This is a genomic window from Clostridium sp. AM42-4, assembly GCF_003480105.1.
Classification (GTDB): domain Bacteria; phylum Bacillota; class Clostridia; order Lachnospirales; family Lachnospiraceae; genus Brotaphodocola.
This window is the reverse complement of sequence record NZ_QUIK01000012.1, coordinates 1-110,066: the sequence shown is the minus strand read 5'-3', so window position 1 is coordinate 110,066 and position 110,066 is coordinate 1. Positions and strand designations below refer to the sequence as shown.

The 110,066-nt window shown below is 49.2% G+C and carries 105 protein-coding genes, 2 pseudogenes and 2 other annotated features; of the genes and pseudogenes, 10 read left to right on the top strand and 97 right to left on the bottom strand.

Annotated features, from left to right (window positions below):
* Positions 1–40: 40 nt before the first annotated feature.
* The 16 genes and pseudogenes from DW922_RS11155 to DW922_RS11080 form a co-directional block, all read right to left on the bottom strand.
* The gene (locus tag DW922_RS11155) at positions 41–712 is read right to left on the bottom strand and encodes a UDP-N-acetylglucosamine pyrophosphorylase (RefSeq protein ID WP_118726575.1); all 672 of its coding nucleotides are present in this window, start codon (positions 710–712) and stop codon (positions 41–43) included.
* Positions 713–748: 36 nt separating this feature from the next.
* Entirely contained in the window at positions 749–2,800 is a 2,052-nt protein-coding gene (locus DW922_RS11150) for a DNA topoisomerase (protein ID WP_118726574.1), read from the bottom strand.
* 139 nt (positions 2,801–2,939) lie between these two features.
* Positions 2,940–3,791 (bottom strand): tyrosine recombinase, encoded by an 852-nt coding sequence (locus DW922_RS11145; RefSeq protein ID WP_118720066.1) that lies wholly within the window; start codon positions 3,789–3,791, stop codon positions 2,940–2,942.
* Between the two features lie 235 nt (positions 3,792–4,026).
* Positions 4,027–4,605, bottom strand: coding sequence for a hypothetical protein (locus DW922_RS11140; RefSeq protein WP_118720064.1), 579 nt, complete (start codon positions 4,603–4,605; stop codon positions 4,027–4,029).
* Between the two features lie 74 nt (positions 4,606–4,679).
* The gene (locus DW922_RS11135) at positions 4,680–5,264 is read right to left on the bottom strand and encodes an NUDIX hydrolase (RefSeq protein WP_118720134.1); all 585 of its coding nucleotides are present in this window, start codon (positions 5,262–5,264) and stop codon (positions 4,680–4,682) included.
* 163 nt (positions 5,265–5,427) lie between these two features.
* A complete protein-coding gene (proC, locus tag DW922_RS11130; protein ID WP_118726573.1) occupies positions 5,428–6,225 on the bottom strand; it encodes a pyrroline-5-carboxylate reductase in 798 nt (265 codons plus the stop codon).
* A gap of 108 nt (positions 6,226–6,333) precedes the next feature.
* A complete protein-coding gene (locus DW922_RS11125) occupies positions 6,334–8,025 on the bottom strand; it encodes a DEAD/DEAH box helicase (RefSeq protein ID WP_118720058.1) in 1,692 nt (563 codons plus the stop codon).
* Between the two features lie 237 nt (positions 8,026–8,262).
* Positions 8,263–9,195 carry a L,D-transpeptidase family protein gene (locus DW922_RS11120; protein ID WP_118726572.1) on the bottom strand — a complete coding sequence of 311 codons (933 nt, stop codon included), beginning with the start codon at positions 9,193–9,195 and terminating at the stop codon, positions 8,263–8,265.
* Between the two features lie 30 nt (positions 9,196–9,225).
* Complete coding sequence (locus tag DW922_RS11115; RefSeq protein ID WP_118540845.1) at positions 9,226–9,918, bottom strand: response regulator transcription factor; 693 nt, start codon at positions 9,916–9,918, stop codon at positions 9,226–9,228.
* Positions 9,893–10,915: pseudogene (locus DW922_RS11110) on the bottom strand (HAMP domain-containing sensor histidine kinase); the annotation flags it as partial. The gene DW922_RS11115 and the pseudogene DW922_RS11110, both read right to left, overlap by 26 nt.
* 238 nt (positions 10,916–11,153) lie before the next feature.
* Positions 11,154–11,927 (bottom strand): ATP-binding cassette domain-containing protein, encoded by a 774-nt coding sequence (locus DW922_RS11105; RefSeq protein ID WP_118540849.1) that lies wholly within the window; start codon positions 11,925–11,927, stop codon positions 11,154–11,156.
* Positions 11,920–12,804, bottom strand: coding sequence for an ABC transporter permease (locus DW922_RS11100; protein WP_118720050.1), 885 nt, complete (start codon positions 12,802–12,804; stop codon positions 11,920–11,922). Before DW922_RS11100 ends, DW922_RS11105 begins: the two co-directional genes overlap by 8 nt.
* A gap of 84 nt (positions 12,805–12,888) precedes the next feature.
* Positions 12,889–13,980 carry an ABC transporter substrate-binding protein gene (locus DW922_RS11095; protein WP_118726571.1) on the bottom strand — a complete coding sequence of 364 codons (1,092 nt, stop codon included), beginning with the start codon at positions 13,978–13,980 and terminating at the stop codon, positions 12,889–12,891.
* A 168-nt stretch (positions 13,981–14,148) separates the two neighbouring features.
* Positions 14,149–14,411 (bottom strand) — a binding site (T-box leader).
* A gap of 145 nt (positions 14,412–14,556) precedes the next feature.
* Entirely contained in the window at positions 14,557–16,629 is a 2,073-nt protein-coding gene (recG, locus tag DW922_RS11090) for an ATP-dependent DNA helicase RecG (protein WP_118726581.1), read from the bottom strand.
* Positions 16,630–16,660: 31 nt separating this feature from the next.
* Positions 16,661–18,358 (bottom strand): DAK2 domain-containing protein, encoded by a 1,698-nt coding sequence (locus DW922_RS11085; RefSeq protein ID WP_118720046.1) that lies wholly within the window; start codon positions 18,356–18,358, stop codon positions 16,661–16,663.
* 13 nt (positions 18,359–18,371) lie between these two features.
* Positions 18,372–18,728 carry an Asp23/Gls24 family envelope stress response protein gene (locus DW922_RS11080; protein ID WP_118540859.1) on the bottom strand — a complete coding sequence of 119 codons (357 nt, stop codon included), beginning with the start codon at positions 18,726–18,728 and terminating at the stop codon, positions 18,372–18,374.
* A gap of 278 nt (positions 18,729–19,006) precedes the next feature.
* On the opposite strand from DW922_RS11080, the gene rpmB reads away from it, so the two are divergent.
* Positions 19,007–19,192 carry a 50S ribosomal protein L28 gene (rpmB, locus tag DW922_RS11075; protein ID WP_118533668.1) on the top strand — a complete coding sequence of 62 codons (186 nt, stop codon included), beginning with the start codon at positions 19,007–19,009 and terminating at the stop codon, positions 19,190–19,192.
* Between the two features lie 147 nt (positions 19,193–19,339).
* Here the strand turns inward: rpmB and DW922_RS17680 are convergent, their stop codons facing one another.
* The 14 genes and pseudogenes from DW922_RS17680 to DW922_RS11005 form a co-directional block, all read right to left on the bottom strand.
* The gene (locus DW922_RS17680; RefSeq protein WP_182436865.1) at positions 19,340–19,477 is read right to left on the bottom strand and encodes a hypothetical protein; all 138 of its coding nucleotides are present in this window, start codon (positions 19,475–19,477) and stop codon (positions 19,340–19,342) included.
* 164 nt (positions 19,478–19,641) lie between these two features.
* Positions 19,642–20,088 carry a GerW family sporulation protein gene (locus DW922_RS11070; RefSeq protein ID WP_118726570.1) on the bottom strand — a complete coding sequence of 149 codons (447 nt, stop codon included), beginning with the start codon at positions 20,086–20,088 and terminating at the stop codon, positions 19,642–19,644.
* 36 nt (positions 20,089–20,124) lie between these two features.
* Positions 20,125–21,138, bottom strand: a complete 1,014-nt coding sequence (locus DW922_RS11065) for a DUF2953 domain-containing protein (protein ID WP_118726569.1) — start codon at positions 21,136–21,138, stop codon at positions 20,125–20,127.
* On the bottom strand, positions 21,132–21,458 hold the full coding sequence (locus DW922_RS11060; RefSeq protein WP_243032184.1) for a hypothetical protein: 327 nt from the start codon (positions 21,456–21,458) through the stop codon (positions 21,132–21,134). The genes DW922_RS11065 and DW922_RS11060 overlap by 7 nt, the downstream gene beginning before the upstream one ends.
* Before the next feature lie 20 nt (positions 21,459–21,478).
* On the bottom strand, positions 21,479–22,726 hold the full coding sequence (locus DW922_RS11055) for a competence/damage-inducible protein A (protein WP_118726568.1): 1,248 nt from the start codon (positions 22,724–22,726) through the stop codon (positions 21,479–21,481).
* Positions 22,727–23,269 (bottom strand): CDP-diacylglycerol--glycerol-3-phosphate 3-phosphatidyltransferase, encoded by a 543-nt coding sequence (pgsA, locus tag DW922_RS11050; RefSeq protein ID WP_118540867.1) that lies wholly within the window; start codon positions 23,267–23,269, stop codon positions 22,727–22,729.
* The gene (gene rimO, locus DW922_RS11045; RefSeq protein ID WP_118726567.1) at positions 23,253–24,593 is read right to left on the bottom strand and encodes a 30S ribosomal protein S12 methylthiotransferase RimO; all 1,341 of its coding nucleotides are present in this window, start codon (positions 24,591–24,593) and stop codon (positions 23,253–23,255) included. Before rimO ends, pgsA begins: the two co-directional genes overlap by 17 nt.
* Positions 24,594–24,746: 153 nt before the next feature.
* Positions 24,747–25,058: a DNA-directed RNA polymerase subunit omega gene (gene rpoZ / locus DW922_RS11040; RefSeq protein WP_118726566.1), complete on the bottom strand. Its 312-nt coding sequence runs from the start codon at positions 25,056–25,058 to the stop codon at positions 24,747–24,749.
* A gap of 94 nt (positions 25,059–25,152) precedes the next feature.
* Positions 25,153–25,776: a guanylate kinase gene (gmk, locus tag DW922_RS11035; RefSeq protein ID WP_118540873.1), complete on the bottom strand. Its 624-nt coding sequence runs from the start codon at positions 25,774–25,776 to the stop codon at positions 25,153–25,155.
* 89 nt (positions 25,777–25,865) lie between these two features.
* Positions 25,866–26,744, bottom strand: a complete 879-nt coding sequence (locus DW922_RS11030; protein ID WP_118720042.1) for a YicC/YloC family endoribonuclease — start codon at positions 26,742–26,744, stop codon at positions 25,866–25,868.
* A 241-nt stretch (positions 26,745–26,985) separates the two neighbouring features.
* Positions 26,986–27,291, bottom strand: a complete 306-nt coding sequence (locus tag DW922_RS11025) for a DUF4491 family protein (protein WP_118540877.1) — start codon at positions 27,289–27,291, stop codon at positions 26,986–26,988.
* Between the two features lie 72 nt (positions 27,292–27,363).
* A pseudogene (locus DW922_RS18075) lies at positions 27,364–28,220 on the bottom strand (cation:dicarboxylase symporter family transporter).
* Entirely contained in the window at positions 28,208–28,657 is a 450-nt protein-coding gene (locus DW922_RS11010; RefSeq protein ID WP_118726563.1) for an AraC family transcriptional regulator, read from the bottom strand. Before DW922_RS11010 ends, DW922_RS18075 begins: the two are co-directional and overlap by 13 nt.
* Positions 28,658–28,660: 3 nt before the next feature.
* Positions 28,661–29,020 (bottom strand): cupin domain-containing protein, encoded by a 360-nt coding sequence (locus tag DW922_RS11005; RefSeq protein WP_118726562.1) that lies wholly within the window; start codon positions 29,018–29,020, stop codon positions 28,661–28,663.
* 319 nt (positions 29,021–29,339) lie between these two features.
* Here DW922_RS11005 and DW922_RS11000 point away from each other — a divergent pair, with 319 nt between their 5' ends.
* Positions 29,340–31,085, top strand: coding sequence for an NFACT RNA binding domain-containing protein (locus DW922_RS11000; RefSeq protein WP_118720036.1), 1,746 nt, complete (start codon positions 29,340–29,342; stop codon positions 31,083–31,085).
* 41 nt (positions 31,086–31,126) lie between these two features.
* A complete protein-coding gene (locus DW922_RS10995) occupies positions 31,127–31,612 on the top strand; it encodes an HD domain-containing protein (RefSeq protein WP_118726561.1) in 486 nt (161 codons plus the stop codon).
* Between the two features lie 150 nt (positions 31,613–31,762).
* Here DW922_RS10995 and DW922_RS10990 read toward each other — a convergent pair whose 3' ends face one another.
* The 7 genes from DW922_RS10990 to DW922_RS10960 form a co-directional block, all read right to left on the bottom strand.
* Complete coding sequence (locus DW922_RS10990; RefSeq protein ID WP_118726560.1) at positions 31,763–32,341, bottom strand: NUDIX hydrolase; 579 nt, start codon at positions 32,339–32,341, stop codon at positions 31,763–31,765.
* A 16-nt stretch (positions 32,342–32,357) separates the two neighbouring features.
* Positions 32,358–33,293, bottom strand: a complete 936-nt coding sequence (locus DW922_RS10985) for a DUF1848 domain-containing protein (protein ID WP_118726559.1) — start codon at positions 33,291–33,293, stop codon at positions 32,358–32,360.
* A gap of 159 nt (positions 33,294–33,452) precedes the next feature.
* Entirely contained in the window at positions 33,453–33,974 is a 522-nt protein-coding gene (locus DW922_RS10980; protein WP_118726558.1) for a hypothetical protein, read from the bottom strand.
* Positions 33,961–34,590, bottom strand: a complete 630-nt coding sequence (locus DW922_RS10975) for a hypothetical protein (protein ID WP_118720028.1) — start codon at positions 34,588–34,590, stop codon at positions 33,961–33,963. Before DW922_RS10975 ends, DW922_RS10980 begins: the two co-directional genes overlap by 14 nt.
* 5 nt (positions 34,591–34,595) lie before the next feature.
* Positions 34,596–35,207 (bottom strand): sugar O-acetyltransferase, encoded by a 612-nt coding sequence (locus tag DW922_RS10970; protein ID WP_118726557.1) that lies wholly within the window; start codon positions 35,205–35,207, stop codon positions 34,596–34,598.
* 12 nt (positions 35,208–35,219) lie between these two features.
* Entirely contained in the window at positions 35,220–35,912 is a 693-nt protein-coding gene (locus DW922_RS10965; RefSeq protein ID WP_118726556.1) for a chloramphenicol acetyltransferase, read from the bottom strand.
* A gap of 28 nt (positions 35,913–35,940) precedes the next feature.
* Positions 35,941–36,270 (bottom strand): helix-turn-helix domain-containing protein, encoded by a 330-nt coding sequence (locus DW922_RS10960; RefSeq protein WP_118541219.1) that lies wholly within the window; start codon positions 36,268–36,270, stop codon positions 35,941–35,943.
* A gap of 136 nt (positions 36,271–36,406) precedes the next feature.
* Here DW922_RS10960 and DW922_RS10955 point away from each other — a divergent pair, with 136 nt between their 5' ends.
* Positions 36,407–36,979 carry a flavin reductase family protein gene (locus DW922_RS10955; protein WP_118707920.1) on the top strand — a complete coding sequence of 191 codons (573 nt, stop codon included), beginning with the start codon at positions 36,407–36,409 and terminating at the stop codon, positions 36,977–36,979.
* 56 nt (positions 36,980–37,035) lie between these two features.
* Here the strand turns inward: DW922_RS10955 and DW922_RS10950 are convergent, their stop codons facing one another.
* The 42 genes from DW922_RS10950 to DW922_RS10755 all read right to left on the bottom strand — a co-directional run bounded on the left by DW922_RS10950 (position 37,036) and on the right by DW922_RS10755 (position 80,806).
* Entirely contained in the window at positions 37,036–38,433 is a 1,398-nt protein-coding gene (locus DW922_RS10950) for an AAA family ATPase (protein WP_118726555.1), read from the bottom strand.
* Positions 38,434–38,537: 104 nt separating this feature from the next.
* Positions 38,538–39,449, bottom strand: a complete 912-nt coding sequence (locus DW922_RS10945) for a hypothetical protein (RefSeq protein WP_118726554.1) — start codon at positions 39,447–39,449, stop codon at positions 38,538–38,540.
* Positions 39,450–39,490: 41 nt separating this feature from the next.
* Entirely contained in the window at positions 39,491–39,928 is a 438-nt protein-coding gene (locus DW922_RS10940) for a phenylalanine--tRNA ligase beta subunit-related protein (RefSeq protein WP_118726553.1), read from the bottom strand.
* A 32-nt stretch (positions 39,929–39,960) separates the two neighbouring features.
* Positions 39,961–40,452 carry an NUDIX domain-containing protein gene (locus DW922_RS10935; RefSeq protein ID WP_118726552.1) on the bottom strand — a complete coding sequence of 164 codons (492 nt, stop codon included), beginning with the start codon at positions 40,450–40,452 and terminating at the stop codon, positions 39,961–39,963.
* Between the two features lie 67 nt (positions 40,453–40,519).
* Positions 40,520–40,615, bottom strand: coding sequence for a hypothetical protein (locus DW922_RS18070; protein WP_243032182.1), 96 nt, complete (start codon positions 40,613–40,615; stop codon positions 40,520–40,522).
* Positions 40,612–40,803 carry a hypothetical protein gene (locus DW922_RS18065; RefSeq protein ID WP_243032178.1) on the bottom strand — a complete coding sequence of 64 codons (192 nt, stop codon included), beginning with the start codon at positions 40,801–40,803 and terminating at the stop codon, positions 40,612–40,614. The genes DW922_RS18070 and DW922_RS18065 overlap by 4 nt, the downstream gene beginning before the upstream one ends.
* Before the next feature lie 13 nt (positions 40,804–40,816).
* A complete protein-coding gene (locus DW922_RS10925; RefSeq protein ID WP_347560308.1) occupies positions 40,817–41,317 on the bottom strand; it encodes a YbaK/EbsC family protein in 501 nt (166 codons plus the stop codon).
* Between the two features lie 63 nt (positions 41,318–41,380).
* Positions 41,381–41,794: an EamA family transporter gene (locus DW922_RS10920; protein WP_118540916.1), complete on the bottom strand. Its 414-nt coding sequence runs from the start codon at positions 41,792–41,794 to the stop codon at positions 41,381–41,383.
* Positions 41,795–41,884: 90 nt separating this feature from the next.
* Entirely contained in the window at positions 41,885–43,174 is a 1,290-nt protein-coding gene (gene serS / locus DW922_RS10915; RefSeq protein ID WP_118540918.1) for a serine--tRNA ligase, read from the bottom strand.
* A 149-nt stretch (positions 43,175–43,323) separates the two neighbouring features.
* Positions 43,324–44,424 (bottom strand): BMP family ABC transporter substrate-binding protein, encoded by a 1,101-nt coding sequence (locus tag DW922_RS10910; RefSeq protein WP_118540920.1) that lies wholly within the window; start codon positions 44,422–44,424, stop codon positions 43,324–43,326.
* Positions 44,425–44,555: 131 nt separating this feature from the next.
* A complete protein-coding gene (locus tag DW922_RS18310; RefSeq protein ID WP_279220622.1) occupies positions 44,556–44,681 on the bottom strand; it encodes a hypothetical protein in 126 nt (41 codons plus the stop codon).
* Between the two features lie 58 nt (positions 44,682–44,739).
* Positions 44,740–45,009, bottom strand: coding sequence for a TIGR04076 family protein (locus tag DW922_RS10905; RefSeq protein ID WP_118540922.1), 270 nt, complete (start codon positions 45,007–45,009; stop codon positions 44,740–44,742).
* A complete protein-coding gene (locus DW922_RS10900; protein WP_347560038.1) occupies positions 45,009–45,836 on the bottom strand; it encodes a pyridoxamine kinase in 828 nt (275 codons plus the stop codon). Before DW922_RS10900 ends, DW922_RS10905 begins: the two co-directional genes overlap by 1 nt.
* A 200-nt stretch (positions 45,837–46,036) precedes the next feature.
* The gene (locus tag DW922_RS10895) at positions 46,037–47,227 is read right to left on the bottom strand and encodes a phosphopentomutase (protein ID WP_118726550.1); all 1,191 of its coding nucleotides are present in this window, start codon (positions 47,225–47,227) and stop codon (positions 46,037–46,039) included.
* Positions 47,228–47,243: 16 nt separating this feature from the next.
* On the bottom strand, positions 47,244–47,672 hold the full coding sequence (locus tag DW922_RS10890) for a cytidine deaminase (RefSeq protein WP_347560039.1): 429 nt from the start codon (positions 47,670–47,672) through the stop codon (positions 47,244–47,246).
* Positions 47,673–47,759: 87 nt separating this feature from the next.
* On the bottom strand, positions 47,760–48,425 hold the full coding sequence (deoC, locus tag DW922_RS10885; RefSeq protein WP_118726549.1) for a deoxyribose-phosphate aldolase: 666 nt from the start codon (positions 48,423–48,425) through the stop codon (positions 47,760–47,762).
* Between the two features lie 111 nt (positions 48,426–48,536).
* Positions 48,537–49,247 carry a purine-nucleoside phosphorylase gene (gene deoD, locus DW922_RS10880; protein WP_118726548.1) on the bottom strand — a complete coding sequence of 237 codons (711 nt, stop codon included), beginning with the start codon at positions 49,245–49,247 and terminating at the stop codon, positions 48,537–48,539.
* A gap of 147 nt (positions 49,248–49,394) precedes the next feature.
* Positions 49,395–50,330, bottom strand: coding sequence for an ABC transporter permease (locus tag DW922_RS10875; RefSeq protein WP_118540939.1), 936 nt, complete (start codon positions 50,328–50,330; stop codon positions 49,395–49,397).
* 1 nt (position 50,331) lies between these two features.
* The gene (locus DW922_RS10870; protein WP_118726547.1) at positions 50,332–51,399 is read right to left on the bottom strand and encodes an ABC transporter permease; all 1,068 of its coding nucleotides are present in this window, start codon (positions 51,397–51,399) and stop codon (positions 50,332–50,334) included.
* Positions 51,392–52,939: an ABC transporter ATP-binding protein gene (locus DW922_RS10865; protein ID WP_347560307.1), complete on the bottom strand. Its 1,548-nt coding sequence runs from the start codon at positions 52,937–52,939 to the stop codon at positions 51,392–51,394. Before DW922_RS10865 ends, DW922_RS10870 begins: the two co-directional genes overlap by 8 nt.
* Positions 52,940–53,007: 68 nt before the next feature.
* On the bottom strand, positions 53,008–53,850 hold the full coding sequence (locus DW922_RS10860; protein WP_118720600.1) for a YjjW family glycine radical enzyme activase: 843 nt from the start codon (positions 53,848–53,850) through the stop codon (positions 53,008–53,010).
* Positions 53,851–55,380, bottom strand: coding sequence for a YjjI family glycine radical enzyme (locus tag DW922_RS10855; protein ID WP_347560309.1), 1,530 nt, complete (start codon positions 55,378–55,380; stop codon positions 53,851–53,853).
* Between the two features lie 73 nt (positions 55,381–55,453).
* Positions 55,454–56,230, bottom strand: a complete 777-nt coding sequence (gene udp / locus DW922_RS10850; protein WP_118726545.1) for a uridine phosphorylase — start codon at positions 56,228–56,230, stop codon at positions 55,454–55,456.
* A 3-nt stretch (positions 56,231–56,233) separates the two neighbouring features.
* Positions 56,234–56,953: a Crp/Fnr family transcriptional regulator gene (locus tag DW922_RS10845; protein WP_195715048.1), complete on the bottom strand. Its 720-nt coding sequence runs from the start codon at positions 56,951–56,953 to the stop codon at positions 56,234–56,236.
* A gap of 251 nt (positions 56,954–57,204) precedes the next feature.
* The gene (locus DW922_RS10840) at positions 57,205–58,308 is read right to left on the bottom strand and encodes a BMP family ABC transporter substrate-binding protein (RefSeq protein ID WP_118720594.1); all 1,104 of its coding nucleotides are present in this window, start codon (positions 58,306–58,308) and stop codon (positions 57,205–57,207) included.
* 218 nt (positions 58,309–58,526) lie between these two features.
* A complete protein-coding gene (locus DW922_RS10835; protein ID WP_118720592.1) occupies positions 58,527–59,123 on the bottom strand; it encodes an ECF transporter S component in 597 nt (198 codons plus the stop codon).
* A gap of 168 nt (positions 59,124–59,291) precedes the next feature.
* A complete protein-coding gene (locus DW922_RS10830) occupies positions 59,292–59,948 on the bottom strand; it encodes a thiamine diphosphokinase (RefSeq protein ID WP_118726543.1) in 657 nt (218 codons plus the stop codon).
* On the bottom strand, positions 59,949–60,611 hold the full coding sequence (gene rpe / locus DW922_RS10825) for a ribulose-phosphate 3-epimerase (RefSeq protein WP_118720588.1): 663 nt from the start codon (positions 60,609–60,611) through the stop codon (positions 59,949–59,951).
* 92 nt (positions 60,612–60,703) lie between these two features.
* Entirely contained in the window at positions 60,704–61,585 is an 882-nt protein-coding gene (gene rsgA, locus DW922_RS10820; RefSeq protein WP_118726542.1) for a ribosome small subunit-dependent GTPase A, read from the bottom strand.
* Between the two features lie 17 nt (positions 61,586–61,602).
* Entirely contained in the window at positions 61,603–63,834 is a 2,232-nt protein-coding gene (gene pknB / locus DW922_RS10815) for a Stk1 family PASTA domain-containing Ser/Thr kinase (protein WP_118726541.1), read from the bottom strand.
* A complete protein-coding gene (locus DW922_RS10810) occupies positions 63,831–64,574 on the bottom strand; it encodes a Stp1/IreP family PP2C-type Ser/Thr phosphatase (RefSeq protein WP_118720580.1) in 744 nt (247 codons plus the stop codon). The genes pknB and DW922_RS10810 overlap by 4 nt, the downstream gene beginning before the upstream one ends.
* Before the next feature lie 4 nt (positions 64,575–64,578).
* Positions 64,579–65,631: a 23S rRNA (adenine(2503)-C(2))-methyltransferase RlmN gene (rlmN, locus tag DW922_RS10805; RefSeq protein WP_118720578.1), complete on the bottom strand. Its 1,053-nt coding sequence runs from the start codon at positions 65,629–65,631 to the stop codon at positions 64,579–64,581.
* 221 nt (positions 65,632–65,852) lie between these two features.
* Positions 65,853–67,205 (bottom strand): 16S rRNA (cytosine(967)-C(5))-methyltransferase RsmB, encoded by a 1,353-nt coding sequence (gene rsmB, locus DW922_RS10800; RefSeq protein ID WP_118726540.1) that lies wholly within the window; start codon positions 67,203–67,205, stop codon positions 65,853–65,855.
* On the bottom strand, positions 67,198–67,914 hold the full coding sequence (locus DW922_RS10795) for a zinc metallopeptidase (RefSeq protein WP_118707875.1): 717 nt from the start codon (positions 67,912–67,914) through the stop codon (positions 67,198–67,200). The genes rsmB and DW922_RS10795 overlap by 8 nt, the downstream gene beginning before the upstream one ends.
* A gap of 2 nt (positions 67,915–67,916) precedes the next feature.
* Positions 67,917–68,858, bottom strand: coding sequence for a methionyl-tRNA formyltransferase (fmt, locus tag DW922_RS10790; protein ID WP_118726539.1), 942 nt, complete (start codon positions 68,856–68,858; stop codon positions 67,917–67,919).
* Positions 68,859–68,862: 4 nt separating this feature from the next.
* Positions 68,863–69,342 carry a peptide deformylase gene (gene def, locus DW922_RS10785; RefSeq protein ID WP_118726538.1) on the bottom strand — a complete coding sequence of 160 codons (480 nt, stop codon included), beginning with the start codon at positions 69,340–69,342 and terminating at the stop codon, positions 68,863–68,865.
* A 97-nt stretch (positions 69,343–69,439) separates the two neighbouring features.
* Positions 69,440–71,554 carry a primosomal protein N' gene (gene priA, locus DW922_RS10780; RefSeq protein ID WP_118726537.1) on the bottom strand — a complete coding sequence of 705 codons (2,115 nt, stop codon included), beginning with the start codon at positions 71,552–71,554 and terminating at the stop codon, positions 69,440–69,442.
* A gap of 132 nt (positions 71,555–71,686) precedes the next feature.
* The gene (murF, locus tag DW922_RS10775) at positions 71,687–73,063 is read right to left on the bottom strand and encodes a UDP-N-acetylmuramoyl-tripeptide--D-alanyl-D-alanine ligase (RefSeq protein WP_118726536.1); all 1,377 of its coding nucleotides are present in this window, start codon (positions 73,061–73,063) and stop codon (positions 71,687–71,689) included.
* A 124-nt stretch (positions 73,064–73,187) separates the two neighbouring features.
* Positions 73,188–74,648 carry a UDP-N-acetylmuramoyl-L-alanyl-D-glutamate--2,6-diaminopimelate ligase gene (locus tag DW922_RS10770; RefSeq protein WP_118726535.1) on the bottom strand — a complete coding sequence of 487 codons (1,461 nt, stop codon included), beginning with the start codon at positions 74,646–74,648 and terminating at the stop codon, positions 73,188–73,190.
* A gap of 117 nt (positions 74,649–74,765) precedes the next feature.
* The gene (locus DW922_RS10765) at positions 74,766–76,436 is read right to left on the bottom strand and encodes a formate--tetrahydrofolate ligase (RefSeq protein WP_118726534.1); all 1,671 of its coding nucleotides are present in this window, start codon (positions 76,434–76,436) and stop codon (positions 74,766–74,768) included.
* 107 nt (positions 76,437–76,543) lie between these two features.
* Positions 76,544–79,891, bottom strand: a complete 3,348-nt coding sequence (locus tag DW922_RS10760; RefSeq protein ID WP_347560306.1) for a DNA translocase FtsK — start codon at positions 79,889–79,891, stop codon at positions 76,544–76,546.
* A 48-nt stretch (positions 79,892–79,939) separates the two neighbouring features.
* On the bottom strand, positions 79,940–80,806 hold the full coding sequence (locus DW922_RS10755; protein WP_347560305.1) for an ATP-dependent Clp protease proteolytic subunit: 867 nt from the start codon (positions 80,804–80,806) through the stop codon (positions 79,940–79,942).
* A 260-nt stretch (positions 80,807–81,066) separates the two neighbouring features.
* Between DW922_RS10755 and DW922_RS10750 the strand changes: the two genes are divergently transcribed.
* Positions 81,067–82,212, top strand: a complete 1,146-nt coding sequence (locus DW922_RS10750) for an adenylyltransferase/cytidyltransferase family protein (RefSeq protein ID WP_118726532.1) — start codon at positions 81,067–81,069, stop codon at positions 82,210–82,212.
* A 47-nt stretch (positions 82,213–82,259) separates the two neighbouring features.
* Here DW922_RS10750 and cls read toward each other — a convergent pair whose 3' ends face one another.
* Together cls and DW922_RS10740 are read right to left on the bottom strand one after the other, a co-directional pair.
* Positions 82,260–83,849 (bottom strand): cardiolipin synthase, encoded by a 1,590-nt coding sequence (gene cls, locus DW922_RS10745; protein WP_118726531.1) that lies wholly within the window; start codon positions 83,847–83,849, stop codon positions 82,260–82,262.
* On the bottom strand, positions 83,846–85,756 hold the full coding sequence (locus DW922_RS10740) for an alkaline phosphatase family protein (RefSeq protein WP_118726530.1): 1,911 nt from the start codon (positions 85,754–85,756) through the stop codon (positions 83,846–83,848). Before DW922_RS10740 ends, cls begins: the two co-directional genes overlap by 4 nt.
* Before the next feature lie 278 nt (positions 85,757–86,034).
* On the opposite strand from DW922_RS10740, the gene DW922_RS10735 reads away from it, so the two are divergent.
* Positions 86,035–86,544, top strand: a complete 510-nt coding sequence (locus DW922_RS10735; protein WP_118720562.1) for a small multi-drug export protein — start codon at positions 86,035–86,037, stop codon at positions 86,542–86,544.
* Between the two features lie 214 nt (positions 86,545–86,758).
* On the opposite strand, the gene nifJ is transcribed toward DW922_RS10735, so the two are convergent.
* Together nifJ and DW922_RS10725 are read right to left on the bottom strand one after the other, a co-directional pair.
* Entirely contained in the window at positions 86,759–90,298 is a 3,540-nt protein-coding gene (gene nifJ, locus DW922_RS10730) for a pyruvate:ferredoxin (flavodoxin) oxidoreductase (RefSeq protein WP_118726529.1), read from the bottom strand.
* A 316-nt stretch (positions 90,299–90,614) separates the two neighbouring features.
* Positions 90,615–92,576 (bottom strand): VanW family protein, encoded by a 1,962-nt coding sequence (locus DW922_RS10725; RefSeq protein WP_118726528.1) that lies wholly within the window; start codon positions 92,574–92,576, stop codon positions 90,615–90,617.
* A 300-nt stretch (positions 92,577–92,876) separates the two neighbouring features.
* Between DW922_RS10725 and DW922_RS10715 the strand changes: the two genes are divergently transcribed.
* Both DW922_RS10715 and DW922_RS10710 read left to right on the top strand, forming a co-directional pair.
* Complete coding sequence (locus DW922_RS10715; RefSeq protein WP_118720554.1) at positions 92,877–93,113, top strand: polya polymerase; 237 nt, start codon at positions 92,877–92,879, stop codon at positions 93,111–93,113.
* Between the two features lie 143 nt (positions 93,114–93,256).
* Positions 93,257–93,481, top strand: a complete 225-nt coding sequence (locus DW922_RS10710; protein WP_118720553.1) for a chorion class high-cysteine HCB protein 13 — start codon at positions 93,257–93,259, stop codon at positions 93,479–93,481.
* Positions 93,482–93,648: 167 nt separating this feature from the next.
* Here the strand turns inward: DW922_RS10710 and DW922_RS17675 are convergent, their stop codons facing one another.
* Positions 93,649–93,801, bottom strand: a complete 153-nt coding sequence (locus tag DW922_RS17675; RefSeq protein ID WP_182436895.1) for a hypothetical protein — start codon at positions 93,799–93,801, stop codon at positions 93,649–93,651.
* A 217-nt stretch (positions 93,802–94,018) separates the two neighbouring features.
* Here DW922_RS17675 and DW922_RS10705 point away from each other — a divergent pair, with 217 nt between their 5' ends.
* Together DW922_RS10705 and DW922_RS10700 are read left to right on the top strand one after the other, a co-directional pair.
* The gene (locus tag DW922_RS10705) at positions 94,019–94,348 is read left to right on the top strand and encodes a hypothetical protein (protein WP_118726526.1); all 330 of its coding nucleotides are present in this window, start codon (positions 94,019–94,021) and stop codon (positions 94,346–94,348) included.
* Positions 94,345–94,632: a hypothetical protein gene (locus DW922_RS10700; RefSeq protein WP_118726525.1), complete on the top strand. Its 288-nt coding sequence runs from the start codon at positions 94,345–94,347 to the stop codon at positions 94,630–94,632. Before DW922_RS10705 ends, DW922_RS10700 begins: the two co-directional genes overlap by 4 nt.
* Positions 94,633–94,650: 18 nt before the next feature.
* Here the strand turns inward: DW922_RS10700 and leuS are convergent, their stop codons facing one another.
* The 13 genes from leuS to DW922_RS17815 all read right to left on the bottom strand — a co-directional run.
* Positions 94,651–97,062, bottom strand: coding sequence for a leucine--tRNA ligase (gene leuS / locus DW922_RS10695; protein ID WP_118726524.1), 2,412 nt, complete (start codon positions 97,060–97,062; stop codon positions 94,651–94,653).
* Between the two features lie 64 nt (positions 97,063–97,126).
* Positions 97,127–97,402, bottom strand: a binding site (T-box leader).
* A gap of 147 nt (positions 97,403–97,549) precedes the next feature.
* Positions 97,550–98,365, bottom strand: coding sequence for a diaminopimelate epimerase (dapF, locus tag DW922_RS10690; RefSeq protein WP_118726523.1), 816 nt, complete (start codon positions 98,363–98,365; stop codon positions 97,550–97,552).
* Between the two features lie 93 nt (positions 98,366–98,458).
* Positions 98,459–99,001: an ANTAR domain-containing protein gene (locus DW922_RS10685; RefSeq protein ID WP_118726522.1), complete on the bottom strand. Its 543-nt coding sequence runs from the start codon at positions 98,999–99,001 to the stop codon at positions 98,459–98,461.
* 68 nt (positions 99,002–99,069) lie between these two features.
* Positions 99,070–100,407 (bottom strand): type I glutamate--ammonia ligase, encoded by a 1,338-nt coding sequence (gene glnA / locus DW922_RS10680; RefSeq protein ID WP_118726521.1) that lies wholly within the window; start codon positions 100,405–100,407, stop codon positions 99,070–99,072.
* Between the two features lie 364 nt (positions 100,408–100,771).
* Complete coding sequence (locus tag DW922_RS10675) at positions 100,772–102,634, bottom strand: heavy metal translocating P-type ATPase (protein ID WP_118726520.1); 1,863 nt, start codon at positions 102,632–102,634, stop codon at positions 100,772–100,774.
* A gap of 36 nt (positions 102,635–102,670) precedes the next feature.
* Positions 102,671–102,895 (bottom strand): cation transporter, encoded by a 225-nt coding sequence (locus tag DW922_RS10670; protein WP_118720539.1) that lies wholly within the window; start codon positions 102,893–102,895, stop codon positions 102,671–102,673.
* Positions 102,896–102,959: 64 nt separating this feature from the next.
* Complete coding sequence (locus tag DW922_RS10665; protein WP_118541015.1) at positions 102,960–103,346, bottom strand: metalloregulator ArsR/SmtB family transcription factor; 387 nt, start codon at positions 103,344–103,346, stop codon at positions 102,960–102,962.
* A 170-nt stretch (positions 103,347–103,516) separates the two neighbouring features.
* Positions 103,517–104,674 carry an FprA family A-type flavoprotein gene (locus DW922_RS10660; protein WP_118726519.1) on the bottom strand — a complete coding sequence of 386 codons (1,158 nt, stop codon included), beginning with the start codon at positions 104,672–104,674 and terminating at the stop codon, positions 103,517–103,519.
* Positions 104,675–104,752: 78 nt separating this feature from the next.
* Positions 104,753–105,142: a response regulator gene (locus tag DW922_RS10655; RefSeq protein WP_118726577.1), complete on the bottom strand. Its 390-nt coding sequence runs from the start codon at positions 105,140–105,142 to the stop codon at positions 104,753–104,755.
* Positions 105,143–105,265: 123 nt separating this feature from the next.
* Positions 105,266–106,258: a tRNA-dihydrouridine synthase family protein gene (locus DW922_RS10650; RefSeq protein ID WP_118726518.1), complete on the bottom strand. Its 993-nt coding sequence runs from the start codon at positions 106,256–106,258 to the stop codon at positions 105,266–105,268.
* A gap of 47 nt (positions 106,259–106,305) precedes the next feature.
* A complete protein-coding gene (locus tag DW922_RS10645; RefSeq protein WP_243032175.1) occupies positions 106,306–107,688 on the bottom strand; it encodes a DNA polymerase IV in 1,383 nt (460 codons plus the stop codon).
* Positions 107,672–109,717: a DNA helicase RecQ gene (gene recQ / locus DW922_RS10640; RefSeq protein ID WP_243032174.1), complete on the bottom strand. Its 2,046-nt coding sequence runs from the start codon at positions 109,715–109,717 to the stop codon at positions 107,672–107,674. The genes DW922_RS10645 and recQ overlap by 17 nt, the downstream gene beginning before the upstream one ends.
* 82 nt (positions 109,718–109,799) lie before the next feature.
* A partial coding sequence (locus tag DW922_RS17815; RefSeq protein WP_207666301.1) for a hypothetical protein occupies positions 109,800–110,066 on the bottom strand: 267 nt, incomplete at its 5' end.

The following is a 110,066-nucleotide window of genomic DNA, read 5'->3' as shown; positions in this document are numbered from 1 at the left end:
GGCAACTCACACGGCCCTTGTCATATACTTAAATTGTTACTTACTGTCGTGCAGCAATCTCTCCCTGCTGCTTGTAGATGGAGTCTGCATCAACTGCGGTGCGGACACTAGAAAGCGGATATACGATCGTATTCTTTCCGATCACGGTTCCCGGGTTCAGCACAGAACCACATCCAACCTCTACGCCATCGCCGATCATGGCACCAAATTTCTTTAAGCCAGTATCGATATCGCCGTCTGCTGCATGAACCTTTACCAGAGCCTTGTCAGAGCGGACATTGGAGGTGATGGAGCCTGCGCCCATATGAGCCTTGTACCCCAAAATGGAATCACCCACATAGTTGTAATGCGGAACCTGCACGCCATCAAATAAAATTACATTTTTCAGCTCGGTGGAGTTTCCTACCACTACGCCCTTACCAACAATCACTTTGCCACGGATAAATGCACAGTGACGTACCTCTGCCTCCGGTCCGATGATAGCCGGTGCGATGATGCCTGCAGTCGGTGCGATGTGGGCAGACTTGTGGATCCAGATTCCCTCTGCCGGGTTTGCGTATTCTTCCTTCGGCAGGGTTGCGCCCAGACGTTCTACAAAATCACCAATGTGAGCCAGGGCTTCCCACGGGTAGGTAAACTGCTCTAACAGTTCCTTCGCCATGGTATTCTCCAGTGTATACAGGCTGCTAATCTTCATTTCTTCTTTTTTCATGACCATTTCCTCTTTTCTTTCATTTGAAATATATGTTTACTTCTTTTTGTAATTCTGCCCAGCTGCCTCAAAGTATTCCCGCAGCTGGTACTGGTTGTTTAAGCGTAAAACCCCATAGGTCCGGCCAGCCACAAAGCGCTCCAGCTTTTCCATATATTCGTCCGGGGTAATGGAGCCCTCTGCTACGTAAGTCAGACCCTTTTCCCAGCTGGCAGTCAGTTCCGGGTTTAAAAGCTGGCGGATGGATGCACCAACCACATCAAAAACCAGCTCTCCGAGAAGTGTCGGCGTGATGATCTGGGTTTTTCCGTTCAAGGTCAGGTATTTGATATTGACCAGCTTTTTCAGGATCTCTGCACGGGTCGCACTGGTTCCGATGCCGCTTCCTTTGATCTGTGCACGGAGATCTTCATCCTCAATGAGTTGTCCGGCATTTTCCATAGCAAGGATCATGGAACCGGAGGAATAGCGCTTTGGCGGGGATGTCTCCCCCTCCTTGATGGCAAAGCCATCTGCCGGAAGCGTCATCCCCTTCTTTAAGGATGCCAGCATGGCAATGAAGGCCGGGTTTTCCAGATCCTTTTTGTTGGTCTCCGATTCTTCCTTATCGTCCCCGTCCGCATCCGGAGTCTGCGCGGCAGGAGCGGATGTGTCGTCTATCTTTTTCCGCTTTGCTACTTCTGCTACCTTTAAATACCCCGGCTCTGTGAGTACCCGGAAGCTGGTGAAAAAATGTTCCTGTCCGCAGGCCAGCTCCAGGGCATATTTCTGGTAAACCGCTGCCGGATAAAAGATACTTAAAAATCTTCTTGCGATCACTTCATAAATTTTTAAAGACAACGGGGACAGGCTTCGCATGGCGCCAAAGCCCTGTCCGGTCGGGACGATCGCATAATGGTCTGTGATCTGCTTATCATTGACATAACGCGTCTTTGCAATTCCCTGATAGGCATTCTGCTCCAGAATTTCCTGGGCAAAAGCCTTTACCGGCTCAAAATTGCGTAATCCTCCGATATTTTTTGCGATTTCCTTTGCCACTGCAGTGGAAAGGACACGGGCATCGGTTCGTGGATACGTCACCAGCTTTTTCTCGTACAGCTCCTGCACAACCTTTAAGGTTTCATCCGGGCTGATCTTAAACATTTTAGAACAGTCATTCTGAAGCTCGGCGAGGTTATAAAGAAGCGGCGGGTTTTTTGTTTCCTTTTTCCGCTCCACCTTGCTTAGAACACCCACCAGTGGATCATTTTCTTTTAGCTGGCTGATGAGGCATTCCGCATCCTCCCGTTTTTTGAATCCATTTTCCTTATAAAGCTTCGGCGACTGGAAATAGCGGGAACCCTCCACACTTCTCCACTCTGCGTCAAACTTCATATCCTGGGACAGAAACGTGCCGATAACACGGTAGAATGGAGTTTTCACAAAGTCCCGTATTTCCCGTTCCCGGCGCACCACCATACCAAGTACACAGGTCATAACACGGCCAACCGAAAGCACGGTCCGGTCAGCTTTTAAGAAGGCCGAAATCGTGGGGCCATATTTTAAAGTCAGCAGACGGGAAAAATTAATTCCCATCAGATAATCTTCTTTCGCCCTGAGGTAGGCAGAAGCTGCCAGATTGTCGTATTCGCTCCAGTCCTTCGCCTCGCGGATGCCGCGCAGGATTTCCTCCTCTGTCTGGGAGTCGATCCAGACGCGCTTGCGTGTTTTTCCTTTGACACCAGCCATCTGGTCTACCAGACGGTAAATATACTCTCCCTCACGTCCGGAGTCTGTGCAGATATAGATGGTGTCAATGTCCGGCCGGTTCAACAGGCGGCTGACAATGGAAAACTGCTTTGACACGCCATCGATCACCTGGTATTTAAACTCCTTTGGCAAAAATGGCAGCGTCTGCAGGCTCCATCGTTTGAGTGCCGGATCGTAAGCCTCCGGATAACTCATCGTAACCAGATGTCCCACACACCAGGTCACTACGGCAGTATCGGACTCGATGTAGCCGTCCGACCGTCTTGCAGAAATCTTTAACGCATCGGCAAACTGCTGTGCTACGCTGGGTTTTTCTGCGATATATAATGATTTTCCCATAAAATCAGGATTCCTTTCTATTTCAGTTGCCCTACAGGGGAACATGCCCGCTGATCAGCGGACGCGCCACTGGCACCTCCTCAATATGTAATGCAACAACAACAGGCGTACGCAGTCCGCGCCGCCTGTAACTTTTTTTTTAATGCTGTTTCTGGATATAATTCTGGTAAGCCAGCGTAGTTGCCAGATCTGCATGCCCGAGCATCGTCTGGACTGCCTGGATATCTGCACCACTGCTGATCAGATGTGCTGCAAAGGAATGACGCAGGGTATGCGGGGTGATATCCACCTGAATGCCAGCCTTATCGCCATAATATTTAACTATTTTCCAAAAGCCCTGTCTGGACATCTGCCTGCCGCTGCAGTTTGTAAACAGCCAGACTGACTCATTTTCCTTTATCAGCTCCGGCCTTGCCTGATCCAGATAGGTTTTCAGATACTGGTTCACCTTTTTACCGAAGGGGATCATGCGCTCCTTTTCCCCATCCCGGCAGATAAGAAAACCGACAGACAGATTGACATCCTGAAGCTTTAAGCCGATCAGCTCAGAAACTCGGATCCCGGTAGCATAAAGAAGCTCCAGCATCGCCTTGTCGCGGATTTCCTTTGCACTGGTTCCATCCGGCTGTTCCAGAAAGCGGTTTACTTCTTCCACAGAAAGGATCAGCGGAATCTTTTTTTCGATTTTCGGTGTTTTCAGAAGCTCGGCCGGGTCTCTGTGGATGTTTCCCTCCATAAATTCGTAATGGAAGAATGCCTTTGTGGATGCCAGAATGCGGGAAATGGTTGTGGTTGCCTTTCCTTTTCTCTGCAGATAAGAAATATACGCATTCAAACTGGTCTTTGTCACCCTGGACGGCTCTTCAATTCCCTGACGTTCCAGATACTCTTTCAGCTGTCTTAAGTCTCTCTGGTAAGATACCACCGTATTTCTGGATGACTGTTTTACATCCTCAAGATAATGAATAAAAGCCTCAATCTCTGTCGTCATGTTCTTAAAACCCCAATTTCCCAAAAATGATGAATACCATTATATCCGCATTTTTCAATAAAATCAAACACATATTTCCATTATTTTTGCCCATTTTCCGATGATTGACATAAAAATACAACATGTTGGAGACAGCGTTTCTTTCCGCTCAACATGTTGTAAATTCAGAATTGTATTTTTTTAGAACAATTCATGGATGCACCGATACTCCATGCGTCCTAATGCTGTCAGACTCTCACAGGCATTTCAGAAGCAGCGGATTCACATAAAGCTCCAGCCAGATTCCTGCCGCCAAAAGAAACAGTGTAATACAGATAAGGCGGTCCTTTTGTACTGGCCGCTCGGATCCGCCAGCAAACAAAAGCAAAAACAGACAGGACAGGTAGGCAAGATCCTGCGGAAAACCTGCCACCAGAAACAGAACGCCACCCATGATCCCGCGGCCCCAGACAAAAAGGCTCAGATTGCTTCCTATATAAAAACCTGTCAGAATCCCCAGAAGCAGACTTCCTGTTTTCCGGAAGCGGCACCGGGTTACTGCAAAAACAGCCGCCATCTCCAGAAAGCGGGCCACAAGCAGAAACACCCTGTCTGCCCGGCCTCGCAAGGACACACGGCTCCAGTAGTCTGCCATTTCTCCGTACAGCACCTCATAATTTACAATGTCTTTATAAAACACTCCGTTGCATAACAGCACGGCAAACAGCCATCCAGCAAAAACAGCTGCAGCAAGTGTTATTATAAAACGATCTGTCCGCATCAGCAGCACCACCATTTTTTGCAGCTTATCTGCTATAGGAAATCCCGGCTGCATCGTTTTTCTATCTTATGCAGCCGGAGGGAAAAAATATTCGCTTCTGTTCCTGCTTGTGTATCCAGCAAATCTTTTTACTTTCCGTATTTTGCTGCATACGCCATAATGGCTGCCACAGTCTTGGCATCCGTCATCTTGCCTGTATAGATCAGCTCCTGCAGATTCTCCAGCTTCCAGCGCTCTACATTGATTGATTCATCCTCATCCAGTTGCTGCTTCGACGGGATCAGGTTTCTTGCTACAAACACATCGATCGCCTCATCGCAAAATGCAACCGTTGTGTTTAAACTCATCAGATATTCTAGCTTTTCACAACGGTAACCGGTCTCTTCTTCCAATTCCCGGTAAGCACACTCAATCTTTGGCTCGCCAGGAGCATCCAGCTTGCCTGCCGGAATCTCCAGAGTTTCGCGGTCCAGAGCATTACGGTACTGACGGACCATAAGAAGCCGTCCATCGTCCGCTACAGCAACTACAGCAGCCGCACCATCATGATGGATAAAGTCCCAGTGCGCCTCATGCCCATTCGCGATCACGGTATCTTCATAAATTTTCAGGATCGTACCTGTGTATTTGAGCTGTCGGTCTTTGCGGATGACCGGCTCAACTTTTCTCTGATTTTCTGACTGTTCTGTGCCCTGACTCTTTTTTTCCTCCATGCTCATACTGATTTCCTCCATTCCGTTTCGGTATCTGATTTCCTTTTCTGATTCTGTTTTCTTTTTCTGATTCTATTTTCTAGTTTCTTTTTTGATTCTGTTTTCAGCCTTTCCATGCCATTCTCCGGCAGGTCCTGCCATCGTTTTTCTTTTATCTTCCCGCTTACTGGATCCCCTTGCATTTTGCATAACAGGCATCGGTTGCCTTGATCAGGGCATTTCGAAGACCATATTCTTCCAGCGCAGCCACACCTGCAATGGTGGTACCACCCGGTGAACATACCTTATCTTTTAACATTCCCGGATGTTCGCCCGTTTCCAGCACCATTTTCGCGCTGCCAAGCACCGTCTGGGCCACCAGCTTATATGCATCAGCACGCGGGATCCCATACTTTACGGCACTGTCTGCCAGCGCCTCAATGAACATGTATACATAAGCCGGAGAACTGCCACTGGCGCAGACTACAGCATCCATCAGTTTTTCATCCACAACCGTCATGCGCCCAAAGGAGGTAAACAGGGTCTCGATCATCTGCTGCTCCTCTTCAGAAAACAATGCTTTATCATAGCAGACTCCCGTCATGCCTTCCCCAACTAACGCCGGAGTGTTCGGCATGGCACGAACGATCCGGCACGCTTTTCCAAACCGCTCCTGGAGATTTGCGATAGAAATGCCCGGTGCGATTGAAATGATGATCTGATTTTCGGTAACCGCATTACGGATTTCCCCGATCACGGTATCGAACTGCTGCGGTTTTACCGCCATGATCAGGCAGGTGCTTTCTTTTGCACAGCTTACGTTATCTGCTGCATAAGAAACTCCGGTTTCCGCAGAAACATGCTCCATATGCTCCTTGTTCCGCGCGGAAAAGATAAGCTGATCCGGCTCCACTGTCTTTAAAAGTCCCTTTAAGATTGCGTATCCCATGTTGCCCATACCGATAAATCCAAACTGCTTCATGTCCGTTCCTCCTGTCTCTTATCTCAATCTAATAATACCACAAAAGGCGCGTACTTTCCATACGCGCCTTTGCCAATATCCGGTTTCTATATTCTATACAAGAAATTTCTATCTGCCGTTTGCCGGCTCCATGTGAATGTTTTTTCCTTTGATGCGGGCATTCTTCATGCACTCCAGCACTTCCTCTGCGCAGTCCTGCGGAACTTCTACGAAGGTGTACTTGTCATACATATCGATGCTGCCTACCAGACGTCCGGAAATACCGGATTCGCCTGCAATGGCACCCAGAATGTCGCCCGGTTTTACTTTCTGATCCTTACCAATGTTGATAAACAGACGGGCCATATCGGCATCCTGATTCTTTCCTCTGCCGCCACGGCTGTTTCTTCCATCTTTGCCCTTACCATCTCTTCTGCCGCGTCCGTTTCCACGGTCACCGCGGTCACGTCTGGAATCCAGATCATCTAAGGATCTTGCCGGACGGTTATCGAAAATGATGTCTTCATTTTCTTCGCCCATGTTCATACGCAGCAGTGCTGCAGCCAGCTCTAACGAGGTGTAATCCTCCTCCAGCAGCTTTTTCTCCAGAATATGGGAAATACGGCTTAAATCCATATCGGTCAGGACTTCCTTTGCCTGATCCAGGATCTTTTCTGCCTTGATCTCGGTGATATCATCCAGAGACGGGATTGCCTGTGGAATGATCTTGGTCTTGCAGTAACGCTGGATATCGCGCAGCTTATACACCTCGCGGCCTACCACAAAGTTAAACGCGATACCCTCGCGACCTGCACGTCCGGTACGTCCGATACGATGTACATAGTACTCGTCATCCTGCGGGATATCGTAGTTGAATACCGCCTCAACATCATCGACATCGATACCGCGGGCAGCCACATCGGTTGCAACCAGGATCTCGGTGCGTCCGTTGCGGAAACTGTTCATAACGCGGTCACGCTGTACCTGCTTTAAGTCTCCATGCAGTCCCTCTGCAAAATAACCACGTCCCTGCAGCTCAGTCACCAGCTCATCGACCTGCTTCTTCGTATTGCAGAATGCCACAGAAAGCTTCGGAGCGTACATATCGAGCAGACGGCACATAACCTCAACTTTGGTCTTCGGTTTTACTTCATAATAATACTGAGTTACCTTCGGCACGGTAAGCTCCTTCTTTACCACCTTGACAATCTGCGGATCCTTCTGGAAATTCTCCGCGATCTTCTGGATGGCTGCCGGCATGGTAGCGGAAAACATAACCGTCTGGCGCTCCTCCGGAAGCTGGCTTAAGATGGTCTCCATGTCCTCTAAGAAGCCCATGTTCAGCATCTCATCTGCCTCATCCAGAACAACGGTATGTACCTGGTCAAATTTCACGGTCTTGCGGCGCATATGGTCCATCACACGGCCCGGAGTACCGATGATAATCTGGGTACCGTCTTTTAAACCGCGGATCTGACGCACGATATCCTGTCCTCCATAAATTGGAAGAATCTTGATTCCATGCATGTATTTTGCAAGATTACGGATCTCATCTGCCACCTGGATGGCAAGCTCACGGGTCGGGCAAAGGGCGATCGCCTGCAGTTTTTTCTTTTTCGGGTCGATCTTCTGCAGAAGCGGGATACCAAACGCAGCTGTCTTACCGGTTCCTGTCTGTGCCTGTCCGATGATATCGTGGCCTTCCATCTCTACCGGGATGGCTTTTGCCTGAATCGGGGAAGCCTCCTCAAATCCCATATCGGTCACTGCACGCAGGATGCGGTCGTCTAACTGTAACTCTTCAAATTTTACTGTTTCCATTCATTTTCCTCATTCTATTCTAATCTGTTTTCAAGGGAACACGCAGGTCAATTCCTGTGGGAGAATCCTGCGTTCTCAGGCATGCAACCACCTGCCTCCGACAGATTTTTGCATACGATTTCCATAAAAAAAGAAGATTCAGGATGGTTTCTGAATCTTCTTCAGCACAATTTTGTATTCTAACATACGGAAATTGGAATGTCAATTTTCTTTTCGCGTGCAATCTGGAAGTCTAATCTAGAAGTTTCCGTCCGGCGAAAGTCCCTGATTCACTCCGTATGTATTATAAATCTGCCCAAACGTTCCTTTCGGTGCCTGTGCAATGAACGATGCCCCACTGCCGTACTTTCCATAAAGCTGCATGATCTGCTTCATCTGCTCCCGGTCAATGGCCACACAGCCGGAGGTGTAATCCTTGAATTCTCCGGAGCAATGTAAAAACAAAGCGGAACCCTGGTTTTTGATTCCATTTGGATTAAAGCCTGCGTCAATGACATAATCATAATATCCGGCATAACCGGAGGTTCCGACCTGTTCGCCCTCTCTCGTACTTCCTTTTACCAGACGGTTGGAATCATCTTCCCATACATAGGAGGTATCCACCTGAATGTAGTCGGACGGAAAGCCTGCTTCCGTCTTTGCCTGGCCAAACGGCGTGTTCATTTTGAACACACCGATCGGCGTGGTTTTATCGCCGGACTGGCGGTGATTGCTCATTCCGTTCATACCAAGATGACCGGTGGTCTCCACCCGTTTTTCCCAGTTCGCAGCTGTGCTGCTCCGCTCAAATGCGTAGACATCGCAATTGGAAGCACCGGTTCCTTCCACGACGACCAGTACCCGGGCTTCTTCCGGGAGTACGAAGCGGGATACATCCGCTGTTCCTGCCATGGCAGAAGCTGCTGCCTGCGCACCCACAGAAACAGAAGCTTCTACGGTCACTGCTTTTCTACCTGTCTCATTTTCCATCTGATTTCCTGCCTCCCCGCTTTCTTTTCCGCCCGGTGCGTCAAAACTTACCTGCACGGATTTCGTTGCTTCATGATCAGTCTGTTCTGCCATTTCCGAAGTCTGCATAGTGCCTGTTGCTGCGTTTGCTCCGCTTCCTGCCGTTAAAACCGGCGCAGACAAAATGGCTGCAGCCATATAAATTCCTGCATGGATTCCCATGTTTCTTCCTCCATCTGTACTTTATGTGCCTTATACTTTAAACCGATACCCGACGCCCCAGATCGTCTCAATGTACTGCGGCTTCGCGGTATTGAACTCAATCTTCTCGCGGATCTTCTTAATGTGCACGGTCACCGTAGCAATGTCACCGATGGAATCCATATCCCAGATTTCCCGGAACAGCTCTTCCTTCGTATATACATGATTTGGATTCTGCGCAAGGAAGGTTAAAAGATCAAATTCCTTTGTAGTAAAGTTTTTCTCTTCTCCGTTCACCCAGACTCTGCGGGCGGTCTTATCGATCTTTAATCCACGGATCTCAATGATCTCATTTCCCGGGTTGCCACTTCCGATCAGGCGCTCATAGCGAGCCAGATGCGCCTTTACACGCGCTACCATCTCACTCGGGCTAAATGGCTTGGTCATGTAATCATCGGCTCCAAGTCCAAGTCCACGGATCTTGTCGATGTCGTCTTTTTTTGCGGAGATCATGATAATCGGCGTATTTTTCACCTGGCGGAACCGTCTGCAGATTTCAAATCCGTCCATGCCCGGAAGCATCAGATCCAGGATCAGAAGATCAAAATCTTCGTTTAAGGCACGCTCCAGTCCTACATCTCCCTGCTCCTCCAGTTCTACTTCAAATCCGCTTAACTCCAGATAGTCCTTCTCAAGTTCTGCGATGCTGGTTTCATCTTCAATGATCAGAATTCTGCTGCTCATTCTGTATTACCTCCTGATATTTTCTCAGCACAAAATGCATCTCTGTGCCGATTCCTTCTTTGCTGGTCGCCCAGATGCGGCCGCCATGATCTTCAATGATCTTTTTGACAATGGAAAGTCCGATCCCGCTTCCACCCTTGGACGAATTCCGGGATGAATCCGTGCGGTAAAACCGGTCGAAAATATACGGCAGATCCTTTGCCGCAATCCCCTTACCATTATCTTCGATTTCAACCTGGATAAAATCACCCACATCCTTGATGCGGATATTGATGATTCCCTTTGGTTTATCTAAATATTTCACCGAATTGCTGATGATGTTATTGATGACGCGCTTCATCTGCTCCGCATCCGCGATCACCTCTACGTCTTCATTTACATAGTTGAAATATCCCAGCTCAATCCCCCGGGATTCCATATCCAGCCCGACTTCTTCCGCGCAGTCACGAAAATAGCCATTTACATTGATCCGGGAAAAGGTGTACGGGATCTTATTGGTATCGATCTTGGAATAAAAGGTCAGCTCATCGATCAAACGGTCCATATCATTGGCCTTGTTGTAGATGGTCCGAATGTATTTGTCCAGCTTTTCCGGTGACGAAGCCACACCATCTAAAATGCCTTCCACGTACCCCTTGATCGCTGTGATCGGCGTCTTCAGATCATGGGAAATGTTACTGATCAGCTCTTTATTTTCATTGTCATACTGGATTTTCTGCTCGGCACTCTCCTTTAACCGGATGCGCATCTCCTCAAAATCCTGGCAAAGCTCGCCAATTTCATCATCTTCCTCGATATCCAGGGTAAAGTCCAGATTGCCGTCCCGGATTTTCCGGGTCGCTTCCTGCAATTTACTTAACGGACGCAGGACAGAACGGTAAACCCAGATTGTCAGGGAACCGCAGATAAACATCAGCATGAGTACCGCTGTGATCATAAGCTGGGCGATCATACTCTTGACCTCCGGACCAAACTGATCCATCCGGTAAACCATGAAGATCCGTCCCACAGACAGCATCAGCCCCACAAACAAAATAGGCAGTACACTGAACGTGACAAATGCAATGGCAAGACGCGTTTTTAATTTCATAAAAATACACCTCTTTCTACTGGTATCAGTATACCATAAAGAGGTGTATTCCGTTTATAAAACTATTCTAAATTTTCCAACAATTATTTATGATCGTTTACGCAACGCATGGACCGCAACATTGCAGCTTCCACAACACATCCAGTTAGTTTCCGCATTCAATGCTGATCTCGTTAAACTTCTCCAGAATGTGATCGATCTGAATCTGTTTCTTTTCTTCTCCTGCCTTGTCGATGATCACATGTCCCTGATGCATCATCAGCAGGCGGTTGCCGTACTCAACCGCATAGCGCAGGTTGTGGGTGACCATGATGGTTGTCAGATGCTTTTCTTTTACGACCTTGTCTGTCAGTTCCATAATGATGTCTGCGGTTTTCGGATCCAGCGCTGCCGTGTGCTCATCCAAAATCAGAAACTCGATCGGTGTCATGGTGGACATTAAAAGTGCCATAGCCTGACGCTGGCCGCCGGAAAGCACTCCGACCTTCACATCCATCTTATCTTCCAGGCCAAGTCCCAGCATGTGGAGCTGTTCCCGGTAAAATTCAATGCGCTGGCGGTTCGTGCCGGGGCGTAAGTTAAACGGTTTTCCCTTGTTGTCAGCCAGTGCCATATTTTCCAGGATCGTCATGGACGGGCAGGTTCCCATTGCCGGGTTCTGGTACACACGGCCGATCCGTCTCTGCCGCTTAAACTCCGGCATATTGGTGATGTCCTGACCGCCGATCCTGATCTGACCATCATCCAATGGGATGCTGCCGCAGATCAGGTTCAGCATGGAAGTCTTGCCGGATCCATTGGAACCCACCACCGACACAAACTGTCCATCCTCGATGGAGAGGGAAAAATCATGGAAAAGGCACATCTCGTTGACCGTGCCCGCGTTATAGTATTTGTGGATATGGCTTAACTCAAGCATGTGCCTTTACCTTCCTTTCTTTCCGGTTGCTCGCAACCAGAATGATCAAAAATAGAACTGCCGTGATCAGCTTTAAATCCGACGCTGCCATGCCCAGGGCGATTGCCAGGGATACGCAGGCTTTGTACACGATAGAACCGAAAATAACTGCCGTCGTTGCTTTCACGCTGCGGAAGCGCTTCAGCAGCTTCGTACCGATGATCACACTCGCCAGGCCGATGACCATGGTTCCGGTACCGGTGCTGACCTCAAAAAAGCCTTTCTGCTGGCAGTATACACAACCAGCCAGGGCAACAAAGCCATTTGCAAGGGCCAGGCCAAGAATCTTGACCATTCCCTTATCTTTCGCAAGAGAAGTAACCAGCACCTCATTATCGCCGACCGCCCGGAGCAGATACCCGGCACGGGTTTTTAAAAACAGATCCAGTAAAACCTTGCAGACCAGAACGATCACAAACAGGATAATGCAGACCAGATACGGATCCAGTGCTTTCGGAACAACCGCTTCCAGAAATGCATTTTCAAAAATCGTTTCCTTGCTGAAGATCGGCAGGTTTGCCTTTCCCGCGATCCTTAAGTTGATGGAATACAGTGCCGTCATCATAATGATGCCTGAGAGAAGATCCCGCACCTTCAGCTTTACATGGATCAGGCCGGTGATGCATCCGGCTAAGAGTCCTGCCGCAAAGCTGATCAAAAGTGTAAGCACCGGATGCACGCCCTTTAGGATCAGCATCGCTGTGACAGCCGCTCCCATCGGGAAAGTTCCGTCCACAGACAGATCCGGAAAATCCAGGATTTTATAAGTAATGTATAAGCCGAGTGCCATGATCGCGTAGATCAGACCCTCCTCAATGACGCCAATGATGATAGACATGTGTTTCCTCCGAATTTCTAAACGCACAGGACGGGGCAGCCCTGCTTTGTGTGATGATGAGTCTGCCCCGTTATGTTCTGCATCCTAGTTTGTTGTGATTTCATCGAACAGTGCTGCCGCATTATCAGAAAGCTCTGCCGGAATGGTGATGCCAAGGTTTTCAGCCACCTTGTTGTTGCCGTAGAAAGCAGCCTCTTCAATGACTTCAAAGTTCATCTCGCTTGCTTTCTTCTCGCCCTTTAATACCTTTGCTGCCATCTTGCCGGTCTGCTCGCCAAGGCTGACGTAATCCAGTCCGACGGCTGCCAGACAGCCAATCTTAACCTGCTCGATCTCGCTTCCGAATACCGGGATGTTCTTCTTTGCAGCCTTATCCAGGATGACCGGAAGGGAGCTGACTACGGTGTTATCGGTTAAGTTGTTGATGCAGTCAACCTTCTCAACCAGTGCATCTGCTGCCAGCGGAATGTCTGCCGTGGAAGAAATGCCGCTCTCTACGATCTCAAAGCCATACTCCGGAGCTGCTTTCTTGTATTCCTCAATTGCGGAAACGGAATTGATCTCGCTGGTGCTGTACATGATACCGATGGTCTTTGCATCCGGAAGCATGGTGCGGATCATCTTTAACTGGCTCTCTACCGGAAGTTTATCGCTGGTACCGGTGATCTCACCAACCGGGGTTCCATCTGCATTGGCAAGCTCTGCCAGTACCGGATCCGTTACTGCGGTATAGATAACCGGGATGTCGGCATCTTTTGCTGCGCTGTATGCACTCTGCGCGATCGGGGTTGCAATGGCACAGATCAGGTCGGCTTTCTTGGAAATAAAGTTGTTCATGATCTGGCTTGCGGTTCCGCCGTCTGCCTGTGCGTTTTCATACAGGACAGTCAGGTTCTTACCCTCTACGATACCCTCATCTGCAAGGCCCTGTAAAAATCCGGTGCGGCAGTTATCCAGGGAACCATGCTCTGCGAACTGTCCGATACCTACGGTATACTCACCCTCTGCAACTTCCGGTGCCTCTGCTGCATCTGCACTGCTTTCCTCTGCTGCCTGTGTCGTGGTTTCTGCTGCCTTGGTATCTGCTGCAGTTGTCTCTGCGGTCTTGCTGCCACATCCTGCCAGTGCCATCATTGCTGCCATTGCTGCTGCCATAACTTTCACACTTTTTCTCATAATCAAATCCTCCTTGCCTGTTCTGGTTTTTCATTGTTTTCTACAAGGACAACCCTTAGGCCGGATGCCTGTTCCTGCTAAGTGTTTTCCCGGATCGTATTTCCTGAAAGTTTCATAGGACGCACTTTCCGGAAAATAAAAAAGTCCCAAATACAGATTTCATTCTGTATTTGAGACGAATTCACTTAATCCGCGGTACCACTCAAATTGGTTTGCACCCACTCACCCGTATACTAACATATACGCCGCCAGGTAACGGTTGCGGTTTCCGTCAGTCCCTACTCCCATGTCTTACGAATGTTTTCGTTTTCCCTGGTTTCAGATCTGCCCTCGAAAGTCCATTCAGCAATCCCTTCCATACTGCAATCCCACCGCCTGCAGCTCTCTGTGATATCAGCGAAGTGCTTACTCCTCTTTCTCATCGGTTTGTCTTTGTTGGTACATATCATAATGCGCGAATTTGGATTTGTCAACTACTTTTTTTCTGACAATATGGCGGCTCACAAAACGGTCAATATTTTCTAACGGTTGGGAGAGACTGTTGCAGGCTGGTTCCCGTCTACGCTACTGGCTACGCTATAGATTTAGTTTGTCGTAGCTCTTACTCAGATAAATATCCAACCGTTCTTTCAGTGGCTGATATTCTTCGCTCTCCAGATTTGGATCCTGTTTCAGGATGTGATTCACTTCTTCGGATACGGTTTTTAATAAATTTGCATCCGTAAAGATATCCGCAATTTTAAATTCCATGTCACCGCTCTGACGCACGCCAAAAAAATCGCCGGGACCGCGCAGCTTTAGATCCTCGGAAGCGATATAAAAGCCGTCGTTGGAGCGGTTTAAAATATCCAGGCGTTCCTGCGTTCCGTCCTGGTCCGAGCAGTTGACCATGATACAGTAAGACTGGTGGGCGCCCCGGCCCACGCGTCCGCGCAGCTGGTGAAGCTGTGCCAGTCCAAAACGTTCCGCATTTTCAATCATCATGACCGTTGCGTTTGGCACGTTCACACCGACCTCCACAACCGTGGTGGAAACCAGCACCTGAATCTCACCGGACGCAAACCGCTCCATGATCTGATTCTTTTCTTTGCCTTTCATTTTGCCGTGCAGATACTCTACGGTAATGCCAGCCGGAAGCTTTTCCCGCAAAATTTTTGTGTAATCTAGTACATTTTCCGCCTCGATCAGTTCGCTCTCCTCTACCATCGGACAGATCACATACGCCTGGCGTCCGGCTGCCACCTCGCGGGCAATAAACTTATAAGCTTTGTCACGGTAACCGGTATCTACCACACAGTTTTTAATGGGCAGACGCTCCGCAGGCATCTCATCGATGATGGAAATGTCCAGATCTCCATAAAGAATGATGGCAAGTGTCCGTGGAATCGGAGTCGCACTCATGACCAGCACATGAGGTGTCAGCTCCGAGTCCGTTTCACTTCCCTTGTTTCCCAAAGCTTCCCGCTGGCCCACACCAAACCGGTGCTGCTCGTCGGTAATGACCAGGGCAAGACGGTCGTAATGAACTTTCTCCTGGATCAGTGCATGGGTTCCCACGATGATATCCGCCTCATGAGACGCTATTTTCTCGTAGGCCAGACGTTTTTCCTTTGCCGTCATGGACCCGGTGACCAGAACCACCTGTTTCTCAATACCATACGTTTCAAACAGTTCCGTGATTGATTCGTAATGCTGCTTTGCCAGTACCTCAGTCGGTGCCATCATGGCTCCCTGGCATTCGTTCATGGCAGTCTCTAATAATGCCAGCACCGCCACAATGGTCTTGCCGGATCCCACATCGCCCTGCACCAGCCGGTTCATGACCAGACCGCTCTCCAGATCCTTCCTCACTTCCTCCAGCACTTTTTTCTGGGCGCCGGTCAGTTCATAAGGCAGGGATGCCAAAAGCCGGTCAATCTCAGACGATCTTGAGATGATATAGCGGCTCCTTAGATCCTGACGTTTTTCCTTTAACCGGCGCACCGAAAGCAGGAAGAACAAAAACTCATCAAACACCAGGCGCTTTCTGGCAAACAGCAATTCTTTTTTATCTGCCGGAAAATGAATATGCTCAATGGCATAATTATATTCCGCCAGTTCATAGCGGCTGCGAAGTTCTTCCGGAAGATACTCACGCTCCATCTGCCGCTGCAAAAGAGCCTGCTGCACCGCACGGGTGATTGCCTTATTGCCCAGCCCTTTTGTCTGTCCATACACCGGCTGCATGGAATGCATGACACCCCGGTACTGCTCCGGTGTGAACACTTCCGGCTGTTCCATGGTCAGCCGCCCGCTTTTTTTGACCACACGGCCACGGAATACCAGGATCTGGCCCATCTGCAGGACATTATGCAGATACGCCATGTTATACCAGGTCAGCTGCAGGGTTCCCGTCATATCCCGCACATCCGTAATGATGACCTGAATATTTTTAAAACGGCGCACGGATGGTGTTTTCATCAACTGCCCAGATACCGCAAACACGCCTTTTTCCCGGAGATTTCCGATTGGAACCGGCTCTTCATAGGCATCATAGGCACGCGGATAGTCGTGCAAAAGTTCTTCTACTGTTTCTACACCCAGTTTGGAAAATAATTTTGCTGTTTTTTCTCCGATTCCCTTGAGACTTGTGATTGGCTGCTGATTCATCGTTTTTCCTTCTGGTTTTCCGTCGTTTTTACTACTCAACGGAAATCAGATAATAATAGATCGGCTGACCGCCCTCCTGAAGCTCAATCTCCACATCCGGGCAGCTTGCCTGAAGTTTTTCGATCAGAGCCTCTGCGTCCTCTGCAGTGACATCGCTTCCGTAGTAAACGGTCACCAGCTCAGAATCCTCATCCAGCATCGCCTTTAAGGTATCCCCGGTAGTCTTCTCCAGATCGGTACCGACCGCCAGCATGCCATGATCACCGATTCCCATGATGTCACCCTCGTGGATCTCCATATCATCGATCACGGTATTGCGTACGGCGTAGGTGATCTGACCGGTCTTCACACGTCCCATCTCCTCTACCATAGTCTCCAGGTTTTCCTCCGGAGTCTGGTCCGGGATGAAGTTGATGAGGGCAGTGATTCCCTGCGGAACCGTCTTGGACGGAACAACAATGATCTGCTTGTCCTCTACCAGATATTTTGCCTGCTCTGCAGCCAGAATGATGTTTTTATTATTCGGCAGAATATAAACCGTATCAGCATTCACATGCTCGATGGCATTCACCATGTCCTCGGTACTCGGGTTCATGGTCTGACCGCCCTCGATCAGATAATCTGCACCAATGCCTTTAAAGATCTCGCCCAGTCCTTCGCCTACAGATACGGCAATGAAACCATACGGTTTTCTCGGCTCGTCTTTTGCAGTCTCTTTCTGATCTTCCTCCGCTTTCTGCTCTGCTGCCTTGCGCTCAGCATCCTGGATGACACGCTCCTGGTGCTCCTCGCGCATGTTGTCGATCTTCATGCGGGAAAGGGAACCAAAGGTCAGTGCTTTCTGGATCGCAAGACCCGGATCGTTCGTGTGAACATGAACTTTTACGATATCATCGTCAGAAACGACTACGATGGAGTCACCAATGGATTCCAGATATGCCTTGAACTCATGCTCGCTGTTTTCGTCGTAATGTTTTTCCAGATTGATGATAAACTCCGTACAATAGCCATACTTAATGTGTGCGGTATCGATATCAGTTGCTGCTGCGCCTTTTGCCTCAGTCTGCACGTTCACAGCTGCCTTTGCGTCCGGAACGGTGATATCAACCTCTTTGCCGCTGACGCCATCAAATGCGCCCTTTAACACCTGCATCAGGCCCTGTCCACCGGAATCCACCACGCCAGCCTGCTTTAATACCGGAAGCATCTCCGGAGTCTGGCTGAGTACATAGTCACCATGCTCGATGACCTTCTCACCAAATTCCAGAACATCTTCTGTCTCTTCTGCTACTTCCACAGCCTTATCTGCCATACCCTTGGCCACCGTAAGGATGGTACCCTCTTTCGGCTTCATAACTGCCTTATAGGCAGTTTCTGTTGCATGGACAAATGCCTGGGCCAGTGTTTTTACATCGACTACATCTTTTCCTTTGATCTCTTTGGTAAATCCACGGAACAGCTGGGATAAGATAACACCAGAGTTTCCTCTCGCACCACGCAGGGAACCGGAAGAAATCGCTTTTGCCAGGGAATCCATGGTCGGCTCCTGCACGGCTGCCACTTCCCTTGCGGCAGACATGATCGTCATGGTCATGTTGGTTCCGGTGTCACCGTCCGGTACCGGAAATACGTTTAACTCGTTGATCCACTCTTTTTTTGCTTCTAATCCCTTTGCTCCGGCTAAAAATGCCTTCTGCATCAGACGGGCGTCAATTACCTTTACACTCACCGTCAGGTCCTCCTTAATCGATAACTCGTACACCTTCTACATAAATGTTGATCTTGTCAACCTCCATGCCGGTGAATTCTTCTACTTTGTATTTTACGCTTGCGATCAGATTGTCAGATACTGCACAGATGCTGACACCATAGGCCACAATCACGTGGAAATCGATGGAAATATGGTTGTCCTTCACCTCTACGGTAATTCCGTGAGTCAGACTCTCGCGCTTTAACAGCTTAACCAGACCATCTTTCATGCTGACAGCTGCCATACCAACAATACCAAAACACTCTACCGCCGTCATGCCTGCATACATGGCGATCACATCGGAGCTAATCTGAATCTCGCCCAGTTTGTTGTTGATGCGTCCTTTCATAGAAACCCCTCCATATCTATCTGAATTTAGGTTACTGCTCACACATGCGTGGCCAGCAACATAGTTTTCTGGATGCCCGGATAAAAGGGCATAATTTAACTAATCAATCATACCATATATCTTTCCTGCTGTCCATGACGAGTTTTCTCGAAAACAAGAAACAAAAATATTTTCTCAAAAAAATGTAAAATTTCACTTGCCAAAACCATGACTTTCTGCTATCATACTTTATGTTGTGGTTCCTTACGGGACCAAGTACCGGTTAAGGAGGTGCAATCATGGCTAAATGTGCAATCTGTGAAAAGGCTGCTCACTTCGGAAATAACGTGAGCCACTCCCATAGAAGATCCAACGCGATCTGGAAAGCAAACGTTAAATCCGTTAAGGTTAAAGTTAATGGAGGAGCTAAGAAGATGTATGTATGTACTTCTTGCTTACGTTCTGGCTTAGTTGAAAGAGCATAATTGGAACTGAATGCAGAGGACATGTCGTTTGACATGTCCTCTTTTTCGTTACCCATTCTTATCCGCTTGTTTTCTTTTCATCTTTTCATCATCTTCTACACATGCATTTAACAAAAAACTGCTCTTTTTGCAATTTTCGTTTGCAGTCTAGCAGCAGAACAGATAATATCCCAACGTCAGACACCCAATGATAAAGATCAGGGTCGACAATGTCTCCGGAATGAACAAAAGAAGCGTCATTCCGATCCCAAAACAAAAAAGCATAAGCCCCAGAACACGCCTCATGGCAGCCTCCTGATATGATATGGCTGTCGTCTGCGCAGCCTCTATTCCTTATTAGTATATGCCAGATTCCATAAGGTATGAACCAGGGCTTATGATGTTGTCTTTTTCGCGATATTCCGCCAGATGATTTCATGCAGTACAGCGCAGCGTCTCCCGCCTGATTTCTAATCTGCCTGCACTTCGTTTTTGCTTTTTTCTTCCTGTGCAGGGACTTCCTGTGCAGCTGCCATCTCATTGGCCGTCTCCATCGCCTTTTCTGACACCTCCGGTGTCTCCTGTTTTCCGCCAACAAATTTATTTACAAAATCCGGTACCATGTCCAAAACCTTGGTTACCGCATCCTGCTGTTTGATGTTGACCAGCTTGGTCACACCGTTCTGGATCACAAGGACAGCACTTGGGCTCATCTTGGCACTCATACCGCCTCCGCCATTGTGCTTGGCATTCTCCGCAAAAGAACCCGCTGCCATGCCGCAGGTCACATCCACCAGCGGCAAAATGATGGCATCGTCCACCTTTACGGCATCTCCCACCACCGTCTTGGTCGTCACAAACTGATCCATTCCCTTAAACAGGGCTTCTACTGTTGAAACAAATTGATTCTCAGCCATCGTATTGTCCTCCTTTTTGGAACGCGCGCTGACACCTTACGCCTCCCGCCATTTTTTTATCCATAAACGGATATTTTTATTCTGAAGCACCCGGAATATAAAAAGCAAAAGTGTCGCAAGCCGGATGCGCCCTTTCAGTTTCAGTTCTCCCTCCAGACAGGTTTCCAGGAAATCTGGAATCACCTGAACGCTCCGGCCATAGAGAGGATAAAACGGACTAATCCAGGTGAGAACCTGCCCGGTCCTATACGGATCTCCTAAGCCGAACCGAAGTTTTCCTGCCATCTTCTGCGGCGAAATATGCCGGATGATTCCAAAGATCTGTTTCTTTGCCAGCCGAAACGCCGCTTTGTTTTCTTCATCCTGAAGAAAGTGCCAGATAGTATCCCACTGTTGTTTTCCTTGTTTCAACTTTTTCGCAAGTCTTTTCAGTTTTTTGGGAATGCTGCAAATCCGTTTTTTCCAGCCAGTCCAGAAGCGGCGCAAACGTTCTGTCAGAATGGACAGACGAGACTTATGCTCTTTTGGTTTCTGTCCGGCTTCCGTTGTTTTCCCAGCATTTTCCGCAGATTGTGCCGTTTCGCTTTTCTTTGAGGCATCTGGCAGATCCGATTCCGGTTTTGCCACTTCAGCAGTCTCCATCCGTTCTTTCAGTTCCTGACCAGATTCACTTTTTTGTTCTTCCGGATTCCCATTCGCACAAGCCACGTTCTCTTCCAGAGCTTTTTCTGAATTTCCTTCTGGAATTTCAGGGGAGTTTTCCTCCGGCGTTTCTCCCGCCGCTTTCCCGTCTGACTTTTCCCATCCGGGATGAAACCAGAGGATCCGGAAATCCACATGCAGTTCTCCGTCATAGAAAGCTTTTAATGAGATGAGGTGAAAGAACCAGCTTACCGAAGCCTTGCCTTTGAAGGATTCATAACAGCTTCCCTCTGCCCGGTACCGCACCGGCACAAACAGCACGCTGAAGATGACCGCCAGAACCAGTCCCAGCACGATCAGGATCAGAATGCCGATCAGTTTTAAGATTCCCAGTACAATCGCTACCATACATCATTTCCTGTAAAGCGGGCAAAGGATGCCGCCGATACCTCTCCTGTTTTCTGATACAGATCATCTACCATCCTGCGGACCACCTCCAGCGCTTCCCAGTATGTAACGGCAATGCCCAGGATCATGCGTTCTTTTTTCTTTTCTGCCGGAGTCAGAAGCATCACGGAAGGGTAGATATCACAGAGATTCTCTCCATTTTGCGGGGATGTAATCACATAAACCTCCGGCTGCAGCTTTTCCTCCCGGATTCCCTGGATGATCGCATAGCGGTGCCGGCGTGCCTTCTTCCCCATGTATAAATGATCGTACCACTGCATAGCATCTCCCTCTTGCACGATTACCGGTAATTATCGAGAATGGAACGGCGCAAAAGATCCAGTCCCTTTACAACGGCCTGTTCCCGGATCTTATCCCGGTTGCCCTTAAACTGGTATTTCTCGACGCTGACCTTGTCCTTCATATAGGTGGCAATGTAAACCAGACCGACCGGCTTTTCCTCGGTTCCGCCATCCGGACCAGCCAGACCAGTCACGGCTACGCAGGCATCGGAATCGGTTGCAAACACGCCGCCGGTTGCCATCTCCCGGGCTGTCTGCTCGCTGACTGCGCCATATTTTTTGAGCGTGCTCTTGCTGACATCCAGGTATTTGCGTTTTGCTTTATTTGAATAAGTGATAAAGCCTTCGTTATACACCTCAGATGCGCCCGGCACATTGATGATGCGGCCTGCAAGCAGTCCACCGGTGCAGGACTCTGCAGTCGTTACGGTCAGCTCGTACTTCTTCAGTAATTTTACAACAGCCTGTTCCAGCGTTTCCTCTTCCTTGGTTGAGTAAACGCAATCGCCAAAACGGTTCTTGATCTCTTTTACAACTGGTTTTACCAGCTTCTTGGCTTCTTCCTCATTTGCAGCCTTTGCAGTAACGCGGATATGAACCTCTCCGGTCTTTGCGTAGGTTGCAATGGTCGGATTCTGCTGCTTATCGATCAGATCCAGCAGCTTATCCTCCACCTGGCTCTCGCCAACTCCGCAGATCTTCACCATCTGGGAACGGATCACCTCCGGCTGAAGCTTCTGCAGATATGGGAATACCTGATTCATAAACAGCGGGTACAATTCATTCGGCGGTCCCGGAAGCAGGATCGCAGACTTGCCGTATTTCTCCAGGATCAGACCCGGAGCAGTTCCATTGTCATTGTCCAGGACAATGCATCCCGCCGGGATGATCGCCTGTTTCCAGTTATTCTCTGAAATGACTTTATAAATATTATTCTTGAAATATTCCTCGATCCGCTCTCTGGTGTGCGGATCCTCCACTAATGGAAATCCCATAACCTCCGCGCAGACCTCTTTAGTCAGGTCATCTTCCGTTGGTCCAAGGCCTCCGGTCAGGATGATGACATCCGAGCGCTTTAACGCAGTCCGGATCACCTCCGCCAGACGGTCATGGTTATCTCCCACCGTCACCTGATGGTACATGGTCAGGCCAAGAAGCGCACATTTTTCTGCCAGAAACTGGGTATTGGTATTTACAATGTTTCCAAGTAAAAGCTCTGTACCGACTGAAATCAGTTCCACTACCATTTAGATTGCCCCCTCTGTAAGCACTTTATGATTCTTTGCAATATAATCAACCAGCGACACGACAGTCAGCACCAGTGCAACCCAGGTGCAGATCACCGTTAAGAAATACAGGACCGGAAGATTCACGATCATCAAAATGACTGCGATCATCTGGAATGTGGTCTTAAACTTGCCCCAGTAGCTGGCAGCGATCACAATGCCCTGCTCTGCCGCGATCAGGCGGAACCCGCTGATGATAAATTCACGGCTGACGATGATGATGACCATCCACGCCGGAAGCTGTCCCAGTTCAATGAGACAGATCAGTGCAGAGCAGACCAGAAGCTTATCCGCTAACGGATCCATAAATTTTCCAAAGTTCGTAACAAGATTGTACTTGCGGGCAATTTTTCCGTCCAGCATATCTGTCAGACTCGCAACGATAAAAATCGCCGCTGCAAGATTGCGGAGCAAACGCACTTCCCCATGAAAGGCAAGAAGGCTGATCACAAAAAACGGGATCATGATCACCCGCATGACCGTCAGTTTATTCGGCAGATTCATCATATACCTCCCCGATCAGATCGTAATCGTTGGAACCAATTACCTTCACCCGTACAAAATCGCCGGACATGAAAAGTTCACCGCTGTTAACAAAGATATATCCATCTACATTCGGGGCATCCATGTAGGTTCTTCCCACATAAGCAGCTTCATCGGCTACCTTGCCCTCGATCATGACATCCAGGACACGTCCAACCATGGACTCAGACTTTTCAAAAGCGATCTCCTGCTGCAGCTCCATGATCTCGTCACGGCGCTCCTCTTTCACTTCCTCCGGGATCTGGTCCGGGAAGGTAGCTGCCGGAGTATCCTCTTCCGCAGAATAGGTAAATACACCCAGACGCTCAAACTCCATCTCATCGACAAATCGCATAACCTCTTCATGGTCTTCCTGGGTCTCACCCGGGAAACCAGCGATCATCGTGGTGCGGAGTGCGATATCCGGAACTGCCGCGCGAAGCTTTCCAATGATTTCGCGAAGCTGTGCCTGGTTGGTGCGGCGTCCCATGCGCTTTAAGATGCGGTCGCTCGCATGCTGGATCGGGACATCCAGGTAATGGCAGACCTTTTCTTCGGTGCGGATCGCCTCGATCAGCTCATCGGTGATCTCCTCCGGATAGCAGTACTGAATGCGGATCCAGTAGATGCCCGGAATCTCTGCCAGCTTGTGAAGCAGCTCCGGAAGCATTTTCTTTCCATAAAGATCAACACCGTAAAGAGTTGTCTCCTGAGCCACCAGGATCAGTTCCCGTACGCCCTGGTCAGCCAGCTGGTTTGCCTCTTTTAACAGACGTTCCATCGGCACACTGCGATAATTGCCGCGCAGGCTCGGGATGATGCAGTAAGTGCAGTGCTTGTCGCAGCCCTCTGCGATCTTTAAGAACGCATAATATCCGCCAGTCGTAATGACACGCTCGGTCTCAACCTCCGGAAGTGCGTTTAAATCGTGGAAACAGCTTATATGCTCTTCTCCGCCAAGTGCCTGCTTTAATACGTTTGAAATTTCATCGTAAGTAGAAGTACCAAGGATACCATCCACCTCCGGGATCTCATCGAGAATTTCCTGTTTGTAACGCTGCGCCATGCATCCCGTCACGATCAGTGCCTTGCACTTTCCAGTCTTTTTCAGCTCTGCCATCTCCAGAATGGTATTGACACTCTCTTCCTTCGCATCATTGATGAAGCAGCAGGTATTGACCACAATGATATCTGCCTCGTTTTCATCATCCGTGAAGGTATGGCCATCCCGGTTTAAAAGACCGAGCATCATCTCGGTATCGACCAGGTTTTTGTCACAGCCAAGGGAAACACATAATATTTTCATAAATTCATAACTCCTGTTTTTATGGAAAAAGCCATCTCCATGTGCGATGAGACGGCTTTCTCCTTTCTTTTTGTGTATTACGCGGCAAAATTCGTTTTCCGTTTTCTGCCATTGTTTCTGCTTTCCGGAGGAAAATGTCTCCAGACAAAATTCTTACTCTTCGGTATTTTCTGCAGCTTCTACTGCCTCTGCCGGTGCAGCTTCTACTGCTTTTACCTCATCTTCATCCTCGTCGTTCTCACCAAGGATCTTTACCTTACCCTCGTAAAGCTCCTGCACAGCGATGGAAAGCGGCTTCTTGCCTGCGGATTTTGCGATCAGCGGCTCAGCGCCTCCGATGATCTGTCTTGCACGCTTGGAAGTTGCCAGCACGATAGAATAACGGCTCTGTACCACTGGCTGCTCGCCCGGCTCAACCTCGCTGTTTACTGCATTGATCAAATCTGTATAAGATGGATGTAACATAATAAAACTCCTTTCTGGGGGATATCTTGTTTTCTTTTAAAATTTTTACCGGATAGAAACGGTAAAACTCTATGATAAAAACAGTTTTCACTGATTAAAACTGCTTTAAATCCTCTTTCATTTCTGCGATGAACTCCTGATTCTGGGAGGTTTTGTGACGCTGCGCCTGGATCAGCTCATGCATTTCTTTTACGCAGGTTTCCAGATCGTCATTTACCAGAATGTAATCGTAACGGTCCATGTACTCAGCTTCTTCCACGGCACGTTTTAAGCGGTTTTTAATCACCTCTTCGGTCTCAGTTCCGCGGCCGCGCAGTCTGTGCTCCAGTTCCGCAGCACTTGGCGGAGTCACAAACAAAAGCAGAGTGTCCGGGAATTTCTCTTTGACTGCAAGCGCACCCTGGATTTCAATCTCCAAAATAACATTTTTACCGGCTTCCAGCTGCTCCATGACATAGCTCTTCGGGGTTCCGTAGTAGTTTCCCACATAGCAGGCATGTTCGATCAGCGCGTCTTCTGCGATCATCTGCTCAAACTGCTCTTTTGTCTTGAAGAAATACTCTCTGCCGTCCACTTCGCCCTCACGCGGTCCGCGTGTGGTCGCGGAAATGGATAAAGCATACTGGTCTGCATACCCTGAAAGCAGTGCTTTCATCAAAGTTCCTTTTCCTGCTCCCGAAAAGCCGGAAACAACCGCTAAAATTCCCTTACGGCTCATACTCAATCCTCGATTCTTATCTTATTCCATGATGGATGATACCAGATTGTTTCACACTGCATGCTCTCACAATCCTTTTGGTCCTGATATCATTCAATATTCTGAATCTGCTCTCTGACTTTTTCAATCTCTGTCTTTAAGGCGATTGCCTTGTCACAGATTTCCAGATCACTCGATTTGGAAAGTGTGGTATTGGCCTCACGGTTCATCTCCTGGGCGATAAAGTCCAGTTTTCTTCCCACGCTTCCGCCTGCTTCCAGTTCCTTTCTGGTCGCATCGATGTGGCTGTGAAGACGGACCATCTCCTCATCGACACAGATCTTGTCCGCGTAGATGGTAACCTCTGTTGCAATGCGTCCCTCATCAAGCGGGGTGCTGCCAAGAAGCTCCTTCACCTTGTCTTCCAGTTTCTGGCGGTACTCTGTTAAAATAACCGGAGAACGCTCCTCGATAAAAGCAACAAGGCTGCCCATGTAATCAAGTTTGCCAAGCAGGTCAGTCTTTAACTTTTCGCCTTCCTGAACACGGGAATCTACAAATTTCTTTGCAGCCTCCTCCACAGCCTCGGAAAGTTCCTGCCAGATCTTGTTCTCATCTTCCGCAACCTGATCCATAACCAGAACCTCCGGCATGTGGGCAAGTCCGGACACGGTGATGTCGTTTTTGATGCCAAACTGCTCTTCCATCTGTTTGAAGCAGTTCATATATTCCGCAGCAAGGGAACTGTTGTACTTTAAGCACATTTTCTCTTCTGTGTAGTCTTCGTAGTTGATAAATACATCCACTTTTCCACGCTGAATGTAAGTCTTCAGCAGATTGCGGATGCCTGCCTCAAAATAGTTGAACTTTTTCGGCAGCTTGATGCTTAAGTCAAGATAACGGTGGTTGACTGCCTTGATCTCTACGGAGATTTTATATTCCGCGGTAACGATCTCGCAGCGACCAAATCCGGTCATGCTTTTTATCATGATGTGGTCTGCTCCTTTGCCATAGATAACTTACATTATAATTCAAATGGAAAAACAAGTCAACGGCTTCGCATTTCAAATTCGGAAATTCGTTTTGACATCCTTTTGACCGCACGGAACATCAAAAAATGCCTTCAAGCCAGATATCTGTTCCATATCTGGTCAGAAGACATTTTTCTTTTTTCCTGTTATGCTGCCAGGTTCAAAAACCTTTTTCCTATGATACTGATACCGGAATCTCTCAAAACGCATCGGTATCTTTCTGTTTCCGTTTCGGATTTGCCGGGAACCATCCTTTCTTCACCCGCTCCTCCTGCTCGAAAAGCTCCTTAATACTCCAGAGAAACGTCACGCCAAGTACTGCCACAATACTTCCTGCTGCTGTATTTGCAATCCGCAGAGAAAGTACCAGAAAAAAGATTCCAAGTATCAGAAAAACCGGCCATACCCGCTTACTGAAATAATATTCCGTCTTCACGACAACTCCGTGAAACGCTCCAATGATCAGAAATGTAAAAATTCCAACGAGCAATCCTCCGATATGCATGCTGACTTCCTCTTTCTTCCTAGTAATTGATTCATCTTACTAAAACAAAAATCCTATTTAGAATACCATACATCATTCCTGTTTTCCAGATAAATTTTGTTCCAACCAGTCTTTTCCGTACAGCAGTCTGGTAACCACCATGGAAGCTGCTGTATCTCCACTGGAGTTTACCAGTGTGGTTGCCGCATCGCACAGCTGTGACAGCATGATACAGATCGGTAACCCTTCTACCGGAAATCCAAACAGGGAAATGATTATGGTTTCCGCAATGGCTCCGCCTCCCGGTACGGAAGACATGGCTACGGAACTGCATACTGCCACAAAAAATGCAAATGCAATATCTGAAATTCCATTCAGTGGACGGTTAAACACATAGCACATTACCGTAATTTTGAAAATACTGCTCATGCAGGAACCATCCATATGGCAGGTTGCCCCATCGGGATCACAACCAAGCTGACTTCCCGCGGAACTCCGATCCGGTCGCATGCCTCCATCTGCCCCGGAATCGCTGCTGCAGAACTTCTGGTTCCCAGTGCAGTTAAAGCCGGAGTCAGAATGTTTTTAAAATACGCTTTTCCCCCCTTCGTTCCACCTGCAAAAAACGTATACAGCGTAAAGAACACCAGCATATACAAAAACAACATCGGGTAATACATGATGATCGCATGGAAATAGGTTCCCATAAGAGAAGATCCATAGGTACCGGTTAAATCTGCAAAATACGCAGCCAAACCAATCGGAGCTGCTTTCATCAGAATGCCGATCATTTTGTAAAATACGGATGCAATCTTAGTAAGACCTTCCGCAATTGGCTTTCCCTCATCCCCCATTGCGGAAACCGTACTTCCAAGAAATACCGCAAAGATGATCAGCGGGAGCACATGACTTCTGGAGAGAAGATCCGGAAAGTCGCTTACGGTAAACATTCCAACGATATGATCTCCAAAATTGATTTCTGACATGGCAGCATCACTGCTGTTTCCCAGAACGCAAGTGCAATCTCAAGAATGGTCTTTTTCTGTTCTTCCAGAAGCGGAATTGCTTTTTGAAGCCGCATTTGTTTCACATAATCAGACAGCCGGAAGCCGAACCATTGCCGAAACTGTCCGCTGAGATATGTTTTGTTATATCCCACATGTGCAGCCAGCTGGGTCAACGAAATGTTTTCCGTCAGATGTTCCCGGATATAGGCATCGATCTGGGGCATATACTGATTCCTGTTTCCGCCTCCCACATCTGCTGCTTTTTCTGTTTCCAGCCGTCCGTGTCGCTCCAAAAGATCAACAAATAAAAGGCACGCCAGGGATTCTGCCATTTTATACCGGACAGGAGTTTGTTTTTTGAAACATTCATAGATGTCCACGATCTACTCCCGGTACCTCATAAGGCAGTCTGATGTTTCTGCCGGTATATAAATAGCCTGCGTTTCTGATGTACCGTAAACGCCCCACTCCGTAAGCACTCTGGGATGAAGTTTCAGACTGAGCGTCCGGTTTTCCGCTTCCCTGGAAATGATAGAATGTCCGCAATCGGAAGGAAAAAAGAGCATGTCACCAGCCTTTAAATGGTATGATTTCTGACTGGCAAAATATTCCAGTTCACCGGAAAGGACCGCCATAAGTTCCAATTCTTCATGCCACAGATAACGATAAGAACTGCCTTTTATTACGCTGAGCTGTATACGTGTCTGCCCATTCGTTTCATATTTGAAATCGTATTTTTCCATTATCCTTCCTCCATACTCACAAATATATCATAAATCCAGATTTTTGTATTTTTCGGATCTTTTCTTTCATTTTTTCGATTATATCATGCTGCCTGAAATACCTCAATTTGTAATTTTTCACCCCACTTCCACGTTCTTGTAAAGCTGGTGTTCCCGCATGTGTGCCCAGAAATTTGGGGTTCTGAATTGAAAATCTCTGTCTTTGAACGCTAACTTGTAAATTTCGTTTTCTTCCTGTATAATTGGAAGAATCGTAACTGCCCCTGTTTTCGGCACGGGGCAAGTTCCATTTTATATGGAAAGGAGTTTTATATTTAATATGGCATTTGATGGAATCGTAATCGCGAACCTGGTTCATGATATCCGCAACAAACTGGAGGGCGGCAAGATCAACAAGATCGCCCAGCCGGAAAAAGATGAGCTTTTGTTCACGGTAAAAAATAATAAGGAAACCCTGCGTCTCTCTATTTCCGCCAGTGCAAGTCTGCCGCTGGTCTATTTTACAGAGACGAACAAGCCAAGTCCCCTGACCGCACCGAACTTCTGCATGCTGCTGCGCAAGCACATCGGAACCGGCCGCATCGTTGAGGTCTCCCAGCCGGGACTGGAGCGTATCATCGAACTGAAGATTGAGCACTTAGATGAGCTTGGCGACCTTCAGCGAAAACGCCTCATAGTGGAACTGATGGGCAAGCACAGCAATATCATCTTCTGCAAGGAAGACGGCACGATTTTAGACAGCATCAAACACGTTTCTGCGCAGGTCAGCTCTGTGCGCGAGGTACTGCCGGGCCGGATGTATTTCATCCCGCACACTACAGATAAAGAAGACCCGCTTACCATCTCTGAGGAAAGCTTTGTCCGTGTGATCGGTTCTACCCCTGCTCCGGTGCAGAAAGCCTTGTACCAGAAGCTCACCGGCATCAGCCCGATCATCGGCACGGAAATCTGCCACATGGCTTCTGTGGACGGCGACCGCTCTGCTAACGAGCTGACTCCGGCAGAACTGACCCATTTGTACCACATGTTCACACTGCTGATGGACGATGTCAAAACCGGAACCTTCACGCCAAACATCATCTACCGCGGCGAGGAGCCGGTGGAATTTGCCTCTGTCCCGCTGACCTGCTACGAATCCGGTGATTACCAGGAAAAGAAGTTTGACTCGATCAGCCATCTGTTAGACTGCTACTATTCCGAGAAAAACGCCGTTACCCGCATCCGCCAGAAATCGGTCGATCTCCGTAAGATCGTCCAGACTGCCTTAGAGCGGAACTACAAGAAATATGACCTGCAGGAAAAGCAGTTAAAGGATACGGAAAAGCGTGACAAATATAAGGTATACGGTGAACTGTTAAACACCTACGGATACGAATTAAAAGGCGGGGAAAAAGAACTGAAATGCCTGAATTACTACACCAATGAGGAAGTCAAAATTCCGTTGGACCCGCAGCTTTCCGCCCAGGAGAACTCCCAGAAATTCTTCGCCAAGTACAATAAATTAAAGCGTACTTACGAAGCGTTAAGCGACCTGACTTTGGAAACAAAACAGGAAATCGATCACCTGGAATCCATCAGCACGGCTCTGGATATCGCATTGAAAGAAGACGATCTGGTGCAGATCAAGGAAGAGCTGATGGAATTTGGCTTTGTGAAAAAGCGCCCGTACGGAGCGAAAAAGCCGAAGATCACCAGCCGCCCGTACCACTACCGCTCCACCGACGGCTTCGATATTTATGTTGGAAAAAACAACTACCAGAATGAGGAAGTTACCTTCAAGATTGCAAACGGCAACGACTGGTGGTTTCACGCCAAAGGCATTCCAGGATCCCATGTTGTGGTCCGCACCGAAGGAAAAGAGCTGCCGGACCGCACCTTTGAAGAAGCTGCTGCACTGGCTGCCTGGTACTCCAAAGGCCGGGACAACGATAAGGTCGAGATCGACTATATCCAGCGAAAACACGTGAAAAAAGCCGCCGGAGGCGCTCCTGGATTTGTCATTTACCATACCAATTACTCCCTGATGGCAGAGCCGAAGCTGGTGCTGCCAGAAGTGACCGGATAAAAACAGTTGCCAAAACCAATTTACGAGGTGATCCGCACCACATGAAAACAGGAAATTCTTTATCCCCAAGACGGCAAAAGCTGCTGGCCGACACCATCCGGGAGCTTGCGCACGAGGGAAGATTTTACGAAGAAAAAGCAGCCATGCAGCATGGCTGCACGACCATCTACCAGCATAGCATTCACGTTGCGTATGTCAGCCTCTTCCTCATGGAAAAATGGCACATTCCGCTGGATGAAATTTCCCTCGTAAAGGGCGCTCTGCTGCATGATTATTTTTTGTACGACTGGCACGAAAACGATGCATCGCACCGTCTCCACGGCTTTCATCATCCGAACACAGCGCTGCGAAATGCGCTTCGTGACTACAAGCTCAATAAGCGGGAGGAAAACATGATTGCACGCCACATGTTTCCGCTTACTCCCATTCCCCCAGGATGCAGGGAAGCCTGGCTGGTCTGCCTGGCAGACAAATGGTGCGCTATGAAAGAAACCCTGCGCCCGGCTTTCCACAAACTGCTTCGCTGATAGCAAAGTCAAAGCCCCATCTTTTTCATTTCTCAAAAGATGGGGTTTTCGTACGTCAATATTCCAGATAGGCACCTTTCATCGGGCTTGCCGCATGCTTGATGACTGCGCCTTCCGGTGCAAGCTTTCTCATTTCCTGACGGATCAGTTTCATAGCGCTCCTCCTGTTTTCATCTTTTCCACAAGCTTCCCATATACATGTTCTACAAACCATGGCTCTGTGGATTTTTTCAGAGCTTCTCCTGGTGCAAACCATGCCACACCACTGTTCTCATCCGCCTTTACCGAAACAGCTTCTTCAGAATCTGCTTCCAGCAGATAGGTTACATTCAGGTGCAGATGGCTGGATACATAACGTCCCTTTTTTACGTGTCCGTCTACCGTAAGGGACTCCAGGGAAAAAATTTCATCGGACACAGGGCGGACATTCGTGATTCCGGCTTCTTCCTTTACTTCCCGGACTGCAACGGCAAGCAGATCTGTCTCGCCATCTGCATGCCCGCCCAACCAGGACCAGGAGTTGTAAATATTGTGGTAGACCATCAGGACCTTATTCCGTTCTTTGTTCACCACCCAGGCCGAAGCCGTCATGTGCGCCACCGTATTTTCCCTTGAGAATGCATTTTCCTGTGTTTCAATCCAATTCAATATGAGCGCCTTATCCATCTCTTCCTGCTCATTGAAGGGTTGATATTTCTTTATTTTGCTAATCAATTCCTTTCGATCCATTCTTCAAACCTCTCCTCTACCATTCCAGTTTCAACTGCCGGTCGATCCAGCTTCTTTGTTCTGCCTCATGAATCACATCTCCCGGCATCGCATGTCCGATCAGAAACGGGGAGTTCGGATCATGTTTTTTCCTGTTTTCCCGTACCAGTGCCAGATTGGAATTGGCATAACAGTAACGGCACAGATGTGCACAGGTATCATAAGCTCCAATATCCGCGGTGATCATGCATCCGCAGTTCCGGTTTTTCAGGCTCTGATATTTCTTCGGCACATCCAGACTGGCATGCAACGCCGTCTCAAAGGTCTGGATCGTCATACAGCCCGAACAGTCAGCCCCATACGTTGTCAGTTCCGTTCCCTCAGCACAGGGTCTGACCGTCATTCCGTACTGCGCCGCAATCCGGATCAGTTCTTTTCCGATCGCGATCCGGTCTTTTTGGGGGACATTCCTGGCTTCCGGGAAATTCCGCTCTACTTTCCGGTAAAGATCAAGGAAGCTGATCACACAGGTTTTTGTGTAACCAGCCAGTGTCCTTGCCATCTTTTCGAATTCAGAGATATGCCATGCCACCGTGTGTTCCTCATCGAGAAAAACAGGATCGTACCGCCAGCCGATGCTGTCCACGCCCACGCATTCTGACAGTCGTTTGAAATCTTCCATCACGGCCTCTTTGCACGGTACATGCGGTTCAATGTCAGTTCCATAAGCCGTGATCGTTACAAACCAGTATTGCCCATATGGTTTTAATGCATCCATGTGCGGCAGCATCGGCGCCGGATTCTTTGTGCAGAACGCGATCAGATCGACCACATCCGGCGACAGGCTGTATCTTGTCACCTGGTTCTCGTTGTATGGGTTTCGTACCAGAACATATCCAGCGTTTAGCCGGTTGAAAAACCATTCGCTGTAAAATGCCGGAATGTCTGTTCTCATTCCAGTTTGTATAATCATAAGATGCCTCACAATTTCTCATATTTTTCAAACAAAATCTGGATATCCCGGATGCCGGACCACACGGAAAACAGCAGGATCCCGAATCCACCTGTATATAACCGGCTCTGCAAACGGCGCATTTTCTGACCTGTATCCACGGCTTGTCACCTTCTTTTCTTAAGTATCCTGACTCAGGGTTTCTATCGTTCCAAAAATCATTTCTTTGTAATTGCCCTGCTTCACATCCGTAAGTTCATAATTCTTTTTTATCACACGGGAAAGTCCCCAGAAAGACTGCAGTTCTTCCTCATGAATCGCATTGTAAAACAGCGTATGGTTCGCTGGGGAACAGCCCTTCGACCAGGACGGGATACCGTCAAAATCCATTCTCGCCACGATCAGCTGCGGAGTTTCGCAGGTATCCGGGTCTACATTGATCTCCACTGCATAAACCGGCCCGTTGATCCAGCCATTTTCCATGACTGGCCCGTCTTCCTTTCTCTGGAATAACAGAATAAAGCTCCAATAGATCCAGCCCTCCCAGGTAAGATCAGAGCTGTAGCGCATGAAGCGCTCCATCGGCATGTAGTACCGTTCTTCATCCAGCTCTGCCCTGCATTTTTTCATAAGCTTTTCAATATTTTTTAACGTCTGGAATACCACCAAAAACGCATTATGTATATTTTCACCCGAAGTCATAATACAACGTCTCCTCCACTTCCGTCTTGGACCATGTAAAGCCGTCAAAGGCCACAAATCCTTTTTCCGTAAGCAGCTGTTTCAAATCCCCGATCATCGTCTTTCCGTATGGGGTCACGACAGGTAGCTGGTCCAGACCAAGGAGAATATCCTGCCAGGAAAGATACGCAAGATGCACGTTCTGAAACACCGGCTTGGTGCAGTTTTCCGCATAAATCTGCTTCGCTTCTTCTGCATCTGCCACCAGAAGCAGGATCTTTTCCTTCTTCCTGCACCACTCATTCTGGAGCACCAACGCTTCTTTTTCCAACTGATCCTCTCCGGATAAACCGCTGCGGTATTTCACTTCAATCCCGATTCCAACATCGGAAAACGGGATAAATCCGTCAATCTCCACCAGCCCGTTTTCCGAACGTTTCCAGAATTCCAACGTAAATGCATCGTCTGTAAGCGTGTTCAAAATACGCATCACCTCAGGATCCCTGCTGACAGTATAATGCCGGAAAATCCACCCAAGGCCACGCTGAAACGGCATATAACGCATGGTTCCGAAAAAATTCCCAGTCAGCTCATCTTCCAGAACGGAAACCGTCTTATGATATAGTTCTGCGATCACATTATTTAACTCCTTTTTTCATCCTTTGTTTTCCGGTCCCAGCAGGTTTTCCGGTCAGCTTCTGTAATCTTGCGAACAACTTTACATGGATTTCCAACCGCTACAGAATCACTTGGAATATCTTTGACCACAACGCTTCCGCCGCCGATCACAACGTTATCCCCAATGGTGACACCCGGCATGACCTGAACGCCCGCTCCGATCCAGACATTGTTACCAACCGTGATCGGATACGCGTATTCCAGTCCCTGGTTACGGCGCTCCAGATCGATCGGATGCCCCGCCGTATAGAAGCCACAGTTCGGTGCGACAAATACATTATTCCCGAATGTAACTTTCGCGCAGTCCAGGATGACCATATTGTGGTTGGAATAAAAATTTTCGCCCAGCACAATGTTATAGCCATAATCACACCAGAACGGTGCTGTGATGCAGAAATTTTCGCCCATTTTTCCCAGAAGCTGAAGCAAAATCTCCCGCTGTTCTTCTTCCTGTGCCGGATGAAGCTGATTATACTGATGACACAGTTCCTTGGCATGGATACGTTCTGCCTTCAATGCTCCATCATAATTGGCATCATAAAGCATCTGATTTAACATTTTTTCTTTTTCGGTCATGTTTGTCTTCTCCTATCCTACCTGTATTCCAGTCATCTCGCTCTGCTTTTCCGCCGCTTCCTGCAGCCCGTCAAGTTCCTCCTGCAAATACTGGAAAAACAGTCCTGCATGATACCCATCTGCTACCGCATGTGCGATCAGAAGATTCACCGGCATCGTGATCTTGTCACCATTTTTTTCGTATTTTCCCATCGTAATGATCGGAAAAAATGCCGGGTCTGAACCGTTCGTTGTCCTGCTGCCGAGTGCAGTAAATGAGGTCCACGGCACACCGGAAATGCAGTAAAAGTTGGCTGGCTGTCCTGCCTTTGCCTTGATTCCTTTTTTGTCTTTATAAGTCTGCATATCCGTTATGATATCCCGGTAAAAGGTATCAAAATCACTGGAATAATCCGTCCAGCAATCGGAGAACGTTTTATCGTCCTCATGAAAAATCGTGTAGTTTGGAACCACCTGCTCCCAGACACAAAGGTGCCCATCTGCATCCCGGAACATGCGGAAATTTTCAATCCGGTTCACTACTTTTGTGACCAGATAGATTAGAGATGCATAAAATTTATAGCCGCATGAATGGCAAAAATCAAGCAGATTCTTCACATCGATAAGCGCTGTCATGTTGCACTCAACCTTCAGTTTTTCCGTATAATACTGGTAATGTTCCCGGCGCGCCCAGGTTTCCATATCGATTTTTTGATACGAAGTCATGACTTGTATTCCCCCTATCTTAATTCATCTACAGGCGGTTTTTCGCACCCCACACACAAAGCTGGTCCAACACCTTCATTAGCGACTTGCCCCGCTCCGAAAGAGAATATTCCACTTTCGGCGGGATCTGCGGATATTCCTTGCGCACGATCAGCTGGTCTGCTTCCAGCTCTTTTAAATTGCTGCTCAATGTCTTGTCTGTGATGTTTCCCAGATACCGCTTCATTTCATTAAAACGGACTGGTTCATATTCCATGAGACAGTACAGGATTACCATTTTGTGTTTGCCGCTGATCAGTGACATCGTGTAGCTAAACCCGGTATCCGCAAAATTCGCATGCTCAATATAACGTTCCATGCATCCCATCTTCACACTTCCTTTCAGGATAGTACCTGTCTTTCTTAACAGTACTTGTGTTTTTTACGTCGTCTGCTATCATTATAGGAGGATGACCATACGAAGTCAATCCATAAGAAGACTGGAGGGATTTTTCATGAAAAAAGATTTAGGAATCAAACCATATCTGTTTCCAATGCCGGTTCTGATGATCGCAACCTACGGCGAAAACGGCAGTGTTGATGTCATGAACATGGCATGGGGCGGCATCTGCGCAGCGAACATGGTTTCTTTAAACATCGATGAAGATCATAAAACTTCTGAAAATATCAAAAAGCACGGTGCTTTTACCTTAAGCATCGCGGATATCCCGCACATCGAAGCGGCTGATTTCTTCGGCATTGCCAGCGGCAACAAAATGGAAGATAAATTTGAGCGCAGCGGTCTGACTTCTGTCAAGAGCGAAAAGGTCGACGCCCCTGTCGTTCAGGAATTCCCGCTTACCCTGGAATGCCGTGTTGTAGAAGACAAAATGGAAGTCTACGGGCACCATGTGATCGGCGAGATCGTCGGCGTTCTGGCCGATGAATCGGTCCTGGATGAAAAAGGAAATGTGGACCCGACCAAGTTAAATGCTTTCGTATTCGACCAGTTCCAGAGCGGCTACTATGCCATCGGGGAAAAGGTTGGCCAGGCATGGCAGACCGGTGCTCCGCTGATGAAGAAATAATCGAGAAATAGATTGCAAAAGCCCGCTCAAAATTTGGCGGGCTTTTGCAATCCATTTTAATCCTTATACATTCTTTCAATCACACAAGTATGTGTCTTCGTATCTTTCTCATAATTAATCCCCACCAAAAGAAGATTTCCCTGATATTCTTTCAGTGCATCTACATAGTGTTTGTCTTTAATCTGGCTGATTGCACCTCTCGCGCTTTTATCCCATTTCAATTCCATAACGATTGCCGGTTTATCCAGATTCCAAAGAGCCTTTAATAATTTTCTGGAAGACTCAACTGGCGCTGTTACTTCAGCCCAGTCCATGGTACTGATTGCATTGATATATTCCTGGGAAACTTCTTTGTTAGGAATTGTAACCGTTTTATCCGGCCAGTGATAGCTCAGATATCCCAAATGGATCAGCAATGTTAAAACATCATCTTTCCCTTGAAAATTCGTCATATCATTTGAAAATGTTCCCGTATTGATCTGGACTCGTTCTCCTGCAAGCATACGGATTACCGAATCCTTGAGTCCGTCAAAATTCATCTTAATATATACTTTTAATGCCTCATATGTTTCTGTTTGATTCCAGTAGTTATCGAACACGCCACTGAGCATCGCGTCTACTACCGATTTCGGACTATACATCGCGTACGAAATTTTTTCTTCGCCGTTCACTGCTACCAGTTCATATCCATCATACCAGGCTTGCGTTTCCTCAAAATTTCGATGAAATCTTTCACACAGTGACGTTACTTCTTTCTCTGTAAAGCCGAAATATTCAGCCATCTCCCTTGGATTCGTCATGGAATATTCCGTAAACATATTCAATGCCGAATGAGAACCATATTTTTTTATTGGGAGAATCCCTGTCATATAAGCCAGCGCCACATAGTCTTTATCTTTCAGCCATGCACGTAAAAAATCCAGATACTTTTTCTGTGCATCTTTATTCTGTTTATACTCACGGAACAGACAATCCCATTCATCGATCAAAATCACAAACGGACATTTCGTATAACGGAATACATCCTTCATAACCTGAATCAGGTTCTTTTCATCCCGAAATTGTATTTCGTGAAAGGTTTCTTTAAAATCCGAAACCAGATAATTTTTAAGCATCTCAAGCATCTCTTCCATGGTTTCTGACATGCTTAAAAATTCCTGCATATTAATCTTGATCACGTCATATTGATTCAGATGTTCTTTATATGATTTTTCTTTACTGATTGCAAGACTCTGAAACAATTCTTCTGTATCTTCATTTCGGTCATAGTACGCGGCAAGTATATTGGCTGCCATAGACTTGCCAAATCTTCTTGGACGGCTTACACAGATGTATTTCTGCTCTGTACAAAGAGCTTCATTCGTCCTTGCGATCAATTCGCTTTTGTCCACATATATTTTTGAACGAAGACTGCCGCGAAATGAAAAACTGCCCGGATTCAGATAACTTCCCATGCAAATTTCTCCCATCAAAAACGCTTTTATCTGAGTTCATTATACTTGATTCCATTCAGAATCACAAGACAGGAAGCCTTTGTCTCAGACTTTTATTCCAGGCATTATTTTTCCCCAGACCTCTTTCTCAGATCAGATATCACAGTCATCTTTCTGCTCAGATCTACATTCACCAAAATCTTGATCAGCCAGACAAATACGACCAAGACCAGAAGTGGGATCACACAGGATGTGATCAACATGACTGCCACAGCCTCCACAAAACGGCTCAGGGAATGCTCTGCTTTCTGCAACAGCTCTTCTGTTGATAATGTTACATTTTCCACTGCACTCGTAACAGATTCTTTTGCACTGTTCAAGGCTCCCTTTGCCATTTCCCACAGATTACCGCTTCCTTCTTTTTGCTGCTTCTGTTCTGTTTTAGCATTTTGTTCAGGCTGGACTGCCGTTGTATCGGATTCTGACTGACTTTCCAGGATTTTCTGTGTTTTCCTAGCCTCGTCCAGCGTCAGATCGATCTGTGTATGATACGTATCATCAATCAGATCTGCCAGCTTTACGCTGGATGGAACTACCAGGAAAATACAAATTCCAAATACCAAAAGTTTTCTGGCAAGACATCGGATACTGTCGTTTTCAAAGAATTTATTTCCGGCAAACAGCAAACAGGCCAATGGAATAAAAATGTGAAACGCAGCATATCCAGTAATTGTCACCAAATATTTTTCCAAAAATATCGCGCAAAGTACAATCATCAGATAACCGCTTAAATCTGCTATTTTTTCCGCAATGGGTGTTGCCACATCACCAGGCAGCAGCGTGATTAGCGCAGAAGTTGCTGTTGCAGCTACCGTGAGTTCAAGAACCGTATCCTTTTTTTCGTCCAGCGAGGAAATTACTTCTTTATGATGTTCCGGGGCAGAGGCATACTTTGCTGCTACAGTAAACGATAAAACCGCAATCAGCAGCCAGACTGCAACTATGATCCACTTCTTTTTCTCATAAGTAAACGGCATCTTTTTTCTCCTTATGTATCAGTTTGTTGTTTCCTTTCCAACTATAAATTCCATACTTCCACCTGACTGGCTTCTGCTTTGCGAAACACAATATCACCCTGCAGCTGTTCCAGATCATAAGAACCGACAGACAATCCGCTTTCCACGGAAATCAGGTTATTTACATCCACGACAGAATTCACATGGTACAGCTCGTCACCACGCCGCACTCTGCGCAGCAATGCCTCGGAAGAAACACGGTAACGCCCCGGATTGCGGCCAAATGCTTTGTAAGCGGCGCGACTTCCTCGCACGCCTGTAACCTCGCTCCACTCTTTTCCTTCGATATCATTTTTTACCGCTGGAAGGATTTCATGATCCAGATAATTCCAAAATACGTCCGAAGATGCTTTTATTTCTGCGGTAGAATGAAGACAGCCAAGACGGATCTCCGGGTAAACCGAAAGTAAGGCAGGATCTATGTTTATCGTTCTATTCATACGTGTCACCTCTTACGAAATTTTTTGAAGAGCTATCTTTCATCCAGATAGCTCTTCAAAAAATACTCCGCCAGACTATTTGGCCGGATATTGGTTCTTGCTTCTTCCGGTGGAAACCACTTGCACCGGTCCACCTCCTGATTGATGTGCAGTTCTTCAGCATTGTCCACATAGGCAGTAAAATTGCACATCAGCGTGTTGGATGGCTCAAAGAAGCTGGTCCGGTTAAATTTCATATGGGAAACGTGAAGTCCCGTCTCCTCTCTCACCTCACGCACAACTGCATCTTCCTCGGCTTCGCCGCGGTTCACATAACCAGCCACCAAAATGTAAGTTAGCTTTCCATACTGCTGGATCAGCAGGATTTTCCCGGTTTTTTCATCCGTAACGATCATGCTGACCGCCACATTGTACATAGGGAAGCGGTATTGTTTGCACTTTGGACAATAGGGAACGATTCCTTCCCCGTCCAGTTCCTGTTCGGTCAGCTCTGAGCCGCATTCAAAACAATGTTTCTGAATCATTTCACACCTCTTTCTCCCATATCCATACATTCACATGTGCGTTATCGTTATTTCATAACCCAATATGTTAGAATCCCCATGGCAGATACGCTGCCACAACAGCGAGTATTACTGACGGCAGCATATTGGCCACACTCAGCTTCTTCCCCCAGATCAGGTTCACGCCGATACAAAAGATCCGTGCAGAACCAACCAGAAAACGCACACCCTTTTCCCATGGATGATGTCAAGACCGCAATGATGATAACCCCGCTCAATTCCGATCAGTTCCCCGATCACGGTCCCGATTGCCAGGCAAAGCACAAGCAGCATGGATTTGCCGCTGCTGATGATGGTTCCTAATCCTGTCATTGCTCCTCTTTCCTCACTCTTCCGCTTCTTTGCAAACATCCACCCAGTCGTTTGCACCAGCTACCTGTTCCAATTCCGGAATCGTCAGTTTTACCGCACTGTGGTCATTGCCTGCTGCCGGATAGACTACGTCAAACTGACGAAGGCTCTCATCCAGATACACTTCCACACCTTCCCTGATCCCAAACGGGCATACTCCGCCCGGCGCATGGCCCACATGCTGCTCTACTTCATCAAACGGGATCATCCTGGCCTTCATATGAAAGGTGTCCTTATATTTCCGGTTATCCACCTTTGCCGTTCCCTCTGTCAGGATCAGCACTGTTTTTTCTCCCTGCAAAAATGACATGGTCTTTGCGATCATGGCTGGCTGCACACCAAGTGCTTCTGCCGCCTCATGAACCGTTGCAGTGGAATCTTTTAATTCAATCACATGATCTAGAAAGCCTTTTGCCTCCAGATATGCTTTTGCTTTTTCCAGTGACATGACTGCTTCCTCCTGTGTTTCCATCATATATCTGACAATCCTGTTGCATTCACTTCAAACTGATTATGTTCCTATATCCTGTCCCCGCACCTACAGCACCATCAGCAGCGTTCCCGCTCCGATCAGGACACACCCGATCATGGATTTCATTGTAAAGGATTCGTGCAAAAATACAAATGCGAGAACCAACGTAATGATCACGCTCAGTTTATCAACCGGCACCACTTTGGATGCCTCCCCGATCTGCAGTGCCCGATAATAACAAAGCCAGGACGCCCCGGTTGCAAGTCCGGAAAGAATCAAAAACAGCCAGCTCTTTTTGCTGATCTCGGAAATACCGCTCTGGGTATGTGTCAGAAAAACCATTCCCCATGCCATCACAACAACCACCATAGTCCGGATCGCTGTTGCAAGGTTGGAATTCACGCCATCAATGCCGACTTTCGCAAGAATGGATGTAAGTGCCGCAAATACTGCCGATAATAATGCGAATAAAAACCACATAACGCATTTCTCCTCATATGTTCAACTCCGAAAATAATATAATGAAAGCCGCCGCATATCCAACGTGCGGCGGCTTTCTGCCAATATATCTTATTTGTGCTTCGGTACCATAACTTCCATACCGCCCATATACGGCTGCAGCACCTTCGGGATCTTGACAGTACCGTCTGCCTGCAGGTTGTTCTCCAGGAATGCGATCAGCATACGCGGCGGAGCAACTACGGTGTTGTTTAAGGTATGAGCGAAGTACTTTCCGTCCGGTCCGTCTACGCGGATCTTTAAGCGGCGTGCCTGTGCGTCTCCTAAGTTGGAGCAGGAACCTACCTCGAAGTACTTCTTCTGACGCGGAGACCATGCCTCTACGTCACAGGATTTTACCTTTAAGTCTGCCAGGTCACCAGAGCAGCACTCCAGGGTACGAACCGGGATGTCCATGGAACGGAACAGATCTACGGTGTTCTGCCATAATTTGTCGTACCACATCTTGGACTCATCCGGCTTGCAGACAACAATCATCTCCTGCTTCTCGAACTGGTGGATACGGTATACACCGCGCTCCTCAATGCCGTGGGCACCTTTCTCCTTACGGAAGCATGGGGAATAGCTGGTTAAGGTCTTCGGAAGCTGGTCTTCCGGGGTAATGGTGTCGATGAACTTACCGATCATGGAGTGCTCACTGGTACCGATCAGGTACAGGTCCTCACCCTCGATCTTGTACATCATAGCATCCATCTCTGCGAAGGACATAACGCCGGTTACCACGTTGCTGCGGATCATGAATGGCGGGATGCAGTAAGTGAAGCCACGGTCGATCATGAAGTCACGAGCGTAGGAAATGACTGCGGAATGAAGTCTTGCGATATCGCCCATCAGGTAGTAGAAGCCGTTTCCTGCTACTTTACCTGCTGCGTCTAAGTCGATGCCGTCAAAGGTCTTCATGATGTCGGTATGATACGGAATCTCAAAATCCGGTACGAACGGATCGCCGAATTTTTCGATCTCTACGTTCTGGCTGTCATCTTTACCGATCGGTACGCTCGGATCGATGATGTTCGGAATGGTCATCATGATCTTTAATACCTTTGCCTCCAGCTCGGTCTCCTGAGCCTCCAGCTCTGCCAGGCGTGCTGCGTTTGCTGCTACCTGAGCCTTAACCTCTTCTGCCTCTTCCTTCTTGCCCTGGCCCATTAACTGGCCGATCTGCTTGGAGAGCTTGTTGCGGGATGCACGAAGGCTGTCTGCCTCTGCCTTTGCTGCACGGTTCTTCGCATCCAGCTCGATCACCTCGTCCACCAGCGGAAGCTTCTCAAACTGGAACTTGTTTTCGATATTTTTCTTTACGATGTCCGGATTCTCACGGACAAACTTTAAATCTAACATCTCTTCCTCCTGTATACGTTTCTGTTTTCCTAACCGTAAAATACATACTCTGTACTTCCAATATGCCCGGAAAGCAAAAATGTAGTATAATCAAAATCGATTATACTACACTTTTTTCTGAATGGAAAGACTCTATTTTATTTTAGCACTTAGTCTAACTCGTAAACATCGCCGTATTTTGCTTCGAAGGATTCTTTATCAGCCGGTACTTCGATCTCGCTGCTGATGATCTTCTCTTTCACTTCGTTTACTGCCTCGATGACATCGTCTGCGATCAGATCCTGGCTCGGTGCGATATCTACACCGCCTGCTGCCAGGTCATAGGTGTGAACACTGCTCTCCAGGGTTCCGTTTACTAAAGACTCGATGGTATCAAATACAGCGTTGTCTACACGCTTCATAGCAGAGGTCAGGACGGTATCCGGGGAGATGCTGGACTGGTCGCTGTCTACGCCGATCGCATAAACACCAGCCTCGTGACAAGCCTCGATCACGCCAAGACCGGTTGCTGCTGCTGCGTGGAAGATGACATCTGCACCGTTGGTGATTGCAGTATTTGCCATGGTCTTACCAGTTGCTGCATCTGCAAAGGAGTTTGCGTTGAACTGCTGGATGGTTACATCCGGGTTCGCATCCAGGGCACCTGCACAGTAACCGTAACCAAACTGGTTCATGGTCTCGTTTGCCATACCTGCTACATAACCGATGTTGTTGGTCTTGGTGGTCTTACCTGCTACAAAACCAGCCAGGTAGGAAGCCTGCTCTGCGCGGAACATCAGGCAGGTAACGTTCGGAAGGTCGATGGTTGCGTCATCTACGATCGCAAACTTGATATCCGGGTTCTGCTCTGCTGCGGTTCTGGTTGCATCTGCAAGCATGTAACCGATGCTGATGATCAGGTCATACTCCTCATCTGCGAAGGTCTCCAGGTTCGGTGCGTAGTCTGCATCGGTGCTGGACTCTAAGTAGTTTACGGTTACGCCAAGCTCTTTTGCTGCACGCTCCATACCTTCCCATGCGGTCTGGTTGAAAGAACCATCGTTTACACCGCCGACATCGGTAACCAGACCGATCTTTAAATCGGATGCGTCTACTGCTGCGGAACCGCTTTCTGCGGTGTTGCTGTCTGCACTGTTGCTGTCTGCTGCTTTGGTGTCTGCTGCACCGGTGCTGCTGTTAGAACCGCCGCATGCCACAAGAGACATGCACATTGCTGCTGCCATCATAAGAGCTGTAATTCTTCTTTTCATAATGTCCTCCAATATAATAATTTTCACGGTCTCAGAATAACCTTATAGTTTATAACACAAATCAATGCGCTTGGAAAGGACACATGTCACTTTTTCATTATTTTTTTATATATACGAGAGCCTGACGCGTTTCATTTTTCACGGACATATTGACAAATAAAATCTGCTTTCGCAGTTCTGGAGACTTCACGGGAGCGGATGGTGCTGTCGATAACCAGAAGCTTCATATTCTTATCGTCCTTTCTTTTTGGATCCAACTATATCATCCTTTTGCATAGAAAATCACCCTTTGTTCCTAATTCCAATTTCAAGGAATTATGCATCTTCGTCAATTCGTTCAATCTTAAATACATTGAGTGTATCCACATCCGGACAGGCAAACAAAGCAGTTCCCTCTTTCTGCCCTGGAATGTTTCCGCCGTACCGCAGGATATCAACATACGGAAACGCTACATGCATCGCCATAGGGCACAGATTGCCTCTTTCCGTGTCAAAATCATAGGAATCACCAATCTTATGCCCTCTGTGGCAGCCAACGGTACCTTTTTGATCAATCAGGGTAATTCGGATCTTTGGTCTTTTCATCAATCAATCTCCTCCAGACATGTCTCAATCGGTATTCCTTTGTATTTATCTGCGTTCCCGGCATTCTTCACGATCATATTTTTTACCGTCGTCATGGCACGCTCTGTGGCATCGCGCAGGCTGCATCCAGCTAATATCTTACCCATGAAAACGGCCGAGAAAATATCTCCTGTGCCAGGAAATCTTACCGGAATCTCCTCAAAATCAATCTGAAAATATTCCTTCGTCTTATCATCATAACCGAACACACATTTTTGTTCTGAACCTTTGATCTTTGCACTTGTGATCACAATGGATTTTGCACCCAGGCGTTTCAGTTCATCGATGATATCCTTTAATTCTGCCTCTGTGGCACCCTCTTCATGGTACTCAGAACCGGCGAGATATGCAGCTTCCGTATAATTAGGAACCGTGTAATCGGAAACCGAGATTAATTTCCGCATAAGCGCAACCGTTTCCTGCGTAATGCCATTGTAAAGCTTTCCCTCATCACCCATGATCGGGTCGGTAAATATGGTAATGCCCGCTGCAGATTCTTCCCTGCAGAATTCCGTGATCAGCTCCGTTTGTTCTTTGGAAACAATAAAGCCAGTTGATATGGCATCGAACTCAAAATTCAGCTGTTTCCATACGTCAAGCGTATTTTTCATGTATTCTGTGGTATCGAGAATATCAAATTTACCATAGTCCAGCGTGTTCGAAACGATAGCCGTAGGAAGGCTGAATATCTCATATTTCATATGAGAAAGCACCGGAATCATTGCAGATAATGCGACTTTTCCGTAGCCTGCCAGGTCATTGATCAGCAAGAGTTTGTTATTCATCATTTGTACCTCATTTTCGTGTTTTTTGACAGATCTTTAAGAGTTTCAAAAGGCCCCGTCAGATATTTTTCTAATGTAACAATTAAGTAGAAAAACAGAATAATATCGTTAACGCAACGAACAAGGACCGAAAGTTCCTGCTCCGCCATACGGCGGAGCGGGAGCTTTCGACCCTTTCATGTTTCCTGTATCAAATTATTATTTTATTTCAGCTTATCCAGAATCGAATCCCCAATGGTTCCTTCCGGCATCTTTACACCGAAATCGTCGGCAATGGTTGCTCCGATGATCGCAAAGGTATCGGTCTCCGGAAGCTCGCCGCTCTCCTTGCACGCCTTAGAATATGCCAGAAACGGCACTTTCTCGCGGGTGTGATCGGTTCCGGTGTAGGTCGGATCATTTCCGTGGTCTGCCGTGATGATGAGGAGATCATCTTCCCGCAGCGTATCCAGAAGTAAGCCAAGATTTACATCGAACTTTTCAATCTCCTGTGCGTAGCCGGACGGATTTCTGCGGTGTCCCCACAGGGCATCGAAGTCAACCAGGTTCACGAAGCACAAACCATGGAAATCTTTCTTTGCCACATCGATGGTCTGCTCCATGCCGTGAACAGAGCTCTTGGACTTGTAGGCCTCAGTGATACCCTCGCCCACAAAGATGTCGTTGATCTTTCCAATAGAAATGACATCATAACCGGCACTTTTAAGCGCATTCAAAGCAGTCGGACCGAATGGCTTTAACGCATAGTCGTGGCGGTTGCTGGTGCGCTTGAATTCGCCCTTTTTCTTTCCTATATATGGTCTGGCGATGACGCGGCCAACCTTCCACTCATCCTTCATGGTCAGCTCCCGGGCGATCTCACAGCAGCGATAAAGTTCATCAAGGCCAAATGTCTCCTCATTGCCGCAGATCTGAAGCACAGAGTCTGCAGAGGTGTACACGATCATATGGCCGGTTGCGATTTCCTCTTCACCAAGCTCGTCTAAGATTTCGGTGCCGCTGGCGCTCTTATTGCCGATGACTTTATGTCCGGTGCGCTCCTCCAGCTCTTTGATCAGCTCCGGTGGGAATCCGGTCTCGGTGAAGGTCTGGAATGGTTTGGTCACTTCCAGGCCCATCATCTCCCAGTGTCCGGTCATGGTATCCTTGCCGCGGCTCTTTTCACGCAGTTTTCCATAATAGCCCAGCGGCTTCTCCACTGGTGCGACCTGCTTTAACGGGATGATGTTTGCCATCCCCAGTTTCTGAAGGTTTGGAATCTGAAAGGTTTTCACGGATTCGGAAATATGCCCCAGGGTGTTCACCCCGATATCACCAAAATCTGCGGAATCCGGCATAGCTCCCACTCCAAGGGAATCCATGACTACTACAAATACCCGTTTAAACTTTTCCATGTAATTCTCCTTAATTTTATTTCAGATTATCCGGCCCGAATCCAAGAGGCAGCAGCTCTTTTAAAGTATAGATCTCATACTGCTCTTTGGAGACTGCCAGAATGATCTGGAATTCTTCCGGGTTACAGAACTCCATCATAACCTGGCGGCAGACGCCGCATGGAGCTGTGATTTCTTTTAATTCTTTATTGGCGCCACCGACTACGCAGATGGCATCAAACTCCCGCACGCCTTCACTCACGGCCTTGAAAAATGCGGTGCGCTCTGCGCAGTTGCTTGGCGTATAACCGGCATTTTCAATGTTGCAGCCACCGTAAACGGTGCCGTTTTTCGCCAGCAGTGCAGCTCCCACATGGAAGTGGGAATACGGCACATAAGAGTAATCCATCATGCTGATGGCCTTTTCGATCAGGGCTTCAATCTGATCCTTTTCCAGTTTCTTCATGATTTGCTTAACACTCCTTGGGAGGATTCCCTATTTCGGATTTCCTCACTTTCTTTATCCATGCGCCCACTCAGGCAGACAGATTTTTTAGTATCCGGTTGCCTCTTCCTGCTTTACCAGCTTGATGATGCGGCTGGTTCCCAGTCTGTCAGCACCCAGGGAAAGGAATTTTTCTGCGTCATCCAGAGATGAGATGCCGCCTGCTGCTTTCATCTTTACATTCGGCCCGATGTGCTCGGAGAAGAGCTTAATATCGTCGAAGGTTGCTCCTGCTTTGGAGAAACCGGTGGAGGTCTTGATGTAATCTGCTCCTGCCTTTGTCACTACTTCGCACATGCGGATCTTCTCCTCGTCGGTCAGAAGACAGGTCTCAATGATGACCTTTAATACCTTGGAGCCGCATGCTTTTTTCAGGGTGCGGATTTCTTCTTCGATGCAGTCAAACTTTCCGTCTTTTGCCCAGCCGATGTTGATGACCATATCGATCTCGTCTGCCCCGTTTGCGAGTGCATCTTTCGTCTCAAACTCTTTTGCTGCGGTGGTCATATAGCCGTTCGGGAAGCCAATGACGGTGCAGACTGCCATCTTGTCCTGCACATACTCCTTCGCCTGCTTTACATAGGACGGCGGAATGCAGACGGAAGCAGTTCCGTAAGCAACCGCGTCATCGCAGATCTGCCTGATCTCAGCCCAGGTTGCAGTCTGGGTTAAGAGTGTGTGGTCCACATGTTTGATAATATCTTTTACATCCATTGTATGAATCCCCTTTCTTTTCTATCACATATTACAGTCAGAAGCAGATTGTCCCGGCACATGCCAGATTCTCCATGTTCTGCTTCTGCATTTCTGTTTTTTGCAATATTGTTATGCCAGTTCCAGCGCGATCTCCATCATCTTGTGGAAACCAAGCTGCCGGTCTTCGGCGCTTAAATGCTCGTTGGTGTAGAGATGATCGGAAATCGTGAGCATGCAGAGTGCCTTCTTGCCCGCCTTTGCCGCATTCATGTAAAGCGCTGCTGCTTCCATTTCCACAGCCAGCACGCCCATGCCGCGCCACAGGTCATTGACATTGCCCATCGCGTTGTAGAATACGTCGGAGGAAAGCACGTTTCCGATTACAACGTTTGTGCCCTGGCGCTTTGCAGTTTCCACTGCCCGGCTTAACAGCTCATAGTCTGCGATCGGTGCAAAGGTTCCCGGCAGTCCATACTGGTAAGCATAGTTGGAATCGGTGCAGGCACCCATGCCGATGACAACGTCCATCAGCTTCATATTATCCTGCAGGGCCCCTGCGGAACCGATACGGATCACCTGGTCTACATCATAAAAGTTAAACAGCTCGTAGGAATAGATTCCGATGGACGGCATTCCCATACCGCCTCCCATAACAGAAATCTCTTTTCCCTTGTAGGTTCCGGTATAACCAAACATATTCCGGACCCCGTTTACCTGCCTTGCATTTTCCAGATACGTCTCTGCAATGTACTTTGCGCGCAGCGGATCGCCCGGCATCAGTACGGTTTTGGCGAAATCGCCGAGTTTTGCACTATTGTGCGCAGTTGGTGTGTTCGTCATAATAAATCCCCTTTCCTTCTCCTGTTTTCCAGATAGTGGGACACATCGGACTGCCTTTCGCGCCAGACCCGTCTGCCCCTATTTCTATTTAGATTATTACAGGCCTGTATATAAGTCTTGCTTCCTATATACAGACCTGGCTAAAATTTATTTCGACTTTACAAAGATCTTTCCGTTTGCTGCCGGAGTATGTGCCTTACCGACAAACAGTACCAGTGCCACGATGGTTACCACGTACGGGATCATGGAAATTAAGTTCGGAGATACCATGTTGCTCTGCGCTGCCAGGGATTTGATACCGCTGCACAGACCAAAGAGCAGGCATGCCTTAGTTGCTCCTCCCGGGGAGAACTTACCGAAGATAACCGCTGCGATCGCGATAAAGCCCTGTCCTACGATAACACTCGGACGGAACTGGTTGATGGTTGCCAGGGTTACGAAAGCACCGCCGAGACCTGCCAGGAATCCAGAAAGGATCACGCAGGTGTAACGGACCTTGTAAACGTCGATACCCAGAGACTCACATGCCTCCGGATGCTCTCCGACTGCTCTTAAGTGTGCACCGAATTTGGTCTTGTAGAATACGAACCAGCACACAAATGCCAGAACAAATACCAGATAAGCAACCGCATATACATTCAATACGTTGTTCCAGAAGGAACCGGTCGGGAACACGCCCTCAAACAGCTTCGGGAGCTTGCAGCTCGGATCCATGGCCGGTGTATCGGATGAGTTGTTGTACATTGCCTTACAGAGGAACAGCGCCAGGCCAGGTCCTAAGAAGTTGATCGCCGTACCGGCGATAGTCTGGTCTGCATGGCAGGAAATACATGCGTAAGCATGGATCAGTCCGAACAATGCGCCTGCCAGACCTGCACACAGAAATGCGATCCAGCCGTTTCCGGTGGTCAGTCCCATAACAGCACCGGTGAAGGCGCCGATGGTCATCATACCCTCAATACCGATGTTAACAACTCCGCTTCGCTCAGAGAAGCAGGAGCCAAGAGCCGCAAGAAGAAGCGGCGGAGTCGCGATCAGGGTCGCGTTGATCAGAAGACCAAGGTCTTTTATAATTTCATTCATCTTACTTTGCCTCCTTCTTCTTTGCTGTCTTCAGGACAAAATACTTAAATACATGGGCGATCGCGATCAGTAAAACAACGCAGCCCATGATGATGTCTATGACCTCAGACGGTGCTTTTACGATACTAAGCTTGGATCCGCCGTATTTCATGGCACCGTAGAACAGACCGGAGAAGATGCAGCCGATCGGGTTTGAGGAACCGATCAGGGCAACGGTGATACCCTCGAAACCAAAGCCCTCCTGACCAGCGAACTGGCTCAAACGGCCGGACATGCCAAGTACCTGAACTGCTCCGCCAAGACCGGATAACAGACCGGAAATACCAAGTGCAGTCAGAATGGATCTGTTTGCATCGATGCCGCCGTACTCTGCAGCGCTGCTGTTAAAGCCTACGGCTTTCAGCTTATAGCCAAGGGTGGTCTTCTCGATGATGATCCAGATCACAATTGCTGCAACGACAGCCAGGACAAAGCCCCAGTGTGCACTGGTACAGCCAAGTGCGTTTCTCATGCCTTCCGGAAGAAGGAGTCTCGCGGAAGCTGCGATATCCTGGGTTGCCTCAGTCTTATCGCGGTGGATGAACGGCAGGTTTACCATGTAGTTGGACAGATAGAATGCGATCCAGTTAAACATGATAAAGGAAAGTACCTCGTGGATGCCGCGTTTTACTTTCAAGACGCCTACGATCAGAGACCAGATGCAGCCTGCAGCTGCCGCTGCCACCAGACATACGATCGCATGGATGCCTGCCGGAAGCTTTAACACAATTCCCAGAATGCAGGCTACCAGGCCGCCGATAACGAACTGGCCCTCAGCGCCGATGTTGAACACACCGGTACGGAACGAGAAAGCTACACTTAAACCAGTGAAGATCAGCGGTGCTGCGTAAACCAGGGTCCATACCAGGTACTTCGGCTTACTGAAAATACTGCTAAAAAGCTTTCCGTAAGCGACTGCCGGGCTGATGCCCGCAATCGTCAAGAAGATGGCTCCTACCAAAAAGCCAATGATAATTGCAATGATGGTGTAGAGTACATTGCATTCCAGAATACTTTTCTTTTTATTCATTTGTCTTTTTTCCTCCTGCCATCATAAATCCGAGCTCCTTCTCGTCTGCATTCTTACCAGGAACACTTCCGGTGATCTGGCCATCGAAGATAACCTCGATCCGGTCGGAAAGGCTCATGATCTCATCCAGCTCGAAGGATACCAGCAATACTGCACGGTTTTTATTTCTCTGCTCTACCAGATACTTATGAACAAACTCGATCGCTCCGACATCCAGGCCACGGGTCGGGTTTACCGCGATTAAAAGATCCTTATCGTTCGTTACCTCGCGGGCAATGATGACCTTCTGCTGGTTACCGCCGGACAGGGTGCCGGATGGTGCCTCGGCACAGCCGCGCGGGCGGACATCGAATTTCTCGATCAGACCAAGTGCATGCTCCTTGATGGCTTTGCGGTCCAGAATTCCATGTTTGGAAAATGGTGCTTCCTCGAAGTGCTGCAGGATCAGGTTATCCTCGTTGGAGAATTCCAGAACCAGACCATGCTTCTGGCGGTCAGCCGGAATACTGGAAATACCGTTTGCAAAGGTCTCCTTCGGGCTCTTGTTGAAGACATCTTTTCCAAGCATGGTAACGGTGCCGGACTCAGCCTTGCGAAGGCCGGTCAAAATCTCGACAAGCTCGGTCTGTCCATTTCCATCGACACCGGCCAGTCCTACGATCTCGCCTTTTCTTACATCTAAGTTAAAGCCTTTTAAGATTTCCACATCGCGGTAATCCTTTGCGTGCAGGTTTTCTACATGCAGGACAACCTCGCCTGCTTCCTGGTCTTTTTTGTCGACCTTAAAGTTAACGTCTCGTCCTACCATCATGGCAGCCAGGGCATTCTCATCGACATCGGCTACTTTTACAGTCTGGATGTATTTACCCTGACGGATAATGGTACAGTTATCGGAGGATGCGGTGATCTCCTTTAACTTATGAGTGATCAGGATGACACTCTTTCCGTCTGCAGTCAGGTTGGAGATGATCTCCATAAGGCCCTCGATTTCCTGCGGGGTCAGGGACGCAGTCGGCTCATCCAGGATCAGGGTCTGCGCACCGCGGTACAATACCTTCAGGATCTCCACACGCTGCTGCATACCTACGGAAATATCTTCTACCTTTGCGTCCGGGTCTACCTTCATGCCATAACGCTCGGACAGCTCCAGCACTTTTTTCTTTGCAGTTTCCTTGTCAATACTTAAGCCCTTAACCGGCTCCATACCCAGAATAATATTCTCGGTTACGGTGAATGGCTGGATCAGCATGAAATGCTGGTGTACCATACCGATACCGATGTCGATCGCATCCTTCGGGCTGTTGAAGTGAACTTCTTTTTCATTGATAAAGATCTGTCCACTGGTTGGTTTGTACAGTCCGCAGAGTACGTTCATCATGGTACTCTTTCCGGCTCCGTTCTCACCTAAGATCGCGTGCACCTCTCCTTTGTGCACGGTCAGGTTGATGTGGTCATTCGCCGTAAAGTCGCCGAATTTCTTGACGATGTCTTTCATCTGAATTACGACTTTACTTTCATCCATATGGCTCGTTCTTGCCACGGCTTGGTCCCTCCTGTTTCTTTTATCGTCTGCTGTCTGCGCAAGCGCGTAACAGCAATCTTTCCTCATCAGATCAGCGTAATATGCTGGAATCCTTTTTCTTTTAAAATGTCTGCCAGATAAGAAAGATACTTCTGGTCAGGCACCTGGAAATGGGAATATTGTTCCCGCACTCCCATGGGACGGAATGCAATGATCTTTACGCGGATGTCTCCGTATTGCAGATATGGAGACAGAAAATCGCCCATCTCGCGCACACTCTTTTCCGTATCGTAAAGATCCGGGACGATCACCGCACGTACCTCGTAAAGCTTTCCGGTTTTTGCAAGATAATCCGCATTCTGAAGCACCATTTCATTGGTGACCCCTGCCACCCGCTCATGCTCTGCTGCCTCAAACGCTTTGATGTCCAGCATCACACCGTCGGAAACCTCCATAAGCTCCGGATACTGTTCGAACGGGACCATGCCATTACTGTCGATCAGGGTTCCAAGACCATCTTTTTTCGCAAGCTTAAACAGCTCTGTTAAAAATTCCGGCCAAAGCATGCACTCGCCGCCAGAAACACTGATGCCCCGGATAAACGGGATCTGCTTTTTCACGCGTTCATAGACTTCCTCTGGTGTCATCTCGCAGGTACGCGGAGAACTGTCATGCGGACAGATGTGGATACAGGTATCGCACTGTACGCACTTTTGGGGGTCAAAAACAACCTTCTTATCCTCTCCCATGGTTAATGCTCCTGCAGGACAGTTTACCACACATTTTCCGCACTGTACACAAAGTTTTCTCGTTTCCGGGTTATGACAGTATTTGCAGTCAATATTACAGCCCTGTAAAAAGATGGCTGTCCGGTTTCCCGGACCATCCACACTGCTGAACGGGATGATCCGGTTTACGATTGCTTTCATTTAGCGCACCTTTCTTTCCAGAATGTGGCCATTTCTTGCCGCGCCAAGTCCCAGTGCAGTGGTATCCTGAAGGACAGCCTCACCGCCAGCCAGTTTCTCCAGCTCAGAACGTTTTACCAGATAACCGGTTACACGGATCACATCGCTGTCGCTGGAATAGAAGGACAGGTAACGCAGATCCATCTTGAAGGAACCTTTGATGATATCCAGAACGTACTCCGGGTTTCTGTGCACAGTCATATCGATCGGGAAGATATCGCCGGTGCCGGATGTAAAGTACTTGTGGAACTTTCTTAACACGTTCAGCTGGTCGATCAGCTCCTCCGGCTCCTCGCCGATCGGAATTCTGGTTCCCGGAGTTACGTTCTCGTCCTCTGCCAGGCCTACCTGTGCATGAAGCAGGAAATGTCCGCCGGTTCCCTCGCAGTATTTATTCTTATGGTTTAAGTTGAACTCCTTGATGATCTCCATGATCTCTACACCAAGGTTATTTGCATTCTCGTCGTGGCCGAAGCGTCCCTTGATGCCCTCTTTCTCGAACAGGATGTTGACGCAGTCAGCCAGACCTACCAGGCCATACATACCAGAGAAACGGTCTCTGTGGATGAAGCCCTCTTTTGCCAGGAAGTTGTTCTCAAAAAAGCCGCTCTCTTCTACCTCAAATTTGATACGGGCATCCATATAGCGTGCCATGATATCCAGTACGTACGGAAGTTCTCTCTCCATGAAATCCTGGATATTCTTTGCGCGCTTTGCGATATTGCCAAGCACCAGACGGCAAAGAGTGTAAGCGCCGCCGCCAAGCAGCAGGCCATTGTAGCAGCTTGCAATAACATAATTCTCACCAAGCTCGCTCTTGAACATCTTGTGGTTTGCGAAGCTCGGCTTTGCGCTGTGCATTGCGCAGTCGATCGCTTTGAGTGCAAAATCATCCGGAGTGATATCCTCGTCGTACTTGAAGCTTAAGTTCGGAACGGCATTTTCCAGCTCTTTTTCTGCCTCTAAGAGCAGACGTCCTGCCTTGGTCTCACGCGGTCCGATGTTTGCGTGGGAGAAGGAATCCAGGATGGTACGGTCCATCTGGGTTAAGAACAGCTTCAGCATCTTCTTTGCCTGTTCCTCGTCCACGGTGTCAATATACGGCTCTAAGAGCTCGTCTAACTGGCCCACATAAACCGGGTAGTTGGTAACGCTCGGAACATGCTTATAGAAGATCATCAGGCTGTTTAATGCCTCGTACAGGTCGGTCGGCGGATCTAACTGGAGGAATTTGCTTCCTTCTTTTAAGAATTTCGCATAATCCGGGATAATGTAACGCGGACGCATCGGCGCATGACCCTCGCTTAAATCGCAGATGCACTTTCTGTCGATCGGCACGTTTAACAGTTCATCCAGTCCTTCCGGAAGATCTAAGACCTCCATCAGGGAATCTGCCTGGTTTGCCAGACAGGTCAGCTTCTGCTCATGGGTGAGCGTCGCGCTCTCAATGATCTCAAGAATGTTTTTTCTGGTTTCGTTGACTCTTTCCATAGAAATGTCACGCATAATAACAACTTCCTCCTACATGTGATAAATATGATTGATAAGTTTTATAGTTTCGCAGCTATTTATTAGCATCTTCGTGGATCAGTTTCCGGATGGCTTCGACTGCCACACGGATAGCCATATCGGTGTCATGGGCTACCGGGTTTGGCAGTCCCTGTTTTTCCCGCTCCTGATTAGCCATAACCAGAAATACGGAACCGCAGCGCACATGCAGTGTGCTGGCTACGATAAAGAGAGCTGCGGATTCCATCTCCGATGCCAGGCATCCGAGACGTTTCCAGGCCTCCCACTTATTTAAAAGCTCATAGCTGACCGGCATGGTCTCCGGGGAGTGCTGGCCATAAAATGCATCCTTGCACTGCACCACGCCAACGTGGCAGCTCTGTCCCAGTTTTTTTGCGGACTCCCGAAGTGCAATGGTCACGTCCAGATCGGCTACTGCCGGAAATTCGATCGGCGCATATTCCTTACTGGTTCCTTCCATGCGGATGGCACCGCTTGCCACAACGACGTCCGAGCTTTTTACATCAAGCTGCATGCCGCCGCAGGTGCCGACGCGGATAAAGGTGTCTGCCCCACATTTGACCAGCTCTTCCATGGCAATGGATGCGGACGGACCGCCGATGCCAGTGGAAGTCACGCTCACTTTGACCCCGTCCAGGTAGCCGGTATAGGTAACATACTCGCGGCTGTCTGCAACCAGCTTTGCGTCATCAAAATAAGCGGCGATCTTGGCACAGCGCTTCGGATCGCCCGGAAGGATCACATAGCGCCCCACTTCGCCCTCCCCTACCTGAATATGGTACTGCTTATCTGGATTTTCTGAATACTTCATTTGTCATTCCCCCGTTTCATTGATCTGTACTCCTACGAGTTCGCGGATTTTCTGATACTGTTCCCATGTCATAACGATGCTCCAGCCGTCTCTTGCGATCAGCCCCTTTTCCTCCAGATCCTTTAAGGCCCTGGTAATGGTCCGCTCAGAGACACCGGTAACTTCAGAAAAGTCTTTTCTGCTTAAATAAACACGGTACGTATCGCATTTTCCGTAGGTTTCATATAAATTCGTAAGAATGAGATAAACCCGTTCATTTCCCGGCAGCATCACATAGAGGCGTTCCTTTCTGGACTGGTCCAGAAGGTAGCCGATGATGCGTTCGGTTTCCATGCGCAGGGCAGATACATCGTTTAAGAGCCATTTTTTGCAGATATCTCCCGGTATCTTTAAAAGCAGGCTGTCCTGCGTCGTAGCCAGTGTTGTCTTATAGCAGTTCGTCTGCCCAAGGATCTCCATGGTCCCGAATATTTCAATCGGCTCAAAGTGGCAGAAACCATAGACCGTCTCACGCACCCGGTAGTCAACTGCGGATACACTTCCTTTTAAAAGGATATACACCTTATCGACCAGTGTTCCTTCCTGAATGAAAGTCGTTCCCGCCGGCATCCGCACCACCTGCATGCTGCTTTTTAAGGCTTCCGGCGCATAAGTAAAGTAACGATTTAAGTAATTCTGCTGTTTCGGACTCAGTTTGCTGATCACGTCATCTGCTTCGCTCATTTTATTCATTTCCCCGGTTTTATTCTCATGATACCTTTTTTATACCACATTTCCCATAAACAAGAAAGGACAAATGTCACTTTTATTCTCGATTTCCATTATTTTTATGCCACTTGGCAGATTTTCCCATGAAATAAAATTCTGCATAGAAATACGGGGTCCGCAAATCTGCGAACCCCGCGTCTGCCATGCAGTATCTGTCATGTTACGATTCACGTAATGTGCCATGTAACACGATAATAGCATCTGTATTAGTCTAACTGATATACATCACCGTATTTTGCCTCGAAGGACTCCTTGTCATCCGGAACCTCGATCTCGCCGTTTACGATTTTTTCTTTTACTTCGTCAACTGCAGAGATTACTTCCGGTGCGATCAGATCCTGGCTCGGAGCGATGTCTACGCCGCCTGCTGCCAGGTCAAAGGTCTTCACGCCGCCCTCAAGAGAACCGTCGATCAGCTCCTGAACTGCCTCGTATACTGCGTTGTCTACACGCTTCATAGCGGAAGTTAAAACGGTGTTCGGAGCAATGCTGGACTGGTCACTGTCTACGCCGATCGCGTAAACACCAGCCTCCTGGCATGCCTCGATAACGCCAAGGCCGGTTGCGCCTGCAGCCTGGAATACGATGTCAGCACCGTTGGTGATTGCGGTGTTTGCCATGGTCTTACCGGTAGCGGAATCAGCAAAAGAGTTTGCGTTGAACTGCTGAACGGTGATGTCCGGGTTAGCGTCGATCGCACCTGCGCAGTAGCCGTAGCCAAACTGGTTCATGGTCTCATTGGTCATACCTACAACAAAACCGATGTTGTTGGTCTTGGTGGTCAGACCAGCTACATAACCTACCAGATAGGAAGCCTGCTCTGCACGGAACATCAGGCTGGTTACGTTCGGAAGGTCGATGGTTGCGTCATCGATGATTGCGAATCTGGTATCCGGGTTTGCTTCTGCTGCTGCTCTGGTAGCATCTGCAAGCATGTAGCCGACACTGATGATCAGGTCATAGTCCTCATCTACGAAGGTTTCCATGTTCGGAGCGTAGTCAGCATCGGTAGCGGACTCTAAGTAGTTTACGGTCACGCCCAGCTCCTCGCCGGCTCTCTCAAGACCTTCCCAGGAAGACTGGTTGAAGGATCCGTCATTTACGCCGCCTACATCGGTGATCAGGCCGATTTTGAATTCGGAAGCGTCTTTTGCGTCTGCTTTTGCCTCCCCGGTCTGTTCTGCGCTGTCGCCAGCCTCCTTTGCTGCTGCAGTGGTGTCTGCAGTGTTACTGGAGCTGCTGCCTCCGCATGCGGTCATGGATGCTGCCATGGTACCAGCTAATAATACAGCCAGCATTTTCTTTTTCATAAGTTCTCTCTCCTTTTTGGGTTCTCGGGCAAAAAAAAGCCTTATTCCCATAATATCATTAATTCCTATAAAAGGAAAGGATAATTTAACATGAATTTTACTTATTTTTACTTATAAATAAATATCATGAGAAATTATCCTGTTTTCCCGGCTTCTTGTTCCGTTTTTGTTCCGTTTTTGTTCTGCTTTTATCGTTTTGTCACTGCTTCAGCCTGGTCTTATTTGATTTTCATGAAAAGGCCAGCCTTTTTTAAGACCGGGCGCACTGCCATGTAAACCACTACAACTACAATGGTTCCGACAATGGCATTGACGAGGGTTGCACCTGCTGCCCAAGTTGCCATGATTTTTGCTGCATCCGACTGGACTCCAAGAATGTAGTTCTTATAAAAGTAACCCACAACCGGGTCCATGACCACGTTAAAGCCGAGTCCTGCGATGGAAGCGATCAGGGACCACTTCATAATGTACTTGCTGTCGTGGTCCTCGGTGATATGGGCGATGTTGTGTGCCACAAAACCAGCGATCAGGCCGATACAGAGCTTTAAAATAAAGGTCTTCGGGGCACTGGTAATGTAAACCGGGTCTAAGAGGTCTGCAATCGTCATACCCAGGGAACCTGCCACGCCGCCGTAGCCACCGCCCAGAAGCAGGGCTGCCAGGACACAGAATGCATTTCCGATATGCAGTGCCGTGGTGTCTCCGCCCGGGGTCGGGATCGGGATCTTTAAGAAGGTAAAGGCCACATAACACAGGGCCGCCATCAGCGCAGTCAGCACCAGCTTATATACTTTGTCATTTTCTTTATTTTTCATAATCATTCTCCCTTGCTGCTTTTGTAGTTATGTTGTGCCGGCAACAACGATCTTGTCGCATATCATAGCACGCAAGTGGAATGATATTAATAGCCAGTTTTAAACTTTTTAACCAGTCCAGTTTTCGTGTGCCTTCCAGCCTGCAAAACAGCCAGAAGCTCCTGACCCCTAATCCCTGGATTCGATACAGATCAGCACCCCATCCTCCAGCGTAATCTTCGCTGTATCTTCCGCGATCTCATTGCTGACGCAAAGCCCCACCTCTTCACCGCGGCGGATGGTCTTATCCTTTAACGGGTATTTAAAGCCGGTCAGCGTGATCCCCGTCACCTCTTCTGTGTACGGGGCAAAGGAAACATATTTTCCCCACTGCGTTTCTTTGGAAAACTCACGCTCCCCGTCCAGCAGATATAACCGGTTCTGGGAATCAACAATATAAGCGTTGATTCCGCGCTCCATACAGGTTTTCAGCGCATGGATATTGCCGATCATATGGTCAATGCGGCCTCCGGTCGCACCAAGAAATACGATCTCGTCACAGGCAAGAGTCAGGGCCCGGTTTCTCGCAAGCTCCGTGTCGGTCTCATTTTTCTCCGGCTTATGCTGTTCCCAGACGATGTACGGGTACTGCCGGAATTCTTCCCGGACCTCACTTGAGACCGAATCGAAATCCCCTACAATGTAGTCCGGCACGAGCCCCAGCTCTTTGACCGCTTTTAAGCCGCCGTCCACTGCTATGATCTTATCAAATGTTTCATGTTCCAAAAAGGAGCGGGCGAAAGCCAGATCCAGCTTTCCGCCCGTCATAACCAGACACCGTTTCATTTATTTCCCAGCCTCTTCAAAAATGTTTAAGAATGCCTTTACATTGGCTGCAGCGTCGTTTTTGTATACGGCACTGCCTGCTACAAAGACATTGGCTCCTGCTTCCATCAGTTCCTTTACATTGCCAAGTCCGACTCCGCCGTCTACCTGGATGTCGGTTTTCAAACCGCGCTCATCCAGCATAGCGCGGAGCTTTTTGATCTTATCTACCGTATAAGGAATGAATTTCTGCCCGCCAAAGCCCGGGTTCACAGACATTAAGAGGATCATATCTACCTGGTCCAGTACGCAGGAAAGCGTTTCCACCGGAGTTGCCGGATTCAATGCCACACCAGCCTTCATGCCAAGCTCCTTAATCTGATTGATCGTGCGGTCCAGATGACAGCATGCCTCCTGGTGCACGCAGAGAAGGTCTGCCCCGGCCTCTTTTAAGTCTGCCGCATAGCGTCCCGGCTCTTCCACCATCATGTGAACGTCAAAAACCTTATCGGTGCAGGAGCGGATGCTCTTGATGACCGGCATGCCAAACGAGATACTCGGCACAAACATGCCATCCATCACATCAATGTGGATGTACTGTGCGCCTGCCTCTGCCACGGTCTGGACTTCCTTTCTTAAATCTCCAAAATCTGCTGCAAGAATGGATGGTGCTAAAATATACATGATCTCTTACTCCTTCATTCCTTTTTCGAATCATTCAGCATGGCTGTGTCCCGTGCAGCATTTGGAATGCTTCCACACACAGCTGCCAAATATTAATATTTTCTGCGGTTCTTCAGCTCCTGATATAAGAGTCCGTAATTGTCATACCGGCTCTGGCTGATCTTTCCTTCTGCAAGCGCTGTCTTGACACCGCATACCGGTTCGCCAATGTGAACACAGTCTGCCGCAAACCGGCATGCAGGCTCATACGCTTCAAATTCAGGGAAGTAATCCTTCAGGTCCTGAGGTTCGATTTCTTCCAGATACATGGAAGAAAAGCCTGGCGTATCCATCAGGTACGTATCCTCCTCCACACAGAACAGCTCCGCATGGCGGGTCGTATGCTTTCCCCGCTTGATCTTTTCGCTGATGCTTCCCGTCTCCATCGCCGCCTCCGGCTGGAGAAGGTTTGTGAGCGAAGATTTTCCCACACCGGAAGGACCGGCTAAGATTGTGGTCTTTCCACGCAGATACTCCCGCACAGCCTCCACTCCGGTTTTCTCATAGGTGCTGACAAACATCACCGGATAGCCGGCCTGCTCGTAGATTTTCCGGTACTCCTCCTGCTTTTCCCCGGCTTCCAGATCTGTCTTGTTAAAGCAGACCGTCACCGGGATGTCCTGCGCCAGCATCATAATAAGGAAGCGGTCCAGAAGATTAAAATTCGGATCCGGCTGGGTAACGGCAAACACCACCAGTGCCTGATCGATATTCGCCGATGCCGGACGCACCAGCACATTTTTTCTGGGAAGGATCTCATCAATATTTCCCTCCAGTGCCTCCTCATCCAGCACGGTAAATTCTACATTGTCTCCTACCACCGGCTTGATGCCCCGGTTTCGGAAGATTCCCTTTGCTTTGCAGGCATACACTTTGTCCACTCCGTCATGGATATAATAAAAGCCTGCGATTCCCTTAATGATTTTTCCTGTCATGTTTCTTTGTTCTCTTTCTAATCCATCGGGAAGAATGTCAGCGGGTAAGTCTTGATGACTGCGCCGGAATTGACATCCACGATTTCTAATGACCCCTGATCGGTGCCATCCATACTCTCAATACTGGTAAAGTTTACCGGGAGAAGCACATCTCCTTTGATGGTGGTGGACTGGGTCAGAACCTTATAATGCGGATTATCCGCAGTTCCCTGGCGCAGGCGGATCATGATCGTAACGCTGGAGGTTCCCGCGCCCGGTCCGATCAGATTGCTCAGGTCATAGACCTCGTTGATGGATGCTACATAGCGCTGGTGCTTTACTTCCGGCCCACTGCTGACCACGTAATCGATCTTACTTCCCTTTTCCAACTGGGTGCCCGAGGTCACTGACTGGCTGATGACCGATCCCTTTTCCACGGTATCGCTGGATTCGGTCGAGGTATTACCAGGCATCAGGTCATTCTCTGCTAAAAGCGCAATGACCTCCTCCTCGGTCTTACCTACCAGATATGGTGCCGGGACCTTATCTACATGAGGGCCGCTGCTGACATACAGGTATACGGTGCCTCCATCCGCTACCAGCTTCGGTTCGTAGCGCATTACCGTACCGGCTTCCACCGTTTCGCTCTCCTCCTCTGTCACCTGGACCTTCAGTCCCTTGCTTTCCAGAAAGGTAACTGCCGTTTTCTGGTCCAGCTCTGCGATTCCAAGCTTATCAAGGTCGATCTTGTCGCTTCCGTTGCTGATGACAACATTAACCTGTCCGCCCTTTAACACAACGCTTCCGGCCTCTGGGTCCTGCTTTGCCACATGGCCTTTATCCACATCGTCCGAATATTCATAGGTACGCTTCATGGTCAGGGAGCTCTGCTTTAAGGTACTCTCTGCCAGATCCTCTGTCATGCCAAGGACAGACGGCATCGACACCTCGGTATCCTTTAAGACCAGCTCACCGGTTTCCGTCTGAACGCTCTCCGTCTGGGAGTTTCCAAGGATTCCGCTTCCTGCCTTAAAAAACGCACCAAGCTTGGCAAATACCACGATCAAAACTGCCACCACCACGATTGCTGCTACAATGCCGGCTCCTGCCAGGATCCGCTCGATATGCGGATTCGCCCGGTCGCTGTCTGGCTCCTCCCCGCGCACCCGGCGTCTTGCCGGCATCCGGTCCGGGCCTGCCATTTTTCTTTCCCATTCTGCTTCCGGGCCTTCCCGCTCTGGCTCCATAGTGTTCTGTGCGCCTTCATCCTGATACGCCTGCCAGGCTGCCTTCGCCTCCCGTTCATAGCTTTCCCGGCGATTCGGTTCCACCCGCTCCGTTTTCCGGAAATGCTTGATCTTGGAGAGCTGTTCACTGCTAATCTGGACCGTTTCCCCATTTAAGGCACGCTCCTGCACACTTGCCGGGCTGATTATGCCCTCCCCATCAGGATGGATCAGTGCAGACCTAAGGTCCGTGATCACATCCTGCGCACTGCGGTAACGGCGCTCCGGCTTTTTCTCCATACAGGTCAAAATGATCCTCTCCAGGCTGACCGGAATCTCCGGATTGTAAACACTTGGCGGAACCACTGCATTTTCTAAATGTGCAATGGCAATGGCCACGGTATTGTCGCCTTCGAATGGTACCCGGCCGGTCACCATCTCATACATGGTAACGCCCAGCGAATAAATATCACTGCGCTCATCGCTGAATCCGCCCCGGGCCTGCTCCGGGGAAATATAATGGACCGATCCCATGGCAGACGAGGTCATGGTCTGGGCCGATACTGCCCTTGCAATACCGAAATCTGCCACCTTCACCTTGCCGTCCTTGGAGATGATCATGTTCTGCGGCTTAATGTCACGGTGGATGATATGCTGCTCATGGGCTGCTGCTATTCCCTGGGCCACCTGAATGGCGATCCCGATCGTTTCCTTGACCTCAAGCCTGCCCTTTTTCTGGATATAGCTTTTTAAGGTAATGCCTTCGATCAGCTCCATGACTATGTAATGAAGCTTGCCCTCATCGATAACATCGTAAACACTGACAATGTTCGGATGGGATAAGCCTGCTGCAGACTGGGCCTCCATCTTGAATTTGCTGACAAAGTTACTGTCATTGCAGAATTCTTCCTTCAAAACCTTGATGGCCACCAGTCGGTTTAGCTTATGGCACTTTGCTTTGTAGACCACAGACATCCCGCCGGAGCCGATCTGCTCCAGGATCTCATAGCGGTCCTGTAAAAACATTCCAGGTCTCAGTATCATAAGCTCACCTCACTTATCTGCGGCTCGATCAGGAGTACAGAAATGTTATCCTGGCCGCCGCTCCGGTTTGCTGCATCCACCAGAGCCTTTGCCCTGGCCTCTACCCCGTCCTCAGAACGGATGATGTATTCCATCTCGAATTCATCTACCATGTTGCTCAGTCCGTCCGAACACATTAAGATCTGGTCCCTGCTCTTTAATTTCAGCGCAAACAGATCCGTGTCCACCTCTTCACTGACGCCAACCGCCCTGGTGATGATATTCTTCTTTTCCATGTAATCCCGGCTGCCACGCTTTAGCTTTCCCATGGCCACCAGCTCTTCCACATAAGAATGGTCTTTGGTGATCTGCTCCAGCTCTCCGCGCAGCAGATACAGACGGCTGTCCCCGATGTTCGCCACATACAGGACATTTCCTTTGATCGTAGCCAGTACCAGGGTACTTCCTGTACCATTTAGCTCCGGAGTCTTGCTGGCGCGCTCATAAAGCTCCCGGTTCACCTTACGGATTCCCTCCTTCAGGATTCCGTGAACATCCCGGTCCGGGTAAGGTGTTTCAAAAAAACGTACCAGGTTTTCTACTACAAAGCGGGATGCAAAATCACCGGCCTGGTGACCGCCCATGCCATCTGCCACAATAAAAAGATTCTCCAGGGACCCGACCGGCTCAGTGCTCGCATAGATAAAATCCTGGTTCATGCTCCGCTTCTGTCCTACATCCGTCAGTGCACATGCCTCCATGGCGTTAGATCCCTCCTTTACCTTCCTCTTCCAGAAAACTCTTTCGCAGCTGTCCGCAGGCACCGTTGATATCGCGGCCCATTTCCCGGCGGACCGTCACATTGATTCCATTCTTCTCCAGATATGCCTTAAATGCCTCAATCGCCTTCCGGTCAGACTGGCGGTAGTCACGCTCCTTGATCGGATTGACCGGGATCAAATTCACATGGCCATGCATATGTTTGATCAGGGCGGTCAGGGCTTTTGCTTCATCCAGATTATCGTTAACCCCGCTTACCAGGCTGTATTCAAAGGTCAGGCGGCGCCCGGTTTTCTCAAAATAAGTCTGGCAGGCCGCCAGGATATCTTTTAAGGCATAACGGTTTGCGATCGGCATCAGCGTCTTTCGCACCTCATCATTCGGAGCGTGCAAAGATAATGCCAGCGTGATCTGGACATCTTCTTCTGCCAGCTTTAAGATTCCCGGCACAATGCCGCAGGTCGACAGTGTAATGTTTCTCTGGCTGATGTTCAATCCGTTTTCGTCGGTGATCATGCGGATGAACCGGATCACATTGTCGTAGTTGTCCATCGGCTCACCGGAACCCATGATGACAATGTTGGAAACGCGTTCCCCGGTCAGGGACTGGATCCGGTAGATCTGGTCCAGCATCTCTGCCGGTGTTAAGTTCCGCTCCAGACCGTCTAAGGTAGAAGCACAGAAGCGGCAGCCCATGCGGCAGCCTACCTGGGACGAAATGCACACGCTGTTTCCATGGTGGTACTGCATCCACACGCTCTCAATGACATTGCCGTCTGCAAGCCGGAACAGATATTTTCTGGTCCCGTCGATCTGTGAGATCTTTACATCAGCCGGATACAGCGCCGTCAGAAAAAACTGCTCTTTCAATTTTTCACGGAGTGGCTTGGAAAGATTGCTCATCTCATCAAACTCTGTCACCAGCTTCTGATGCAGCCACTGGTAAATCTGTTTTGCCCGGAAGGGCTTATCTCCCATCTGCCGGATGCTTTCTGTCAGCTCCTCCAGCGTCATGGATTTGATATCTTGCTTTTCCATAATCTATTATCTGCTTTCTTTATTGCTGTTCACGCATGCGTGCCCGGCAACAGGATTTTGTGGCTGCTTTCCATTGTCCGCAGCCGCGTCATGTTACAGGTTTCGTAACTGTTCAGTACCTTCACAGTTACGAGCAAAAATCCATGAAAATTGCCTACGGCAATGGGATTTTTGCCTGCCAGCCTATGTTTTCTTACGGTCAGCGCAGTAAATGCGCAGACCTACTGAACAGTTATCAGGTTTCTCCGGAATGCGGAGATAAAGAATCCATCGCACGGATACTTGCCCGGCAGCAGCTGGATATAACCGTCTTTCATGGTTTCTTCGCTTACCTGGCTGCCAAATGCCCCCTCAATGCTTACCGGTTCAAACGGGAAATGCTCTAAAAACCAGGCACGCTGGTCTTCATTTTCCAGATGGTCGACCGTGCAGGTGCTGTAGATCAGCTTCCCGCCCGGTTTTACATACTTCCAGACCACCGACAAAATATCCTTCTGAAGGTCTGCCAAGTCTTTTAAGTCCTCTTCTGTTACCTGGTACTTGATATCTGGCTTTTTCCCGATGATGCCAAGACCGGAGCAGGGCAGATCTGCGATCACAATATCTGCCTTTTCTTCCCAGGATGGATCCTCCAAAAGGGCATCCCAGACCTCCGCCCGGATATTGGTAAATCCGGTGCGGCGGATGTTATCTTCTACCAGTAAGATCTTGTTCTCGGTTAGATCCCTTACGACAACCTGTCCGGTTCCCGCAAGCTTATCTGCAATGTGCAGGCTCTTTCCGCCCGGCGCACCGCACACATCCAGAACCACATCGCCTTGCTTCGGGTCTGCCACCTCTCCCACAAAGGAGGAGCTGACATCCTGCACGGTGATCCATCCTTTCCGGAATGCCTCTAAAGCATCCAGATAGTCGTAGCCGGAAAGAAAAAGTGCATGGTTCGCAAGCGGATTTTTCTGAGCCGTTGCTCCATCCTTTTCGAGACTTGTAAGGATCTTCTCCATGGAGGCACGGTCCAGATTGCAGCGCACTGAGGTCGGGCGTTCCTCTAAAAATGCCTTCATGATCCCTTCCACGGTTTCTGCCGGATACTGCTGCTTCCACAGCTCAATAATCCAGTCCGGCATGGAATACTTTCTTTCCCAGTCCGTAAATACGAAGGTTTCTTTTTCTCTTGCCACGGTGCGCAAAACACCGTTTACAAAGCCTTTCAGGCCATGAAACTTACGCTTCACCGCAAGCTTCACAGCCTCGTCGCACACTGCGCTGTCCGGGATCCGGTCCATCTTTAAAATCTGGTACACCGACATGCGGAGAATAGTTCGAATCACGGGTTTCATTTTCTTTACTTTTGTCTTGGAACACTGGTCAATGACCGCATCGATGGTAAGGAGATACTCAATCGTTCCTTCCGTCACGCGGGTAATGAACGCACGGCTCTGCTTTTCCAGATACTGGTGCTTATCCAGTGCTTTCTTTAATACTACATGGCTGTAACCGCCATATTCCAGTATTTCCATTAAGATATCCAGGATCAGTTCCCGCTCTTTGGTCGGGCCGTTCTGCTTAGTCATTTCGTCTGCGTCCTCCAAACAGGATGATCAGCCGCATAAGCTGTAAGATGGAAGCTGCCGCAGCTGCCACATAAGTCAGGGCTGCTGCCCCCAGTACTCTTTTTGTGCCGCTCACCTCATCGCCCTGCAAAATTCCAAGACTGTCCAGAAGATTTGCGGCTCTCGAAGAAGCATTGAACTCTACCGGGAGGGTGATGATCTGGAATAAGACTGCCAGGACAAACATCCAGATGCCGATCTCGATAAACGGAGTCAGTCCGATAAAGAACCCAAGGATGATGAGCGGCAGGGAAATCTTGCTTCCAAAGTTTGCGATCGGCACGAACGCGGAACGCAGGCGCAGCGGTGCATAGCCCACATTATCCTGGATCGCATGTCCGCACTCATGTGCCGCAACGCTTACTGCTGCAACGGAAGTACTGCCATACACCGATTCCGATAAATTCACGGTTTTCGTCCGCGGGTCATAATGGTCGGTAAGCTGTCCGCGCACCGGCTGGACCGTAACGTCGTAGATTCCCTGGGACTGCAAAAGACGTTTTGCCGCCTCCGCGCCGGTCATACCGGTCATACTGCGCACGCGGGAATAACGCTGAAACGTACTGTTTACTTTTGAAGATGCCCACATGGAGAGCAGCGCTCCAATATAAACAAGGATCATTGTAGGATCAAAAAGGCTGTAGCCCAACCCGTAGTAACCACCATACATGATTACTCACTCCTTTCCATCATAGAACCGGCTGCCACCTGGTATCCCCTGAGGAATGCCGCGGTATCCATCCGCTTCTTTCCTTCCAGCTGCAGACTGGTCACGCACAAAACACCTGCTCCGGTCTGAATTTTTAAACCCTCGTCGGATGCGCTGATCACGCTGCCGCAGGGAAGCTTCACGTCCGGATCCGGAAGTACTTTTGCTTCCCAGATCTTTAACATTTTTCCATTCCATCTGGTAAACGCACTCGGCCACGGATTTAAGCCGCGCACCAGGCGTTCAATGGAAACCGCATCCATGGTCCAGTCAATATCGCCCATGGATTTGGAAATTTTCTTCACGTAGGTTGCCTTCTCATGGTCCTGAGGCACCGGGGTGATCTCACCCTTTTCCAGCTTACTTAAGGTAGAAAGGATCAGGTCTCCGCCAAGCAGGCTCAAACGGTCAAACAGACTTCCGCCGGTTTCCTCCGGGTCCAGCTTCACAACGGTTTTCTCCAGAATGTCGCCGGTATCCATCTCGACATCCATCATCATGGTGGTGATTCCGGTTTCCTCGTCACCGTTAATGACTGCCCACTGGATCGGGGCTGCGCCGCGGTATTTCGGCAGCAGGGATGCGTGAATGTTGACACAGCCGTATTTCGGCAGCTCCAGAAGACTCTTCGGCAGGATCTGCCCAAACGCAATCACAACCATAACGTCCGGGTTTAATGCACGCATCTCGTCCACAAATGCCTCATCCCTTGCGCGCACCGGCTGGTACACCGGGATGTTGTGCTGCAAAGCGCATTCTTTTACCGGTGACATATGGATTTCCTTGCCACGGCCCTTTGGCTTATCCGGCTGGGTTACCACACCAACCACCTCATGCTCGGAAGCAACTAACGCTTCCAGTGTCGGCACCGAAAAATCCGGTGTTCCCATAAATACAATTCTCATATGCTTATTCTTCCTCCGGTTCTGCAGTTACATCCATCAGCTCGCCTTCCACTAAATCTACATAGAGTTCTCCGTGAAGGTGTGCACACTCATGGCAGATGCAGCGTGCTAAAAGTTCTTCGCCCTCTAACTCAAACTGCTCCATGTTCTCGTCATAAGCGCGTACCACAACGTGGTTCGGACGGGTTACCATGCCAGCCTTTCCCGGCACGCTCAGGCAGCCCTCCTGACCGGTCTGGCTTCCACTCTGCTCGATGATCTCCGGGTTGATGAGCACATACTGGTTGCCGTCATCCACATCCATGACTACAATCTGCTTTAACACGCCAACCTGCGGTGCCGCAAGTCCCACGCCGTTTGCCTCATACATGGTCTCAAACATGTCCTCGATCAGCTCTGCGATACGCGGGGTGATCTCCTTTACCGGTTTGCATTCCTTTCTTAAAATATCGTCTCCAATGGTTCTTACCTGTCTGATTGCCATTTATCTGTTCCTTTCTGTATTCGTTCGATGGTATAAGTCATTTTCTGCTTATCGGGGCGGCATCCGTGACGCGTCCCCTTATTATTTCCGCTGCAGTTTACGTGAAATCGCACTGCAGGGTTAGTTTTTTACAGCTTTCTGTTTCATCCCAGCGCATTTTGACATACTTCTGGATTTTTATTAGTATATCATAGTTTTCCTGTTTCATATATAAAATTTTTCTGTAAATATCATTAACTTTGTACACCGGTGCCGGAACCGGCCCGATGATCTGGGTCTGTTCTTCAAAGTGTTTCCGTACGGAAGCGGCAATGGCCTCCATGATCCGGGTCATCAGCTCCTCATTTTCCCCTGCCACCTGCATGCTCAGCATATGACAGGCCGGAGGGTACTGCATCAGCCTGCGGTAGCCCATCTCCTGCTTAAAAAAGCTCTCATAATCCTGCGAGGTGGCTGTCTGGATGCTGTAATGCTCCGGCATATAGGTCTGGATCAGTGCAATTCCAGCTTTTCTGCCGCGTCCCGCACGCCCTGCGGCCTGCACTAAAAGCTGGAACGTCCGCTCCGCTGCGGTGTAGTCCGGCGCATACAATGAGACGTCGGCTGCGAGTACACCAACCAGCGTCACGCCCGGAAAATCATGTCCTTTTACGATCATCTGGGTGCCGATCAGGATATCGGCTTTGCCCTTTGCGAATGCGGACAAAATCTTTTCATGACCGCCTTTTTTTGAGGTAGTGTCCAGATCCATCCGGAGAAGCTTTGCCTCCGGAAACATCTGCGCTGCCATCTCCTCAATCTTCTGGGTGCCGATGCCAAAGCCCGCCAGATACGGAGAACCGCAGTGCGGGCATTTCTTCGGCATCGGAATCTGGTATCCGCAGTAATGGCACACCAGCCGCTGATGGTTATGAAGTGTCAGGGACACATCGCAGTGCGGGCATTTTAATGCCTCGCCGCAGCTTCTGCAGGAGACAAAGCTGGAATATCCGCGCCGGTTGATAAACAGCATCACCTGTTCTTTTTTCGCCAGCCGGTCTTTGATCAGCTCCTGCAGACGCAGGCTGAAGATGGACTTATTTCCGGCTTCCATCTCTTTTCGCAGATCCGCGATCTCCACAGCAGCCAGCTCACTTCCTGCCTTGGCACGTTTTTTCAGGGTAAACAGGCGGTAGATTCCTGCCTGTGCCTTTGCGTATGCCTCCACAGACGGCGTGGCAGAGCCCATGACAAAGGCGGCTTCGTTTAACTTTGCCAGCTTTTCAGCCACCTCCCTGGCATGATACCGGGGCGTGGTCTCGCTCTTATAGGCACCTTCATGCTCCTCGTCCAAAATGATGAGACCCAGATTCGGAAACGGCGTAAACAATGCCGACCGGGCACCGATCATAATATCCGTCTCGCCCTTTCTCGCCCGCTCAAACTGGTCGCATTTCTCTCCCGCGGAAAGCCGGGAATGCATGACACAGATCCGGCTTCCAAACCGACTGTAAAACCGGCTCACCGTCTGGTAGGTCAGGGCAATCTCTGGAATCAGCACGATCACCTGTTTCTGTTGTTTTAACACATGGTCGATCATCGCCATGTAAACCTCGGTTTTTCCGCTTCCGGTAACACCATGGAGCAGACACGGAGTGCGGTCTCCGGTATCGTAAGAGGAGCAGAAGGCATCCACAACTGCCTGCTGTTCCGGATTCAGTACAACCGCAGAGCTGTTTCCTGCTGCTGGTACTGTGTTTTCTGCTCCTGCTGCATTTCCTGCGTCTGCCGCATTTGCGCTGGTTCCAGTCTTGTTTTCGTCCTGCAGACTCGTTCCGGGCAACTGCGGCATCCCGGTCATGGTTTCCACAATCTTTTTATTGCGGGCCTTCACCTTTTTTTTCACCGGAAGCACGGTTTTTAATGCCTGATTCATGGTGGAGCCGTACTGCTCTTTCATCCACCAGGCCAGCTCAATGAAACGGCTGTCTGCCGTAATGCTCTTTTCCGTGACTCCGATGATTTCTTTGATCTTATCTTTATCATAATCCGGCTTGTCGGTGAGTTCCACCACATAGCCGGTCCGTTTTCTGTTTCCTGAACCAAAAGGGACGCAGACCTGCACCCCGACACGGATCTTCGGCAAAAGCGCCGGCGGGATCCGGTACTGGAATACCCGGTCTACGTCTTCATGGGAAATATCTATGATAATACTGGCATATTGTTCTGCCATAAATACTCCTGTCTTTTGAGGTCTTACGACCCATGTTTTCATTCCTGCCCGCACAAAACCGGGCAATTCTTTGTGCAGCTGGCTATCATGCTTCTTTCATTACTCTTCACGTGCTGCGCAAACAGTAATTTTTTACTCAGCCAGCAGCTTTGCCGCCACCTCGCCCAGGCGCATGCTGTTGGAGCCCTTCAAGAACACGCAGTCACCCGTCTGAAGCTTTGCTTTTAAGGCATCTACCATTGCTTCTTTCTGGTTTTCATCAAAATGCAGGTATTCTGCCTTCATACCGGCACGCTTTGCGCCTTTTTCAATCTGAAGGGCAAGCTCTCCGTATGTAAATAATACATCCACCGGATGCGATTTCATCCAGCTTCCTACCTCATAATGGAATTTGGCAGAATCCGGTCCCAGCTCCTTCATATCGGCAAGGACTGCGATCCGGCGCCCTTTTGCTTTCGCCTCTAACACCTCAAGTCCTGCTTTCATGGAAACCGGACTTGCGTTATAGGTATCATCGATGACAATAACCCCGTTCTTTTCCGCGATCTGCTGACGGTTTTTAAAGCCGGTAAACGCAGCCAGAGTCTTCACAGCATCAGAAAGCGGAACTCCGCTCAGATCTGCCACAGCCAGTGCTACCATCGCATTTAACACGTTGTGACGGCCCATAATGCTTAATCGCACCATGTATTTTTCCCCGCGGCAGTTTGCTGTGAACACCGGATACCCGTCTTCACTGCGGATATCCTCCGCGCGGTACTCCGAATTTTCCCCGGTTCCATAATAGACGGTACGGCATCCTGCTTTTGCTTTTGTCTCCTTTAGCAGCGGGTCATCCCCGTTTAAGAAGAGAATGCCGCCTTCCTTTAAACCATCCTGAATGGTCAGTTTTTCGCGGTAAATATTCTCCTGGCTTCCAAGCTGCTCAATATGGGTAATGCCGACATTGGTGATCACCGCCATATCCACCTGTGCGATCTTCGCGATCACGGTCAGCTCTCCCGGCATGCTCATGCCAAGCTCTAAGACACCGATTTCATCCGCAGAGGTGATCTCGGACAGCGTGATCGGCACACCGACCTGGCTGTTGGAGTTACCCGGGGTCTTGTAAACCCGGTATTTTGCAGAAAGTGCTGCTGCCACCATCTCACGGGTGGTTGTCTTTCCGACACTTCCGGTAATGCCGATGAGCGGCAGACTTAAGTGGCTGCGGTAATAGCGGCCAATCTCCTGCAGTGCCTTTTTGGTGTCGGCCACCCGGATCCACGCATGATCTGCATCCTCTGCATGATCGTGCTCGGAGGTCAGCACCGCCACAGCTCCTGCGCCAAAGGCCTGCTCGATAAAGCGGTGGGCGTCTACCTTTTCGCCGATGAGCGGCACAAACAAATCGTTGCCCTTCATGGTTCTGGAATCAATGCTCAGATGCTCCACCGGATGATTCTCATCCCCGCATAAAAGCGTTCCATTTACTGCTGTTACAATATCCTTTACCGTTATCTTTTCCATATCCGGTTCTCTTTTCTGTTTCTATTTTTTACATGCTGCCATTCTGGCAATGCTCTATGTCATTTTTACATACAGCATGTTTCGCAATGCCATGCCATTTTCCATCATGGATTCTGCATGCGTTTTACTGCAAGGTCTTCACAACCTCTTCCACCACGGCGCGGTCCAAAAACGGATAACGCACTCCGTTAATCTCCTGATAATCCTCATGTCCCTTACCGATGATGGCAATCATATCTCCCTGCTCGGCATGGGTGATGCTGTAGGTAATGGCTTCCTTCCGGTCCGGGATTTCGATGAATTTTCCGCCGGTTTTCTCGATGCTGCCGCGGATATCCGCAATGATATCCTCCACCTTCTCAAAGCGGGAGTTATCTGCAGTGATGATGGAAAGATCTGCCATGCGGCCACCGATCTCACCCATGGAATAGCGGCGGTCTTTTGATCGGTTTCCACCGCAGCCAAATACAACCACCAGGCGCTTCGGATGATACTCCCTGAGCGTTTCGAGAAGGCTTTCCATGCTGACTGCATTGTGGGCATAATCCACAATCACACAGCATTTTTCGGAGGTATAGACAATCTCCATACGGCCGTTAATCTTTAAATGCTCCAGGGCATGCTGCAGCTTATCTGCCGGAACGCCCACCCAGAGTGTAACTGCTGCTGCCGCCAGCGCATTGTATACATTAAACTTGCCAGGGATGCTGACACGCACCGGGATCTGATGCTCGCCCTTGATGTCAAACTCCACGCCGACAAAATCCGGCTCAGAGACATAGTGGATGTTCTCTGCCTGGAAGCCTGCTCCCTCTTTTAAGCCAAATCCGGTCCACGGACACGGGATATCCTTTACAATTTCCTCGATATGCTCATCATCGACATTGACCAGAGCACGCTTACTCTGTGCAAAAAGCTGCTTTTTATAGTATAAGTACTCCGCAAAATCCGCATGCTCATCTTTTCCGATATGATCCGGGGAAATGTTGGTAAACAAGCCGTAATCAAACTGGATGCCTGCGACCCGGTGCATCTTCATTGCCTGGGAGGAAACCTCCATCACGCAACACGCACAGCCCTCTTCCACCATTTTTGCAAAATAGCGGTGCAGATCATAGGATTCCGGCGTCGTGTTCACAGTCGGGAAATGCTCCTCGCCGATGTAGACACCGTTAGTTCCGATCATGCCGGTTTTCTTTCCGGCTGTCTCCAGAATCGTCTTGATCATGTGGGTGGTCGTTGTCTTTCCTTTGGTTCCGGTGACACCGATCATGGTCAGCTTGCGGGAAGGATAGCCAAACCGTGCTGCCGATAAAAGCGCCAGTGCCTCCCTGCCATTTGCTGTCTCCACGACCGTCACATCTGCCGGTGCCTCTACTGCATGCTCAGTCACAAGCACCTTCACACCCGCATCCGTTACCTGTCCCACAAAATCATGGGAATCGATCTTCGTTCCTTTCATGCAGACAAATACAGCTCCCGGAGCCGCTTTTCTGGAATCGTATACGACTTCGTTTACTTCCACGTCCAGGCTTCCCTGTACCAGCTTGTAAGAAAGTCCCTCTAACCAGTCTCTTATCGTCATACTCTTCGTCTATCCTTTCCACACGTTTTCGTTTTCTGTCCACGCATACAATCCTGCTGCCCCGCATGCATGTTTCATGCCTGCAATCCGGCCTGTTCCAGATTACAGGCGTTTTTTCTAGAACAGTCCGGTAATCACGCCGTTTTCATCGACATCGATGCCGTCTGCAGCCGGTTTTTTCGGAAGTCCCGGCATAGTCATGATCGCGCCGGTCAGAACAACCACAAAGCCTGCGCCTGCGGAAACATAAGCATCGCGCACATTGATGGTGAATCCAGCCGGGCGTCCCAGCCTGGTCTGGTCATCAGACAGGGAATACTGGGTCTTTGCCATGCAGACTGGAAGATTGCCAAAGCCCATCTCCTCGATGCGTGCCAGGGCCTTAGATGCTGCCGGAGCGTAGGAAACGCCGTCCGCACCGTAGATCTCGGTGGCAATAGTCTTGACCTTATCCTTTAAGCTCAGCTCATCCGGGTACAGGGCATGGTAATGGCTCTCCTTGTTTGCCAGAGTCTCCAGCACCTTGTTTGCCAGGGCTTCACCGCCCTCGCCGCCTTTTGCCCATACTTCAGAGAGGGCGAACTCACAGCCGCGTGCCTCGCAGAAATCACGGATGAATGCATACTCTGCCTCGGTATCGGTCACAAAGGAGTTTAAGGTTACTACAACCGGAACACCAAACTTCTGCAGGTTCTCGATGTGCTTCTCCAGGTTTACGATACCTTTCTTCAGCGCATCCAGATTCTCTGCCGCCAGTTCCGTCTTCGGCACACCGCCGTTGTACTTTAATGCACGCACGGTTGCCACCAGAACAACTGCATCCGGCTTTAAGTCTGCCTTGCGGCACTTGATGTCCATGAACTTCTCTGCACCCAGATCTGCGCCAAAGCCTGCCTCGGTTACCACGATATCCGCCAGCTTTAACGCGGTCTTGGTCGCACGCACGCTGTTGCAGCCATGTGCGATGTTTGCGAACGGTCCGCCGTGTACCAGGGCACCGGTATGCTCCAGGGTCTGGATCAGGTTCGGCTTGATGGCATCCTTTAACAGCGCTGCCATTGCTCCTACTGCATGCAGCTGTGCTGCAGTAACCGGCTCTCCGGCATAATTATATGCAACGATGATCTTGCCGAGACGCTCTTTCAAGTCGTTCATATCGTTTGCCAGGCAAAGGATTGCCATGATCTCAGAAGCAACCGTGATCACGAAATGATCTTCACGCACAACACCATCTGCCTTTGCGCCAAGGCCTACCACAACATTGCGGAGTACACGGTCGTTCATATCCAGACAGCGTTTCCAGAGGATCTGTCTGGTATCGATCTGAAGGGCATTGCCCTGCTGGATATGGTTGTCTAACAGTGCTGCCAGTAAGTTATTCGCGGATGTGATCGCATGGAAGTCTCCGGTGAAGTGAAGGTTTAAATCCTCCATCGGAACAACCTGGGCAAAACCGCCGCCTGCTGCTCCGCCCTTAATGCCAAAGCACGGTCCAAGGGACGGCTCACGCAAGGCGATCATGGTCTTCTTGCCAAGTCTTGTAAGGGCATCTGCCAGACCGATGCTGGTTGTGGTCTTGCCCTCGCCTGCCGGAGTCGGGTTGATCGCAGTGACCAGAACCAGCTTTCCGTCCGGACGGTCCTTCACCTGCTGCCACAGCTCATCGGTGATCTTTGCCTTGTACTTGCCGTACAGTTCCAGATCATCCTCAACGATTCCATAGCTCTCTGCAACCTCTTTGATTGGAAGCTTTACCGCCTCCTGCGCGATTTCAATATCTGTCTTCATATCCAGTATCCTCCCTTTCTTTTTCCTGTGGTCTGAATGAAACTGTCCGCTGGTGATCTCCTGTCTGCGCACAATGCGCCCGGCAGCCTGTACCGTTTCATCCTGGGTTAAATGATCTGGTCAAATTCTTCCATAGTCATAAGGACCTTGCGGGGCTTTGTTCCCTCTTCCTCGCCGACCACACCGGCCTCCGCCAGCTGGTCCATGATCCTTGCGGCACGGTTGAATCCGATCTTGAACATACGCTGCAGCATACCAATGGATGCCTTTTCTTTTTCTATTATGAAACGGCCGGCCTGCTCAAAGTACTCGTCCCGGCTGTTAGACGGGCCGGAGCTTGTCGCAGAAGGAGCCGCGTTCATACTGTTTTCTACTTCCGGACTGTACTGGGCTGTCAATCCCTGCTCGGTTAAGAAGTCCACTACCTGCTGGACCTCCGAGTCGGAGACAAAGGCGCCCTGCACACGCTGGGGTTTCGGGAACCCCGCCGGATAAAAGAGCATATCGCCCTTTCCGAGAAGTTTCTCCGCACCGTTCATATCGATGATGGTACGGGAATCCACGCCGGAAGAAACAGAAAATGCGATTCTTGACGGTACGTTTGCCTTGATCAGTCCGGTAATGACATTGACCGACGGTCTCTGGGTCGCGATGACCAGATGAATGCCTGCCGCACGCGCCAGCTGGGCCAGACGGCAGATTGCATCCTCCACCTCGCCCGGAGCCACCATCATCAGATCCGCAAGCTCGTCCACGATAATGACGATCTGCGGCATCTTCTTCGGCTTGTCTGCGTCATCAATATCCTGAATCGTCTCAATCTTTGCATTGTAGCCTTTTAAGTCACGCACACCGTATTTCGCGAATTTCTTGTAGCGGTCTGTCATCTCGGCTACTGCCCAGTTCAAGGCACCGGATGCTTTCTTCGGATCGGTCACAACCGGAATCAGCAGATGCGGAATGCCGTTATATACGCTCAGCTCCACGACCTTCGGATCCACCATGATGAGCTTGACATCCTCCGGGTCAGCCTTGTAGATGATGCTCATGATAATCGTGTTGATGCAGACCGACTTACCGGATCCGGTCGCGCCCGCGATCAGAAGATGCGGCATCTTGGCGATATCGGTTACCACGACCTGACCGCCGATATCCTTTCCGACTGCGAAAGCCAGTCTGGACGGATGCTTCTGGAACGTATCGGACTCCAGAAGATCGCGCAAGAATACGGATGTCTTCTCTTTATTCGGCACCTCAATACCCACTGCAGACTTGCCCGGGATTGGTGCCTCAATACGGATATCCTCTGCCGCCAGGCTCAGCTTAATGTCATCGGCAAGTCCGACGATCTTGCTGACCTTTACGCCCTGCTCCGGGTGCAGCTCATATCGGGTGACGGAAGGTCCGCAGCTGATATTGGTCACGGTAACGCCAACGCCAAAGTTGCGCAGCGTCTGCTGCAGCTTCACTGCAGTTTCCCGGTATTCCTGCTCCGAGTAACCGCCAGGATTCCGGCTGCCACGCTTTAACAGGCTAAGCGGCGGATAAATGTATGGTTTTTTCGGCTGTTCTTCCTTTTCCTGGATCTTCTGCTGTAGTGCAGCTTCGCTGTCGGCCTGCTCGGCCTCGCGTTTTGCTGCCTCCGCCTTTTTTGTGGATTCCAGTTTCTTCTGAATGGCCTCCGTATCGGTCTCGATGACCTTGCCTCCCGCAGTGACCACATGTTTGCTTTCCTCCGGAATCGCAAAGTCGGTGTTCTGCTCCGTTTTTACCGTGTAAGCCACATCCGGCTCCGGGAGGTACTCCTCCGGGTCAGGCTCCGGCATGTACGGAGATGGCTCCCGCATCCGCTGCACTGGCTCCGGCTGTGGTTCCTGCACGGTCTCCCACATCTGCTGCGCTGATTCTGTCTGCAATTCCTGCCCGGTTCCCTGTGCCGGTTTCTGCACCCGGTTCAGCGTCGCATTTTCTGCGGAAGCTGCCTGGACTGCTTTCGTCTGCTCCTGCTGCATCTTCTGTCCGTTCCGCATTTCAGCTTGCTGCTGCGCATAAGGATCTGCTGTATACGAATTTTCTGTGTATGGATTCTCTGTATATGTATCCGGCTCATCCCACGGAGCCACATCCTCGTAAGTATCCGCTTTCTCTGCCCGGTCCGTTTTCACTGGCCCGTCAAGCTTTCTTGCACCGCCGGTGAAAACCTCCCCGGCTTCTTCAAAGCGCCCAAAGCCAGACTCGGTCAGTTTTCTGGCTGCAGCCTCCAGATCGTAATCATCCTCCGGCTCCGGCGGTACCACTTCCCCGGCCGGAAGATTGGTTGAATAAGCAGGAACATCCGGCTTTTCATCCCGGTATTCATCCGGCATGGAAATACTTCCGGTAAACACGTCTGCCTGGTCCGGTGTCTGCCGCTTCGGACGCGGACGGCTTGCAGCATGCTCTGCCCTTCCACGGGTGCCATAACTTTCACCATAGCTGCCGCTATCGCTGTCACCATAATCATAGCTGTCATCGTAATGTTCCGCATGACCGTCAGCATAGTTGTCATGATAGCCGCTGTCATGATTGTCGGCACTGCCATCATCATAGCCGTTATCATAATCATCCTCGTAACGCTCGCCGTAATCTGCTTCTGGATCTTCCTCCAGGTACTCGTCTTCTTTCGCCGGCAGATACGTGGAACCAAGATTCACGCCGCGCACCCGCTGTTCTTCACGAAGTTTCCTGCGCTCTTCCTGGCGCTCCGCATGGATTTCCCGGCGGCGCTCCATGTCCTCCCTGGCATACTGATAAGCAGCATCACTGTGATGCTTCACCGCCTTCACAAACGAACGCCCGGTGATGCACACCATACACAGGATCATGCCAACTGCCAGAATCAGAAATGCACCAATGCTTCCAAGCACAGAACGGAGTACACCAAACAAAAGTCCTCCGGCCAGTCCTCCACCCATGCCGGATGCCGCAGACAGACGGTAATATTCCAATATTCCCTTTCCTGCCTCTGGCTGCTGTCCAAAAATCATCTGCGAAAAACCGCAGAGCAGAAAAAACGCTGCTGCCGAAGCAGCATTCTTGTGCAAAGCCACACGGTTTCCGCGGTTTGCCTGGTAAAAACAGGTTCCTACGAACAGCACCAGCGGGGCAATGTAGCCAGGTAAGCCAAACAGCCCAAGCTGGATGCTTCGCAAAAAATCACCCGCAAAGCCGCAAAGATGGAAATTGCTCAAAAATAAAAGCACTGCCGCCGCGAAAGACCCAAGAACGATCACCTCTGCGCGTACCAGGCCTTCCTCCTCTGGCAGCGGCTCCGGTTCCTGGACCTGTCTCGCTCTTCCAGCTTTTTTTCTGCTGTTTGCCGCGTTTTTCGCCCCGGTTCCTGCTGATTTCCGGCTGCCTGTTGTTCTTGCTGTTTTATCTGAATTTACTTTGTTTTGTTGTTTCTTCGCTGCCACAAAAATCCAGCCTCCTCTTTCCCAATGTTCTTAGTATACAAAAAATTATCAGGAAATGCAAGACGCCCATCCTTCTTCAATTTTCCGGTACAGATACCCAAGTGCCTCCCGGATCCCCCCGACCTCATCGATGAGTCCGGCTTTTACGGTTTCACTTCCTACCAGCACCGTTCCCAGGTCCCGGGTCAGCATTTCCGTATTCAGCATCAGCTGCTTCACCTGGTCATACGCGATCTGCGCATGGTCGCTGACAAAGGTCAGGATCCGGTCCTGGATCATTTCAAAATACTCGTAAGTCTGTGATGCTCCGATCACCGTTCCGCTCATGCGCACCGGATGCACCATCATCGTCCCGGTCGGGACAATAAAAGAGTGATCGGTCGAAACTGCAAGTGGTACCCCGATGGAATGGCTGCCGCCCAACACCAAAGAAACGGTTGGCATGGAAAGGGACGCGATCATCTCTGCAATGGCAAGCCCTGCATCCACATCCCCACCGGACGTATTCAGAAGAACCAACAAGCCTTCCACACTGTCATCATCCTCCAGCTCGGCAAGCCTGGGCAGAATCTGATCGTATTTTGTAACCTTCGTATTTCCGGACAGATTTTCGTGCCCCTCTACTTCCCCGATGATGGAAAGCAGATGGATTTTATGTTTGCCATTTCCACCATCCAGCGTAGCCTGCGCATAGTCCAGACCAAACGCTTCATTTCCGCCGTTCTGGACCCGCTCGTCTCCATTTTGCATTCGTTCCATTCCATTCACCGGCACATCTGTTTTTTCCCTTTTCCTGGCATTTTCTTCGTTCATGCTATTGACTTCAGATATTTGTTTTCCACCATCTTCCGCATTCCACTTTTCTGTCTGTTTGTTTCTATTTTTCATTTTCCGTTTACCCATCTGTGATTTCATTCCTTTCTGCCTGCAGGCATTGACAAAATTCTTTTACACACCAACTGTGCTTGGAATTTTCCATACTGAACATCCTTGCTACAAATCATCATCATAATCCAATATTCCCCATAACTTAGGAAGTATTCGCATTTTTACTGGAAATACGCTATACTAAACACAGTTCTGGCATTCCTGTTTCCATATTCAGATTTCACAGACTGCCGGAAAACTTGACATTTCGAAACGTATTCAAAATAAAACACGGAGGACTTCTTATTATGTCAGATTATACCGTCAGCAGAATATCTCCCACCGATAAACGCGCTGTGCGCCAGATGGACGCCCTATTGGAAAAAGAAGGAATCGAGCGGGACAAAAATCTCGATTACAGCATCGGTCTGTTCGACGATGACTACAACCTGGTTGCAACCGGTTCCTGCTTTGCCAACACACTGCGCTGCATGGCTGTCTCCTCGGAACATCAGGGCGAAGGTCTGATGAACCAGGTGATCTCGCATCTGATCGAGTACCAGTACAGCCGCGGCAACACCAGTCTCTTCTTATATACTAAATGTAATACTGCCCGCTTTTTTGGTGATCTTGGATTTTACGAAATCGCACGGGTCGAAGGAAAAGTTGTCTTTATGGAAAACCGCCGGACCGGCTTTGCTGATTATCTGAAACGATTGCAGAGTGAAACAGACGCTTTCTTGGCAAACCAGAGCAAACCAGTTGCATTGACGCAAACAGATTGTCATGAAACTTTCCGCGATAGAAACGACACAGATGCCTCGACGACATCCGGCGCACAAAGAATCGGTGCCGTTATCATGAACGCAAATCCATTCACACTCGGTCACCGTTACCTAATCGAGCAGGCGGCTGTTTCGGTAGACCTGCTCCATGTATTTGTTGTCTCAGAGGATGCTTCCCTGGTTCCATTCTCCGTCCGCAGACAGCTGGTTGCAGACGGCTGCGCAGACCTTTCCAATGTGATCTGCCACGAGACCGGTCCTTACATGATCTCCAATGCGACCTTCCCGTCCTACTTTTTAAAGGACTCCGACACGGTCATCCGCTCTCATGCCAAGCTCGATATCCAGGTGTTTTTGCGCATTGCCAATGCTCTTTCCATCACAGACCGTTTTGTCGGGGAAGAACCCTTCAGCCAGGTAACCGGCATCTACAACCAGGTCATGGCTGAGGAGCTGTCCGCCGCCGGCCTAACCTGCAATATCATTCCAAGAAAAGCCGACGCAGATGGTGCCATCAGCGCGTCCGACGTGCGCTGTCTGATCAAAGACGGGGATTTTGAGGCATTAAAAAAGAAGGTGCCAGCATGCACCTTCCAATATTTCACCTCCGCAGCCGCCGAGCCTGTCATTCAGAAGATCCGGGCAGCCGCAGAGGTACGGCATTACTAATAGAAGAAATCCTGCATCTCTGATACGCACTGTGCGATATTGCTGTTTTACATCAGGGGAGCAAACAGCCGCAACACCTTTCCCGCGATTTTCTTCGGGATTGGATAATTTTTGCAGTCCTGCTGTGTGATCTCCTGGCACTGTTTTAAGGTTGCCTGGAAATCTGCCTCTGCCTGCTGCACGGCCGGATTCCGGTACAGATAAACTGCACATTCAAAATGCAGGTGCAGGCTCCGGTAGTCCATATTGATAGAACCAACCACTGCCTTGGTGTCATCGCTAGTAAATACCTTTGCATGGACAAAGCCCGGTGTATACTCATAAATCTTTACACCTGCCTGCAAAAGCTCCGCGTAGTAGGAACGCGCCAGCAGGTACGCATAAATCTTATCCGGGATGTGCGGCATGATGATGATCGTCTCAATGCCGCGCTTCGCCGCAAAGGTCAGCGACGTGATCATATCACTGTCCAGGATCAAGTAGGGCGTCATCATATGCACATAGTAACGGGATTCATTTAAAATATCCATGTAAACGTGCTGTCCCACCAGCTCATTATCCAGCGGACTGTCCCCGTACGGCATCGCAAAGCCCGAGCGGTCCAGTCCTGCCGGGTACTGGTAATCTGGCTTGCACAGATATCTGGCATAATCATCCGCCTGGTGTTCCGTAATGTTCCACATCTGCAAAAACATCATCAGAAATCCGGTCACGGCATCGCCCTTTAACATGATCGCCGTATCCTTCCAGTGTCCAAAACGGACCTTCCGGTTGATATATTCGTCTGCCAGATTGATCCCTCCGGTGAATGCAGTATGTCCGTCGATCACCGTGATCTTTCTGTGGTCCCGGTTATTCTGTGCGGAAGAAAGGACCGGGCGCACCGGGGAGAACATCTTGCAGCGGATCCCATACTGCTCCAGCTGCTTCGGATACCCGTACGGTACTAAGGTCAGGCTGCACATCCCATCGTACATAAAGCGGACTTCCACACCGGATGCCGCCTTTTCTTTTAATATCTCCAGGATAGTGTTCCACATTTCTCCTTTTTCCACGATGAAATACTCCATGAAAATGTAGCGCTCTGCTTTTTTCAGTTCTTCCAGAAGCACCGGATACATATCATCGCCCAATGGAAAATACTGTGCACTGGTGTTTTCCCAGATCGGATACCCGCCATATTCGTTCATATAATAAGCCAGCCGCGCTGTTCCGCGGCTTTCCCGGTACAGACGCTCCATAACCTGTTGCTGCTGTTTTAAAAATGGTTTTGTTTCTTCGATATTTGCTTTCAGTCTCCGGTCGATCATTCTGGTTCCCGGCTGTGCCTCCACAAAGAGATAAAACAAAGCACCGAATACCGGAAATACCAGAACCGGGATGATCCAGGAAAGCTGGTAAGATGGATTCTGGTTTTTATTGATGATGTAGATCACAACAACTGCGCTTAAGCCTACAAAACCACCGTACAAGTAAAACACATGCTCACTCAGCCACTGAAAGCTGTAAAGCAGCGTAATAAACTGGATCAGAAGCGCTGTGATCACAAACGTGGTACGGCCAAAAATGACACGTAAAAAGCGTCCCCATGTCTTCTTTTTGGGCTTATGCAGCTCCCACTCTTCCTGAATATTCATCGTTTTATCGTCTCCTGTCTCTTTCTTGCTGTCCCAAGATGAATCTTGTCGCGTCCCACCTGCTGGACGGTGATCACTTCTCCCGTCTTCACTGGAACTCCCTTCGTAATCAGCCTTGTTTTCGAGTAATACTGGGTATCCACGGCTTTTCCATTTACACAGATTTTAGACCAGCTGTTAAATGGCCCGCCAAATATGATGACCTGATCCGTATTATGGACCGTTGTCCCCTGAATGACCGGGGTGACGCCAAATTCCAGTTTTGTTGCCTGATAGGGCGATTCCCCTCCATACACCTCGTGATCGCCATAAAGAATATCATACTGTAAAATCTGCATGGCATCCAGATATTCCTGCGTATCCGTATCATGCTGGTCTAAATGACGCTGGTGGAAACGGATCATGGTCCCCTCATGGATATCCAGCATGTTTAAGACGTGGGCAGCAAGCTGGTAAGCTTCCACATCCCGTTTTACCACAGGAAGATTCACATTATTCCAGACAACATACTTGGTCTGGAAAAGTGAGCCATTCTCCATCTCCTCTGCCGTCCACTCAAACCCCGGCAAATGATCACCGTACATCACAAGAACGGTCGGCTCCATGCGTGTATTCAGCATATTGATCAGCTGCCCGATAAACTCATCCATCTCATGGATCTGCTCGCAGTAATATTCAAACGAAGGATACTTGCCATGTCCCTGCACGGAGATCGTGTATACAAAATCACTTCCCATGGTAGAATCCAGCACCTTTTCAATCTCCCCGACCAGGATCTTATCTTTGCACCAGCCGGTCGGATTCCGCTCAATATCATACATATACTCGATCGGCGTAAAGGTATCAAAGCCAAGCTGGGAGAAGACCTTGTGGCGGTCATAAAACGTTGCTTCATTATTATGCACCGCATGTGCCTTATAACCCAAATTCTTCATATCAAATGCCATGCTCTCACACGATGTCTTCTGGAGAATCGTCTTATACGGGTACTCACCCGGTCCGAAGAAATCCAGATTCATGGCACTGATGCACTCAAACTCCGTATTTGCTGTTCCGGCGCCTACCGAAGGAACACTCAAATAACCAGATGGGAAATTCCGCTCCAGGAAATGGAACATCGGGATGGGATCTCCCTGTACCGGATTGTTCTTCCACAAAAGCGGATCAAAAAAGGATTCCAGCTGCAACATAATGATATTCGGGTAGCGGCCTTCTATGTTTTTTGCATCTTCGGTCTGAGTCTGCTCTTCGCTTTCCAGTTTCTCCACAGCCGCCTGGTCATAGCTTTGCGGTTTCTCAATTCCGGTATTCAGAAGTGAATTGGAAAAACAATAGGCAAATCCATAATCCTTATAAGCCTGTCCGATATTTCCAAAATGAAGCGCCACTGCGCCTGTCGCAATGGAGAAATTTAAAACCCCCCAGATCACCAGCATGGAAACCGCCGATACACAGACAGATTCTGTCAGATTCACCTTTCCCGGATCCAGCGGCGCTTTTTTCCAGAGCACTGCACAAAATAAAATCGCGGCCACTGCAGCCACTGCTATCAGCACAATCTGCCACCAGGTCAGATACGTTGTCAGAAGTGTGGCTGCATACTTTACCAGGCGAAGGTCCGCTGCCGTAAACGGTGTAGTCCGGAATACCAGAAGAACACTGTTGGCAATCGCCATCGTCAGGCCAGTCACCACAAGCACAACCGCCAGAAACACCTTCCGCCTGGTAAAGAAAACCAGCAAAAACGGCGTCAGAAACAACAGACTGTTCAGCAAAAATACCAGCGGTGTATGCAAGGCAAATCCAATTCCACCGATCAGCGATTTCCGGTTCAATATTTCTGTTACTACGTTCAGTAAAATTGCCGTTGCAACCAAAATTCCCAGTATTTTCCACAGACGTTTCATAGCTTTATCTTCCGTTCCTTTCTATATCTGTCCTGTATCTATAACCGTACTTTTCATTTTAGCATACTCTGCGAGAAATCTACATAGTATTTTTTTATAAACGAGCAGGCAGAAGCAATTGAATTTTTTTGTGTTTTCTCCTATAATGAAGCGTATGTGGCTTTTTACGGTCATGCAACAGTCCTGTTACAGTTCACGCATCGCGCAAGCGCGATCACAATTGGCCGCAGAATTGTCACAAATTCATACAATTTTATACAGAAAAGTGAGGATATGTTATGACTGATACTCTGGTACAGGGTCTGGCTTCACTTCTCGGAGGAAAAGTATCCGGGGAAGCCATCATCTTTATCATCTCCATGATCCCGATCCTGGAACTGCGTGGCGGACTGCTTGCTGCATCTCCCGCTCTTTTGAATGTTCCGATCTTAAAGGCAATTCCAATCTGCATCATTGGAAACCTGCTTCCAATCCCGTTCATCCTTCTTCTCATCGAAAAGGTTTTAAACGGTATGGAGCGTGTACCGGGCTTAAGCAAAGTAGCAATCTGGGTTCGCCAGAAAGCTGACAAAAATAAAAGCCAGATTGAGAAATTCGGTTTCTGGGGTCTGGTTCTCTTTGTAGGAATCCCACTCCCCGGCACCGGCGCCTGGACCGGCTCCCTGGTCGCAGCCCTGCTCCACATGAAATTTGGCAAAGCCATTGGCGCGATTCTTTGCGGAATCGTCATGGCCACCGTGATCATGTCCCTTTTATCCTACGGACTGCTTGGCGCACTCTTCGCCTAAAGATACCGTTGCTGGAAACGCAGGGGCGGAGCATTTTTCGCCTGGCGTTTCCCAATTTCATTTGCGCAAAAAAGCTCCCGCACCTGCTTTCGCAGGCCGGGAGCTTTTTTTCTGTTACAGCACAAGCCATTCCATCCGGAACTGACCCGCTCACGTCCGCCCCGGCGGACCGGGGATAGTCATGAACGATTTATATTGATTTCTTCACGAACGATTACTCGTTGTCGTCACCGTACAGCTTAACCAGCTTGGTCAGGTACTCGTAACGCTCCTTAGCCTCTGCCTCGTTTCTAGCGAACAGGGTAGCTGCTCTCTCCGGATTCTTCATAGCCAGAGATGCGTAACGAACCTCGCCCTTTAAGAAGTCCTGATAGCCTTCCATGTTCGGAGCCTTGCTATCCAGGGTGAACTTCTTCTCAGCAGCCGGGTTGTAACGGAAGTTGTTCCAGTAACCGGTCTCAACTGCCAGTTTCTCCTCGGTCTGAGCTTTGCTCATGCCCTTCTTGATACCGTGGTTGATACACGGAGCGTAAGCCATGATCAGGGACGGACCCGGATATGCCTCTGCCTCAGCGATAGCCTTAACAGTCTGAGCATAATCAGCACCCATAGAGATCTGAGCTACGTATACATAACCGTAAGACATTGCGATGCTTGCAAGGTCTTTCTTCTTGGTCTCTTTACCGCCAGCTGCGAACTGAGCTACAGCACCAGTCTTGGTAGCCTTAGAGGACTGACCGCCAGTGTTGGAGTAAACCTCGGTATCGAATACCATAACGTTGATGTCCTTACCGGAAGCAAGGATATGGTCTACACCGCCGAAGCCGATATCGTAAGCCCATCCGTCACCACCGAATACCCACTGGGACTTCTTAGCCAGATAGTTCTTGTTAGCTACGATGTACTTGCAGGTCGGGCAGTCAACGCCTTCCAGAGCTGCAACTAACTTGTCGGTAGCGGTACCGTTGGTAGCACCTACGGTGAAGGTATCTAAGTACTCTTTGCATGCAGCCTTAACTTCCTCAGAAGCGTTCTCGTTCGCTGCAACCTGCTCAACCTTCTCCTTTAACTCATCACGGATTGCGTTCTGAGCCAGTAACATACCGTAACCAAACTCTGCAGCATCCTCGAACAGGGAGTTATCCCATGCCGGACCCTGGCCCTTAGCGTTTACGGTGTAAGGAGTAGACGGTGAAGAGTTACCCCAGATAGAAGAACATCCGGTTGCGTTGGAGATGTACATTCTGTCACCGAACAGCTGGGTGATCAGCTTAGCGTACGGAGTCTCACCACATCCAGCACATGCGCCGGAGAACTCAAGTAACGGCTGTTTGAACTGGGAACCCTTAACGGTGGTCTCTTTGAATTTAGCAACAACGTCCTCTTTGATCGGCAGGGTTACTGCGTAATCAAAGGTCTTCTGCTCGTCAAGGTGCTTGTCAAGCTTATCCATGGTAAGAGCCTTCTCGCCCTTCTTGCCAGGACATACGTTTGCACAAGAACCACAACCGGTACAGTCAAGTGCAGATACAGCGATGGTGAACTTGTACTGCGGCATACCGGTTAACGGTAAGGTAGCGCCCTCAACCTTAGCAGCCTCTTCCTCGGTCATAGCAACCGGACGGATTGCAGCGTGCGGGCAGACATAAGAACAGAAGTTACACTGGATACAGTTCTCGGAATTCCAAACCGGAACGTCTACAGCGATACCACGTTTCTCGAATGCTGCAGAACCGGACGGGGTATTACCATCTACATACTCTTTGAATGCAGATACCGGTAAGTTGTTACCTTCCTGAGCGCTGACTTTGGTCTGGATGTTGTTAACGAAATCAACAACGTCTTTTCTGTCGCCGGAAACGGTCTTGTAATCAAGTCCCTCATCCTCGCAGTTCTTCCAGCTCTCCGGAACCTCTACCTTAACAACGCCAGTTGCACCAGCATCGATAGCAGCCCAGTTCTTCTTAACAACGTCCTCACCCTTACGGCCGTAGGTCTTCTGAGCAGCAGCCTTCATCAGGTCGATTGCTTTCTCCTCCGGAATGATACCGGTCAGTTTGAAGAATGCGGACTGTAAGATGGTGTTGATACGGGTCGGACCCATGCCGGTCTCGATACCGATCTTAACACCGTCGATGGTGTAGAAGTTGATGTTGTGATCAGCGATGAATTTCTTCATCTGACCCGGAAGGTGCTTGTCCAGCTCCTCGTGAGTCCACGGGCAGTTTAACAGGAAAGTACCGCCGTCAACCAGCTCCTGAACCATGTTGTACTTACGAACGTATGCCGGGTTGTGGCATGCTACGAAGTTTGCCTGATGGATCAGGTAGGTGGATTTGATCTTCTTATGACCGAAACGAAGGTGAGACATGGTAACACCGCCGGATTTCTTGGAGTCATAATCGAAGTAAGCCTGAGCGTACATATCGGTGTTATCGCCGATGATCTTGATGGAGTTCTTGTTAGCACCTACGGTACCATCTGCACCAAGACCCCAGAACTTACAGTTAGTGGTTCCTTCCGGAGTGGTAACAAGCGGAGCACCTACCGGCAGGGACAGGTTGGTAACATCATCTACGATACCAGTGGTAAATCTCTTGATGGTGTTGTTCTCATAGATAGCAACGATCTGAGACGGGGTGGTATCTTTGGAACCAAGACCATAACGGCCGGAGAAGATCTCAACCTGGTCGAACTTGCTGCCCTTTAATGCTGCAACAACATCCAGGTATAACGGCTCGCCTAAGGAACCTGGCTCTTTGGTTCTGTCAAGAACAGTGATCTTCTTAACAGTATCCGGGATAGCTGCGATCAGAGCCTCTGCGCTGAACGGTCTGTAAAGACGAACTTTAACAACACCAACTTTAGCACCGGTAGACTTTCTCATGTAATCGATGGTCTCCTCGATGGTATCGTTAACGGAACCCATAGCGATGATAACCTGCTCAGCATCCTCAGCGCCGTAGTAGTTAAACAGTTTGTAGTCGGTACCGATCTTAGCATTTACTTTGTCCATGTACATCTGTACTACTGCCGGAAGAGCATCGTAGTAAGAGTTGCATGCCTCACGAGCCTGGAAGAAGATATCCGGGTTCTGTGCGGAACCTTTCTGGGACGGGTTGTTCGGGTTTAATGCTTTTGCACGGTATTCTGCAATTGCATCCCAGTCAGCCATCTCAGCCAGATCGTCGTAATCCCACTCTTCGATCTTCTGGATCTCATGAGAGGTACGGAATCCATCGAAGAAGTTGATGAACGGAACTTTACCTTTGATTGCAGACAGATGAGCAACCGGAGTTAAGTCCATAACCTCCTGTACGCTGGACTCACACAGCATAGCGCAGCCGGTCTGACGGCATGCATATACGTCGGAATGATCGCCGAAGATGTTCAGAGCGTGAGAAGATACTGCACGTGCAGATACATCGATAACGCCCGGTAACTGCTCACCAGCGATTTTGTACAGATCCGGGATCATCAGAAGAAGACCCTGGGAAGCGGTATAGGTAGTGGTCAGAGCGCCTGCTACCAGAGAACCGTGAACAGCACCAGCTGCACCAGCCTCAGACTGCATCTCAGTGATCTGTACTGTACGGCCGAAGATATTCTTTCTGCCTTCAGTAGCCCACTCATCCGTATGCTCAGGCATTACGGAAGACGGAGTAATCGGGTACATAGCTGCAACTTCGGTAAATGCGTATGAAGCATGAGCAGCGGCCTGATTACCATCCATGGTTTTCATTTTTCTTGCCATTTGATTATCCTCCTACAAATGTGAATATGCTTTTGCCCGGTAAAACCGGGAAGTTTCCAGTGAGAAAAATGCACCGGAAAGAGAAGTCTCCTCGCATAAGGAGACTGACCTGTGTATATTATAGCAACTTTTTATCGATTTGCAAACACGAAAACAGGAAATTCGCGTATTATTTTGCATACAATCTGCCCAAAACCAAAGTTAGCAATTGCTTATTCCTGGATTTTCTGTTAAAAAAAGAAACAGAAGCGCTGCAAAAAAGCGCTTCTGTTTTGTTAATTTTTCTACAGGTCCGGATTTCTTTTCCAGTTTGTTTTTACACACCCGGATTCGGTGCGATCGTCGGTGCATTGCCAGAATCGACTGCTGTCGGCGCATTTCCGGAGCTATTGCCACCGGAGCTGCTGTTGCCGGAATCGGCTGCTGTCGGATGGGATACCTGCTGCTGGGATGCTGCCGTTGTCTTGTCTGCGGCTGTTGTCTTGTCCGCGGTTGTGTGAGAAGCTGCCGTGGTTGCTGCCTCACTGGCCTTATGGCTTTCTCCTGCAGAGGAAGAGCCCGCTGCTGCACTGGATGGTGCTACGGTAGTTCCATCTGCTGCAGAGCTAGAAGCATCTGCTGCGGACGATGCAGCTGCTGCCGTGGTACCGCTGCTGTTTCTTAATACAACCGGGGTATGGCCCTTATAGGTGACGCTGTGGTCTACATCCTGGCTGACCACCTCTCCGTTTTTCGTTACGATCAGGCGGGTTTCCCACTTGCTGCCCTTGCTTCCTGCACTCTTCACCTTTTCCGTGCCAGGTGCAAGTGTCGGATCCTCCTCGTAGGTCGGAGCCGGCGGGTCGGTCTCGCTGAGCTTTGTGGACTTTAAGGAATGGGTCACGCCATCCTCCAGCACCGGGATTCCATAAATGGATACCGTACAGGTCTGATTGTAATAGCTTGCGCGGATACCGATGGCCGCACTGGAGTTATTCACGAACTTGTAATCCGGTCCACCCCAGCTTACGGTTGCATCGGTTCCCGGCGTTACATAGGAAGGCTCAAAAGTATGGGAACGGCGCATGGTCGTCTTCAGTCCTGCCTTCACGACTGCATTGTACATGGTGGAGGAAACCTGGCAGACACCGCCGCCAATCTCCTGTACCACTTCACCGTTATTGTAAGCTGCGGCTGCCTGATAGCCCTTCGCCTCGGTACGCTCTCCCACCCGGTTGTTAAAGGAAAACTCCTCTCCCGGCTGGAGCACAATGCCATTGATTGCCCGCGCTGCCAATTTTACATTGGTGTTTCGCTTCTGGTTTGCAGTTGTATTGGTCGTAAAGGTTCCGATCGTTTTATATTTTTCCCTTGCGGTTGCCTCGGAAAACTCCGGTTCTACCTCATTTACCGTCGCTGCAATGGATGCACTGAAATCCTTGCGGTTTAAAGCCGCCTGGATATCCGTCTTTAACTGTTCCTGGTCTACTTCCAGACCATTCTCTGCCCCTTTAAATAAAAACTTATCGTTCTGAGAATCATACTCAGAGATGGAACCGTTTTTTGCTTTTTTATTCCAGAGTGCTGCCACGCTCTCCGCCTCTTTTGCAACGGCCTCCTCCAGACCAGTCGTATCCAGCGTATAGCTTTCCTTTGGCTCTCCAGTATAGATTTCCTGTAAAAGCGCATCAACCTTTGCAGACATGAGATCGTTTACATCGTAGCTCTGGTCCTGCCAGGTCACCTTCATGGCCCATGGGAAGTCCTTTAAGATCGCAGCCTTTGCCTCCTCGCGGGACATACCGGTGATATTGATGCCGTCCACCGTTACTTCTTTTTCCAGCTCTGTCTCCGGAACCGTGATTTCCGTTTCAGCCTCTGTCTGGCCTGGTTTTGAACCGGTTACCTTCTTTATTAAAAGCGTAACGCAGAAAATAGCCAGGATCAAAACGACACCGGCAATGGCAAGCTTCACAAAATCCGGTCCCTTGCCGCCGCGTCTGCCGCCCCGCCGCCCGGAGGAAGGTCTTCTTGTTTCATTATAATAACGGTCTGTTCTGGAAGATGCAGATGTTCTGCTTCCCGTGCTGCGTCTTGCAGTGCCAGCCGTAGTTCCCCTTGCAGCTGTGCTTCGCGGAGCGGTACTTCTGGACGATGTCCCTGCACTGCTTCTTCCACCTGTAGCCGATGTTCTTGTCTGTCTTCCAGCAGAAGTGCTTCTTCCGCTGCCGGAATAGGAACTGCTTCTGGCCCTGGAGCGCCCTGTTCCGGAATTTCTGCCATTCTCGTACTGATTCATGATTTCACCTGTGTTTCTTCTATAATAATCTTTACGCTCATAACGCACTAAGACAGTATAACATATCCGTTCAAAAAAAGAACCACTAATTTTTAGAAAAAACAAGGAATTTTTTATTATATTTTTTGACGGTAATTTTCCCTTCCCAGCACGTCATTTCTTGTATTTCTGCATTGAATCTGTATTTATTTCCGTACATTTTTGGAAATTCTGGCAATTGCAGGATTGTTAAAGTTTTGCTATACTTTTGCTTGTCAAAAAGATAACCAAGTAAGTAAAAGCACATAGGAGGGATCCTAAATGAAAATTCAGAATATCAACGACGTAGAAAGCTTCTTCAAAATCATCGATCAGTGCAAAGGACCGGTTGAGCTGGTATCTCCGGAAGGTGACCGCATCAACTTAAAATCCAAGCTGTCCCAGTATCTTTCCATGGCAACCATATTCTCCAACGGCTATATCAAAGAGCTCGACATTGTTGCCCAGGACAAAGAAGATATTGACCGTCTGATCAAATATATGTATCAGGGCGAATAATTTTTACAAACGGCACCGCATTCCTATGGCGGTGCCGTTTTTTTGCAGAATCCAAAAAGCTAAATTGTTTTCGCAAAACCGGAAACAGTGACAGGCCACATCTCATATGATGGATTGTAAATATCTTTTCGGAGGCTTTTCATATGAGCGATCTGGCTGCAACAAACTGTGGATGTGGATGTGACTGTAATTCAGGAGGAAATGGCTGTAACATTATCTGGCTGATCCTGATCTTATGCTGCTGTGGCGGCAGCGGATTTGGTTCCGGATGCGGATGCGAACATAATAACGGCTGTAACTGGATCTGGATCATCCTGCTGTTATGCTGCTGTGGCGGCGGCAATGGCGGATGTGGAGGATTCTGCTAGTATCTTTCGCATATGCAGGAACTATGACAATAAACGCGCTCTGAGACGTATGCGGGCGCAATGCCAGCATGCACTGCCTGACACGACACGCATGTGAACACAGCGCTCTCAAAGCTTCCCCTCCCGGACTGGTGGGGAAGCTTTTTTAACGGTCCTTATCCTCTTCTTTATTTTTGTTCTTCTTTATTTTGTTCTTTTTCCTTCACTTTTTCTTTCTGCTTCTCTTCTTCCAGAAATAGTTTCCGTCCACGCAGACAGGCTTCACACTCTTCATCAATCTCATATACTGCATTTCCATCTATGATCAGTCTCGTTTTCATTCCATCACTCCGGCTCCTGGACCGGATTCTTTCTGATTGCCTGCGCAAAACATAAACAATCATGCTTCATCCAGTTCAGGTCAGTTTCTCTTCTACTCTATGATATGCACGTATGCTTCCGCATGATATGGGATTCCACTGCATATACTGTTTCAAAAAGACAAGGACGTTGCTGTTCGTTCACGCATTGTGCATACAGCAACACAAGGGTTCTTTTATGAATGAAAAGAATGAAAACCAGTTCAAAATGACGGACTTTGATTATTTAACAGCGGACCCCAGGCTGCAGATGTTAAAGGCTGCCATTCCCTATCTTCCAGTTGCACAGCAGCGGGTCTTCTCTCTCTTTGTAAAGGTTCAGGAGGTAAAACGGGCACAGTCCATCTTCGAGGAAGAAGAGGTCTCTGCCATGGGGCTCTCTCCTTCTGCCCCAAAGCCCACAACTCCCATGCAGCTTTTGCAGATCATCAAACCGTATGCCAGTCCGAAGGAACGGGAAATGATCGAGATGCTGGAAAATTTTCAGATCATCAAGGAGGTATTATGAACACAGGTGAATGGAAAAATGATCCAAGACTTGCAAATATGGACCCGGTCAAGCTGCAGTACATAGAAACCCTTGCAAAACAGCTCTCTTCCCAGTCAAAAGAACAGCTTCTCCCAGCCCTGCTCTCCCTTCAGGCGGATGCAAAAAAGAACCGCATTTCTTTCACTGATGCAGAAACGGAGCTTCTGGTTTCCATCATCACGGCAAATATGCCTCCCGATGAAAAAAAGAAGATTGAAATGCTGCATATCCTCGCAAAAAAAATGGCTGCCAGGTCCTCCTGACAGCCATTTTCGAAATTCTTATTTGCAAACGATGTTGATGATCTTGCCCGGTACGTAGATTTCTTTTACGATGGTTCCGGTGATCTTGTCTGCAACAGCCTCTTTTGCTGCTGCAAGGGCAACCTCTTTGGAAGCGTCTGCCGGAATGGTCACAACGCCTCTTGCCTTACCGTTGACCTGAACACCGATGGAAATCTCATCATCCTTCATGGCTTCCTCGTCGCACTCCGGCCACTGAGCGTGGAATACGCTGTCGGTGCCGCCGAGCTCCTGCCAGATTTCCTCGCCGATATGCGGTGCAAACGGAGCAAGTAAAACAGTGAAAGTCTTTAAGGTCTCTTTATCGATACCGCCGGTCTTCTTCGCCAGCTCGATCAGCTTGTTGTTGTACTCCATGAAACCGGATACCACAGTATTTAAGCTGAACTGGTTGAAACGCTGCTCGATATCGAATACCAGTTTATGACGCAGACGAACCATCTCTTTGGTCTCAGCTACATCTTTATCCTTGCTGTCCTGAACCAGGTTCCAGAAACGGCTTAAGAAACGGGAAACACCCTCGATACCGCGGTCATCCCACTCTGCATCCAGTTCCGGCGGTCCTACGAACAGCTCATACATTCTCAGTGCGTCACAGCCGTAATCTCTTACGAGGTCATCCGGGGAAACCACGTTTCCTTTGGACTTACTCATCTTGATACCATTCTTACCATTGATCATACCCTGGTTGAACAGCTTCTTGAACGGCTCATCGAAATCTACGACTCCGATGTCGTGCAGGAACTTGGTGTAGAAACGGGAGTAGAGAAGATGCAGCACTGCATGCTCTACGCCGCCGATGTACATATCAACCGGCAGATACTTATCAGCCTTCTCTTTGGAAACCAGCTCTTTGTCGTTGTGGTTGTCCACATAACGCAGGAAGTACCAGGAAGAACCAGCCCACTGCGGCATGGTATTGGTCTCTCTCTTTGCCGGTCCTCCGCACTGCGGGCACTTGCAGTTTACCCACTCATCGATGGCAGCAAGCGGTGACTCACCGGTACCGGTCGGCTGATAACTCTCAACCTCCGGAAGACGTAACGGAAGCTCCTCTTCCGGAACCGCTACGTTGCCGCACTTCGGGCAGTGAACGATCGGGATCGGCTCACCCCAGTAACGCTGTCTGGAGAATACCCAGTCACGCAGCTTGTAGTTGACAGTCTTCTTACCAAAGCCCATCTTCTCGATCATTTCCGGAGCTTCTTTCTTCAGTACGGAAGACTCCATACCGTTCCAGTCGCCGGAGTTGATCATGGTGCCGGATGCCTCGGTATAAGCCTCGGTCATGTTCTCAATCTCTTTGCCGTCTTTTGCGATAACCTGGATGATCGGGATGTTAAACTTCTTAGCGAACTCGAAGTCACGGTCATCGTGAGCTGGTACGCACATGATCGCGCCGGTACCGTAATCTGCCAGTACATAGTCGGACAGCCAGATCGGAACCTTTGCACCGTTTAACGGGTTGATCGCATAGCTTCCGGTGAATACGCCGGTCTTCTCTTTGTCCTGCATACGGTCTACGTTGGAACGCATGGAAGAATCGAAGATGTATTTCTCAACAGTCTCTCTGGTCTCGTCGGTAGCCAGGCTCTTTGCCATAGCATGCTCCGGAGCCAGTACCATGAAGGTAGCTCCGTGCAGGGTATCCGGGCGGGTGGTGTAAACGGTGATCTTCTCATCTCTTCCCTCAACCTGGAAATCAACCTCAGCACCGTAGGATTTGCCGATCCACTCGCTCTGCATCTTTTTCACCTTCTCCGGCCAGTCAAGCTTGTCCAGATCGTTTAAGAGACGGTCCGCATAAGCGGTAATCTTTAACATCCACTGACGCAGGTTCTTCTTGGTAACCGGGGAACCACAGCGCTCGCAGCAACCGTTTACTACTTCCTCGTTTGCCAGACCGGTCTTACAGGATGGGCACCAGTTGATCGGGAACTCTTTCTCGTAAGCAAGGCCTTTCTTGAACATCTGTACAAAGATCCACTGGGTCCATTTGTAGAACTCCGGATCGGTAGTATTTACTTCCATATCCCAGTCGTAAATTGCTGCGATCTCGTTGATCTGGCGTTTGATGTTCTTGATGTTCTCAGCGGTAGATTTTGCCGGATGAACGCCCATCTTGATCGCATAGTTCTCTGCCGGAAGACCAAATGCGTCCCAGCCCATCGGATGGATGACATAATGGCCCTTTAACATCTGGTAACGGCTCCATACGTCGGAGATAACGTAGCCTCTCCAGTGACCTACATGAAGTCCGCTGCCGGACGGATACGGGAACATATCCAGGCAGTAATATTTCGGCTTTTTGCCGTCATTGACATTGATCGGGTTTTTCTCCCAGTTTTCACGCCACTTTTTCTCAATAGCGCTATGGTTGTAACTTGCCATGATTCTTCCTCCTGATTGCTTTTTAAGGAATGAAAGCAATAAAAAATGCGCCTCTGGACTTAGTGTCAGAGACGCAGGATATTCTTTCGCTTTTGATCCTTACGCGGTACCACTCTGCTTCATGCTTTCGCATGCGCTTTTGATCCGATAACGGCGGATGTCCGTCCCGGCCTACTTTCCACTAGAAACGCAACGGTATGAATACGAAACCATTACGAAACGAAAAGGGTTCGGCGGGCTGCTCCGAGACCAGTTTCTGCGCACATTCTTACTGTCTTGCACCTTCCGGCAGCTCTCTGAAAAGTCCGTCACGCATACTTTTTCCCTTCATTGCATTTTCCGTTACTATTCATAGAAACGAACGGTAACATTTCCATGCCTTTTAATTTAGCATAATTGGAAATCTGTGTCAAGGGTGGATTTCGTCATGCTTCCGTGCGCATGTGCACGGCAACGGGATTTTGCCGGTGCTTTGGCAGGTCTTTGTTTACTTTTCATACTGCCCCAGATCAATCTCGCCGGAGAATACCTCCACCGCCGGTCCGGTCATAAACACATGTCCGCTCTCGCGGTCCCAGGTGATCTCTAAGTTTCCGCCGATCAGCTGGACCTCCACGGTATCCTCTACCAGTCCCAGCATCATGCTCGCAACGGCACTGGCCGTCGCTCCGGTTCCGCAGGCCCAGGTTTCCCCGCTACCCCGCTCCCAGACACGCATCTGCAGATGGGTCCGGTCGATCACACGGATAAACTCACTGTTCACCCGGTCCGGGAAGCGCTCATGCATCTCATAAGCCGGTCCGATCTTCTCTAAATCCAGGCAGTCCACATCGTCGACATAATAAACGGCATGCGGATTTCCCACATCGATTCCGGTAAATTCCAGGATTCTTCCTTCGATCTGGATTTTCTCCGGCAGCTCACTGGTCAGTTTGGGAATCCCCATATCTACTTTTACGGTTTTGACTTTTCCGTTTTCCACCTGCATATCCAGATATTTGATGCCGCCAAGGGTTTCCACGGAGATCTGCGGCTTGTCTACAATTCCATGATCATACGCATATTTTCCGACGCAGCGGATGCCGTTTCCGCACATGCTGCCCTCGCTTCCATCTTCATTGAACATCCGCATGCGGCAGTCAGCCACCTCAGACGGGCAGATGAGGATCAGGCCATCGGAACCAATGCCAAAATGACGTTCACTCACCAGCTTTGCCACGCGCGCCGGATCCTCCACGGTCTCCTCAAAACAGTTCACATAGACGTAATCGTTTCCGATTCCCTGCATTTTTGTAAATTTCATAAACTCCTCCAACTGTATTTTTTTATTTCTGTAAATCATCTGTCTGGCACAGCCAGCATCTGCAAAACGTTTGCAGGATCTGCCACCTTCTCCTTACATCAGACTGATGACCATCTGGGCCGTCTCCAGCATATTGGTCCCGCTGTCCATGCTGCACTTTTGTATGTAGCGGTGTGCCTCTTCCTCTGTCATGTTGTTGCGCTCCATAAGAAGGGCCTTCGCCTGGTTGATGATGGCCCGTTCCTTCTCATCTCTCTGCTTCGGCTGCTGGCGCAGCTTCTTTCTGCGTCTCGCCTGCGCCTGGACGATCATCTCCAGTGTTCCGACCAGATCATGCACCTTTAAGGGCATCGGCAGGCAGACCACTTGCTCCGGGGTACCGGCCGACCATTTGCTTGGGGATGAGATCATCAGCATACTGAATTCCGGGCTCATGCAGTCATGAAGCTCCGAATACAGCATATCCGTCAGACGGTAACCGCACACAATGATCCCGCTGTTTAGATCATCCAGCTGAGACAGTACCTGCGCTCCGGAGGTGCATACAGCGATCACTGGAAAGCCGTTTCTCAGCAGTATGTTTTTTATGCTTTTTGCGTCTTCCGGCTTGGAAAATGCCACAATGATATTCGCCAAACTACTCACCTCCAGGTTTTGTTATCCGGTGATTCTGAAAGCTGTTTCCATAACCAGACATGGCCGGATCAGAACTTATACAAATATTCCTGAACCTCCCAGTCCGTTACCTCTGCACGAAATTTCTTCCACTCTGAATTCTTTGCTTCAAGATATTTGGTATAAATGTGGTTTTCAAGCAGCTCTTTTGCAAAATCACTGCCGGCAAAGGCATCGATGGCTTCTCCGAGCGTCTGCGGCAGCTGCTCGATACCAAGGCTGCGGATTTCCTCGTCTGTCAGGGCAAACACGTTTCGGTCCACACTCGGCGGCGGGGTCATCTCTTTTTTGATGCCATCCAGGCCAGCTGCAAGGCAGGCTGCAAGTGCCAGATACGGGTTCACGGCAGAATCCGGACAGCGCAGCTCAATGCGGGTGCTGTCACCCTTGGAGCTCGGGATGCGGATCAGGGCACTGCGGTTTGCCAGGGAAGACCAGGCAATGCAGACCGGTGCATCATAGCCCGGGACCAGACGCTTATAAGAATTAACAAGCGGATTCGTCAGAAGCGTGATTTCCTTAATGTGAGCCAGAATTCCAGCCATAAACTGGTATGCCACCTTGCTCAGGCCAAGGCTGTCACTCTCATCCACAAACATGTTGTTGCCGTGTACATCGCCCAAAGACATATTGATGTGCATGCCGGAACCATTTACGCCAGCCTTTGGCTTCGGCATAAAGGTTGCATGGAGTCCATGACGCTTTGCAATGGTCTTGACTGCCATTTTAAAGGTCATGATATTGTCAGCCGCCATCAGGCCTTCGGTATATTCCAGATCGATCTCATGCTGGGCCGGAGAGATCTCATGGTGAGAAGCCTCCACCTCAATATCCATATCCTCCAGATTCAGGACAATGTCCCGGCGCACATTTTCAGCCAGATCGATCGGACCTACATCAAAGTAGCTGGCATTTTCGTGGGTATTGGTGGTCGGTCTTCCTTCCTCATCGGTATGGAATAAGAAGAACTCACACTCCGGCCCCACGTGGAACTCATAGCCCATATCAGCGGCCTCTTTTAATACCTTCTTTAACACATAACGCGGGTCCCCCTCAAACGGCTCGCCATTCGGGCGGTATACATCGCACATCAGGCGGGCAACCTTACCCTGCTGCGGTCTCCACGGAAAAATCGCAAAGGTATCCAGATCCGGGTACAGGTACATATCGGATTCCTCGATCCGGACAAATCCTTCTATGGCAGAACCATCAAACATGCAGCGGTTGTTTAATGCCTTTTCCAGCTGGCTTACCGTGATCGCTACATTTTTCAGCATTCCAAAAATATCTGTAAACTGAAGGCGGATGAACTCCACATCTTCCTCCTCCGCCATGCGGATAATATCTTTTTTTGTATATCTGCTCATGCCAATCTCCCTTCCATGATATGATGATACCAGGAACAAAAGGCCGGAAATCCGGTGCAAGCTTGCTCGCATGAGGATTTTTGACCTTTTGACTCCGACATGATCATATGAAATCAAAGAAACGAGGGCACCAAGAAAGCCGCATTCACGGCTTTTCTGAAACGCCCTCGTTCCGTTACGTCCCATTGCACCAACAACAAAGGGATTTTCATGTTACTGATGATAACAGCTTCCCTCTTTTTTGTCAACATGAGACTATTTCTGTTTCCTATGTCAAATATTCTTATCTGGCATAACTTTTTATTATTGCAGCCATTGCACATTCCTGTAATGCCCTACGGTCTAAGGTGTGCCAGAACTTGCATTATTTTTTGTAGCTCAAAGCCCGGATCGCATTCAGTATCGCAAGCACCGAAACACCAACATCGCCAAATACTGCTGCCCACATGCCTACATAACCAAGTGCAACCAGGACCAGCACCAGGATTTTTACCGCGATTGCAAAGATGATATTCTGTTTCACGATCCCTACGGTTTTTCGGGCAATGCAGATCGCATCTACGATCTTGGACGGCTCATCATCCATGATGACTACATCGGCTGCCTCCACTGCCGCATCGGATCCGATTCCGCCCATAGCAATGCCGACATCTGCACGGGCTAAAACCGGCGCATCGTTGATGCCGTCCCCGACAAAGGCCAGCGTCTTTCCTTCCGGCTTTTCTTTCAGAAGCTGCTCCACCTTTGCGACCTTATCGCCCGGGAGAAGGTTTCCAAATACATGGGTAATCCCAATGGATTCTGCCACCTTTTTGCCAACCTCTTCTTTGTCTCCGGTCAGCATGACCAGCTTATTTACGCCCTGCTTCTTTAACCCTGCCAGCATAGCCGGAACATCCGGGCGGACACTGTCAGAGATCACGATACAGCCTAAATAGGTGTCCCCCTCTGCAAGATACAGGGTGGTCCCAAGGACCGCTGCAGGAGTATCCACCTTCACCTTCTGGCTGTCCATCAGCTTCTGGTTTCCAATGTACAGATTCTTCCAGACCCCATCTTTCAGGATCTGCGCATGGATACCATGGCCGGAGATTTCTTCCACTTCATCGATCCGGCTGGTATCTGCCTCTTTTCCATAAGCCTTCTTAACCGACAGCGCGATCGGGTGGTTGGAATTGTACTCTCCAAGTGCAGCCAGCTCCAGAAGTTCTTCCCTGCTGCCATGCACCGGTGCAACATCAGTCACTTCAAATTTACCGGTTGTCAGGGTACCTGTTTTATCAAACACTGCCGTATCCAGACTGCCCATGGCTTCCAGATAGTTGCTTCCTTTCATAAGAATGCCCTGTCTGGATGCTGCCCCAAGACCGCCAAAAAAGCTCAGCGGAACAGAAATAACCAGTGCGCACGGGCAGGAAACAACCAGAAAGCTGCACGCACGGTAAACCCAGGTACTCCATGCCCCACCCAAAGCAAGCGGAGGAAGCACCGCCAGAAGTGCAGCTAAGATCACAACTGCCGGTGTGTATACACGGGCAAAGCGGGTGATAAAGGCCTCTGCCTTTGCCTTTCTGGAGCTTGCGTTTTCCACCAGCTCCAGGATCTTTGCTACGGTTGAATCATCAAAGAGCTTTGTGGTCTGTACCTTTAAGACACCGGTTAAGTTGATCGAACCGCTCACGATATTCTGTCCGGCATTTACCTCTTCCGGCATCGATTCCCCGGTCAGAGCCTTGGTATCCAGTGTGGAGCTTCCCTCCAGCACAATACCGTCTAACGGGACCTTCTCTCCCGGCCGGATGATGATGGTATCACCAATCTCCACCTCGTAAGGATCGACCTGCTCTTCTGCGCCATCTCTTAACAGATTGGCATATTCCGGGTTGATATCCATCAGGTCGGTAATAGACTTTCTGGATTTATTCACCGCATAGTCGTTGAAAAGCTCACCAACCTGATAAAACAGCATGACCGCAACCGCCTCTTCCAGGGAGCCGATTGCAAAAGCGCCAAACGTAGCAATGGTCATCAGAAAATTTTCATCGAACACTTGCCCGTTTTTTAAGTTCCGGCAGGCACGCAGCGGAATATCATAGCCTGCTGCAAGATACGATAATACAAATGGGATCCAGGCCCAGGAAACCTTTTTTTCCAGACTCATGGCAATCACAAAGAAAACGGCACTGACCGCAAGGCGGATCACCATTTTTTTCTGTTTTTTTGTCATAGATTTTCCTTTCCGTGCGAGATTAGAATAGCCAGACTAACGAAGCACTTTAAATTCAGCCTCCGGTTCAATCTTTGCAGCCACGGCTCTTGCTGCCTCAACCAGCTCGTCTTCTCTGCCGTCCTCTACTTCCATAATGAGACGCTGGGTCATAAAGCTTAAGCTGGCGCTGTTCACGCCATCTAATTTTTTCACGCCCTCCTCAATCTTTGCAGCACAGTTTGCACAGCATAAACCCTCTAATTTGATGATCTTCTTCATGATATGATCTCCTTTTCTATCATTTTCTTTTTGTATTTTTATTATTTTCATTTTCCACTGCGTCCTACTCGCTGATATGCTCCATGCCCTGAGCCAGGATTGCCTGGATATGGGCATCGGCCAGCTTATAAAATACGGTTTTTCCGTCGCGCCGGAATGATACCAGACGCATCTGCTTTAATACCCTGAGCTGGTGGGAAATCGCCGACTGCCCCATCTGCAGCAGTGTTGCAATGTCACAGACACACATTTCCGACTGGCTGAGGACGTACAGGATTTTGATCCTGGTAGAATCCCCAAACACCTTAAAAAACTCTGACAGGTCTAAAAGCTGCTGCTCGTCCGGCATGACGCCTTCCACTTTTTTCACGATTTCCTCATGAACATGCATGAATTCGCAGGAGCCCTCTTCCACTTCCTGCTCGATCTGGATTTTTTCCGCCTCAGTCATAGCATTCCTCCGTTTCTGCATTCGCATGAACAACTATTCATATGTTTATATTACCACATATTGTGTGAATGTCAAGCAAATATAACAATTGATCATAAAATAATGGACCGTGGAAGTTGCCTTCGGCAACTTCCACGGTCCTAATACTTCAATAATAATGTTTAAATTGTTTACTTCAGCGCATCTGCCATCGCTTTCATGGCTTCTCTGGTGTCTTCATGCACTGCGGATTTGATGGTTACCACCTGCTCCAGGACATGGATATCCTTCATCGGCTCTAAGATGCCGCGCATGATCTTTGCTGCGAGCGGTGCCCAGGAACCGTTCTCAATGAGTCCAACGGTACGCTTCTGGAAATTTTTGGATTTTAAGTGCAGTAAAAACTCTTCCATGCACGGGAATACGCCGCCGTCGTAGGTTGCTGCTGCCAGCACCAGACGGTCATAGTAAAATGCCTTGCGCACTGCCAGAGAAACGTCGGTGCGGGCCAGGTCGAAGATCTCTGCCTCTTCCCCATTTGCCCGGAGCATTTCTGCCATCTCCTCTGCTGCCTGTGCGGTATTGCCATGAATGGAGGCATATGCGACCATTACACCATGCTTCTCAGGCTGGTAGGTGCTCCAGGTCTGGTATTTTCCGATATAGTGGCCCAGGTTTTCTTTCAAGACCGGGCCGTGCAGCGGGCAGATCATCTGGATGTCCAGACCAGAGGCCTTCTTTAACAGGCCCTGTACCTGCACGCCGTATTTTCCTACAATGTTAAGGAAGTAGCGGGCTGCCTCTTCATCCCACTCCTCTTCTGCATCCAGTGCACCAAATTTGCCAAAGCCATCTGCAGAAAACAGGATCTTCTCGCTCTGCTCATAAGCTACCATAACCTCTGGCCAGTGGACCATCGGTGCCATAAAGAACTGCAGGGTGTGTGCGCCAAGACTTAAGGTCTCACCTTCTTTTACAACAACCTTGCGGTCTGTCAGGTCCATCTCAAAGAACTGGTCCATCATCGCAAAGGTTTTTGCATTTCCTACGAGCTTTGCCTCCGGATAACGGTCTGCAAAATTCTTGATGTTTGCAGCATGATCCGGCTCCATATGGGATACGACCAGATAAGCTGGTTTTTTGTCTCCAAGCACTCTGGCCAGATTTGCAAACCACTCATCGGTTGCCCGCTTATCTACGGTATCCATTACCGTTATCTTCTCATCCATGATCACATAAGAGTTATAGCTGACCCCATTCGGGATTGGGTACTGGCTCTCGAAAATATCCAGTGTTTTATCATCTGCACCTACATAAAGAACCGCATCGGAAATTGAAATATCTTTCATAATTACTCCTCCTGATTTTTCGCTTTTTTCATTCTGGTTTTTTTGCTTTTCTCATTATAATTCCGCCCAAAAGCCACGTCAACTTTCATTTTGTTTTTCCATATTTTTTTCCATACGGTAGCGTTCTACCATTTTTACGATATCGTGTTTCGTATAGGGCTTTTCGATAAAACCATACGCCTGGATTTTCCACGCCTCCAGTGAAAAGCCCGGGATACTGGACATCAGGACCACTGCCGGAGCTGACTCTAGCTTATGAAGCTCCGAGGCCAGGCTGATGCCACTGATATCTGGCATTACAATATCCGTAAACACCATATCTACCGGATTTTCCTTTACAAATTCCACAACCGCCACTGCTTCCTCAAAAGTCCCGAGCAGATTGACTCCCTCCATATTCTGGAAAATGTATGTGATCTTCTCCAGCAGATCCGACGCATTGTCCACCGCAACTACATTCACTGTCATAATTCTTTCCCCCGCTTCCTCATTTGCTTCCTGAACGCGCATGCATACCCGTTGTCTTTCCTTCCTGCTTTCAGCCTGTCTCCGGCTTCCATATACGGTTTTACAAACCACCCATTTCCCAGCCTAGCGATTCCAGCCCGGAAATCTTGGCACACTGCAGACTGGCTTCTCCAGCAAAAGAGCTTCCACAGCTGCACGGTATTCCTCCATCCGCTGGGCCTTGCGGATCTTTTTCATAGGCTTTGCGCTGTCCTCAAACGCTTCGCCCAGATAGGTCCAGAGCTCCTTCATTTTAAATAGTACATTCTTGTCTCCGGGAATGGCTTTCCGGTATCCCTCCAGCACATCCTCATGGAACGCCCGGATCCGGGCTGCCGTAAGAAGTGTCCCTTTATCCGTTTCAGAAAGCCGGGCTGCATCCTCAGCCAGTGCCGGATTGGTTAAAAGCCCGCGCCCCAGCATCACGGCAGACACCTTCGGATAGGCATCCGCAAACCTTTTTATATCATCACCGCAAAACAGATCCCCATTGTAAATAACCGGATTTTTACTTTCCTGTTCCGCAAGGGCAAACGCTTCCATATGCGGATGATTTTTATAGTAATCCGTCTGGACCCTTGGGTGGATGATCAGGTTTTTTAAGGAATAGCGGTTATAAATAGAAAGCAGCTCTTCAAATTCTTCCGGATCCGATTTTCCGATCCGCGTTTTTATGGACCATTCCATATCCAGCCTTTCGATGCCATCTGAAACCCGGTACAAAAATTCATCAAGCGCAACCGGATATTCCAGAAAGCCCGATCCGCGTTTTTTTACCACCACCGTACCAGACGGGCACCCCAGATTCAGATTGGCCTCCCGGTATCCAAGCTCCTTCAGCCGCTCTGCAGCCCACAAAAAATCATCTGCCTTGTTGGTCAGGATCTGGGGAATGACCGGAATCCCCTCATTGTGCTCCGGAAGCACATCCTGCAATTCCCGCGGAGTCAGCTTCCGTGTCTGGTTTGGGGAAATAAACGGCGTGTAATACTCCTTTATTCCATGAAAGTGCCGGTGATGGGCATTCCGGAACACATAGCCGGTAATGCCCTCCATCGGCGCAAATAAGTACTCCATATTTGTCTCCTGTATACTTCACATTTCAAATCTGCAAACAACAACGGTTATTTCTTATGCTCCATCTGCGCTCGTGCCTTGCGGGCAACCTGGGCGGCTGTATTCATTGTGCTGCCGCGTACGATCATGCCATTGCCAAAGCGCTTGCGGATATCATCGACCGCCCCGTCGACCATTTTCTGCTTCTCATGCTTTCTGTCGTCCTCAAACATCGACATCTGCCAGAAATCGTCTGACGTCAGATCCGTTAAGGAAAGGCCGATCAGGCGCAGGGGCTGGCATTTCCAGCATTCATACAGCAAGGTCTTTACCTGCGCAAAGATTTCTTCCGTCACATCAGTAGGATTTGCAAGCTTTTTTTGATGCGATTTTGTCTTAAAGTCCAGCGTCCGGTAAGTAACACCTACACAGCTGCACTTTTTCCCATCACGACGCATTCTGGCAGAAACCACGTCGCACTGGGCCAGCAATATCGCAAAGGCCTGTTCGTAGGTCACAAGGTCTTCCTCTGTCGTCGTTTCCGCACTGTAGCCTTTGGCTTCTTCCCGTTCCGCCCGGACCGGGGAATCGTCGGCGCCATTTGCATACTGATGCATCTGATGCCCGGCCTTCTCCCCCAGCAGGCGTTTCAGTCCATCCTCCGGATAATGCGCCAGCTCCCCGATCGTTCTGATCCCAGACTGCACAAGCTTCTGCTCGGAAGCTTTCCCCAGAAACAAAAGATCCCGCACCGGGAGCGGCCACATTTTTGCCGGGATTTCGGAAGGAAACAGGGTATGGACTTTATCCGGCTTTTCAAAATCCGATGCCATCTTTGCCAGAAGCTTATTTGTTCCAATTCCTATGTTAACGGTAAATCCAAGCTCATCGCGGATCTTATCTTTGATCTCATGTGCCAGTGCCACCGGGTCCGGATAGACCAGGTGCGTGCCGCTCATATCGAGGAAAACTTCATCGATGGAAAATGACTCCATAACGGGTGCATAGGAAGCACAGATATCCTTAAAAGCATGGGAACATCTTTCATAAAGCACAAAATCACCCGGCACACAGACAAGTCCCGGGCATTTTTGCAGTGCCATGGACACGGGTTCGCCCGTAGTCACCCCATATTTTTTCGCCGGAATCGACTTTGCCACAACAATGCCGCGCCGCGACTTCGGGTCCCCGCCAATGCAGGACGGAATCTCCCGAAGATCGGGCAGGCCCTCCCGGACACGCTTTGCCGCCTCCCAGGATAAAAATGCGCTGTTTACATCAACATGAAAAATCAACCGGTCCATATATGATCTCGCCGCTCCTATCGTATATCGTAACTTGTTTCCAATGTTCTCACTTTTTTCACCTGCTACTGTTTGCGGACACGCGCCCAGTCCTCGGGTAGATGCATCGATCACGGTTACGCCCATGCCGCTACTGTTTGCGGACACGCGCCCAGTCCTCGATGACAGCAAGGAACCGTTCCCCGTATTTCGCATATTTGTGTTCGCCTACGCCGGACACATCCAGCATTTCTTCCCGGGAAGCAGGTGCCTTCGCAGCCATGTCAATCAAAGTCTTGTCATTGAAAATAATATAAGGCGGTACGTGCTCTTCCCGGGCGATCTCCAGGCGGAGGGTACGAAGTTTATCAAACAGCTGAAAGCCGGCAGAGGTAAGTGCTTCCGTTCCTCTGGCTGTTTTCTTCGGTTTTGCCGTTTTCTCCGGCATCTTATCCTCATCGGTGATCTTAACCAATACCTTGGTATCCGGATCTTTCAGGGCGCTGATATCTCCCATCCGGATCACCTGGTAGTCTCCAACCTGCAGATAACCCTCCAGCACCAGCTGGTCCACCAGACGCCGCAGCAGGTTTCTTTTAAAGGAAGCCAGAACCCCATAGGACTTATATGCATTTGCCCCGATCTCCGCTAATCGTGCGGTCTTTGCTCCCACCACCGTATCGATGATGATCGTCTTTCCATACCGGCCCTTTGCTTCATAGACACAGTTTATGATCTGCCTGGCCGCCTGCGTCATATCCAGCGTTTCAAATTCCCGCAGGCAGTTGCCGCAATCCCCGCAGGGCTTTCCCGGGTTTTCTCCAAAATATTTTAAGATATAATTACGCAGGCATTCCGTTGTATAGCAGTAGCGTTCCATGACCAAAAGCCGGCTCAGATCCCGCTCCTTCACCGTTTCCCAGTCTGCATAATCGAGATCCGACAGGTCTTTATGGTCTAACAGAAAGCGGTTGATCGCGATATCCTGCGGCGAGAACAGCAGGATACACTTGGAATCCAGTCCATCCCTTCCCGCTCTGCCAGCCTCCTGGTAATAATTCTCCATGCTCTGCGGCATATTGTAATGAATGACAAACCGGACGTTCGACTTATCGATTCCCATACCGAACGCGTTGGTCGCAACCACGATACTGGTATAATCGAATACAAAATCATCCTGCATCTGCTTTCGCTGGGCCGCACCCATTCCGGCATGATATTTCGCAACCGAGATGCCTCTGCCCTTTAGCAGTTCATACAGATTGTCTACATTTTTTCTCGTTGCGCAGTAAATGATCCCACTGTCACCCGGATGTTTTCCAATATAATCTACAATATACTGGTCTTTATTTTTTGGCTTGTCCACCTGGAAAAATAAATTTTCCCGGTCAAATCCAGTGATCAGCGTATAGGGATTGACCAGTCCAAGGGTGCATACGATATCCTCCCGCACACGCTCTGTCGCAGTCGCCGTAAATGCACTCATAACAGGCCGTTTGCCCAGAAGGTTTACAAATTCCACGATTTTCATGTAGCTTGGCCTGAAATCCTGTCCCCACTGCGAAATACAATGGGCCTCATCGACCGTTACCATGGAAATCTGGACTTCTCTTGCAAGGTTTAAAAATCCATCGGTGAGCAAACGCTCCGGCGCGACGTAAATGATCTTATACCGGCCCTGTCTTGCCTTATCCACGGTCTCAAAAAAAGCTTTCTCCGACAGTGCACTGTTGATGTATGCCGCAGAAACGCCGGCCTGGTTCAATGCCTTCACCTGATCCTGCATCAGCGAGATCAGTGGTGAAACAACGAGCGTAATGCCAGGAAGCAGGACAGCCGGGATCTGGTAGCAGACGGACTTTCCGGCCCCGGTCGGCATGACAGCAAATGCATCCCTTCCAGATAAGATACTGTCGATGACTGACTTCTGCCCAGGCCGGAAGGAATCGTATCCGAACAGAACTTTCAAGGCCTCCTCCGGCGTATGGTATTGCGTTTCCTGCTGCGAGGAATCTTCATAAAAATTTGCCGGATCATAATCCTGCATTGTTTCCGGACCAGCCCCGGCATACTGGTCTTCGTATTGGTTTTCATACTGGTCTTCGTATTGGCCTTCATAGTCCCCGGCCATTTCAAACAGGATTTCCCAGGATGGATCGTCCGGGTACCCATCCTTTGTATTCGGATTGTTGCTCATGATAACTCCCACTTTTTTCTGAATCATTATGTACTGTACAACATTGTGAACTACATTGGCAATTGAATTACCGAGCATCTGATTACGAAGCATAGCTCCGTAGTTTCAGAGGTGCGTCCATGACACCCTTACTGCTACCCAGGTGGGTTACACAGCTACTTTTATTGTTTTTGTACTGCTCAGCCCGGTTACGGGCATATGGCAGACTGTGAAGCTTCTGGTTGGTTTTCCTTCCCAGATTTTTTTCTTTACGAATCCCCTTTATATCTCCAATTACAACCGTATGAATAAGAAAGTGAAAAATATTCTCTCCCAATAATGAACGTTTTTCCTGCATTATCATAACAAG

Coding starts and splice junctions, on each gene's coding strand:
- DW922_RS10665 (WP_118541015.1), bottom strand. CDS start 103,346: ATGACTGAGGCGGAAAAAATCCAGATCGAGCAGGAAGTGGAAGAGGGC.
- DW922_RS10950 (WP_118726555.1), bottom strand. CDS start 38,433: ATGGGAAGTTATCTGAATCCGGGCAGTTTTTCATTTCGCGGCAGTCTT.
- leuS (WP_118726524.1), bottom strand. CDS start 97,062: ATGGCAAGTTACAACCATAGCGCTATTGAGAAAAAGTGGCGTGAAAAC.
- DW922_RS10650 (WP_118726518.1), bottom strand. CDS start 106,258: ATGGAGTACTTATTTGCGCCGATGGAGGGCATTACCGGCTATGTGTTC.
- DW922_RS11155 (WP_118726575.1), bottom strand. CDS start 712: ATGAAAAAAGAAGAAATGAAGATTAGCAGCCTGTATACACTGGAGAAT.
- DW922_RS11080 (WP_118540859.1), bottom strand. CDS start 18,728: ATGAAAGGACGCATCAACAACAAACTGGGCGAGATTCAGATTAGCTCC.
- glnA (WP_118726521.1), bottom strand. CDS start 100,407: ATGAGCAGATATACAAAAAAAGATATTATCCGCATGGCGGAGGAGGAA.
- DW922_RS10715 (WP_118720554.1), top strand. CDS start 92,877: ATGAAAATTCAGAATATCAACGACGTAGAAAGCTTCTTCAAAATCATC.
- DW922_RS11120 (WP_118726572.1), bottom strand. CDS start 9,195: ATGGGAATCCATGCAGGAATTTATATGGCTGCAGCCATTTTGTCTGCG.
- DW922_RS11145 (WP_118720066.1), bottom strand. CDS start 3,791: ATGACGACAGAGATTGAGGCTTTTATTCATTATCTTGAGGATGTAAAA.
- dapF (WP_118726523.1), bottom strand. CDS start 98,365: ATGAAATTTACAAAAATGCAGGGAATCGGAAACGATTACGTCTATGTG.
- rsgA (WP_118726542.1), bottom strand. CDS start 61,585: ATGACAGGAAAAATCATTAAGGGAATCGCAGGCTTTTATTATATCCAT.
- DW922_RS11025 (WP_118540877.1), bottom strand. CDS start 27,291: ATGCATATCGGAGGATTGCTCGTTGGAATTTTTACATTTCTGATCATT.
- DW922_RS10875 (WP_118540939.1), bottom strand. CDS start 50,330: ATGAATGAAATTATAAAAGACCTTGGTCTTCTGATCAACGCGACCCTG.
- priA (WP_118726537.1), bottom strand. CDS start 71,554: ATGGCAGAACAATATGCCAGTATTATCATAGATATTTCCCATGAAGAC.
- DW922_RS10740 (WP_118726530.1), bottom strand. CDS start 85,756: ATGAAACGTCTGTGGAAAATACTGGGAATTTTGGTTGCAACGGCAATT.
- DW922_RS11000 (WP_118720036.1), top strand. CDS start 29,340: ATGGCATTTGATGGAATCGTAATCGCGAACCTGGTTCATGATATCCGC.
- gmk (WP_118540873.1), bottom strand. CDS start 25,776: ATGAGCCGTAAGGGAATTTTAGCGGTTGTTTCCGGCTTTTCGGGAGCA.
- DW922_RS10735 (WP_118720562.1), top strand. CDS start 86,035: ATGACTGATACTCTGGTACAGGGTCTGGCTTCACTTCTCGGAGGAAAA.
- DW922_RS11140 (WP_118720064.1), bottom strand. CDS start 4,605: ATGCAGCCGGGATTTCCTATAGCAGATAAGCTGCAAAAAATGGTGGTG.
- DW922_RS11115 (WP_118540845.1), bottom strand. CDS start 9,918: ATGAGCAGCAGAATTCTGATCATTGAAGATGAAACCAGCATCGCAGAA.
- pgsA (WP_118540867.1), bottom strand. CDS start 23,269: ATGAATCTGCCGAATAAACTGACGGTCATGCGGGTGATCATGATCCCG.
- def (WP_118726538.1), bottom strand. CDS start 69,342: ATGGCAATCAGACAGGTAAGAACCATTGGAGACGATATTTTAAGAAAG.
- DW922_RS10965 (WP_118726556.1), bottom strand. CDS start 35,912: ATGACTTCGTATCAAAAAATCGATATGGAAACCTGGGCGCGCCGGGAA.
- DW922_RS11105 (WP_118540849.1), bottom strand. CDS start 11,927: ATGCTTGAGTTAAGCCATATCCACAAATACTATAACGCGGGCACGGTC.
- DW922_RS10995 (WP_118726561.1), top strand. CDS start 31,127: ATGAAAACAGGAAATTCTTTATCCCCAAGACGGCAAAAGCTGCTGGCC.
- rimO (WP_118726567.1), bottom strand. CDS start 24,593: ATGAAAATATTATGTGTTTCCCTTGGCTGTGACAAAAACCTGGTCGAT.
- DW922_RS10905 (WP_118540922.1), bottom strand. CDS start 45,009: ATGAAAAGACCAAAGATCCGAATTACCCTGATTGATCAAAAAGGTACC.
- rpe (WP_118720588.1), bottom strand. CDS start 60,611: ATGTATATTTTAGCACCATCCATTCTTGCAGCAGATTTTGGAGATTTA.
- DW922_RS18065 (WP_243032178.1), bottom strand. CDS start 40,803: ATGACAGGATTAGGAACCATCATCAGCAGCGGCAAATCCATGCTGCTT.
- DW922_RS10710 (WP_118720553.1), top strand. CDS start 93,257: ATGAGCGATCTGGCTGCAACAAACTGTGGATGTGGATGTGACTGTAAT.
- DW922_RS10970 (WP_118726557.1), bottom strand. CDS start 35,207: ATGACCGAAAAAGAAAAAATGTTAAATCAGATGCTTTATGATGCCAAT.
- cls (WP_118726531.1), bottom strand. CDS start 83,849: ATGAATATTCAGGAAGAGTGGGAGCTGCATAAGCCCAAAAAGAAGACA.
- DW922_RS17675 (WP_182436895.1), bottom strand. CDS start 93,801: ATGAAAACGAGACTGATCATAGATGGAAATGCAGTATATGAGATTGAT.
- proC (WP_118726573.1), bottom strand. CDS start 6,225: ATGAAGCAGTTTGGATTTATCGGTATGGGCAACATGGGATACGCAATC.
- DW922_RS10725 (WP_118726528.1), bottom strand. CDS start 92,576: ATGAATCAGTACGAGAATGGCAGAAATTCCGGAACAGGGCGCTCCAGG.
- DW922_RS17680 (WP_182436865.1), bottom strand. CDS start 19,477: ATGAGGCGTGTTCTGGGGCTTATGCTTTTTTGTTTTGGGATCGGAATG.
- udp (WP_118726545.1), bottom strand. CDS start 56,230: ATGAAGTATTCAGAAAATCCAGATAAGCAGTACCATATTCAGGTAGGG.
- DW922_RS11030 (WP_118720042.1), bottom strand. CDS start 26,744: ATGATAAAAAGCATGACCGGATTTGGTCGCTGCGAGATCGTTACCGCG.
- DW922_RS10940 (WP_118726553.1), bottom strand. CDS start 39,928: ATGAATAGAACGATAAACATAGATCCTGCCTTACTTTCGGTTTACCCG.
- DW922_RS10900 (WP_347560038.1), bottom strand. CDS start 45,836: ATGATGAATAACAAACTCTTGCTGATCAATGACCTGGCAGGCTACGGA.
- DW922_RS10935 (WP_118726552.1), bottom strand. CDS start 40,452: ATGATTCAGAAACATTGTTTTGAATGCGGCTCAGAGCTGACCGAACAG.
- DW922_RS10870 (WP_118726547.1), bottom strand. CDS start 51,399: ATGAATAAAAAGAAAAGTATTCTGGAATGCAATGTACTCTACACCATC.
- DW922_RS10925 (WP_347560308.1), bottom strand. CDS start 41,317: ATGATGGAAACACAGGAGGAAGCAGTCATGTCACTGGAAAAAGCAAAA.
- DW922_RS10750 (WP_118726532.1), top strand. CDS start 81,067: ATGTCAGATTATACCGTCAGCAGAATATCTCCCACCGATAAACGCGCT.
- DW922_RS11070 (WP_118726570.1), bottom strand. CDS start 20,088: ATGGCTGAGAATCAATTTGTTTCAACAGTAGAAGCCCTGTTTAAGGGA.
- DW922_RS11125 (WP_118720058.1), bottom strand. CDS start 8,025: ATGGAAACAGTAAAATTTGAAGAGTTACAGTTAGACGACCGCATCCTG.
- DW922_RS11065 (WP_118726569.1), bottom strand. CDS start 21,138: ATGGTAGCGATTGTACTGGGAATCTTAAAACTGATCGGCATTCTGATC.
- recG (WP_118726581.1), bottom strand. CDS start 16,629: ATGAATCAGCAGCCAATCACAAGTCTCAAGGGAATCGGAGAAAAAACA.
- DW922_RS10910 (WP_118540920.1), bottom strand. CDS start 44,424: ATGAAAAGAAGAATTACAGCTCTTATGATGGCAGCAGCAATGTGCATG.
- DW922_RS10810 (WP_118720580.1), bottom strand. CDS start 64,574: ATGGAGGCATGTGCACTGACGGATGTAGGACAGAAGCGGAGCATGAAC.
- DW922_RS10920 (WP_118540916.1), bottom strand. CDS start 41,794: ATGTGGTTTTTATTCGCATTATTATCGGCAGTATTTGCGGCACTTACA.
- DW922_RS11060 (WP_243032184.1), bottom strand. CDS start 21,458: ATGCAGTGGTACGATCATTTATACATGGGGAAGAAGGCACGCCGGCAC.
- DW922_RS10770 (WP_118726535.1), bottom strand. CDS start 74,648: ATGACGATAAGAGACTGGTTAGAGGGACTTTCTTACAAGCTGGTACAG.
- pknB (WP_118726541.1), bottom strand. CDS start 63,834: ATGATACTGAGACCTGGAATGTTTTTACAGGACCGCTATGAGATCCTG.
- DW922_RS11100 (WP_118720050.1), bottom strand. CDS start 12,804: ATGTCTATCATCATTGGCGTCATTGAGGAGGGTCTGATCTACGCGATC.
- deoC (WP_118726549.1), bottom strand. CDS start 48,425: ATGGATGTAAAAGATATTATCAAACATGTGGACCACACACTCTTAACC.
- nifJ (WP_118726529.1), bottom strand. CDS start 90,298: ATGGCAAGAAAAATGAAAACCATGGATGGTAATCAGGCCGCTGCTCAT.
- DW922_RS10830 (WP_118726543.1), bottom strand. CDS start 59,948: ATGAAACGGTGTCTGGTTATGACGGGCGGAAAGCTGGATCTGGCTTTC.
- DW922_RS10655 (WP_118726577.1), bottom strand. CDS start 105,142: ATGACAGTGAATGTAGTTGCGGTGGACAATGCGTCGGATCTGCTGGAG.
- DW922_RS11095 (WP_118726571.1), bottom strand. CDS start 13,980: ATGAGAAAAAGTGTGAAAGTTATGGCAGCAGCAATGGCAGCAATGATG.
- DW922_RS10890 (WP_347560039.1), bottom strand. CDS start 47,672: ATGAAGAAACTGGAAAAGGATCAGATTGAAGCCCTGATCGAAAAGGCC.
- DW922_RS10990 (WP_118726560.1), bottom strand. CDS start 32,341: ATGGATCGAAAGGAATTGATTAGCAAAATAAAGAAATATCAACCCTTC.
- DW922_RS10835 (WP_118720592.1), bottom strand. CDS start 59,123: ATGAAAAATAAAGAAAATGACAAAGTATATAAGCTGGTGCTGACTGCG.
- DW922_RS10840 (WP_118720594.1), bottom strand. CDS start 58,308: ATGAAAAAGAAAATGCTGGCTGTATTATTAGCTGGTACCATGGCAGCA.
- DW922_RS10945 (WP_118726554.1), bottom strand. CDS start 39,449: ATGCCGTTTACTTATGAGAAAAAGAAGTGGATCATAGTTGCAGTCTGG.
- deoD (WP_118726548.1), bottom strand. CDS start 49,247: ATGACGAACACACCAACTGCGCACAATAGTGCAAAACTCGGCGATTTC.
- DW922_RS11055 (WP_118726568.1), bottom strand. CDS start 22,726: ATGGTAGTGGAACTGATTTCAGTCGGTACAGAGCTTTTACTTGGAAAC.
- DW922_RS10985 (WP_118726559.1), bottom strand. CDS start 33,293: ATGATTATACAAACTGGAATGAGAACAGACATTCCGGCATTTTACAGC.
- DW922_RS10765 (WP_118726534.1), bottom strand. CDS start 76,436: ATGAAGACAGATATTGAAATCGCGCAGGAGGCGGTAAAGCTTCCAATC.
- DW922_RS10700 (WP_118726525.1), top strand. CDS start 94,345: ATGAACACAGGTGAATGGAAAAATGATCCAAGACTTGCAAATATGGAC.
- murF (WP_118726536.1), bottom strand. CDS start 73,063: ATGGAAAAGATAACGGTAAAGGATATTGTAACAGCAGTAAATGGAACG.
- fmt (WP_118726539.1), bottom strand. CDS start 68,858: ATGAGAATTGTATTTATGGGAACACCGGATTTTTCGGTGCCGACACTG.
- rsmB (WP_118726540.1), bottom strand. CDS start 67,205: ATGACTAAGCAGAACGGCCCGACCAAAGAGCGGGAACTGATCCTGGAT.
- DW922_RS10895 (WP_118726550.1), bottom strand. CDS start 47,227: ATGGAAAAGTTTAAACGGGTATTTGTAGTAGTCATGGATTCCCTTGGA.
- rlmN (WP_118720578.1), bottom strand. CDS start 65,631: ATGGAAAAGCAAGATATCAAATCCATGACGCTGGAGGAGCTGACAGAA.
- DW922_RS11150 (WP_118726574.1), bottom strand. CDS start 2,800: ATGGGAAAATCATTATATATCGCAGAAAAACCCAGCGTAGCACAGCAG.
- DW922_RS10845 (WP_195715048.1), bottom strand. CDS start 56,953: ATGAGCGAAGCAGATGACGTGATCAGCAAACTGAGTCCGAAACAGCAG.
- DW922_RS10705 (WP_118726526.1), top strand. CDS start 94,019: ATGAATGAAAAGAATGAAAACCAGTTCAAAATGACGGACTTTGATTAT.
- recQ (WP_243032174.1), bottom strand. CDS start 109,717: ATGAGCAACAATCCGAATACAAAGGATGGGTACCCGGACGATCCATCC.
- DW922_RS11135 (WP_118720134.1), bottom strand. CDS start 5,264: ATGGAGGAAAAAAAGAGTCAGGGCACAGAACAGTCAGAAAATCAGAGA.
- DW922_RS11005 (WP_118726562.1), bottom strand. CDS start 29,020: ATGGAAAAATACGATTTCAAATATGAAACGAATGGGCAGACACGTATA.
- DW922_RS10670 (WP_118720539.1), bottom strand. CDS start 102,895: ATGAAGAAGATCATCAAATTAGAGGGTTTATGCTGTGCAAACTGTGCT.
- rpmB (WP_118533668.1), top strand. CDS start 19,007: ATGGCTAAATGTGCAATCTGTGAAAAGGCTGCTCACTTCGGAAATAAC.
- rpoZ (WP_118726566.1), bottom strand. CDS start 25,058: ATGTTACATCCATCTTATACAGATTTGATCAATGCAGTAAACAGCGAG.
- DW922_RS10860 (WP_118720600.1), bottom strand. CDS start 53,850: ATGAAAGCAATCGTAAACCGGATCATCCCGTTCAGCAGTGTGGATGGT.
- DW922_RS10855 (WP_347560309.1), bottom strand. CDS start 55,380: ATGGAAAGAGTCAACGAAACCAGAAAAAACATTCTTGAGATCATTGAG.
- DW922_RS10955 (WP_118707920.1), top strand. CDS start 36,407: ATGAAAAAAGATTTAGGAATCAAACCATATCTGTTTCCAATGCCGGTT.
- serS (WP_118540918.1), bottom strand. CDS start 43,174: ATGTTAGATTTAAAGTTTGTCCGTGAGAATCCGGACATCGTAAAGAAA.
- DW922_RS10755 (WP_347560305.1), bottom strand. CDS start 80,806: ATGAAATCACAGATGGGTAAACGGAAAATGAAAAATAGAAACAAACAG.
- DW922_RS10675 (WP_118726520.1), bottom strand. CDS start 102,634: ATGACAAAAAAACAGAAAAAAATGGTGATCCGCCTTGCGGTCAGTGCC.
- DW922_RS10980 (WP_118726558.1), bottom strand. CDS start 33,974: ATGACTTCGGGTGAAAATATACATAATGCGTTTTTGGTGGTATTCCAG.
- DW922_RS10795 (WP_118707875.1), bottom strand. CDS start 67,914: ATGTATGGTGGTTACTACGGGTTGGGCTACAGCCTTTTTGATCCTACA.
- DW922_RS10960 (WP_118541219.1), bottom strand. CDS start 36,270: ATGGAACGTTATATTGAGCATGCGAATTTTGCGGATACCGGGTTTAGC.
- DW922_RS10660 (WP_118726519.1), bottom strand. CDS start 104,674: ATGAAAGATATTTCAATTTCCGATGCGGTTCTTTATGTAGGTGCAGAT.